The sequence below is a fragment of the Pantoea sp. GCM10028869 genome, from assembly GCF_042666835.1.
GTDB classification, from domain to species: domain Bacteria; phylum Pseudomonadota; class Gammaproteobacteria; order Enterobacterales; family Enterobacteriaceae; genus Pantoea; species Pantoea leporis.
In genome coordinates, this window is record NZ_JBHTGO010000002.1 from 461374 (window position 1) to 571234 (window position 109861).

The 109861-nt window shown below is 52.7% G+C and carries 128 protein-coding genes and 5 tRNA genes (2 of these 133 running past the window's edge); 88 read left to right on the forward strand and 45 right to left on the reverse strand.

What is annotated here, in order from left to right; all coding sequences use genetic code 11:
* On the reverse strand, positions 1 to 166 hold the 5' portion of the coding sequence (locus ACFQW4_RS06320; RefSeq protein WP_336767395.1) for a sulfonate ABC transporter substrate-binding protein. Its footprint begins 803 nt before the window's first position; 166 of the gene's 969 nt are visible here — the first part of the coding sequence; its start codon is at positions 164 to 166; the stop codon falls past the left edge of the window.
* A 10-nt stretch (positions 167 to 176) separates the two neighbouring features.
* Positions 177 to 728, reverse strand: a complete 552-nt coding sequence (ssuE, locus tag ACFQW4_RS06325) for an NADPH-dependent FMN reductase (protein ID WP_101760936.1) — start codon at positions 726 to 728, stop codon at positions 177 to 179.
* Between the two features lie 755 nt (positions 729 to 1483).
* On the opposite strand from ssuE, the gene ACFQW4_RS06330 reads away from it, so the two are divergent.
* The 5 genes from ACFQW4_RS06330 (at position 1484) to ACFQW4_RS06350 (ending at position 6751) form a co-directional block, all read left to right on the forward strand.
* Positions 1484 to 2311, forward strand: a complete 828-nt coding sequence (locus ACFQW4_RS06330) for a hypothetical protein (protein WP_101760935.1) — start codon at positions 1484 to 1486, stop codon at positions 2309 to 2311.
* 97 nt (positions 2312 to 2408) lie between these two features.
* Positions 2409 to 3926: a lipopolysaccharide biosynthesis protein gene (locus tag ACFQW4_RS06335; RefSeq protein ID WP_137385508.1), complete on the forward strand. Its 1518-nt coding sequence runs from the start codon at positions 2409 to 2411 to the stop codon at positions 3924 to 3926.
* 2 nt (positions 3927 to 3928) lie between these two features.
* Positions 3929 to 4930 carry a glycosyltransferase gene (locus ACFQW4_RS06340; RefSeq protein ID WP_280172652.1) on the forward strand — a complete coding sequence of 334 codons (1002 nt, stop codon included), beginning with the start codon at positions 3929 to 3931 and terminating at the stop codon, positions 4928 to 4930.
* Between the two features lie 119 nt (positions 4931 to 5049).
* A complete protein-coding gene (gene pyrD / locus ACFQW4_RS06345) occupies positions 5050 to 6060 on the forward strand; it encodes a quinone-dependent dihydroorotate dehydrogenase (protein WP_137385510.1) in 1011 nt (336 codons plus the stop codon).
* Positions 6061 to 6208: 148 nt separating this feature from the next.
* Positions 6209 to 6751 carry a cell division protein ZapC gene (locus tag ACFQW4_RS06350; RefSeq protein ID WP_101760931.1) on the forward strand — a complete coding sequence of 181 codons (543 nt, stop codon included), beginning with the start codon at positions 6209 to 6211 and terminating at the stop codon, positions 6749 to 6751.
* Between the two features lie 5 nt (positions 6752 to 6756).
* On the opposite strand, the gene ACFQW4_RS06355 is transcribed toward ACFQW4_RS06350, so the two are convergent.
* Positions 6757 to 7866, reverse strand: coding sequence for a YcbX family protein (locus ACFQW4_RS06355; protein WP_101760930.1), 1110 nt, complete (start codon positions 7864 to 7866; stop codon positions 6757 to 6759).
* Between the two features lie 108 nt (positions 7867 to 7974).
* On the opposite strand from ACFQW4_RS06355, the gene rlmKL reads away from it, so the two are divergent.
* From rlmKL to rmf, 6 genes are all read left to right on the forward strand, one after another.
* Positions 7975 to 10092, forward strand: coding sequence for a bifunctional 23S rRNA (guanine(2069)-N(7))-methyltransferase RlmK/23S rRNA (guanine(2445)-N(2))-methyltransferase RlmL (gene rlmKL, locus ACFQW4_RS06360; RefSeq protein WP_101760929.1), 2118 nt, complete (start codon positions 7975 to 7977; stop codon positions 10090 to 10092).
* 5 nt (positions 10093 to 10097) lie between these two features.
* On the forward strand, positions 10098 to 12008 hold the full coding sequence (locus tag ACFQW4_RS06365; RefSeq protein ID WP_101760928.1) for an ABC transporter ATP-binding protein: 1911 nt from the start codon (positions 10098 to 10100) through the stop codon (positions 12006 to 12008).
* Positions 12009 to 12023: 15 nt separating this feature from the next.
* On the forward strand, positions 12024 to 13307 hold the full coding sequence (gene pqiA, locus ACFQW4_RS06370; RefSeq protein ID WP_101760927.1) for a membrane integrity-associated transporter subunit PqiA: 1284 nt from the start codon (positions 12024 to 12026) through the stop codon (positions 13305 to 13307).
* The gene (gene pqiB, locus ACFQW4_RS06375) at positions 13279 to 14922 is read left to right on the forward strand and encodes an intermembrane transport protein PqiB (RefSeq protein ID WP_377724405.1); all 1644 of its coding nucleotides are present in this window, start codon (positions 13279 to 13281) and stop codon (positions 14920 to 14922) included. The genes pqiA and pqiB overlap by 29 nt, the downstream gene beginning before the upstream one ends.
* Entirely contained in the window at positions 14919 to 15485 is a 567-nt protein-coding gene (gene pqiC, locus ACFQW4_RS06380) for a membrane integrity-associated transporter subunit PqiC (protein ID WP_101760925.1), read from the forward strand. The genes pqiB and pqiC overlap by 4 nt, the downstream gene beginning before the upstream one ends.
* A 269-nt stretch (positions 15486 to 15754) precedes the next feature.
* Complete coding sequence (gene rmf, locus ACFQW4_RS06385) at positions 15755 to 15922, forward strand: ribosome modulation factor (protein ID WP_377724407.1); 168 nt, start codon at positions 15755 to 15757, stop codon at positions 15920 to 15922.
* Between the two features lie 66 nt (positions 15923 to 15988).
* On the opposite strand, the gene fabA is transcribed toward rmf, so the two are convergent.
* Both fabA and ACFQW4_RS06395 read right to left on the reverse strand, forming a co-directional pair.
* Entirely contained in the window at positions 15989 to 16507 is a 519-nt protein-coding gene (fabA, locus tag ACFQW4_RS06390; RefSeq protein WP_101760924.1) for a bifunctional 3-hydroxydecanoyl-ACP dehydratase/trans-2-decenoyl-ACP isomerase, read from the reverse strand.
* A 67-nt stretch (positions 16508 to 16574) separates the two neighbouring features.
* Positions 16575 to 18437, reverse strand: coding sequence for a Lon protease family protein (locus ACFQW4_RS06395; protein ID WP_271459963.1), 1863 nt, complete (start codon positions 18435 to 18437; stop codon positions 16575 to 16577).
* 53 nt (positions 18438 to 18490) lie between these two features.
* Here ACFQW4_RS06395 and matP point away from each other — a divergent pair, with 53 nt between their 5' ends.
* Positions 18491 to 18958 (forward strand): macrodomain Ter protein MatP, encoded by a 468-nt coding sequence (gene matP / locus ACFQW4_RS06400; protein ID WP_008101445.1) that lies wholly within the window; start codon positions 18491 to 18493, stop codon positions 18956 to 18958.
* Positions 18959 to 19031: 73 nt separating this feature from the next.
* Here the strand turns inward: matP and ompA are convergent, their stop codons facing one another.
* On the reverse strand, positions 19032 to 20099 hold the full coding sequence (ompA, locus tag ACFQW4_RS06405; protein WP_192413827.1) for a porin OmpA: 1068 nt from the start codon (positions 20097 to 20099) through the stop codon (positions 19032 to 19034).
* 349 nt (positions 20100 to 20448) lie between these two features.
* The gene (gene sulA / locus ACFQW4_RS06410; RefSeq protein ID WP_101760921.1) at positions 20449 to 20940 is read right to left on the reverse strand and encodes an SOS-induced cell division inhibitor SulA; all 492 of its coding nucleotides are present in this window, start codon (positions 20938 to 20940) and stop codon (positions 20449 to 20451) included.
* A 222-nt stretch (positions 20941 to 21162) separates the two neighbouring features.
* Here sulA and ACFQW4_RS06415 point away from each other — a divergent pair, with 222 nt between their 5' ends.
* A complete protein-coding gene (locus tag ACFQW4_RS06415) occupies positions 21163 to 21792 on the forward strand; it encodes a TfoX/Sxy family DNA transformation protein (protein WP_101760920.1) in 630 nt (209 codons plus the stop codon).
* Here ACFQW4_RS06415 and yccS read toward each other — a convergent pair.
* Together yccS and ACFQW4_RS06425 are read right to left on the reverse strand one after the other, a co-directional pair.
* Positions 21789 to 23927: a YccS family putative transporter gene (gene yccS / locus ACFQW4_RS06420; RefSeq protein ID WP_377724411.1), complete on the reverse strand. Its 2139-nt coding sequence runs from the start codon at positions 23925 to 23927 to the stop codon at positions 21789 to 21791. The genes ACFQW4_RS06415 and yccS overlap by 4 nt on opposite strands.
* 9 nt (positions 23928 to 23936) lie before the next feature.
* The gene (locus ACFQW4_RS06425) at positions 23937 to 24380 is read right to left on the reverse strand and encodes a YccF domain-containing protein (protein WP_137385518.1); all 444 of its coding nucleotides are present in this window, start codon (positions 24378 to 24380) and stop codon (positions 23937 to 23939) included.
* A gap of 123 nt (positions 24381 to 24503) precedes the next feature.
* On the opposite strand from ACFQW4_RS06425, the gene helD reads away from it, so the two are divergent.
* Complete coding sequence (helD, locus tag ACFQW4_RS06430; RefSeq protein WP_377724413.1) at positions 24504 to 26558, forward strand: DNA helicase IV; 2055 nt, start codon at positions 24504 to 24506, stop codon at positions 26556 to 26558.
* 3 nt (positions 26559 to 26561) lie between these two features.
* Here the strand turns inward: helD and ACFQW4_RS06435 are convergent, their stop codons facing one another.
* Both ACFQW4_RS06435 and ACFQW4_RS06440 read right to left on the reverse strand, forming a co-directional pair.
* Positions 26562 to 27023: a methylglyoxal synthase gene (locus ACFQW4_RS06435; RefSeq protein WP_101760917.1), complete on the reverse strand. Its 462-nt coding sequence runs from the start codon at positions 27021 to 27023 to the stop codon at positions 26562 to 26564.
* 68 nt (positions 27024 to 27091) lie between these two features.
* Positions 27092 to 27718, reverse strand: a complete 627-nt coding sequence (locus ACFQW4_RS06440; protein WP_192234368.1) for a DUF2057 family protein — start codon at positions 27716 to 27718, stop codon at positions 27092 to 27094.
* A 177-nt stretch (positions 27719 to 27895) separates the two neighbouring features.
* On the opposite strand from ACFQW4_RS06440, the gene ACFQW4_RS06445 reads away from it, so the two are divergent.
* Positions 27896 to 28309: a CoA-binding protein gene (locus tag ACFQW4_RS06445; protein WP_377724415.1), complete on the forward strand. Its 414-nt coding sequence runs from the start codon at positions 27896 to 27898 to the stop codon at positions 28307 to 28309.
* Between the two features lie 31 nt (positions 28310 to 28340).
* Here ACFQW4_RS06445 and hspQ read toward each other — a convergent pair whose 3' ends face one another.
* Together hspQ and rlmI are read right to left on the reverse strand one after the other, a co-directional pair.
* Entirely contained in the window at positions 28341 to 28658 is a 318-nt protein-coding gene (gene hspQ / locus ACFQW4_RS06450; protein ID WP_008101422.1) for a heat shock protein HspQ, read from the reverse strand.
* Between the two features lie 59 nt (positions 28659 to 28717).
* Positions 28718 to 29908, reverse strand: a complete 1191-nt coding sequence (rlmI, locus tag ACFQW4_RS06455) for a 23S rRNA (cytosine(1962)-C(5))-methyltransferase RlmI (protein ID WP_271459961.1) — start codon at positions 29906 to 29908, stop codon at positions 28718 to 28720.
* Positions 29909 to 29993: 85 nt separating this feature from the next.
* Here rlmI and yccX point away from each other — a divergent pair, with 85 nt between their 5' ends.
* On the forward strand, positions 29994 to 30272 hold the full coding sequence (gene yccX / locus ACFQW4_RS06460; RefSeq protein WP_101760913.1) for an acylphosphatase: 279 nt from the start codon (positions 29994 to 29996) through the stop codon (positions 30270 to 30272).
* On the opposite strand, the gene tusE is transcribed toward yccX, so the two are convergent.
* Positions 30273 to 30599, reverse strand: coding sequence for a sulfurtransferase TusE (gene tusE / locus ACFQW4_RS06465; RefSeq protein ID WP_101761038.1), 327 nt, complete (start codon positions 30597 to 30599; stop codon positions 30273 to 30275).
* A 98-nt stretch (positions 30600 to 30697) separates the two neighbouring features.
* On the reverse strand, positions 30698 to 31351 hold the full coding sequence (gene yccA / locus ACFQW4_RS06470; protein WP_007887332.1) for an FtsH protease modulator YccA: 654 nt from the start codon (positions 31349 to 31351) through the stop codon (positions 30698 to 30700).
* Between the two features lie 222 nt (positions 31352 to 31573).
* Here yccA and ACFQW4_RS06475 point away from each other — a divergent pair.
* From ACFQW4_RS06475 to agp, 3 genes are all read left to right on the forward strand, one after another.
* Positions 31574 to 31661 (forward strand) — tRNA-Ser (locus tag ACFQW4_RS06475).
* 36 nt (positions 31662 to 31697) lie between these two features.
* A tRNA-Ser gene (locus ACFQW4_RS06480) sits at positions 31698 to 31785 on the forward strand.
* A 257-nt stretch (positions 31786 to 32042) separates the two neighbouring features.
* Positions 32043 to 33647, forward strand: coding sequence for a bifunctional glucose-1-phosphatase/inositol phosphatase (gene agp, locus ACFQW4_RS06485; protein ID WP_377724418.1), 1605 nt, complete (start codon positions 32043 to 32045; stop codon positions 33645 to 33647).
* Between the two features lie 48 nt (positions 33648 to 33695).
* Here agp and ACFQW4_RS06490 read toward each other — a convergent pair whose 3' ends face one another.
* Genes ACFQW4_RS06490 through wrbA form a run of 3 tightly spaced genes read right to left on the reverse strand, consistent with a single transcriptional unit; the run spans position 33696 to position 35977 of the window.
* On the reverse strand, positions 33696 to 35069 hold the full coding sequence (locus tag ACFQW4_RS06490; protein WP_101760910.1) for an NAD-dependent succinate-semialdehyde dehydrogenase: 1374 nt from the start codon (positions 35067 to 35069) through the stop codon (positions 33696 to 33698).
* 56 nt (positions 35070 to 35125) lie between these two features.
* Positions 35126 to 35356 carry a YccJ family protein gene (locus ACFQW4_RS06495; protein WP_007887329.1) on the reverse strand — a complete coding sequence of 77 codons (231 nt, stop codon included), beginning with the start codon at positions 35354 to 35356 and terminating at the stop codon, positions 35126 to 35128.
* Positions 35357 to 35377: 21 nt separating this feature from the next.
* Positions 35378 to 35977 carry an NAD(P)H:quinone oxidoreductase gene (wrbA, locus tag ACFQW4_RS06500; protein ID WP_222181764.1) on the reverse strand — a complete coding sequence of 200 codons (600 nt, stop codon included), beginning with the start codon at positions 35975 to 35977 and terminating at the stop codon, positions 35378 to 35380.
* A 298-nt stretch (positions 35978 to 36275) separates the two neighbouring features.
* Here wrbA and ACFQW4_RS06505 point away from each other — a divergent pair, with 298 nt between their 5' ends.
* Both ACFQW4_RS06505 and ACFQW4_RS06510 read left to right on the forward strand, forming a co-directional pair.
* Positions 36276 to 36440 (forward strand): general stress protein, encoded by a 165-nt coding sequence (locus tag ACFQW4_RS06505; RefSeq protein WP_061717065.1) that lies wholly within the window; start codon positions 36276 to 36278, stop codon positions 36438 to 36440.
* A 109-nt stretch (positions 36441 to 36549) separates the two neighbouring features.
* A complete protein-coding gene (locus tag ACFQW4_RS06510; RefSeq protein ID WP_110865876.1) occupies positions 36550 to 37464 on the forward strand; it encodes a DMT family transporter in 915 nt (304 codons plus the stop codon).
* Here the strand turns inward: ACFQW4_RS06510 and rutG are convergent.
* Genes rutG through rutA form a run of 6 tightly spaced genes read right to left on the reverse strand, consistent with a single transcriptional unit; the run spans position 37461 to position 42411 of the window.
* Entirely contained in the window at positions 37461 to 38786 is a 1326-nt protein-coding gene (gene rutG / locus ACFQW4_RS06515; protein ID WP_137385526.1) for a pyrimidine utilization transport protein G, read from the reverse strand. The genes ACFQW4_RS06510 and rutG overlap by 4 nt on opposite strands.
* A gap of 45 nt (positions 38787 to 38831) precedes the next feature.
* Positions 38832 to 39353, reverse strand: coding sequence for an NADH-dependent FMN reductase RutF (rutF, locus tag ACFQW4_RS06520; protein WP_377724422.1), 522 nt, complete (start codon positions 39351 to 39353; stop codon positions 38832 to 38834).
* Positions 39354 to 39368: 15 nt separating this feature from the next.
* Entirely contained in the window at positions 39369 to 40172 is an 804-nt protein-coding gene (gene rutD / locus ACFQW4_RS06525) for a pyrimidine utilization protein D (protein WP_210080551.1), read from the reverse strand.
* Positions 40172 to 40567: a pyrimidine utilization protein C gene (gene rutC / locus ACFQW4_RS06530; protein WP_137385529.1), complete on the reverse strand. Its 396-nt coding sequence runs from the start codon at positions 40565 to 40567 to the stop codon at positions 40172 to 40174. The genes rutD and rutC overlap by 1 nt, the downstream gene beginning before the upstream one ends.
* A 42-nt stretch (positions 40568 to 40609) precedes the next feature.
* Positions 40610 to 41320, reverse strand: a complete 711-nt coding sequence (gene rutB, locus ACFQW4_RS06535; protein ID WP_110865881.1) for a pyrimidine utilization protein B — start codon at positions 41318 to 41320, stop codon at positions 40610 to 40612.
* Positions 41320 to 42411, reverse strand: coding sequence for a pyrimidine utilization protein A (gene rutA, locus ACFQW4_RS06540; protein WP_049851054.1), 1092 nt, complete (start codon positions 42409 to 42411; stop codon positions 41320 to 41322). Before rutA ends, rutB begins: the two co-directional genes overlap by 1 nt.
* A 307-nt stretch (positions 42412 to 42718) precedes the next feature.
* Between rutA and rutR the strand changes: the two genes are divergently transcribed.
* Both rutR and ACFQW4_RS06550 read left to right on the forward strand, forming a co-directional pair.
* Entirely contained in the window at positions 42719 to 43354 is a 636-nt protein-coding gene (rutR, locus tag ACFQW4_RS06545; RefSeq protein WP_110865882.1) for an HTH-type transcriptional regulator RutR, read from the forward strand.
* Positions 43355 to 43377: 23 nt separating this feature from the next.
* Positions 43378 to 44352, forward strand: coding sequence for a metal-dependent hydrolase (locus tag ACFQW4_RS06550; RefSeq protein ID WP_377724425.1), 975 nt, complete (start codon positions 43378 to 43380; stop codon positions 44350 to 44352).
* A gap of 102 nt (positions 44353 to 44454) precedes the next feature.
* Here the strand turns inward: ACFQW4_RS06550 and cycA are convergent, their stop codons facing one another.
* Positions 44455 to 45846 carry a D-serine/D-alanine/glycine transporter gene (cycA, locus tag ACFQW4_RS06555; protein ID WP_101760901.1) on the reverse strand — a complete coding sequence of 464 codons (1392 nt, stop codon included), beginning with the start codon at positions 45844 to 45846 and terminating at the stop codon, positions 44455 to 44457.
* A 408-nt stretch (positions 45847 to 46254) separates the two neighbouring features.
* Here cycA and ACFQW4_RS06560 point away from each other — a divergent pair, with 408 nt between their 5' ends.
* Complete coding sequence (locus ACFQW4_RS06560; RefSeq protein ID WP_101760900.1) at positions 46255 to 46953, forward strand: extensin family protein; 699 nt, start codon at positions 46255 to 46257, stop codon at positions 46951 to 46953.
* Here the strand turns inward: ACFQW4_RS06560 and ACFQW4_RS06565 are convergent, their stop codons facing one another.
* Positions 46954 to 47628 carry a DUF4396 domain-containing protein gene (locus ACFQW4_RS06565; protein WP_377724427.1) on the reverse strand — a complete coding sequence of 225 codons (675 nt, stop codon included), beginning with the start codon at positions 47626 to 47628 and terminating at the stop codon, positions 46954 to 46956.
* A 553-nt stretch (positions 47629 to 48181) separates the two neighbouring features.
* On the opposite strand from ACFQW4_RS06565, the gene sdiA reads away from it, so the two are divergent.
* Together sdiA and ACFQW4_RS06575 are read left to right on the forward strand one after the other, a co-directional pair.
* Positions 48182 to 48904 (forward strand): transcriptional regulator SdiA, encoded by a 723-nt coding sequence (sdiA, locus tag ACFQW4_RS06570; RefSeq protein WP_101760898.1) that lies wholly within the window; start codon positions 48182 to 48184, stop codon positions 48902 to 48904.
* A gap of 121 nt (positions 48905 to 49025) precedes the next feature.
* Entirely contained in the window at positions 49026 to 49637 is a 612-nt protein-coding gene (locus ACFQW4_RS06575) for an acyl-homoserine-lactone synthase (protein ID WP_101760897.1), read from the forward strand.
* Between the two features lie 32 nt (positions 49638 to 49669).
* Here ACFQW4_RS06575 and ACFQW4_RS06580 read toward each other — a convergent pair whose 3' ends face one another.
* A complete protein-coding gene (locus ACFQW4_RS06580) occupies positions 49670 to 49897 on the reverse strand; it encodes a DUF2594 family protein (protein WP_007887303.1) in 228 nt (75 codons plus the stop codon).
* Between the two features lie 430 nt (positions 49898 to 50327).
* Between ACFQW4_RS06580 and uvrY the strand changes: the two genes are divergently transcribed.
* From uvrY to ACFQW4_RS06610, 6 genes are all read left to right on the forward strand, one after another.
* Positions 50328 to 50987: a UvrY/SirA/GacA family response regulator transcription factor gene (gene uvrY, locus ACFQW4_RS06585; protein WP_008102320.1), complete on the forward strand. Its 660-nt coding sequence runs from the start codon at positions 50328 to 50330 to the stop codon at positions 50985 to 50987.
* Complete coding sequence (gene uvrC, locus ACFQW4_RS06590) at positions 50980 to 52812, forward strand: excinuclease ABC subunit UvrC (protein ID WP_192234346.1); 1833 nt, start codon at positions 50980 to 50982, stop codon at positions 52810 to 52812. Before uvrY ends, uvrC begins: the two co-directional genes overlap by 8 nt.
* A 68-nt stretch (positions 52813 to 52880) precedes the next feature.
* Positions 52881 to 53429, forward strand: coding sequence for a CDP-diacylglycerol--glycerol-3-phosphate 3-phosphatidyltransferase (pgsA, locus tag ACFQW4_RS06595; protein ID WP_008102316.1), 549 nt, complete (start codon positions 52881 to 52883; stop codon positions 53427 to 53429).
* 271 nt (positions 53430 to 53700) lie between these two features.
* A tRNA-Gly gene (locus ACFQW4_RS06600) sits at positions 53701 to 53776 on the forward strand.
* Positions 53777 to 53818: 42 nt separating this feature from the next.
* Positions 53819 to 53892, forward strand: a tRNA-Cys gene (locus ACFQW4_RS06605).
* An 11-nt stretch (positions 53893 to 53903) separates the two neighbouring features.
* Positions 53904 to 53989, forward strand: a tRNA-Leu gene (locus ACFQW4_RS06610).
* Positions 53990 to 54103: 114 nt separating this feature from the next.
* Here the strand turns inward: ACFQW4_RS06610 and ACFQW4_RS06615 are convergent.
* The 12 genes from ACFQW4_RS06615 to ACFQW4_RS06670 form a co-directional block, all read right to left on the reverse strand.
* On the reverse strand, positions 54104 to 55126 hold the full coding sequence (locus tag ACFQW4_RS06615) for a tyrosine-type recombinase/integrase (protein WP_377724431.1): 1023 nt from the start codon (positions 55124 to 55126) through the stop codon (positions 54104 to 54106).
* Positions 55126 to 55398, reverse strand: a complete 273-nt coding sequence (locus ACFQW4_RS06620) for a DUF4224 domain-containing protein (protein WP_377724433.1) — start codon at positions 55396 to 55398, stop codon at positions 55126 to 55128. Before ACFQW4_RS06620 ends, ACFQW4_RS06615 begins: the two co-directional genes overlap by 1 nt.
* A 1-nt stretch (position 55399) precedes the next feature.
* Positions 55400 to 55738, reverse strand: a complete 339-nt coding sequence (locus ACFQW4_RS06625; RefSeq protein ID WP_377724436.1) for a hypothetical protein — start codon at positions 55736 to 55738, stop codon at positions 55400 to 55402.
* Positions 55738 to 56310: a hypothetical protein gene (locus ACFQW4_RS06630; protein WP_377724438.1), complete on the reverse strand. Its 573-nt coding sequence runs from the start codon at positions 56308 to 56310 to the stop codon at positions 55738 to 55740. The genes ACFQW4_RS06625 and ACFQW4_RS06630 overlap by 1 nt, the downstream gene beginning before the upstream one ends.
* The gene (locus tag ACFQW4_RS06635) at positions 56307 to 56564 is read right to left on the reverse strand and encodes a hypothetical protein (protein WP_377724440.1); all 258 of its coding nucleotides are present in this window, start codon (positions 56562 to 56564) and stop codon (positions 56307 to 56309) included. The genes ACFQW4_RS06630 and ACFQW4_RS06635 overlap by 4 nt, the downstream gene beginning before the upstream one ends.
* 128 nt (positions 56565 to 56692) lie before the next feature.
* Positions 56693 to 57394, reverse strand: a complete 702-nt coding sequence (locus ACFQW4_RS06640) for a hypothetical protein (RefSeq protein ID WP_377724442.1) — start codon at positions 57392 to 57394, stop codon at positions 56693 to 56695.
* Positions 57387 to 57734, reverse strand: coding sequence for a hypothetical protein (locus ACFQW4_RS06645; RefSeq protein WP_377724444.1), 348 nt, complete (start codon positions 57732 to 57734; stop codon positions 57387 to 57389). Before ACFQW4_RS06645 ends, ACFQW4_RS06640 begins: the two co-directional genes overlap by 8 nt.
* Positions 57734 to 58174, reverse strand: a complete 441-nt coding sequence (locus ACFQW4_RS06650; RefSeq protein ID WP_377724446.1) for a hypothetical protein — start codon at positions 58172 to 58174, stop codon at positions 57734 to 57736. The genes ACFQW4_RS06645 and ACFQW4_RS06650 overlap by 1 nt, the downstream gene beginning before the upstream one ends.
* Positions 58167 to 58340: a DUF1317 family protein gene (locus ACFQW4_RS06655; RefSeq protein ID WP_377724448.1), complete on the reverse strand. Its 174-nt coding sequence runs from the start codon at positions 58338 to 58340 to the stop codon at positions 58167 to 58169. Before ACFQW4_RS06655 ends, ACFQW4_RS06650 begins: the two co-directional genes overlap by 8 nt.
* Positions 58327 to 58845, reverse strand: a complete 519-nt coding sequence (locus tag ACFQW4_RS06660; RefSeq protein WP_377724450.1) for a hypothetical protein — start codon at positions 58843 to 58845, stop codon at positions 58327 to 58329. Before ACFQW4_RS06660 ends, ACFQW4_RS06655 begins: the two co-directional genes overlap by 14 nt.
* A 683-nt stretch (positions 58846 to 59528) precedes the next feature.
* Positions 59529 to 59684: a hypothetical protein gene (locus ACFQW4_RS06665; RefSeq protein WP_192413796.1), complete on the reverse strand. Its 156-nt coding sequence runs from the start codon at positions 59682 to 59684 to the stop codon at positions 59529 to 59531.
* A gap of 189 nt (positions 59685 to 59873) precedes the next feature.
* Entirely contained in the window at positions 59874 to 60560 is a 687-nt protein-coding gene (locus ACFQW4_RS06670) for a S24 family peptidase (RefSeq protein ID WP_192413794.1), read from the reverse strand.
* A 100-nt stretch (positions 60561 to 60660) separates the two neighbouring features.
* On the opposite strand from ACFQW4_RS06670, the gene ACFQW4_RS06675 reads away from it, so the two are divergent.
* The 38 genes from ACFQW4_RS06675 (at position 60661) to ACFQW4_RS06860 (ending at position 87546) form a co-directional block, all read left to right on the forward strand.
* Complete coding sequence (locus tag ACFQW4_RS06675; protein WP_192413792.1) at positions 60661 to 60903, forward strand: Cro/Cl family transcriptional regulator; 243 nt, start codon at positions 60661 to 60663, stop codon at positions 60901 to 60903.
* A gap of 25 nt (positions 60904 to 60928) precedes the next feature.
* A complete protein-coding gene (locus ACFQW4_RS06680) occupies positions 60929 to 61459 on the forward strand; it encodes a YmfL family putative regulatory protein (protein ID WP_192413790.1) in 531 nt (176 codons plus the stop codon).
* A gap of 267 nt (positions 61460 to 61726) precedes the next feature.
* Positions 61727 to 61909 carry a DUF4222 domain-containing protein gene (locus ACFQW4_RS06685; RefSeq protein ID WP_377724453.1) on the forward strand — a complete coding sequence of 61 codons (183 nt, stop codon included), beginning with the start codon at positions 61727 to 61729 and terminating at the stop codon, positions 61907 to 61909.
* Positions 61899 to 62768: a conserved phage C-terminal domain-containing protein gene (locus ACFQW4_RS06690; protein ID WP_377724455.1), complete on the forward strand. Its 870-nt coding sequence runs from the start codon at positions 61899 to 61901 to the stop codon at positions 62766 to 62768. The genes ACFQW4_RS06685 and ACFQW4_RS06690 overlap by 11 nt, the downstream gene beginning before the upstream one ends.
* A gap of 2 nt (positions 62769 to 62770) precedes the next feature.
* Positions 62771 to 63184 (forward strand): helix-turn-helix domain-containing protein, encoded by a 414-nt coding sequence (locus ACFQW4_RS06695; protein WP_192413784.1) that lies wholly within the window; start codon positions 62771 to 62773, stop codon positions 63182 to 63184.
* Positions 63181 to 63303: a hypothetical protein gene (locus ACFQW4_RS06700; RefSeq protein WP_255527800.1), complete on the forward strand. Its 123-nt coding sequence runs from the start codon at positions 63181 to 63183 to the stop codon at positions 63301 to 63303. The genes ACFQW4_RS06695 and ACFQW4_RS06700 overlap by 4 nt, the downstream gene beginning before the upstream one ends.
* Complete coding sequence (locus ACFQW4_RS06705) at positions 63300 to 64127, forward strand: ParB/RepB/Spo0J family partition protein (RefSeq protein WP_377724458.1); 828 nt, start codon at positions 63300 to 63302, stop codon at positions 64125 to 64127. The genes ACFQW4_RS06700 and ACFQW4_RS06705 overlap by 4 nt, the downstream gene beginning before the upstream one ends.
* Positions 64124 to 64489: a RusA family crossover junction endodeoxyribonuclease gene (locus ACFQW4_RS06710; RefSeq protein WP_377724460.1), complete on the forward strand. Its 366-nt coding sequence runs from the start codon at positions 64124 to 64126 to the stop codon at positions 64487 to 64489. Before ACFQW4_RS06705 ends, ACFQW4_RS06710 begins: the two co-directional genes overlap by 4 nt.
* Positions 64486 to 65490 carry a DUF968 domain-containing protein gene (locus ACFQW4_RS06715; RefSeq protein ID WP_377724462.1) on the forward strand — a complete coding sequence of 335 codons (1005 nt, stop codon included), beginning with the start codon at positions 64486 to 64488 and terminating at the stop codon, positions 65488 to 65490. The genes ACFQW4_RS06710 and ACFQW4_RS06715 overlap by 4 nt, the downstream gene beginning before the upstream one ends.
* Positions 65491 to 65514: 24 nt before the next feature.
* On the forward strand, positions 65515 to 65943 hold the full coding sequence (locus tag ACFQW4_RS06720) for an antiterminator Q family protein (RefSeq protein ID WP_377724464.1): 429 nt from the start codon (positions 65515 to 65517) through the stop codon (positions 65941 to 65943).
* Positions 65944 to 66380: 437 nt separating this feature from the next.
* Positions 66381 to 66734 carry a phage holin, lambda family gene (locus ACFQW4_RS06725; RefSeq protein WP_277977401.1) on the forward strand — a complete coding sequence of 118 codons (354 nt, stop codon included), beginning with the start codon at positions 66381 to 66383 and terminating at the stop codon, positions 66732 to 66734.
* Positions 66718 to 67350 carry a glycoside hydrolase family 19 protein gene (locus ACFQW4_RS06730; protein WP_377724467.1) on the forward strand — a complete coding sequence of 211 codons (633 nt, stop codon included), beginning with the start codon at positions 66718 to 66720 and terminating at the stop codon, positions 67348 to 67350. Before ACFQW4_RS06725 ends, ACFQW4_RS06730 begins: the two co-directional genes overlap by 17 nt.
* Positions 67338 to 67793, forward strand: a complete 456-nt coding sequence (locus ACFQW4_RS06735; protein ID WP_377724469.1) for an Rz lytic protein — start codon at positions 67338 to 67340, stop codon at positions 67791 to 67793. Before ACFQW4_RS06730 ends, ACFQW4_RS06735 begins: the two co-directional genes overlap by 13 nt.
* A 214-nt stretch (positions 67794 to 68007) precedes the next feature.
* Entirely contained in the window at positions 68008 to 68748 is a 741-nt protein-coding gene (locus tag ACFQW4_RS06740; RefSeq protein ID WP_377724471.1) for a hypothetical protein, read from the forward strand.
* Between the two features lie 12 nt (positions 68749 to 68760).
* A complete protein-coding gene (locus ACFQW4_RS06745) occupies positions 68761 to 69108 on the forward strand; it encodes an HNH endonuclease signature motif containing protein (RefSeq protein WP_377724473.1) in 348 nt (115 codons plus the stop codon).
* 117 nt (positions 69109 to 69225) lie between these two features.
* On the forward strand, positions 69226 to 69693 hold the full coding sequence (locus ACFQW4_RS06750) for a phage terminase small subunit P27 family (protein WP_039332465.1): 468 nt from the start codon (positions 69226 to 69228) through the stop codon (positions 69691 to 69693).
* A complete protein-coding gene (locus tag ACFQW4_RS06755) occupies positions 69647 to 71392 on the forward strand; it encodes a terminase large subunit (RefSeq protein WP_377724475.1) in 1746 nt (581 codons plus the stop codon). Before ACFQW4_RS06750 ends, ACFQW4_RS06755 begins: the two co-directional genes overlap by 47 nt.
* Entirely contained in the window at positions 71392 to 72696 is a 1305-nt protein-coding gene (locus ACFQW4_RS06760) for a phage portal protein (protein ID WP_377724477.1), read from the forward strand. Before ACFQW4_RS06755 ends, ACFQW4_RS06760 begins: the two co-directional genes overlap by 1 nt.
* Positions 72697 to 72707: 11 nt before the next feature.
* Entirely contained in the window at positions 72708 to 73556 is an 849-nt protein-coding gene (locus tag ACFQW4_RS06765; RefSeq protein ID WP_377724479.1) for a head maturation protease, ClpP-related, read from the forward strand.
* 9 nt (positions 73557 to 73565) lie between these two features.
* Complete coding sequence (locus ACFQW4_RS06770) at positions 73566 to 74780, forward strand: phage major capsid protein (protein ID WP_377724481.1); 1215 nt, start codon at positions 73566 to 73568, stop codon at positions 74778 to 74780.
* Positions 74781 to 74821: 41 nt separating this feature from the next.
* On the forward strand, positions 74822 to 75121 hold the full coding sequence (locus ACFQW4_RS06775) for a hypothetical protein (RefSeq protein WP_377724483.1): 300 nt from the start codon (positions 74822 to 74824) through the stop codon (positions 75119 to 75121).
* A 5-nt stretch (positions 75122 to 75126) separates the two neighbouring features.
* Complete coding sequence (locus ACFQW4_RS06780; RefSeq protein ID WP_377724485.1) at positions 75127 to 75456, forward strand: head-tail connector protein; 330 nt, start codon at positions 75127 to 75129, stop codon at positions 75454 to 75456.
* 1 nt (position 75457) lies between these two features.
* Entirely contained in the window at positions 75458 to 75847 is a 390-nt protein-coding gene (locus tag ACFQW4_RS06785) for a phage head closure protein (RefSeq protein WP_377724487.1), read from the forward strand.
* Positions 75840 to 76346: a hypothetical protein gene (locus tag ACFQW4_RS06790; protein ID WP_377724489.1), complete on the forward strand. Its 507-nt coding sequence runs from the start codon at positions 75840 to 75842 to the stop codon at positions 76344 to 76346. The genes ACFQW4_RS06785 and ACFQW4_RS06790 overlap by 8 nt, the downstream gene beginning before the upstream one ends.
* A complete protein-coding gene (locus ACFQW4_RS06795; RefSeq protein ID WP_377724491.1) occupies positions 76343 to 76903 on the forward strand; it encodes a hypothetical protein in 561 nt (186 codons plus the stop codon). Before ACFQW4_RS06790 ends, ACFQW4_RS06795 begins: the two co-directional genes overlap by 4 nt.
* A 3-nt stretch (positions 76904 to 76906) precedes the next feature.
* A complete protein-coding gene (locus ACFQW4_RS06800) occupies positions 76907 to 77095 on the forward strand; it encodes a DUF2635 domain-containing protein (protein ID WP_192413743.1) in 189 nt (62 codons plus the stop codon).
* Positions 77095 to 78591 (forward strand): phage tail sheath subtilisin-like domain-containing protein, encoded by a 1497-nt coding sequence (locus ACFQW4_RS06805; RefSeq protein WP_377724493.1) that lies wholly within the window; start codon positions 77095 to 77097, stop codon positions 78589 to 78591. Before ACFQW4_RS06800 ends, ACFQW4_RS06805 begins: the two co-directional genes overlap by 1 nt.
* Positions 78591 to 78947 (forward strand): phage tail tube protein, encoded by a 357-nt coding sequence (locus tag ACFQW4_RS06810; protein WP_309835054.1) that lies wholly within the window; start codon positions 78591 to 78593, stop codon positions 78945 to 78947. Before ACFQW4_RS06805 ends, ACFQW4_RS06810 begins: the two co-directional genes overlap by 1 nt.
* Complete coding sequence (locus ACFQW4_RS06815) at positions 78944 to 79267, forward strand: phage tail assembly protein (RefSeq protein ID WP_309835052.1); 324 nt, start codon at positions 78944 to 78946, stop codon at positions 79265 to 79267. The genes ACFQW4_RS06810 and ACFQW4_RS06815 overlap by 4 nt, the downstream gene beginning before the upstream one ends.
* Positions 79268 to 79351: 84 nt before the next feature.
* Entirely contained in the window at positions 79352 to 81187 is a 1836-nt protein-coding gene (locus ACFQW4_RS06820) for a phage tail tape measure protein (protein ID WP_377724496.1), read from the forward strand.
* Positions 81188 to 81223: 36 nt separating this feature from the next.
* A complete protein-coding gene (locus ACFQW4_RS06825) occupies positions 81224 to 82552 on the forward strand; it encodes a DNA circularization protein (protein WP_377724498.1) in 1329 nt (442 codons plus the stop codon).
* On the forward strand, positions 82549 to 83622 hold the full coding sequence (locus ACFQW4_RS06830) for a phage baseplate assembly protein (protein WP_377724500.1): 1074 nt from the start codon (positions 82549 to 82551) through the stop codon (positions 83620 to 83622). The genes ACFQW4_RS06825 and ACFQW4_RS06830 overlap by 4 nt, the downstream gene beginning before the upstream one ends.
* Entirely contained in the window at positions 83622 to 84179 is a 558-nt protein-coding gene (locus tag ACFQW4_RS06835; RefSeq protein WP_377724502.1) for a phage baseplate assembly protein, read from the forward strand. Before ACFQW4_RS06830 ends, ACFQW4_RS06835 begins: the two co-directional genes overlap by 1 nt.
* Positions 84176 to 84589, forward strand: coding sequence for a phage GP46 family protein (locus ACFQW4_RS06840; protein ID WP_377724504.1), 414 nt, complete (start codon positions 84176 to 84178; stop codon positions 84587 to 84589). The genes ACFQW4_RS06835 and ACFQW4_RS06840 overlap by 4 nt, the downstream gene beginning before the upstream one ends.
* Entirely contained in the window at positions 84582 to 85649 is a 1068-nt protein-coding gene (locus tag ACFQW4_RS06845) for a baseplate J/gp47 family protein (protein ID WP_377724506.1), read from the forward strand. Before ACFQW4_RS06840 ends, ACFQW4_RS06845 begins: the two co-directional genes overlap by 8 nt.
* Positions 85640 to 86221, forward strand: a complete 582-nt coding sequence (locus ACFQW4_RS06850; RefSeq protein ID WP_377724508.1) for a YmfQ family protein — start codon at positions 85640 to 85642, stop codon at positions 86219 to 86221. The genes ACFQW4_RS06845 and ACFQW4_RS06850 overlap by 10 nt, the downstream gene beginning before the upstream one ends.
* 3 nt (positions 86222 to 86224) lie before the next feature.
* Entirely contained in the window at positions 86225 to 87121 is an 897-nt protein-coding gene (locus tag ACFQW4_RS06855; RefSeq protein ID WP_377724510.1) for a glycine-rich domain-containing protein, read from the forward strand.
* Positions 87121 to 87546 (forward strand): tail fiber assembly protein, encoded by a 426-nt coding sequence (locus ACFQW4_RS06860; RefSeq protein WP_377724512.1) that lies wholly within the window; start codon positions 87121 to 87123, stop codon positions 87544 to 87546. Before ACFQW4_RS06855 ends, ACFQW4_RS06860 begins: the two co-directional genes overlap by 1 nt.
* Here ACFQW4_RS06860 and ACFQW4_RS06865 read toward each other — a convergent pair whose 3' ends face one another.
* From ACFQW4_RS06865 to ACFQW4_RS06875, 3 genes are read right to left on the reverse strand one after another with little or no spacing between them, the layout of a single operon-like run.
* Positions 87547 to 87768, reverse strand: coding sequence for a hypothetical protein (locus tag ACFQW4_RS06865; RefSeq protein WP_377724514.1), 222 nt, complete (start codon positions 87766 to 87768; stop codon positions 87547 to 87549).
* A 48-nt stretch (positions 87769 to 87816) separates the two neighbouring features.
* Positions 87817 to 89649, reverse strand: coding sequence for a hypothetical protein (locus ACFQW4_RS06870; RefSeq protein ID WP_377724516.1), 1833 nt, complete (start codon positions 89647 to 89649; stop codon positions 87817 to 87819).
* The gene (locus ACFQW4_RS06875) at positions 89649 to 90698 is read right to left on the reverse strand and encodes a hypothetical protein (protein WP_377724518.1); all 1050 of its coding nucleotides are present in this window, start codon (positions 90696 to 90698) and stop codon (positions 89649 to 89651) included. The genes ACFQW4_RS06870 and ACFQW4_RS06875 overlap by 1 nt, the downstream gene beginning before the upstream one ends.
* 729 nt (positions 90699 to 91427) lie before the next feature.
* Here ACFQW4_RS06875 and ACFQW4_RS06880 point away from each other — a divergent pair.
* The 5 genes from ACFQW4_RS06880 to ACFQW4_RS06900 all read left to right on the forward strand — a co-directional run bounded on the left by ACFQW4_RS06880 (position 91428) and on the right by ACFQW4_RS06900 (position 96474).
* Positions 91428 to 92669 (forward strand): hypothetical protein, encoded by a 1242-nt coding sequence (locus ACFQW4_RS06880; RefSeq protein ID WP_377724520.1) that lies wholly within the window; start codon positions 91428 to 91430, stop codon positions 92667 to 92669.
* Positions 92670 to 92833: 164 nt separating this feature from the next.
* Positions 92834 to 93073 (forward strand): DNA polymerase V, encoded by a 240-nt coding sequence (locus ACFQW4_RS06885; RefSeq protein ID WP_377724701.1) that lies wholly within the window; start codon positions 92834 to 92836, stop codon positions 93071 to 93073.
* Positions 93073 to 94335, forward strand: a complete 1263-nt coding sequence (umuC, locus tag ACFQW4_RS06890; protein ID WP_377724521.1) for a translesion error-prone DNA polymerase V subunit UmuC — start codon at positions 93073 to 93075, stop codon at positions 94333 to 94335. Before ACFQW4_RS06885 ends, umuC begins: the two co-directional genes overlap by 1 nt.
* The gene (locus ACFQW4_RS06895; RefSeq protein WP_377724523.1) at positions 94332 to 94631 is read left to right on the forward strand and encodes a hypothetical protein; all 300 of its coding nucleotides are present in this window, start codon (positions 94332 to 94334) and stop codon (positions 94629 to 94631) included. Before umuC ends, ACFQW4_RS06895 begins: the two co-directional genes overlap by 4 nt.
* A gap of 670 nt (positions 94632 to 95301) precedes the next feature.
* Complete coding sequence (locus ACFQW4_RS06900) at positions 95302 to 96474, forward strand: type I restriction endonuclease (protein ID WP_336767414.1); 1173 nt, start codon at positions 95302 to 95304, stop codon at positions 96472 to 96474.
* A gap of 153 nt (positions 96475 to 96627) precedes the next feature.
* Here ACFQW4_RS06900 and ACFQW4_RS06905 read toward each other — a convergent pair whose 3' ends face one another.
* The 3 genes from ACFQW4_RS06905 to ACFQW4_RS06915 all read right to left on the reverse strand — a co-directional run bounded on the left by ACFQW4_RS06905 (position 96628) and on the right by ACFQW4_RS06915 (position 98873).
* Positions 96628 to 96798, reverse strand: a complete 171-nt coding sequence (locus ACFQW4_RS06905) for a hypothetical protein (RefSeq protein ID WP_167391169.1) — start codon at positions 96796 to 96798, stop codon at positions 96628 to 96630.
* A 165-nt stretch (positions 96799 to 96963) separates the two neighbouring features.
* Complete coding sequence (locus tag ACFQW4_RS06910) at positions 96964 to 98463, reverse strand: SulP family inorganic anion transporter (protein WP_377724524.1); 1500 nt, start codon at positions 98461 to 98463, stop codon at positions 96964 to 96966.
* A 152-nt stretch (positions 98464 to 98615) separates the two neighbouring features.
* A complete protein-coding gene (locus ACFQW4_RS06915) occupies positions 98616 to 98873 on the reverse strand; it encodes a biofilm/acid-resistance regulator YmgB/AriR (protein WP_008102310.1) in 258 nt (85 codons plus the stop codon).
* A 484-nt stretch (positions 98874 to 99357) separates the two neighbouring features.
* Between ACFQW4_RS06915 and ACFQW4_RS06920 the strand changes: the two genes are divergently transcribed.
* The 13 genes from ACFQW4_RS06920 to ACFQW4_RS06980 form a co-directional block, all read left to right on the forward strand.
* Positions 99358 to 99789, forward strand: a complete 432-nt coding sequence (locus ACFQW4_RS06920) for a MarR family winged helix-turn-helix transcriptional regulator (RefSeq protein WP_101760893.1) — start codon at positions 99358 to 99360, stop codon at positions 99787 to 99789.
* Between the two features lie 2 nt (positions 99790 to 99791).
* Positions 99792 to 101459, forward strand: a complete 1668-nt coding sequence (locus ACFQW4_RS06925; RefSeq protein ID WP_101760892.1) for an MFS transporter — start codon at positions 99792 to 99794, stop codon at positions 101457 to 101459.
* The gene (locus ACFQW4_RS06930; RefSeq protein ID WP_110865890.1) at positions 101456 to 102547 is read left to right on the forward strand and encodes an HlyD family secretion protein; all 1092 of its coding nucleotides are present in this window, start codon (positions 101456 to 101458) and stop codon (positions 102545 to 102547) included. The genes ACFQW4_RS06925 and ACFQW4_RS06930 overlap by 4 nt, the downstream gene beginning before the upstream one ends.
* A complete protein-coding gene (locus tag ACFQW4_RS06935; RefSeq protein ID WP_377724528.1) occupies positions 102544 to 103914 on the forward strand; it encodes an efflux transporter outer membrane subunit in 1371 nt (456 codons plus the stop codon). The genes ACFQW4_RS06930 and ACFQW4_RS06935 overlap by 4 nt, the downstream gene beginning before the upstream one ends.
* 235 nt (positions 103915 to 104149) lie before the next feature.
* Entirely contained in the window at positions 104150 to 104539 is a 390-nt protein-coding gene (locus ACFQW4_RS06940) for a hypothetical protein (RefSeq protein ID WP_167391170.1), read from the forward strand.
* A gap of 189 nt (positions 104540 to 104728) precedes the next feature.
* Positions 104729 to 105466 (forward strand): beta-ketoacyl synthase chain length factor, encoded by a 738-nt coding sequence (locus ACFQW4_RS06945; protein WP_377724530.1) that lies wholly within the window; start codon positions 104729 to 104731, stop codon positions 105464 to 105466.
* Positions 105456 to 106253 carry a lysophospholipid acyltransferase family protein gene (locus ACFQW4_RS06950; protein ID WP_354465913.1) on the forward strand — a complete coding sequence of 266 codons (798 nt, stop codon included), beginning with the start codon at positions 105456 to 105458 and terminating at the stop codon, positions 106251 to 106253. Before ACFQW4_RS06945 ends, ACFQW4_RS06950 begins: the two co-directional genes overlap by 11 nt.
* A 3-nt stretch (positions 106254 to 106256) precedes the next feature.
* A complete protein-coding gene (locus tag ACFQW4_RS06955; protein ID WP_007887282.1) occupies positions 106257 to 106514 on the forward strand; it encodes a phosphopantetheine-binding protein in 258 nt (85 codons plus the stop codon).
* 11 nt (positions 106515 to 106525) lie between these two features.
* Complete coding sequence (locus tag ACFQW4_RS06960) at positions 106526 to 106780, forward strand: acyl carrier protein (protein WP_101760886.1); 255 nt, start codon at positions 106526 to 106528, stop codon at positions 106778 to 106780.
* Positions 106781 to 106784: 4 nt separating this feature from the next.
* Complete coding sequence (locus ACFQW4_RS06965) at positions 106785 to 107339, forward strand: hypothetical protein (protein ID WP_192413701.1); 555 nt, start codon at positions 106785 to 106787, stop codon at positions 107337 to 107339.
* On the forward strand, positions 107336 to 108664 hold the full coding sequence (locus tag ACFQW4_RS06970; protein ID WP_377724533.1) for an AMP-binding protein: 1329 nt from the start codon (positions 107336 to 107338) through the stop codon (positions 108662 to 108664). Before ACFQW4_RS06965 ends, ACFQW4_RS06970 begins: the two co-directional genes overlap by 4 nt.
* Positions 108651 to 108998 carry a hydroxymyristoyl-ACP dehydratase gene (locus ACFQW4_RS06975; RefSeq protein ID WP_217547008.1) on the forward strand — a complete coding sequence of 116 codons (348 nt, stop codon included), beginning with the start codon at positions 108651 to 108653 and terminating at the stop codon, positions 108996 to 108998. Before ACFQW4_RS06970 ends, ACFQW4_RS06975 begins: the two co-directional genes overlap by 14 nt.
* On the forward strand, positions 108992 to 109861 hold the 5' portion of the coding sequence (locus tag ACFQW4_RS06980) for a glycosyltransferase (protein WP_280172671.1). Its footprint extends 825 nt past the window's final position; 870 of the gene's 1695 nt are visible here — the first part of the coding sequence; the start codon lies at positions 108992 to 108994; the stop codon falls past the right edge of the window. The genes ACFQW4_RS06975 and ACFQW4_RS06980 overlap by 7 nt, the downstream gene beginning before the upstream one ends.

Here is a 109861-nt window from a genome sequence, read left to right on the forward strand (position 1 = left end):
AGCGCTGCTCCAGCAGCTTGTGGGTTTTCGCCAATACCATGCTCACCGAACCTTTCTGGTAACCGATACGCAACTGTTCAGGTGCGTCGGCGGCCTGCGCGCTCACGCTCAAGGTGAGCAGCGCCGCGACGGCTGGCATGAGTAAACCCGTCAATATCCTTTTCATCTCTCTTCCTTTATACCGCTTGTGCGTAAGGTGGGTGGCGACGATGCAGCGCGTGCCAGAAGGTATCCAGCGCTTCATCAATGCGTTGCGACAGCAGCGGATCGAGCAGCGGCTGGCGGTCGTAATCGGTAACCTGGCCGTCAGTGGCGAACACGCCGTGCAACACTTCCTGTGCCTTTAGCGCGTTGAGTACCGGCTTCAGCGCGTAGTCCACCGCCAGCAGATGTGAAGCACTGCCGCCGCTGGCCAGTGGCAACACCACTTTGTGTTCCAGCGCGCGCTCGGGCAGCAGATCGAGCAGGGTTTTCAGTGCGCCGGAAAACGAAGCCTTATAAATAGGCGTGGCGACAATTACGCCATCCGCCAGCGCCAAATCGGCTTTCAACGCGGCCAATGCGGGAGAATCGAAGCGTGCATAGAGCAAATCTTCAGGCTGGAAGTTGTGAATATTCCATGGAATCACTTCGACACCGCGTGCTTCCAGCGCGTGCTGGCACAGGCTCAGCAGCGCAGTAGAGCGTGAAGGGAAGCGAGGGCTGCCCGCCAGCGTAATAACCCGCATGGTCACTCCTTATAACTGAAAGTTATTGATTATCTGATATTCAGAACTGATGTGTTCAATACTGTCAGAGCAGGCAGCGAGGCTTAAATGATTTATCTGGTAATCCTAAGTCGCAAAATGGGATAGCCAGTGACATATAAATAGGGGATGAAAACGCAGGTTTCAGGCGCTTAGGTATAATCTGAAAAGCGAGGCTGCAAGGGTGCGGTTATATAAATCCTGCGGCCTCAGTGAATGACGTTAATGATTAAAGGGCGTAATGCATGGGTAAAACAGAGTAGTAACCAGAGAAATATATTTATACAGACCGCGCAGTTACCGATTGCATGCAGTGCTTGATATTGAAAGTTATGGAAAAAGATAAACAATTCTCCACTATTCACTCCCTCATGAATCGGATAAAACTGAGCATCAGTTGTTTATTTCCTAATTTACCGTGGTTTTTATTTCACGAAATTTATGTCTAAACGCGAATAAAGGTTAATAAAATACGCACTATTCAATCCGCTTGTTACAAGTCATGCAAATTTTCGCCGATCAACATCACACTTCATGTAGCCGCGCTGAACAATTAATTTCGTAAGTTACATGTTAATGCTAATCGTGGTTGGAATTACAATTCCAGGCCTGTTTATAATTGGTTGAGCTAATTTCCGCTAGAACACGATAACGATATTTCACTTATTTATTTACGCCCGCGTTTTGTGGCGTGAACTGCCGTTGCGGCAAACCAATTTATTTTTAGGGAGATATATATGGGTAGTTCTTCATTTGCTCAGGATTTAACTGAGCAGCGGGTCGCGCCTGCCACCTTCAATTGCATCTCACCTTCGCCTAACGCTGCAGAAGAGCTGGTATGTTACTGGCTGCAACCCGATGCTGCGGGATCGCATCTCACCTCGTCATTGCTGCCGACCTTTCCGCACAGCACGCCGGCTGAAGATGATTTCCTGCTGTTCAGCGCGGAACGCAGCGCCTTGCCGGCCAACCTGCTGCAGGACGTGGCAAAGCTCAGTGACCAGCGTCCCGAGCTGAACTGTTTTGTGGTCTCACTGGCGAAGCGCGAGCTGGCGAACGGTTTACACTCTTCTCTGCAGCTGTTTCAGCAACTGCATGCGCAGCGCTGGTGGCAGCAGGGCGGCTTTGTGGTGATCTTGCGTGCTGGGCTGGCCCGCGCGGGTGGGCCGCTGACGCGTATTCAGGATGTGATGCTGGCCGGATTACTGCATACGCAAACGGCGTGGGTGCTCGATTACGCCAGTGAAGCGTCGCTGACGACTCAGGTAGAAGCCTCGCCGCGCTTAACCTATCAGCAATTTATTACCGATTATGAAAAACTCACGCGATTGTCACACTATATTCCGGAGCGAAACCGCTATCGGGAAAGTTATTTACGCAGCGGCTTATTACAATTAGTCCAGCACGAGTTAAGTGGTGCCGATAAATTCTCAGATAATACCCGCCATGCATTAACCTACTTTGCGGAAAACTTCCCGGCCAAAGGTGCAATGGAAAAACTCATGTTGAAACAACCTGACATCTATTTCTCCATGATGAAAATGAGAAAAAAGCTGGGCGCTTAGCACCAACGTTAATTTTAAGAATAACTCCGGTGTGCGCGTGAATACTTTTATGTCACGCTTAAGGCCACTGAGATAATCCCCAGATGCCAAAACACCTATGTCTATAAAACGTAACGCGATTGCCAACTATGTTGGTCAAATCTATCTGACGCTGTCAGGTATTTTGGTTGTACCACTTTATATTCAACACTTAGGTATGGAAGCCTACGGTTTAGTGGGCTTCTTTTCGATCTTATTAACCTGGCTGCAATTACTCGATGCCGGTGTTTCGACCACCTTGATGCGGGAAGCGGCGCGCTATCGTGCTAATCAGGCGGAATTTGTCTGGTTCCCGGCGCTGTTTGCCACGCTGACCAAATTCTTCTTGTTCTCCACGATTGTGCTGGTGGTGTTGGGTTGGTTGGCGACGCCATGGATTGCCACGCACTGGCTGGATGCGCGTCATCTTCCGGCGGGCGATGTGGTGATTGCCGTGGCGATTATGGTGATCACTGCGGCGATACGCTGGCGCACCAGTCCGTATCGCAGCGTGATTGTGGGCTTCGAACATCAGGTGTGGCTGAACGGCGTCAACCTGATTATCACCACCTTGCGCACCTTTGGCGCGGTGCTGGTGATTCAATTCTTCTCTAATGCGGTATTGGCGTTCTTTGTCTGGCAGTTGCTGGTGTCGATTGCCGAAGCGGCCTGCTGTATCTACAAATCCTGTCAGCTGATCCCCAAAGCGGCGCGCAAAGAGAAGCGCGGCGATCTGAAAGAGGTGCTGAAACCTTTTATTCGTTTTGCGCTCAGCGCGGCATTTTCCAGTGCGGTGTGGACCTTTATTTCGCAAATCGACCGACTGGTGCTCTCCAAGACGCTGCCGCTAAGTGAATACGGTTCGTTTACCGTGGTGGCGACCGCCGCGACCGGCATTCTGCTGCTGAGTAGCCCGATCATGCAGGCCATCGTGCCACGCATGACCGGCATGAAAACCCGCAAAGAGGGCGATGCGGAGTCCTTGAAACTTTACCGCTACACCACGCAGGCGGTGGCGATCTTTATGGCGCCGCTCAGTATCACCATCGCCTGTTACGCCGGCCCGCTGCTGTGGGCGTGGACGCAGAAAAGTCAGATTGTTGATGAGATGTCATTTGTCCTTAGCCTGTACGCATTAGGCAGTGGCATTCAGGCCATCTGCGGTTTGCTCTATCACCTGCAATACATCAACGGCAACCTCAAGCTGCACATGAAAGGCTTCACCTGCTTTGCCGTGCTGCTGGTGCCGCTCAACATCTGGTGTGCCATTCACTACGGCGCACTCGGCACCGGTTGGCTGTGGCTGGGCCAGAACATCTTCTATCTGGTGGGCTGGGCGTGGCTGGTGCATCGCCGCTTTGCGCCGGGCATTCATTTCACCTGGTTAACCCGCGACGTGATGCTGATTTGGGCGGTTTCTGCGGCTGTCGCCTGGCTGAGCACCTTGCTGCCGATCGAGTGGAACCAAAATCGCTGGCTCAACCTGCTGTGGCTTGGCTTGATTGGCGCGTTCAATCTCGGCGTCTGCTGTCTGCTGCACAGCGTGGTGTTGAAGCGTCTTAGAATTCCGTTGTTTAACGTTGAGGAAAGAGGATGAGCATGATGTCATCTCACCGTATCCCTTCGGTTTCGGTCATCATACCGAACTGGAATTGCGCGCCCTGGCTGCCAGAAGCGATGGGTTCATTGCTGCGTCAGTCATCGCCGCCGGAACAGATCATTGTTATCGACGATGGTTCCAGTGACAGCAGCGTAGCCTGGCTCACGGCGTTTGCGGCCCAGCATCCGCAGGTGATCCTGCTGAGCGGTGAGCGCGGCGGCGTCAGCGCCGCGCGTATGAAAGGGCTCTCTGTCGCAACCGGTGATTTTGTTTACTTCATGGATGCGGATGATTTTGTCTCCACCGATTTGTTCGCCGACTTCCGTCGCGTGCAGGCGCGCCATGAAGATATCGATCTGTTCTGCTTTGGCGCGAAAATGTTTTTTGATGTGCCTGCCGCGCAGCGCCACTATCAAACCATTCACCAGCGTCATGTCAGTGGATTACTGCCCGGCGGCAGCACCAGTTTACGTACGCTGATGCAGCATCAGTCGGCGCATCGCGTCGTGTGGAGCAGCATCATTTCGCGTCGCTTGATTGATCAACTGGCGCTGCAGTTTCTGCCGATTCAAAACCATGAAGATGCGCCTTACATGTTTGCGCTCTATCTGCAGGCGCGTAACATTTATTGCACCAGCCAAAGCTACTACTACAAACGCTTTATGCTGACGTCGCTGTCGCAAAGCACGCGCGATTTTTCCTATGTGAAAAATTACTTTATTGCGCGTGAAAGCAGCGAACAGTTCCTGCGCGATCGGCAACTGCCGGTGGATGCAGCGTTGCTGGATAGCTATTACCAAACGGTGATGCACAGCTGCCTGGCGCAGATGCGCAAAAATCACATGGTGATCCCAACGGATTGGCAACCGCAGGTGAATCAGCTGGTGCGCAATGTATTGCAACATAGCGCGCGTCTGAAGCTGATGTGGTATTGTCCGACGATTTACAGTGGCTTGCAGGCGTGTCGCGAACAGCTTGGCCGCTATTCTGCACGACGCTGATAACGATCAAATTGTGATGCAGTAGAACAATTTACTTTTGCGCCAGCGCACCTTACCATTCTGGCGCACATTTTCCCGTGCACCCCGACTTCCCTGGTTTCCGTCATTGAGGAGAGTGCATGTTATATCCTATCGTCCGGCCAGCGCTGTTTAAGCTTGATCCTGAGCGTGCGCACGAACTCACCTTTCAACAACTGCGTTTTATTAGCGGCACCCCGCTGGAAGGGCTGATTCGCCAGTCGCTGCCATCACGTCCGGTAACCTGCATGGGATTAACCTTCCCGAACGCGCTCGGCTTAGCGGCCGGTCTCGATAAGAATGCCGAGTGCATTGATGCCTTCGGCGCGATGGGCTTTGGTTTTGTCGAAGTGGGAACGGTAACGCCGCTGGCGCAACCGGGAAATGATAAACCGCGTATGTTCCGCTTGGTGCCTGCCGAAGGGATTATTAACCGCATGGGGTTTAATAATCTCGGCGTTGATCATCTGATTGCCAACGTTAAAAAGTCGCGCTTTAAGGGCATTCTCGGCATCAATATTGGCAAAAATAAAGATACGCCGGTCGAGAAAGGCAAAGACGATTATCTGATCTGCATGGAAAAGGTATATGCCCACGCCGGTTATATCGCCATCAATATTTCGTCACCCAACACGCCAGGATTACGCACGCTGCAATATGGCGAAGCGCTGGACGATCTTCTTTCTGCCATCAAATTAAAACAGCAAGAACTCCAGGCAAGGCACCTTAAATATGTGCCGGTGGCGGTAAAGATCGCGCCGGATCTGACTGAAGAAGAATTGATCCAGGTTGCCGACAGTTTGGTGCGTCACAATATTGATGGTGTGATTGCCACCAATACCACGCTTGATCGTTCGCTGGTGACCGGCCTTAAATATGCCGAAGAAATGGGCGGATTAAGTGGTCGTCCGGTGCAGTCACGCAGCACCGAAGTGATTCGCCGCCTGGCGCAAGAGCTGCAGGGCCGCTTACCCATTATCGGCGTCGGTGGTATTGATTCGCTGGTTTCTGCGCGTGAGAAAATTACCGCGGGCGCAACATTAGTGCAGATATACTCTGGATTTATTTATAAAGGCCCAAGCTTAATTAAAGATATCGTAACCCACCTCTAAGACATTTCCCACTTTACTGCGCCGAGGGGTTTATTTATCCCTTCGGCTCGTTTATATTTTGTCCTGCTGATGCATTTTTCAGCTTTTTCTCAGATTTATTTTTTTAATTAAGCGCCGTTTAGCGCAGCGATAAACCACAGGGCAGATCATGAAAATCAAACCTGATGACAACTGGCGTTGGTATTTCGACGCTGATCATGACCGCATGATGCTGGATTTAGCCGACGGCATGTTATTTCGCTCGCGCTTCTCGCGCAAAATGCTGACGCCTGATGCATTTAATGTCAGCGGTTTTTGCGTTGATGACGCCGCGCTCTATTTTAGCTTTGAAGAACGTTGCCGTCAGAGTGGATTAAAAGGCGATCAGCGTGCGGAGTTAGTGTTAAACGCGCTGGTGGCCAGTCGTTTTCTCAAACCCCTGATGCCAAAAAGCTGGCACTTCACCAATCACGCGCACAGCTGGCAGCCCGCTGCGGGCGATATGGTGGCGGTGACGCTGGCTGATAGCGGCGAACAGGCGCAACTGTTTGTGGTTGAAAGCGGTGAAAATGCCGCGCTGTGCTTATTAGCGCAAAACGCGCTAACCGTGGCGGGTAAAGGTATGCAGTTGGGTGATGCGATTAAGATCATGAACGATCGTCTGCGTCCGCAGCAGCAGGAACAAACCGCCCACTTTGCGCGGGCGGTGTAATCGGCTTACGCCAGTTCGATATCGCCTGCCGGAATACAGCTGCAGCTTAAGATGGTACCATCGGCGCGCACCGCGCTTTTCTTCAGTGCTTTCACTTCACCCGCCACCAACGTCACTTTGCAGCTGCCACAAATCCCGGCGCGGCACGAGTAGGGAATGCGGAAACCCTGCATTTCCAGCTGTTCCAGCAGCACTTGCTGATTGTCGCCGCTAAAGCTCGAACCCTGATAATCGATGGTCACCGCGCTGCGGCTGCTGGCGGCTGGCGCCAGCGTTTCGACCACGACGCCCGCACCGTAAGCGCGTGGGGTTTGCTTCTCGATAATGGTCACCGCGTCGCCGACGCGAATAATGCCGCTATTAAGGGCGATCAAATTCAGGCCGAAATCGATATCGCCGCTGCCATCCTGCGCGCTGCGAAAACTCTGCAAGGTCGAGAGCGGTTCGCCATCAGGATGTTTACGGCCGCTTTCGGTACCGACGGTGGTAAACACGCAGCGGCTGCACGGTTTCGGCATCTCAAAGGTGATCTCGCCAATTTGCAGGCGTTTCCAGCTATCTTCTTCCCAGGCAGCCGCGCCGCTCACCACCAGATTGGGACGGAACTGCTCAACGCGCACGCTGGCCGGACAGCGCTGTTGCAGATCCTGCAACGAGGCCATATTCACTAACAGGTAAGGAAAACCGTCGGCGAAACTCAGTGGCACATGATCAAAACGCTTCACGCGGCGCGTCGGTTGCACGCCGGTCCAGCGCAGCTGCACCGGACGCGGGAAGAAGGTGCTTAACCAGTTGTTGATCGCGTCAGGTGCAACGCACGCGGTGAAATGGTTGCCCCAGACTTCGGTGGGTGACTGCTCAGCGGTGAAATCAGCGAAGCGGATCAGCGCCTGCGAACCATCCGGTGCCTGCAGAAACAGCCCGTCCGGCAGCAGCGCCGGGGTAAAGCGCACCATTTCCGGAAACTGGCGGGCGGTCACGAACGTGCCGTCCCGTTCGGTCACCATAAAGATGCGATCAAAGCCCAGACCGCTTTCCAGCACCTGCGCATGTGACAGTTGCAGACCGCGCATAGATTTAACGGGATGGATGTAAAGGCGTGAAAGCGTAATCATCACCACTCCCAAAAAGGGGTCATAAGTTTTAAAGAAGCTAACTTTATGACATAGCACGCTGATTCGCTATAATGCGCAGCAATTTAAGCAAGAGTAAAAAGTGACGATATGAATTCTCTGTTTGCCAGTACGGCGCGTGGGCTCGAAGAGCTGTTGAAAAGTGAGCTAGACGCGCTGGGTGCGCAGGATTTGCAGGTGGTGCAGGGCGGCGTCCACTTCCAGGCCGACGACCATGTAATGTACCAAAGCCTGCTGTGGAGCCGTCTGGCTTCGCGCATTTTGCTGCCGCTGGGAGAATTTGGCGTCTGGAGCGATCTCGATCTTTACGTGGGGGCGCAAAGTATCCCGTGGACCGAGATGTTCGACAGCAACACCAGTTTTGCCATCCATTTTAGCGGCACCAACGAGGTGATCCGCAATAGCCAGTTCGGTGCGCTGCGCATTAAAGATGCCATCGTCGATAGTTTTACCCGCCAGAATCTGGAGCGCCCGAACGTTGATCGTGAACAACCGGGCATCCGCATCAATGCGTGGCTCAACAAAGATCGCGTCAGCATCGCGCTGGATCTAAGCGGTGATTCACTGCATCAGCGCGGCTATCGCCAGCAAACCGGCGCAGCGCCGCTAAAAGAAACCTTAGCGGCAGCCATCGTGATGCGTTCCGGTTGGCAGAGCAGCACGCCGCTGGTCGATCCGATGTGTGGTTCCGGTACGCTGCTGCTGGAAGCGGCGTTGATTGCCTGCGATCGCGCGCCTGGCCTGCTGCGTACCCATTGGGGCTTCAATCGCTGGAAGAAACACAATCAGGCTGCGTGGCAGGAAGTTCATGCTGCCGCGAAAGAGCGCGCACGCGTGGGTACCGCCGCTGCGACCGCCCGTTTCTTTGGCTACGATAATGACAGTCGCGTGCTGGAATCAGCGCGCGCCAACGCCCGTCGTGCAGGCGTGTTCGAGCTGTTCACCTTTGCGCAGCAGGATGTGATTAAGCTGAAGAATCCGCTGGCGGGCAAAGAGATTACCGGCACGGTATTGAGCAATCCGCCGTACGGTGAGCGTCTGGAAAGCGAACCGGCGCTGATTGCGCTGCACAGCCAGTTGGGCCGCATCATGAAGCAGAACTTCGGCGGCTGGAATCTGTCGCTGTTCAGCGCCTCGCCAGAGCTGCTGAGCTGCTTGCAACTGCGTGCCGATCGTCAGTTTAAAGCCAAAAACGGCCCGCTGGAGTGCGTGCAGAAAAACTATCAGCTGGCTGCAACCAGTGCAGAAGGCGGCGCGCAGATCGCGGAAGATTTTGCTAACCGTCTGCGCAAGAACCTGAAGAAGCTGGATAAATGGGCGCGTCAGTCGAATATCGATTGTTATCGTCTGTATGACGCCGATCTGCCTGAGTACAACGTAGCGGTCGATCGTTACGCTGATTGGGTGGTGATTCAGGAGTATGCGCCGCCGAAAACCGTGGACGCCAACAAAGCGCGTCAGCGTCTGTTCGATGTGATCAGCGCTACGCTGAGCGTGCTGGAGATCCCGGCGAATCGTCTGGTAATGAAGACCCGCGAACGCCAGAAAGGCAAAAGCCAGTATCAAAAGCTGGGTGAGAAGGGCGATTTCTTCGAAGTGCAGGAATTTGATGCGCGCCTGCTGGTGAATCTCACCGATTATCTGGATACTGGTTTGTTCCTCGATCACCGTATCGCGCGCCAGATGCTGGGCAAAATGAGCGCAGGCAAAGATTTCCTCAATCTGTTTGCGTACACCGGTACCGCCAGCGTACACGCCGGTTTAGGTGGCGCGAAAACCACCACCACCGTGGATATGTCGCGTACTTATCTGGAGTGGGCCGAGCGCAACCTGCGCCTTAACGGTTTAACCGGCCGTAATCATCGCCTGATGCACGCCGATTGCCTGAGCTGGTTGCGTGAGAGTGACGAACAGTTCGATTTGATCTTTATCGATCCGCCGACGTTCTCTAACTCTAAGCGCATGGAAGACGATTTCGACGTGCAGCGCGATCACATGATGCTGATGCAGAACCTGAAACGTTTGCTGCGTCGCGGTGGCACCATTATGTTCTCCAACAACAAGCGCGGCTTCAAAATGGATCTCGACGGCTTAGAACGTCTGGGTCTGCAGGCGCAGGAAATTACCCAAAAAACGCTGTCGCAGGATTTCGCGCGCAACCGTCAAATTCACAACTGCTGGCTGGTTAGCCACGCCGGTAAGGAATAAGTTTTATGTCACTGATCAGTATCCATGGCGCTTACCTCTCGTTCAGCGATGCGCCGCTGTTGGATAACACCGAACTGCATATCGAAGAAGGCGAACGCGTCTGTCTGGTTGGCCGTAACGGCGCCGGTAAATCGACGCTGATGAAAATCATCAACGGCGAACAGCCGCTGGATGACGGCCGCATCATTTATGAGCAGGATTTGGTGGTGGCGCGTCTGCAACAGGATCCGCCACGCAACATTACCGGTTCTGTTTATGACTTCGTTGCCGAAGGCGTGGCCGAGCAGGCGGAGCATCTCAAGGCTTATCACGCGATTTCCCATCTGGTGATGGAAGATCCGAGCGAGAAGAACCTGAACGAGATGGGCCGTTTGCAAACCATCCTTGACCATCAGAATCTGTGGCAGCTGGATAGCCGCATCAACGACGTGCTGCAACAGATTGGTCTGGATGCGGATACCGAGTTGTCTTCGCTATCTGGCGGCTGGCTGCGTAAAGCGGCGTTGGGCCGCGCGCTGGTGAGCAACCCGCGCGTACTGATGCTCGACGAACCGACCAACCACCTTGATATCGAGACCATTGATTGGCTGGAAACGTTCCTCAAGACATTCACCGGCAGCATCATCTTCATTTCGCATGACCGTTCGTTTATTCGCAACATGGCGACGCGCATTGTCGATCTTGATCGCGGCAAGCTGGTTTCCTGGCCGGGCAACTACGATGTGTTCCTGACCGGCAAAGAAGAAGCGCTGCGTGTCGAAGAGATGCAGAACGCCGAGTTTGACCGCAAGCTGGCGCAGGAAGAAGTGTGGATCCGTCAGGGCATCAAAGCGCGCCGCACGCGTAACGAAGGCCGTGTACGTGCCCTGAAAGCGCTGCGTAACGAGCGCTCTGCACGTCGTGAAGTGATGGGCAAAGCCAATATGCAAGTCGGCGAAGCGGCACGTTCAGGCAAAATCGTGTTTGAGATGGAAGATGTCAATTACAGCGTGGGTGGCAAAACCCTGGTGAAAGACTTCTCTACTCAGGTGCAGCGCGGCGACAAAATCGCCCTGATTGGCCCTAACGGTTGCGGTAAAACCACCTTGCTGCGTTTGATGCTGGATCAGCTGAAAGCCGACAGCGGCCGCGTGCATTGCGGTACCAAGCTGGAAATCGCTTACTTCGATCAGCACCGCGCTGAGCTGGATCCGGATCGTACCGTGATGGATAACCTCGCTGAAGGTAAACAGGAAGTGATGGTTAACGGCAAACCGCGCCACGTGCTCGGTTATCTGCAGGACTTCCTGTTCCATCCGAAACGCGCCATGACGCCGGTGCGCGCCTTGTCCGGCGGTGAGCGTAACCGCCTGCTGCTGGCGCGTCTGTTCCTCAAGCCAAGCAACCTGCTGATTCTCGATGAACCGACCAACGACCTCGACGTCGAAACGCTGGAATTGCTGGAAGAGCTGGTGGATGGTTATCAGGGCACCGTGATGCTGGTGAGCCACGACCGTCAATTCGTCGACAACACCGTGACCGAGTGCTGGATCTTTGAAGGCAACGGCGAAATCGGCACCTTTGTCGGTGGCTATCACGATGCTCAGCAGCAGCGCGCAGCCTATAAGCAGGGCAAAGCCTCGCAGGCTAAACCGGCTACACCGGTGAAAACCGCTGAGAAAAGTGACTCCGCCAAACGTCCGGCCAACAAGCTAAGCTATAACCTGGCACGTGAGCTGGAACAGCTGCCACAAAAACTGGAGCAGCTGGAAACCCGCATCGGTGAGTTGCAGGCTAAAATGAGTCATCCAGATTTCTTCAGCCAGCCACACGATAAAACCCAGCCGGTTCTGGATGCGTTAGCGCAAACCGAGCAGGAGCTGGAAGTGGCGTTCGAACGCTGGGAAGAGCTGGAAGCACTGAAAAACGGCGCGTAATCGGAAGGAGTCAGCATGTGTGCAGCGGATCAAGCGCATCAGTGGAGTCTTTGTCCACAGTGTGATTTAACAGTAAAGCTGCCCGCTGTACCGGTTGGCAGCCGTGCGCGTTGCCCGCGTTGTCACACCACGCTGCAAGCCAACTGGCAGGAGCCGCGTCGACGTCCGACCGGCTACGCCTTTTCGGCGCTGTTTATGCTGGTGCTGGCCAATCTGTTTCCTTTCATCAATATGCACGTCGCGGGATTGAGCAGCCAGATATCGCTGCTGGAAATCCCCCAGGTGATGGATCGCGAAGATTACCGCAGCCTGGCAACGCTGTTTCTGCTGTTTGTGCAGGGCATTCCTGCCTTCTGCATGATCACCATTATTCTGCTGGTCAATAACGTCCGCATGCCGCACAACCTGCGGCTTGGGTTGGCGCGCGTGCTGTTTCAGCTGCGTAGCTGGGGCATGGCGGAAATTTTTATGGCTGGCGTGCTGGTCAGTTTCGTTAAGCTGATGGCGTATGGTGAGATTGGCCTCGGCAGCAGTTTTTGGCCGTGGTGTCTGTTCTGCGTGTTGCAATTGCGCGCTTTTCAATGTGTTGATCGCCGTTGGGTGTGGCGCCGCATCAATCCTTTACCGCCGCTGCCGAAAACGCCGCTGGCCGGTGTTAGCGGCCTGAAGCAAGGTTTGCGTAGCTGCCCGTGTTGTACCGCGATTCTGCCCGCTGACCAACTGGCGTGCCCGCGTTGTGGTGTGAAGGCGCATGCGCGCCGCAAGCACAGTCTGCAATGGACGCTGGCGCTGCTGATCACCTCGGTGATGCTCTACATTCCCTCAAATATCATGCCGATCATGGTGACCGAAACGCTCGGTTCGCAATATCCTTCGAACATTATGGCCGGAGTAATTTTGCTATGGAGCGACGGTTCGTGGCCGGTGGCGCTGGTGATCTTCATCGCCAGTATCATGGTGCCTTCGCTGAAAATGCTGGCGATTGCCTGGCTGTGCTGGCACGGCAGCGGACGCGGTGGGCGCGATGATGAAAAGATGCACGTGGTTTATGAGGTGGTTGAATTCGTTGGCCGTTGGTCAATGATTGATGTGTTTGTAATCGCCGTTCTCTCTGCGCTGGTGCGGATGGGTCGGCTGATGAGTGTGTATCCTGCGCCGGGCGCGCTGCTGTTTGCCATGGTGGTCATCCTCACCATGTTTGCCGCAATGACCTTTGATCCGCGCCTGCTGTGGGATCGACAACGAGAAACTGAACGTAAGGAGCCGCGTCTTGACGGACAACCATCACGGGACTGCTAAGGTCGACCAGATTAAACGCTGGTCGCCGGTCTGGATTGTACCTATCGTCACGCTGTTAATCGGCGGATGGATTCTTTTTTATCACTTCAGCCATCAGGGCCCGGAAGTGACGCTGATTACCGAAAATGCGGAAGGCATCGAAGCCGGTAAAACCACCATTAAGAGCCGCAGCGTCAACGTCGGTGTGGTGGAAAGCGCGGTTCTGACCGACGATTTGCACCATGTAGAAATTAAAGCGCGTCTTAATGCCGGCATGGAAAAGTTGCTACAGGGCGACAGCGCATTTTGGGTGGTGAAACCGCAAATTGGTCGCGAAGGCATTACCGGATTGGGCACACTGCTTTCCGGTGCCTATATCGAGCTGCAGCCGGGCGCGAAGGGCGATAAGCCGGAACGTTATCAACTGCTGGATGCACCGCCGCTGGCGCCGCCGGATGCCAAAGGCATTCGCATAACGCTCGACAGCAAAAAAGCCGGTCAGCTTAATGCGGGCGATCCGGTACTGTTCCGCGGTTATCGCGTAGGTTCAGTGGAAACCAGCAACTTTGATACCGATAAACGCATGATGACTTATCAGCTGTTTATCTCGGCGCCTTACGATCGCCTGATCACCACCAACGTGCGTTTCTGGAAAGACAGCGGTATTGCCGTCGATATGTCTGCATCAGGCATGCGCGTAGAGATGGGATCGCTCACTACGCTCTTCAGCGGCGGCGTCAGCTTTGATGTGCCGGACGGCGCTGAGCTGGGCCGGGCGGCGGAGAACAAGGCGGAATACCATCTGTACGACGATCAGCGCAGCATCCAGGATTCGCTCTACAGTGCTCATACCGATTTCCTGCTGTTCTTCACCGATTCAATTCGCGGTTTGCAGGTTGGCGCACCGGTTGAGTTCCGCGGCATTCGTTTGGGTACGGTGTCACAAGTGCCTTATATGATTCCGGGCGTGAATCAGGCGCTGAATACGGATTATCGTGTGCCGGTGCTGATTCGCATTGAGCCGGATCGGTTTGTTAATCGCCTGGGCGGAGATTTCAATCTTGAGCAGCATCTGCAGGATGGCAAAAAACGCGGTCTGCGTGCGACGCTGAAAACCGGCAACCTGCTGTCTGGCGCGCTATTTATCGACCTCGATTTCTACGATAACGCACCGGCGTATCAAGGCCCGAATCAGGTGGCTGGCCTGGAAGTGATTCCAACCGTCAGCGGTGGCCTGGCGCAGATTCAGCAGAAACTGATGGCGGCGCTGGATAAGATCAACGGCTTGCCACTTAATCCAGTGCTGAATGAAGCCACAGGTACCTTGAAAGAGAGCCAGCGCACCCTGCAGCGGCTGCAGAAAACGCTGGATAACCTTAATCAGGTCACGGCGAATCCGGCGATGAAAACCCTGCCTTCAGACATGCAGCAAACCCTGCGCGAACTGAACCGCAGCATGAAAGGGCTGCAGCCAGGTTCACCGGCTTACAGCAAGCTGGTGGGCGATATGCAGCGGCTTGATCAGGTATTGCGAGAACTGCAGCCGGTGCTGAAAACGCTGAATAGCAAAAGTAACGCGCTGGTGTTTGAGGCCAAGCCGGACCAGGATCCACAGCCAAAGAGGGCGAAACAGTGAAAAAAGGGCTAATTATCGGGGCGCTTTTGCTGCTGGCAGGCTGCAGCAGCACCATTGAAAATACCTATTATCAGCTGCCTGCGGGCAGCAATGTGGCGCGCGTTGAAAGTGCCGCGGGCACTGGCCAACCGATGATTTGGGTTGAGCAAGTGACGGTACCGGATTACATGGCGGGCAACGGCCTGGTCTATCAGACCAGCGATGTGAAGTACGTGATTGCAGCCAATAACCTGTGGGCCAGTCCGCTCGATCAACAGCTGCAGCAAACGTTGATCAGTAATCTCAGTAAAGCGCTACCTGGCCGCCTGGTTGCCGGTGCGCCGCTGGGCGATACGCACGATACGCTGTCGGTAAACGTTACCGGTTTCCAGGGACGCTACGATGGACAAGTGGTGGTGAGTGGCGAATGGTTACTGCAGCATCAAGGACGCCTAATCAAACATGGCTTTAATCTGACGCTGCCGCAAACCGAAGATGGCTATGATGCGCTGGTACGTACTCTGGCTCTCGGCTGGCAGCAAACCGCACAACAAATCGCAAATAGTGTCGTTTCGCTAAATTAAGATTTGTTCGATGCTTATGCTAAGTCCTTGATTTACTGTAGTGTGATCGCAGTCAAATCAGGGGCTTTTTTTATTGCCTAATCAGCCAGATAGACGATCAACTGACAATTCTACATGGCACTTTAACGTCAAAAACATGACATTGGCGTGAATTTTGCGCATTGACCTTTCTTCGGCATCGGGTTAGAACATTACTGTGGTTGAACATTATATCGCCACTCTTTCTTTCCACCCAGATTCCACCAGACCTGAAATGAGGGAAACGAGGCATGAAGAGACAGAAGAGAGACCGCCTGGAACGAGCACATTCACGAGGCTACCAAGCCGGTATTACGGGCCGCTCGAAAGAGATATGCCCTTATCAATTGATCGATGCACGGTCTGACTGGTTGGGAGGTTGGCGTCAAGCCATGGAGGACAGGTCAGCGGTGGCCTAGCACTGCTGGATGTCTAACATTATGGAAGAAACCTCCGCTGCGTGCGGAGGTTTTCATTTGGAAGGATTAGAAAGCTGAGGTGTCTTTGAACAGACCCACTTTCAAATCGGTCGCAGAGTAAATCAGGTTCCCGTCAACGAAGACTTCGCCATCTGCCACGCCCATCACCAGTTTACGGTTAATCACACGTTTGAAGTGAATTTTATAGGTCACTTTTTTGGCGGTAGGCAGGACTTGTCCAGTGAACTTCACTTCACCCACGCCCAACGCGCGGCCTTTACCTTCTGCGCCCAGCCAGCCGAGGTAGAAACCCACCAGCTGCCACATCGCATCGAGGCCGAGGCAACCCGGCATTACCGGATCGCCAATGAAGTGGCAGTCAAAGAACCACAGGTCAGGGCGGATATCCAGTTCGGCTTCGACGAAACCTTTATCGAATTTACCGCCGTCTTCGGTCATTTTGACCACGCGGTCCATCATCAACATGTTGTTGGATGGAAGCGGCGGTCCATTTTCGCCAAACAGTTCGCCGCGACCCGAGGCAATCAGGTCTTCTTTACTATAGGATTCGCGTTTATCTACCATGTTCTCAATATGCCTTCTTTTAGTGAAGCCCGAATATTAGCGAACAGTTGTACGCTGAGCAATGTTATCAGCTGTGGTTGAACCAGTTGAGCCAACGTAGTGGCCACGGACGCAGGCGAGCTTCCTGCTGGTTCAGCTGGGTAATACGTTCCTGAATGGTACTAAGCAGAGATTCGCCGCTTTCACTCTGCCAGGCAATGCCGGTCAGCAGCGGCAACGCTTCATCTACGCTCTCAATGGCCCAAAGATGGAATTGTCCGGCCTTAACCGCTTCCACAACATCCTGATTCAGACTGAGATGGCGCGCGTTACTGGCAGGGAAAATGACACCTTGCTTGCCGGTCAATTCACGTGAATGACAGATTTGGAAGAACCCTTCAATTTTTTCGTTCAGGCCGCCGACGGGCTGCACGTTACCAAACTGATCAACTGAGCCGGTCACCGCAATCTGCTGGTTAACCGGCTGATTAGCCAGCGCACTGATTAACGCACAGAGTTCGGCCAGCGAGGCGCTGTCGCCATCCACTTCGGAATAGGATTGTTCAAACACCAGTGAAGCGGAGAAGGGCAGCTGTTGCTCTAGTTCCAGCTCGGCAATCAGGTAGGCTTGCATAATCATCATGCCTTTCGCATGGATGTTGCCACCTAATTCGGCTTTGCGCTCCACATCGGTGAACTCGCCATCGCCCGGATGTACCACACAGGTAATGCGCGAAGGTTCTCCCCATGGACGCGGATGGCCTGGGAACTCAACCACCGAAAGGCCGTTAATTTGCCCAACCACTTCGCCTTCGGTTTCAATCATGATCTGATTAAGCAGGATTTCATCACGCATGCGATCGGCGAGGAAGCCTTCACGCCATTGGCGCGCTTCCAGCGCTTCTTTCAATGCTTCGCCATTGATGCTGTCGCCATGCAGCGCCGCTTCTTGCAGCTGGCGACGCAGCCAGCGCGGGCAAAGCGGCAACGTGTCTTGATCACCGGTCATGCGTGCTGCTTCGGTGATCAACAATGGCCAGAAATCGGCTTCAGGCTGCGCTAATCCGGCTTGTTCGGCTTGCGTTAGCGTCCACTGGCACCATGACGTCATGTCATCTTCGTCGAGAATTTGTAAGCTCTCTTCGAATTCGCTATACAGCGCCATCTCATGAACTTCGACGTCCATTTCCTGGAAGGCCGCCAGTGCATCACGGTCGCCACACAGTACCAGACGCAGTTGCAACGGTAGCGGGGGAATGGCGACGGGCAATGGTTGACGCTCATCCTGTGAATACCAATCGAAGCGACCTTGCTCAATACACTTACGCAAACGCAGCCACAGCAGCGGCTGTGCCAGTAAAGTGTTGACCGCAAGAATCAACGTACCGCCATTGGCGCGATGCAGTAAGCCCGGTTCAGGCTGCACACGGTCTTTATATTGACGTACGCAACCGAACAACTGTTCAGCTTCAATCCAGTCGGCGAAATGCACGCCGCCCTGGCTGGTGAAGGGGCGATTGATATCGGTTGGCGGTAGAAGACTGACGGTATCGCCCATCACATGATAGTCGCCACCGTAAAGAGAAATCTCATCCGGCTGGAAACGTTGCGCCGCCTCGGCGATGCAGGCCAGGTAATCGCTGTTTTCCTGACTGCGTAACAGTAGCAGCGGAAAACCCAGGGTTTGATGATGCAAATGCGCCAGCGCATTCAGCAGACGCGGCTGAACCGCGGCAAGACTATCGCAATCTTCCAGTGAGACGTTCGAGAAAATGGATTGGTAGCGGTCGCTATCCGGCTGCAGGGCTTGCCACGTAATTTGAGTGCTGGTCAAAATATTCGCATTAGTCTGATTTAGGAAAAGCGCGATTATACAGGAATCAACCTGGTTAATCACGGCGGAGTTCCGGCCCGGATTGTGACGGCTGCAACATGTTTTTCCTTGCTGCATCCAGGAAAAAAGCTGTTATTCTTAGTTTGTTACGTGATCACGATGAGATTCCGATGAAATACCAGCAACTCGAAAATCTTGAAAGTGGATGGAAGTGGAAATACCTGGTGAAAAAGCATCGGGAGGGTGAACTGATCACCCGTCATCTTGAGCTTAGTGCGGCGCAAGCTGCGGTCGATACGTTGTTGTCGATGGAAAACAGCCCGGTTGAGGTTAACGAGTGGATCGCCCAGCACATTCATCCAGATTTGGAGAATCGTCTCAAGCAGACAATACGTGCACGTCGTAAACGTCACTTTAATGCTGAGCATCAGCACACGCGTAAGAAATCGATCGATCTGGAATATCTGGTGTGGCAGCGTCTGGCAGGATTAGCGCAGCGTCGCAGTAATACGCTGTCAGAAACCATAGTTCAGTTAATTGAAGATGCTGAACGCAAAGAGAAGTACGCCAGCCAGATGTCTACGCTGAAGCAAGATCTGCAGGCGATCCTCGGAAATGGTGGCTCGGAAAAAGAGTAGAATCCTTTTCGTTCTCATTACATTCAGCCATAAAAAAACCCCGCCTCAGCGGGGTTTTTTACTGCGTGATAACTTAAGCCTGTGGCTGAGTTACAACGTCTTTGATACCTTTAACGTCGATTTCAACGCGACGGTCTGGCGCCAGGCAGTCGATCAGGGCATTGCGGCCTTTCACGCTGTCACAGGTGTTGCCAGTAACTGGGTTGGATTCGCCCATACCGCGTGCAGAGATCTTGTTAGAAGGGATACCTTTAGATACCAGGTAATCAACTACAGATTGCGCGCGCTTCTCAGACAGTTTCTGGTTGTACTGCTCTGAACCGATGCGATCGGTGAAGCCCAGTACTACAACAGAGCCGTCTTTCGGATCCATTGAGCTCAGCTGGCTGTACAGCTGATCAAGAGCCTGCTGACCTTCTGGCTTCAGAGTAGATTTGTTGAAGGTGAACAGAACGTCAGACTTCAGGGTGAAACGCTTGGTTTCAACAACTGGCGCTGGAGCTGGAGCCGGAGCTACAACTGGCGCTGCATCTTCATCCTGACCGAAACGGTAAGAAACGCCTACGCTCAGCATGCTGTTGTCTGGACGTGCACCAACGGTACCTGCGTCACCGATGTTGTTAACCCACTGGTAGTCCAGGCGAGTTGCCCAGTTTTTGGTCAGTGCGTATTCAACACCAACGGCAGCCAGCGGAGAAACGCCGGTGTCGTGGTCGCTGATGCGAACGCCGTTGTTGTTCTGAGTTGAATCAGCACGCCATACCATACCACCCAGACGGGTGTAGACATCGAAGTCTTCGGTAATTGGGTAGCTCAGTTTAGCAGCCAGCTGAACGCCTTGTGCTTTGAACGCGCCGTTGATGGTGTCGCCTTTGTTAGGCATACGGCCCAACCAGTCGTAGCCCAGCTCGAAGCCCAGGTACGGGTTAGCCTGATAACCCAGGAAAGCACCAGCACCCAGCTGAGATTCGTGAGTTGGACCGTCGTTGTTCGCGTAACCGTTACCGTAGTAACCAGTATCGTGATACTGAGACCAGCCCAGTTTAGCACCGGTGTACCAGGTGTTATCTTTAGGTGCGGCCTGCGCTACGGTAGCGAAGCCAGCCAGTGCCACTGCAATTGCGATAGCTGTCTTTTTCATTTTTGCGCCTCGTTATCATCCAAATAGGCAATGAGCAAAAAGGTTGCTCTTTGTGTTAATCCTTCGCCGGGTCTAAACGCTCGCTTTTGACTCTACCGAAAAAACGGAGGTTATTGAGCACCCTGGCGAGCTAAAGTCTACAACGAGATTGGAAACTTACAAGTATGATGTGACGCCGGGCAGCAAAAAAACAGCGATTTATACACACATTTTAACAAATCATATGGCTAAATCTTCGGTATTAGAAAACAAAAAAGCGTCTAAGCCATTGTCATAGCTGGCGGGAAAAGAATCAGTAGCTTAGATGCAACTTTTGCAAAAAAAATGCTGAGAAAATTCCTGGATTTACTTAATGAAACAAATCTGAGGGAATTTTTGACGCATTAGGTTGTCTGGAATGAGCATATTGACGTCCCTGTGGACGCAAAATCAGACCGAGTGCTTCACCTTCCGCCGCTGCTTGTTCCAATTCTAAACGCTCTTCATCACTCAATTCGTACGGAATCCAGGCAAGCACGACGCTGTAGTTACCTGTACGTAATGCCTTCACCATACTTTCAACGGTGTTAAAACGCTCAGATTCGGTGATATGCATACTCTTTTCTAACGGCAATCCCGACTGCTGCATCCAGCTACGATTTAGCTTATGAGCCGGAGTGAGCCACAGCTGCCAGCGCGATTGCTCGCTCAACTGTTTTAGTACCGGAAGCAGCATAAGTTGCATCATTTCAGGTTGTTCGCTGGAGCGCAGTTCAGTGATTCCACCCAGCGAAGGTTGCGCTAAGCCAGGTGAAGCGAAACGATGTGAACGATCAGCAGGGCCAGAGAAATGAGTACGCATAATTTAATCACTCAGTAATGAACTGTATGGATGTACAGTAATGGCTTCCTGAATAAAGATCAACCTCAATTTCTGAAAACGCCTCGCAATTTCTGCACAAGATCCCGCACTCCTGCTTTTATTCATTGAACAGCTAAATCGTTTTTTTTATCTTCTAACCAGATGAATCTGCGAGCTTTTATAGGAAATTTCCCGCGCATGGAATCCATTGGAGGGGGCGTTATGAAGAGATATAACCCGGTAGTTGAGCAATCGAAAGCGCAGTTGGCGGCATTAGGTAAAATTGAATCACGTACGCAATTTGGGGGGTATGCGCTAACTATTGAGAAGGTGATTTTTGCTTATATCAATGAAGATGCGCTTTATCTCCGAGCCAGCGAGGCGCTTCACGTCTATAACGCACAGCGTTCACTCGAACCGCTGATTTACCGCAAGCGTGGCGTGCCGGTGACCTTAAGCTACTTCAAAGTAGATACACAGTTATGGCAAAACCCCGAACAATTATTGCAGTTATCGGCTAGCTCATTGCGCGCCGCACAGGAGGAAGCGGCTACCAGACTTGTCTCGCTGCGATTGAAAGATCTGCCGAATTTAAGCCTGCGACTGGAGCTGATGCTGCATAAGGTGGGGATCAGTTCGGTGCGGTTGCTGTGTGAAACAGGATCGCGACAAAGCTGGCTGAAACTACGCGCGGTGAATAAGCACATTGGGTTAAAAACGCTGCTGGCGCTGGAAGGTGCAATATCAGGACATCATGAGGCGGCGTTACCCAGCGCCATCCGGCAAGAGCTCTATGCCTGGTATTTAAAAATGCTCCGCCAGCATGCGGCGGCGGAGCATCAGCAGCCTTAATCGTTGACGAGGGTGCGGCGTAGACGGGCAATTTCGGGCAGCAGCGCGACCAACAATCCCAATTGCTGAATCACTAATGGTGCGCGTGTATCCGGGCTGTTTTTCATCTCGCTCATGCGCTGCATTAGCGCCTGCTGCATCTCTGTGGCTTGCGTATCCGTAACCTGATCGATCTGCAGCACATCTTCTATGAAGCAGACCGCGTCATCCAGTAAGGTCAGCAAGGTACTATCTGCCAGCTGTTCGCGATGCGCTCCCAGCGCCGAGATATAGCTGAGGAAGGAGTGGTTCAGACACAGCAGTCGAAACGCATTCTCACGTAACGGTTGTTGTAGCTTAAGTTCACCACTGATGTTTGACACCACTGACGCTAGCTCAGCATCGGCGTTATGCGCATCGCGACGTGCCACGCGATAAGCCAGGCGATTGTCCTTGCCTTGATGGTATTGCTCCATAATCGCATCCAGATAGCGGCAGTTGGCATCCAATGTTCGATCGGCAACGGCGGTGATTTTGCGAAAACGCCAGTCAGGCCAGACAAAAGCCACCGCTAGCCATGCCAGGCCACAGCCAAGCAAGGTATCCACCACGCGCGGTAGCGCCACTTCAAAGCCTTCGCCGAGCAAATTGAAGCACAGCAGAACCAGCAAGGTGATAAACAACGTGGCTTGTGCATATTGAATCTGGCGGAATGCGAAGAACAGCACGCCGCTCAGCACAATCAGCACCATTTGACCTTCAATCGAGGGCACCAGCCACAAGACCGGCAAACCGATGGCGATGCCGGCTAAGGTACCGCCGATACGCAAGGCGAGGCGGCGTCGGGTGGCGTTGTAATTGGGCTGGCAGACGAACAGGCTGGTCAGCAAGATCCAGTAACCGCGATCGACGCCGGTGATTTGAATAAAGGCGTAGCCAACACACAATACCAGCGACATACGCACTGCATGGCGGAACAGGGCAGATTGTGGGCTGAGATGGCGACTCAGGCGTAAGCGGATATCCGCCCAGCCGCTGAGCCCTTCGCGTGACAGATGGTGATCGCTCTGCGGGGACGGTTCGGCCAGCATCTGCTCTGACTCAATCGATGCCAGTTGCGCATCAATGGCACGCAGATTACGCAGCAGCCAGAACAGTGCGTGAATGTGTGGATCCTGCGGCTCGTTCTGCTGAAGGCGTTGCAGCGCGGTTTCCAGCCGTTCAAAGGTGCGTTCAAAATGGCTGTCGTGATGCCACGGCTGACGCAGCAAAATGGTCTCCGCCAGTTGCCGACACGCGCGCGCTTGCATGTTCATCAGGCGCTGGAAACGGAACAGCACTTCGTTGTAACGCCAGTTATCACGCAGCAAATGATATTGCAGATGCGAGGAGCTGGCGCGTTCATGGATATCCTGCGCGACAAAATAGTAGTGCAGGCTGCGACGCGTGCTGCGTGAACCGCGGTCGCCACGCAAACGACTTTGAATAGTGCTTTTAGTGAGATTGAGCTGGGCCACCAACTGGCTGTTGACCATCGCCGTGGCAACCAGCGTAGCGTCATCCTGATCGCCGCCATCGGGATCAAACAGGTTTGCTTTGGCTTCAAGATAGCGCGCCAGCTGGGAAAAACTGCCTGCCAGCTGTTCCTGCACCGGGCGCACCGGAAACATCAAATGACCAACAAAGGTCAGCAAGTTGTACCAAAGGGCACCGATCAACAGCAGCGCTGGCTGCATCCACCACTGCGGGAACAAGCCGATGCCCAGCATGGTATAAACCGCAATCAGCAGCGCACCAAAGGCGATGGTGGCATAACGCTGTCCCAGCGCACCGAGCAAAATAAAGCCCCAGCTGGAAAGCGCCAGACCCAGAGCAAACGCCCACGGATGGGGGAACAGCAGTTCCACCGACACCGAAGCAATACAGAAACACACCAGGGTGATCAAAAGATTGCGTACACGCCCAATCCAGCGATCGTCGAGATCCGCCAGCGCCGCGGCGACCACGCCCAGCGTCAGCGGAATGGTCCACTCGATTTGGTGCAGCCACCACGGTACCGCCGCGCATCCGGTTAAGGCAAAGAAGATGCGCAGCAAATAGCGCAGGCTGCTGTTAAACAGATAACGTCGCCAGCCTGGCAAGGCGTCATGAATCATTGAACGGCCTCAGTAGCGGCGACGCGCATTGGCTTCACGCGCAGCCTGCGCTTCTTCAACGGAGACCACGCGACGGCCAACCGGCCACAGCGCAATCGCGGCAATTTTGAAGTTGGCGATGCCAACAGGAATGCCGATGATGGTCAGACACTGCACGATACCGGCCGAGATATGCGCCAGACACAACCACCAGCCAAACAGTATCAGCCAGAAAATGTTAAGGAAGGTGCCGCCGGTATTCATCACATGGCTTTTACTGTCGGGACGCAGCACATCGACATGCACCGCTTCGTTGCCAAAGGGCAGCAGAGACAGTTTGGTGATTTCCCAGCAGGAACGCGTCAACGGCAGCGTAAAAATCAGCACGATGCTCATCAGGGTGGCAAACAGCCAGCTGAGGGTGGTGAAAAAGCCGCCGAGAATGAAATTAAGAATGTTAAGTACGGTACGCATAAACGTGTTTTTCCTTTTGCAATCCGCAATATGTGGCGCCAAGTTTAGCCTGTTTTAAGGCTGGAGCGTCAAGAGTCTGACAGGTAAACTGCGCGATATCGAATTCCACATGACGGTGCGGACATGGAACTGAAAGCAACATCAATGGGTAAACGTCTGGCACAGCATCCCTATAATCGGGTGCGCTTGCTGGCCGCCGGCGTGGAAGTCAGTGGCGATCGCCATGAATATCTGATCCCGTTTAACCAGTTGCTCAACATTGCCTGTAAACGCGGCATGGTATGGGGCGAACTGGAGTTTCTGCTGCCAGATGAGAAAGTGGTGCGCCTGCATGGTACCGAATGGCAGGAAACGCAGCGCTTTTTCCACTACTTGCAGCACGCCTGGCAGCAGTGGAGCCAGGAGATGAGCGAGGTGAGCGCGGAGGTGCTGGTCGCGCTGGAGCAGGAAATTCTCGCCTTCACCCAACAGGATCGCTGGTTGAAACGCAGTGAGCTGAGCGCGGTAAAAGAGAGCATTACACGCCAGTTTTCTGCCTTGCCGTTGCCTCTCGCGCGTATTGCCGAGTTTGATAACTGTCGTGAGCGCTGGGAATTCTGCCAGCAATGGCTGGAGCAGGGTGAAGCGGCGATCCGCCAACGCAATCGCCAATGGACCAGTAAGATCCTCAGCGACTATCACGAATTCTTTTCCACGGTTGAAACCACGCCGCTCAATCCATCGCAATGCGAAGCTGTAGTGAATGGCGAAGACGCGCTGCTGGTGCTGGCGGGGGCGGGCAGTGGCAAAACCTCGGTGCTGGTGGCGCGCGCCGGTTGGCTACTGAAACGCAAGCTGGCGCAAGCGGATCAAATTCTGTTGCTGGCGTTTGGTCGTCAGGCGGCAGAAGAGATGAATGACCGTATTCTAACGCGCCTTGGTGAGAGCGCGATTCAGGCGCGTACCTTCCATGCATTGGCGCTGCATATCATCCGCGAAGGCAGTAACAAACAACCGGTGATCAGCAAGCTGGAAAGCGACAGCAAGGCGCGGCGACAGTTGCTGATTGAGACCTGGCGCGAGCAGTGCAACAGCAAGAAAGCGCAGGCCAGCGGCTGGCGTCAGTGGTTGCAGGATGAGCTGGAGTGGGAGATTCCCGAAGGTCCCTTTTGGCAAGATGACAAACTGGCGCAGCGCATCGCATCGCGCATGGAGCGCTGGCTGGGCTTGATGCGCATGCACGGCGGCGCGCAGGCGGCAATGATCGCGGATGTGGCAGAAGCGCAGCGCGATAATTTCAGCAAGCGTGTCAAACTGATGGCGCCACTGTTAAAGGCATGGAAAAGCGCGCTGAAAGAGGAGGGCGCGGTCGATTTCTCCGGGCTGATTCATCAGGCGATTGCCATTCTGGAGAAAGGGCGTTTTATCAGCCCGTGGAAGCATATTCTGGTCGATGAGTTTCAGGACATCTCACCGCAGCGAGCCGCACTGCTAACGGCGCTGCGTCAGCAAAACAAGCGAACCAGCCTGTACGCGGTGGGCGATGACTGGCAGGCAATCTATCGCTTTAGCGGTGCCGAAATGAGTTTGACCACCGCGTTCCATCACTATTTCGGCGATGGCGATCGCTGCGTGCTGGATACCACCTATCGCTTTAACGATCGTATTGGTGAGATAGCCAATCGCTTTGTACAACAGAACCCGCATCAGCTGCGCAAGCCGCTGAACAGCTTGAGCAAAGGCAATAAAAAATCGGTGACTTTGCTGCCGCAGGATCAACTGGAAGCGCTGTTCGATAAACTGAGCGGTTATGCCAAACCCGAAGAGCGCGTACTGCTGCTGGCGCGTTACCACCATTTGCGGCCGGCAATCCTCGATAAAGCTAAAACGCGCTGGCCAAAGTTAAAGCTGGATTTCATGACGATTCATGCCAGCAAAGGACAACAGGCGGATTTTGTTGTTGTATTGGGGCTGCATCAGGGACGCGACGGTTTCCCGGCACAAGCGCGGGAATCCATCATGGAAGAGGGTTTGCTGCCGCAGCCGGAAGATTTCCCGGATGCAGAGGAGCGACGGCTGGCGTATGTGGCGATGACGCGTGCGCGCCAGCAGGTGTGGCTGATGTTCGATAAAGATCGGCCTTCGGTATTTGTCGAGCACCTGCGCGAATTAGGTGTGCCACAAAGCCGTAAGGCCTGATGATTAAGGTTTCAGGCGTTCGGCGAGATAACGCTGATAGTCTGGAATCTGAATCTCAATCTGTTGGGCAAACTTCGGTGACTGGATAATAAAATCTGCGGTGGTGCGGTTATTGGCCACCGGGATATTCCACACCGTGGCGAGGCGCAGCAGCGCTTTGACATCTGGATCGTGCGGCACCGCATTCAGCGGATCCCAGAAGAAAATCAGCACATCAATTTTACCTTCCGAAATCAACGCACCCACTTGCTGATCGCCGCCCATCGGGCCGCTTAGCATGGCGTTAACATCCAATCCGGTATGACGATTAATCAGATTGCCGGTGGTGCCGGTAGCGTACAACACATGCTGTTGCAGCGTGCTTTGGTTGGTTTGCACCCACTCCAGCAGCGAGGCTTTACAGTGATCGTGTGCAACGAGGGCGATATGTTTCTGAACCTGAAGGGTACGAACGGTCTGCTCCATAGGGCTTCCTGTTTCTTCTCATGCATTATGTGTTAATGCAGGAGTTTACCCCTGGCGTTTCATCACTATCAACTTGCGCGTAAGGTTTTCATCCAGCTAATAAAACGCAGACGTGTGGCGGCATCAAAACGCTTGAACCAGCCATGCAAAGAGGGAAGATCGCTAACGTCTTGCCAGGCGTAATCCAGATTCAACTGCGCCTCGCTGGCGCTCAGCGAATGTAAGGCAAAACGCGGAACCGAAGCGGCGTGGGCATCACGATTATAATTCACCATCGCCTTTTCGAAATCGTTATCACCTGGCTTCGGCAAATGGTCGCGCAGGCTGGTGATTTCTATGCCGCGTTCATCAATCAGTTGAAAGTTGAGGGTTTTGTCGAAGGTGGTACGTTCACGACGATTAGTGAGCGCAGGCAAGCGAATTGCCACCGAATGGGCATTGGCGCTGAAAGTGACAATCATCGGCACGGATTGAAAGTGCGCGGCGTCAGTGCCCGGTTTTTCCACACGAAACAGAAACTGATGCTGCCCACGATCCAGCTCAAGGCTGCCTGCGCCTTTCAACAGCGAACCAGAAATTTTACGCCCGTCCAGCACCAGCAGTTCGATCTCGGGATCGAGCTTGAGAGTGATGGCCTGGCATGAGGCTGATACGAGCAACAGCAGTAAACCCGTAGCAGTTAAAGACAGCTTCATTTCAACTCCCGGCAGAAGGGGGTAAATCGATTATGTGTAGCAAAGTATTACATTATGGCAGTAAATTTACATTTTTACATATTTATTTGTGCTGCTGCGCAAAGTTCTGGTGACCAACAGTTGCAGCCTAATGCGCAATGCCATCTACACTTAAGCGAATGAACCAGGAGAAAAAAGATGAATGATCAAACGATTCGCGATGTGCTGACTAAAACCAAACGTATCGCGTTAGTGGGCGCCAGCGACCGCCCCGATCGCCCGAGCTATGGCGTGATGAAATATTTACTTGATCAGGGATACGAGGTGATTCCGGTGAGTCCTAAATTGGCGGGACAGCAACTTCTTGGTCAAACCGCCTATGCCACGCTGGCGGATGTACCCGGAAAAGTGGATATGGTAGATGTGTTTCGCAATGCCGAAGCGGCATGGGGCGTAGCGCAGGAAGCGATCGCCATTGGTGCGGATACGTTGTGGTTACAGCTGGGCGTGATTAATGAGCAGGCGGCGGTGCTGGCGCAAGACGCGGGTATGGCCGTGATAATGGATCGCTGTCCAAAAATTGAAATTCCTCGGCTGGGGATTAGGCACTAAAACAGAAACGGCGACCTGAGTCGCCGTTTGATTAATGTCTCAGGCTGGGTGCCTGCAGCTGTTGCCGAATTGACGCGGCCAGCTCATCCATTGAAGGTTGTTCGGGATGTTCGAAGGAGGTTTCCCCCGCCAGCTGAACTTCAGCGACATAGGTATGCACCTGATCGCCTTCTTCATCTTCCATCACCACATGATACCAGGGCGCGGCGCGCAGCGTTTCGCTGGCAGCGACATCATCAACTTCTGGCTCATCAAGCGAAAACTCCGGATCGACATCCACGATAACGCCGAGCACCCCGGAGAGACGATGTCGGACCTGCTGTCCAATTCCAAATTTAGTCGTAATCATTGTGACCTCCCAAAAGACTGCCCTGTAACCAATATGGAGGCAGGGACAGCGTTTTCAAGTCACAGCACGCGGCAGGCAAAACCTTTCAGATAAAGCCCTTCAGGATAGCTGGCGATCACTGGATGGTCGGCTGCCTGACGGAACTGCTCTATAAATTGTACATCACGACCGGCATCAACGGCGGCATCAGCGATGATTTTCTGGAACAAATCGGTTGGCATCAGGCCAGAACAGGAGAAGGTCAGCAATACGCCACCAGGATTCAACAGCTGAATGGCCAGCATATTGATATCTTTATAGCCGCGACACGCGCCCATCAACTGGTTCTTGTTCTCTACGAATTTCGGCGGATCCATGACGATCAGGTCGAACTTTTCGCCGCTGTCGCGATAACGACGCAGCAGTTTGAACACATCGTCACGCACAAACTGGGCACGCGACACATCCAGACCATTGAGTTCAACGTTCTGTTTCGCCACGTCGAGTGCGTCTTGCGAAGTATCAACGCTAATCACTTCACGACAGCCGCCCATCAAGGCAGAAACCGCAAAACCACCGGTGTAAGAGAAGCAGTTCAGCACGCGTGCATTATCTGAGTAGCCACGCGTGGCAAAACGGCTGTCACGCTGATCAAGGTAATAGCCGGTTTTATGACCGCCCTGAATATCCACCAGCAGCTTCATACCGTGTTCAGTAATCGGCAGCAGCGGTGGCGGCAGTTCACCCGAAACCGGCCCTTGCGCCAGCTCCAGTCCCTCTTTTTTACGCACTGCCACATCTGAGCGATCGTAAATAGCGCAATCCGGGAAACACTGCTGTAAGGCGGAGACGATGGCCGGACGCTGATACTCGGCACCTGCAGACAACAGCTGCATCACCAGGAAGTTGCCGAAGCGATCGATGGTTACGCCCGGCATGCCATCAGACTCACCGGCAATCAGACGATAGCTGTCCAGCCCATCACGTTTCGCCAGCCAGTCACGCCACAGCTGGGCTTGCTCAAAGCGGCGCACGAAGAAGGTGATGTCGATTGACTCATCCTGTTGCCAACTCCAGACGCGTGCGCGAATTTGTGATTGCGGAGAATACGCGGCGCTAGCCAGCCATTTGCCATTGCAGTCACAGATATCAATGGTTTCACCAGACTGGGCTTTACCTTCCATACGTGCAACGGCACCAGAGAACACCCACGGATGGCGGCGGAGCAGGGATTTTTCACGTCCCTTTGTGAGAATCAATCGAACGGTCATAGTTTGCTATGCTTACCTGAAAAAATGAGGCGCCATTTTCCGGCGGATGGCGGCAAATTGCAACGCAAGACGATGGGAGAACGCAATGGCTACCACATGCTGCAAAATTTGGGTGCACGGCATCGTGCAGGGCGTGGGGTTTCGCTACCACACCCAAGCGCAGGCCAGAGAGTTGAATCTTAACGGTTATGCGCACAATCTGGCGGACGGCAGCGTTGAAGTGCTGGCGTCCGGTGAGGCGCAGCAGGTCGATGCATTGATCAGTTGGCTCAAAGCGGGTGGGCCGCGTAGCGCGCGGGTAGATAAAGTGCTGGTGGAGCCGCATCAGCCCAGGGAGATGCCGACCCGATTCACCACCGGCTGATTACAAGCATTTCGCCGGTTTTGGCAATCCGGCAATTTTGGTCGCCTGCTTGGCCGGGCCTTCCGGGAAAAGACGGAACAGATAGCGGCTGTTGCCTTTCTCCTCGCCATACTTTTGCGCCATGGCTTTCACCAGCATGCGCACCGCCGGCGAGGTATTAAATTCCTGGTAAAAGTTGCGCACAAAGTGCACTACTTCCCAATGCGCGTCACTCATCACGATCGCTTCTTGCTCCGCGATGGCAGCAGCCAGCGGTTCGCTCCAGTCCGCGCTATTTTTCAGATAGCCTTCCGCATCGGTGGCAATCTCTTTACCAGCAAAATTCACAGTCATTCCTCATGGCGTTAATCGACACATTGTAAATTCGCCCGGCCATAAAAAGCAAAAACCCCGCCGAAGCGGGGTTTGATAACTCTTGCGGCAGCTTAATCGCGGTTAGCGAAGCCCAGCAGGCTCAACAGGCTAACAAAAATGTTATACAGCGAAACATACAGGCTTACGGTGGCGCGAATATAGTTGGTTTCACCACCGTGAATGATGTTGCTGGTTTCCCACAGGATGGCACCGGCAGAGAACAGGATGAACAGGGCGCTAATCGCCAGATGCAGCGCAGGCAGTTGCAGGAAGATATTAGCAACCACCGCCACCAGCAGCACGACAAAGCCGGCCATCATCATGCCACTCAGGAATGACATATCGCGGCGTGTGGTCAATACGTAGGCCGAGCAACCGAAGAACACCAGCGCGGTGCCGCCCAGCGCCATAGCGATCACATCACCCATGCCTGCAGTGAGGAACGAGCTCAGGATTGGACCAAGGCAGTAACCGAGGAAGCCGGTGAAAGCGAAGGCCGCCAGAATACCTGCCGGGCTGTTAGCCAGTTTATGCGTCAGGAACATCAAGCCATAAAAGCCGACCAGCATCAGAATCAGGCCCGGTGAAGGCAAGGCAAACACGGTGCTGAGTGTGGCGGTGACGGCCGAGAAGGCCAGCGTAAAGCCAAGTAACAGATAAGTATTGCGCAGCACCTTGTGGGTGCTGACTAACGATTGCTGCGACGAGCTAAAAATTCTTTCCATCATGCGCTCCTTAAAGAGAGAAACACCAAATATGGCACGAGGATACGCAGCGCCTGAAAGACAGAAAAGGCGTTTTACCCATCTTTACGCGATAAATTGCTGTTTCGCTGAGCAGAATGGCGAAATTGACGCCGAAAAAATAGAATTTGGCTGTTTTTCAGCCGAACGATTCATTGCAGGCTTTACATCGTTATGGGGGATGTTTATAGTGCGCCTCATTGCGGAGGGGTGGCCGAGTGGCTTAAGGCAACGGTCTTGAAAACCGTCGATGGGAAACCATCCGAGAGTTCGAATCTCTCCTCCTCCGCCATTCACTCTTGCAGAGTGACGCAACAAAAAAATCCCCGGAGGGATGGCCGAGTGGCTTAAGGCAACGGTCTTGAAAACCGTCGATGGGAAACCATCCCAGAGTTCGAATCTCTGTTCCTCCGCCATATTAAAGAAGCCCGCAGAAATGCGGGCTTTTTGCTTTTCTGCGTTCATAAATTCCGAAAAACATCGCGTTGCTTTTCCATCTGCTGCCGTTCCCCGACGCCACGCGCGTTAACTGCTATATTCCATGCACGGTTTTTTGCAAACATCTGGCGATTTTCCGATGCAAGCTGAGTTACACTGTGCGGTAATTCGCTCTTTGGCGGGCTAATCGTTTGAAAGCCAGAGTGTTTCACTGATGAATTATGGAATAGGCACAATGATCAAGAAACTGAGTCTTTGCGCGTTGTCAGTCATCGCTGCGCTCCCGATGGGCATGTCCGCCTATGCTGCGGATGGAGATATGCAACTCCAGCAGGTGCTGATGTTAAGCCGTCATAACCTGCGTGCGCCGCTCGCCAACAACGGCAGCGTACTGGAACAATCCACCAAAAAGAGCTGGCCGCAGTGGGATGTCGCGGGCGGTGAGCTCACCACCAAAGGTGGCGTGCTGGAAGTCTACATGGGGAATTATACCCGTCAGTGGCTGGCACAGCAGGGCTTAGTCCAGAACGGGACTTGCCCGGACAGCAGCAACATCTTTGTTTACGCCAACAGCCTGCAGCGCACCGTGGCGACCGCGCAGTACTTCATCACTGGCGCCTTCCCTGGCTGTGATATCGCGGTCACGCATCAGGATGCGATGGGCACCATGGATCCGATCTTCAATCCGGTCGTCACCGACGGCAGCGATGAATTCAACAAGAAAGCCCTGGCTGCCATGACCGCGGCTAATGAAAAGCTGGCACTGAAGCCTGCCTTCCAGCAGCTGGAAAAAATCGTCGATTACAAATCTGCCCCGGCCTGTAACGGCAAAAAGCAGTGTGATTTGAGCAGCGGCGATAACACTTTCAGCGCGGATAACGGTAAAGAGCCGAACGTAAGCGGTCCGCTGAAAATCGGCAACTCGCTGGTGGATGCGTTTACGCTGCAATATTACGAAGGTTTCCCGGCCGATCAGGTTGCCTGGGGCCAGATCAAAACGCCTGAACAGTGGAAAGAGCTGGCGTCGATCAAAAACGGTTATCAGGATGCGCTGTTCGCCTCTCCTGAAGTGGCGCGCGAAGTGGCCGCACCGCTGGTGGATTACATCCGCAGCCAGTTAGTCGATCAGGATAAAGCCAACGCGCCAAAAGTGACGCTGATGGTTGGTCATGATTCCAACATCGCCTCCTTACTCAGCGCACTGCAGGTTAAGCCTTATGAACTGCCGGGCAACGACGAGAAAACACCGATTGGCGGCCAGGTAGTATTCGAACGCTGGCACGATGTGAAGAACAACAAAGATCTGCTGAAAATTGAGTACGTCTATCAAACGGCCGATCAACTGCGCGATGCCGATGTGCTGAGCCTGAAAAATCCACCGAAGCGCGTCACGCTGCAACTGGCGGGCTGCGAAACGGATGCCAACGGCTACTGCAGCTGGGATCAATTCATCGGCGCATTGAATGGCGCTCTGCAAGGTACGCCACTGCAGCCTGCTGCGGCAGAACAGCCAGCACCTGCGGCCGCAGCACCAGCCGCAGATGACGCTAAGCAGAAAGTCGATCAGACTGCTGCGGATAAAGCAGCCGCAGACAAAGCAGCAGCGGATAAAGCCGCAGCACAGAAGGCTGCAGACGCGAAAGCGGCTGAAGAGAAAGTGAAGGCGGATAAAGCGGCCGCGCAGAAAGCGGCAGACGAGAAAGCCAAAGCGGAGAAAGCCACTGCCCAGAAAGCAGCGGATGACAAAGCCAAGGCTGATGCGGCAGCGGCACAGAAAGCGCAAGCCGATGCTACGCCAGCCAAATCAGAAGAACCGGCCAAAGCAGCGACCAGTAACTGAGTTTGCTGCTCAAAGAAAACCCCGCCGCGGCGGGGTTTTTTGTGCCTGTTAACCGGCGACGACCACCAGTTTTTGGTTGGCGAACTCTTTAATCCCCAGATCCGACAACTCACGTCCGTATCCGGAACGTTTCACGCCACCAAACGGCAGCTCTGCGGAGGTATCGCTCTGCGAATTGATAAACACCATGCCGGTTTCAATCTGCGATGCCATCTTACGGCCGCGCGCAATGTCTTTGGTCCAGACTGAACCGCCCAGGCCGTAATTTGAATCATTCGCCAGTGCCACAGCGGCACGATCGTCCGCCACCACATACACCTGTGCTACCGGGCCAAAGAACTCCTGATAGTAAGCAGGATTGTCTGGCGTCAGACCGGTGAGCACCGTTGGCTGGTAATAGCAGCCGACGCCATCAATGGCGCGTCCACCAAACTCCACGCGCGCGCCATTTTGCACCGCTTCCTCAACCTGCTTCACTAAACGATCGCGCGCATCTTTTGAAGAGAGCGGGCCAAGCGTGGTTTTCTCATCAAGCGGATCGCCCGGCGTGGCAGATTGCAGAGCCGCGCTGAATTTGGCCATAAACGTATCGGCAATTTTCTCATGCAAAATAAAGCGCTTGGCGGCGGTACAGACCTGGCCGCAGTTACTGAGACGAGCTTGCGCACCCTGACGTACCGCTTCATCGATATCGGCATCGTCCAGCACCACAAACACATCGTTACCGCCCAGCTCCAGCGTCGATTTCTTCAAGTGTTTACCGGCCTGTTCCGCCACGGCGCTACCGGCGCGTTCGGAACCCGTCAGCGCCACGCCTTGCACGCGCGGATCGGCAATCAAATCCGCGACTTGATCGGTGGAGATAAACAGGTTGGTCCATGCGCCTTTTGGCGCACCGGCTTCTTCTACCAGCTTTTCAAACACATCGGCGCAGTGCGGCACGATATTGGCGTGTTTCGCCAGCACCGGATTGCCGAGCGCCAGGTTTGGCGCCAGCACGCGCATCAGCTGATAGTAAGGGAAGTTCCACGGCTCGACCGCGACGATCACGCCAATCGGATGGTACTCAAGCCAGGCATCGCCCACATCGCTGGCGTAGGGTTGCGGCTGTAAAAATGTCGCAGCATGTTCAGCGTAGTAGCGGGCGATCTGCGAACAGATTTTCACTTCACCACGGCTCTGGCCAATCAGTTTGCCCATCTCTTTACTGGCGATGGTCGCCAGCTCTTCGGCCCGTTGGTCAATCAAATCGGCTAAACGGTGTAGCACCTGCAGACGCGGTTGAATATCGCCTTTACTCCACGCGGAATGATAAAGCGCATCTGCGGTTTCCAGCGCCTGTTGTGCATAGGCATCATCGTGCTCGTTCCACGCTTTTAGCAGTTGGTTATTGGCTGGATTGATACTTTGATAGGCTGACATACAAGGCTCCTTGGTGATGTAAAGGTAACAAAGGCGGGACAATGCCCGCCTGCAATTCAAACGTTTTTGCGCTCGACCGTTTTATCGTCCCAGGTCAGAACATCCTGGTCGGTCTTTTTGAAGGCGCGAATCAGCACTTCATCGCTGCCTTGCTGGCTCCAGATCTGCTCGGCTAAACGTTCGTCGTAGTTGGCTACCTCAAAAATGGCTTCAGCGATTTCGCGTGAAGTGTGGCGCAGTGATGCCCATTCGCCTACGTGATGCTCTTTCGACTGTTCTGTTGTCATGAAGGTCTCCTGTTGTGGATTTTATCCCTGTAGCTTTACCGCCAGTCCGGCGACGTGTTGGCCCTGAAAACGGGCAATATCCAGTTCTTCCGCCGAAGGTTGACGTGATCCATCTCCGCCCGCCAGCGTGGTGGCGCCGTAGGGCGTTCCGCCGCGTACGTGGGAGATGTCGAAGAGTTCTTTAGTGCCATAACCGATGGGAACAATCACCATGCCGTGATGGGCGAGGGTGGTCCAGACGGAAGTGATGGTTTGCTCCTGGCCGCCGCCGGTACCGGTGGAAGCAAAGACGCTGGCGATTTTGCCGTACAGCGCGCCCGAAGCCCACAGGCCGCCAGTGCGATCCCAGAAGTTACGCATCTGCCCCGCCATGTTGCCGAAGCGCGTGGGCGTGCCAACGATGATGGCATCGTACTGCGGCAAATCTTCCGGTTTCGCTTCAGGCGCGGCTTGGTTCACTTTGCCGCCAACCTGGGCGAAACGCTCGGCATCCATGCTTTCCGGCACACGCAATATCGTAACTTCCGCGCCGCTCACGCTCTTTGCACCGTCGGCCACGGCTTGCGCCATGGTTTCAATATGTCCGTACATCGAATAATAGAGCACCAAAATCTTTGCCATGGTTTTCATCCTGCGAGGGTGGTGAGTAACCAAAAGTATAGAAGAGCCTGCGCAGACTGCTGTACAGAGGTTAAGCAGGTGCCAATAAGTGTCGGCTAACTGCTTGTAACGCGGCGGTAAATTTGCTTTTTCGCAGTGAAATGAGTGAATTATCTGTTTCAAATTGTGAATATCAGGCCGATCTCACCGCTGCGTTGTCTATTATTTAATCAGGTGTGCGGAATATCCGCCGCCAGGCTTTTCACGGCAGCATCGTGATAAGCCCCCTAATCTGGATGCTCAATCCGTGGAGGAAATGATGGCCGAACATCGTGGAGGATCAGGCAATTTCGCAGAGGACCGTGAAAGGGCCGCAGAAGCGGGTCGCAAAGGCGGCAAAAACAGCGGGGGTAATTTTAGAAACGACCCACAGCGCGCGTCTGTAGCCGGTGAAAAAGGGGGACGCAGCCGCGGCAAGAAATAGCGCGACTGACCGTTAATCCCCGGCCGCCGGGTTCGCCCGGCGGTGACAGGCATTGCAATTTCCCCGCTCTCTGAGCAAACTGACCGCCAACTGATTATTCTGGTGCGTTATGTCCGCTTCTTCTTCTCGTCTCAGCCTGCGTATTTCGCGTCAGGAGTTGGTGCTCATATTTATTACCATGGTTTGGGGTGGCACTTTTTTGGTGGTACACCGGGCGATGGCCCATTCCGGTCCGTTCTTTTTTGTGGGATTACGTTTTGCTACGGCATCGCTGCTGCTGGCCTTTTTCTTCCGTCGTTATCTCAAGCAAGTTACCTGGCTGGAAATCAAAGCCGGCGCGCTGATTGGCCTGTCGATTGCCGGCGGCTACGGTCTGCAAACCTGGGGCATGCAAACCATTTCCAGCAGTCAGTCGGCGTTTATCACCGCGCTCTACGTGCCGGTGGTGCCGCTGCTGCAATGGTTATTCCTGCGCCGTCCGCCGGGATTGATGGCGTGGCTGGGCATTTTGCTGGCGTTTACCGGTTTAGTGCTGGTGGCGGGTCCGCAGGATGGCAGTTTGACGCTGAATGCCGGTGAAATCGCAACCTTACTGAGCACGCTGGCAATCGCCGCGGAGATCATCCTGATCAGCCGTTATGCCGGACAGGTCGATGTGCGCCGCGTCACGCTGATTCAGCTAATGGTGGCATCGGCCTGCGCCTTTGTTCTGATGATCCCGAATGGCGAATCGGCTCCTGCCATGTCAACGCCGTTGCTGCTGAGCGCGTTGGGGCTGGGTGCGGCCAGCGCCTTAATTCAGGTGACGATGAACTGGGCGCAACGCAGCGTTTCACCGACGCGTGCCACGGTGATTTACGCCGGTGAACCGGTGTGGGCGGGCGTGGTAGGGCGTTTGGCGGGCGAGCGTCTACCTGCTGCTGCGCTGCTGGGCGCGGCACTGATTGTTTGTGGGGTGATCGTCAGCGAACTGCGTATACGCCGCAAGAAAGCGGTGCCCGATCAGGCACCGCTCGAGCCTTAAGGATGTTGCCGTGCCGCCTGGTTCGCCAGTGCGGCGCCGCGACGTTGTAAAATCGCGTTCAGGATGATGGCACCAAAGGTGGCGGTGCCGATGCCGCCAAGGGTGAAGCTGCCAATCTTCAGGGCAAAATCACCGGCGCCCAGCACCAGCGTGGTCGCCACCATGATCAAATTGCCATTCTGATTGAAATCCACATGGTTCTGCACCCAAATGCGTGCGCCCGCCACCGCGATCAAACCAAACACCACAATCGAGGCGCCACCAATCACCGGACCGGGAATGGTGTGGATTAGCGCGCCAAATTTCGGTGAGAAGCCAAGCACCAAAGCGATCGCCGCGGCGGCCACAAAGGCCAGCGTTGAATAGACTTTGGTCACCGCCATCACACCGATATTTTCCGCGTAGGTGGTGACACCGCTGCCGCCGATTGAGCCCGACAGCATGGTTGCCAGACCGTCACCGACAAAGGCGCGGCCCATCCAGGGATCGAGATTGCGCCCGGTCATGCCCGCCACGGCTTTAATGTGCCCGAGGTTTTCCGCCACCAGAATGATCGCCACAGGCGCGATCATCACGATGGCCTGCATATCAAAGATCGGTGCGGTGGTGTGCGGCAGGCCAAACCACGGTGCGTTGGCAAGGCCGCTGAAATCCACCGGTTTGCCGAAGCCCATCACGTTGGTTAGCAGTGCATAGATGGCCCACGCGACAATCAGGCCGACCAGAATCAGCAGGCGCTGGATCATCCCGCGCGTGAATACCGCCACCAGACCAATGCACAGCACCGTCATCACTGCCATCCAGCTGTCAAACATCGAGCCGGACACACCATGCACCGCAATTGGCGCCAGGTTCAGACCAATCGCCATCACCACCGCGCCCGTGACCACCGGCGGCATCAGACGCTCGATCCAGCCGGTGCCGACCTTCATCACGATCAGGCCAATCAGCGTATAGAGCGCGCCGCAGGCAATCACGCCGCCCAGCGCCAGCGCCAGGTTGGGGTTGAGTCCCTGACCGTTAAAGCCGGTTACCGCGATGATTACGCCGACAAACGCCGCGCTGGATCCGAGATAACTGGGTACGCGCCCGCCGGTGACCAGGAAGAACAGCAGCGTACCGATGCCCGAAACCAGAATCGCCAGATTGGGGTCCAGTCCCATCAGCAACGGCATCAGCACCGTTGCGCCAAACATTGCCACAGCATGCTGCAGGCCTAGCACGACCGTCTGCGCAAACGGCAGCGTTTCGTCCGGCGCAATCAGCCCATCATCGGTCATGGCTGACTTTTTCTGCCAGCGGGGGAACCAGGAACTCGCCATCGTCATCTCCAGGGTGTCAGTGAAAGCGGGCCGCACAAGGCGGCGTTAGCGGGCGTCCTGCCGTAAAAGGTGATGATAGCCACGGTCAAACCATGCCAGACCGTGCGTTTCATCATTGCGTACCAGCGCCTGCACTTCGCAAAACAGAATGTCGTGCGTGCCCACGCTGACCACTTGCGCCACTTTGCAGTCAAACGACACCAGCGCGCCGTCTAACAGCGGTGAACCACTGGCCAGCGTGTGCCAGTCAGCGGCGGCAAAGCGTTCTGCCATCGGCGTTTTGCCGCCAAATAGCGTCGAGAGATCTTCATGCCCGGCGGCCAGGGTGTTAACGCACAGATAACCGTTGTCGCTAAAAATCGGCCACACCGACGCTGAGCGATTAAGACAAACCAGCAGCGTGGGCGGCGTATCAGTAACGCTGCACACCGCCGAGGCGGTAAATCCGGCGCGTCCAGCGGGACCGTCGGTGGTGATGATATTCACCGCCGCGCCTAAGCACGCCATCGCGTTACGAAACGCATCGCGTTCTACACCGGGTAAAATTGGCAGTTCATGCACGCTCATTGGCGGCTCCTGTGATTAGCTGGCCGCTCGCTGGGCAGGCGCAGCCGTATCGGCCAGCCAGCGCAGCAGCAGCGCATTAAAGTTGTCGGCATCGGTGACGCTCATCGCGTGTCCGCCCCAGGCCATCTCAATCAGGCTGCCGTTGGGCAGCGCCTGCGCCAGCTGCGGTGAGCAGCTCCACGGCACCAGCAGATCGTCCTGGCTGCAGATCGCCAACACCGGCTGGGAGATGCGCGCCACATGTGCGCGGAAATCCGCGCTTTTCAATGCATGCAAGCGACGCAGCAGGTTTTCCATGCCCTGAAAATGGGCGACATGGTGCGCATCTTCAGCGTTAATGCGCTCCTGATTGCGCGCCAGCCATTCCGCGGGATAGAGGAACAGCGGCTGCGCACGCACAAAGGCTTCGACGCCGACGTTCATCAGCAGATCCTGACGCACCTGGAAGCAGCGCTGCGTGTGCGCATCCAGCGAAAGCCAGCCGTTGATCACCACCACGCGGCCCACGCGCTGCGGGAAGTCCAGCGCCAGCTGCAGGCCGATTAAGCCGCCCAGCGCATGGCCGATAATGTCGTAATGTTGAATGCCGTGCTGTTCCAGCGTTTCTGCCAGTTCCGCCGCCATCATCGTCATGCTGTAGCCGTCCGGCAGCGTATCGGCACTGCGGCCGGTACCGCGCTGATCGTACGTCACCACGCGATAATGCGGCGTCAGCGCCGCCAGCTGCGGTTGCCAGAAACCGGCTACGCCGCCTAAACCGGAAGCGAGCACCAGCGTCGGCGCATCTTCAGCGGTTAAACCCTGGATCTCCAGATGCATCAGGCCTCCTGTTTGCCGATATGCGCAACGGTGGCGATTTCGATCAGCGCATCCGGTTTCACTAAGCCGCACTGAATGCAGAAGCGCGCCGGTTTATCACCGGGGAAGTATTCGGCGTAGATCTGGTTAATCGCTGCGTAGTTGCTCCAGTCGGTGAGAAAAATCGAGTTGAAGGTCACGTCTTCCATGGTGCCGCCGGCGGTTTCGATCACCTTTTTAATGGTCTCCAGCACGTGACGCGTTTGCGCGGCGGCATCACCGACGTGCACCACGTTGTTGTTGGCATCGAACGGCAAGGTGCCGGAGACGTAGACGACGCCGTCAGCTAAGGTGCCGGGCACGAATGGCGCAATGGGCGTACCGGTGCCGGGCGGAATAATCACACTTTTAGGCATGGCGAAATCCTCTTCTTATCGGTTTGCAGGTGAATCGAGGCGTTAGCTTTTCAGCGTTTCGCAGAACGTGTCGGTATCGCTGACCCAGCCAAAAAACGTTTCGATATTGAAAATGGCCGCCTGCTGGGCAAACGCCGGGCCCGCCTGATAGGTCGCGTCTTCCAGCACCACGCCGAAATATTCCAGGAAGAAGCCGTCACGCAGCGTCGATTCCACGCAGACGTTGGTGGCGATGCCGGTAAACACCAGATGGCGGATGCCACGGCTGCGCAGCATGCTGTCGAGCGAGGTATTGAAGAAGCCGCTGTAGCGCGGTTTCGGCAGTACGATATCGCCGGCCTGCGGCACCAGTTCATCGACCAGCGCATAATCCCAACCGCCTTTCGACAGCAGCGTGCCCTGTAACTCCGGGCGCTTGCGCATGGTTTTCAGCGCATTAGATTTGTGGAAGTTAGGCGATCCCGCATCACCGGCTTCAACGTATTGGTCGTCCCAACCGTTCTGAAACCAGATGATCTGCATCCCGGCGGCCCGCGCTGCGGTGACCGCCTGATGGATTTTGGCAATCACCGGCTTGGTAGCGGAGACATCAAAGCCCGCCAGATCGAGATAGCCGCCTTGCGTGGCGTAGGCGTTCTGCATATCCACCACAATCAGCGCACTTTGCGCGGGCGGCAGCGCGATGGCTTCCGGGCGCGCCGGCAAGGTGACGTTCGGTAAACTTGAGGTATGGGCGCAAACAACGGTACTCATCAGGCAACCTCCTGCTGGGATGCGATTAAATCGTGGCGACACTGCATTAAGGGTTGGATACGTTCACCGAAATCTTCGATGCCTTGCAGGAAATCATCGAAGGTGAGCAACACGCCTTGCGTGCCATCGACTAAAGCAACCTCATCCAACATTCGTGCCACATTGGCGTAAGAACCCACCAGCGTGCCCATGTTGATGTTAACGGCGGAGGTCGGATCGGCCATCTGGCGCACGTTGGTGTCGCTGCCGGATTTGGTGTCCTGCTGACTTTGCGTGGTGAGCCAGGCGAGCGCCTCTTCATCGGCACCGGCTTTGTAGTGTTCCCATTTGGCGCGTGCGGCTTCGTCGCTCTCGGCGGCGATGATCATAAACAGCACATAGCTACCGACGTCGCGCCCCGCTTTATCGGCAGCTTGCTTCATACGCGCGGCAGTTGGCGCGAAGGCAGTTGGCGTGTTGACGCCTTTGCCAAAGCAGAAGTTGTAATCGGCGTGCTGCGCCGAGAACGCCATGCCCGCATCGCTCTGACCGGCGCAAATCACTTTCATCGGTTTCTGCGGCTGCGGGCTGACGCGGCAATCGTTCATGGTAAAGAACTCGCCCTTGAAGTCGCTCTGGCCGGTGCCCCACAAATCGCGCAGCACGGTGACGTATTCGGTCAGATATTGGTAGCGGCTGGAGAAGTAAGCATCGCCCGGCCACAAGCCCATCTGCTCGTACTCGGGTTTCTGCCAGCCGGTAACGAGGTTGACGCCGAAGCGGCCATTCGAGATGGAATCAATGGTGGAGGCCATACGCGCCACAATCGCGGGCGGCAAGGTCAGCGTGGCGGCGGTGGCGTAGATTTCGATGCGTGAGGTCACCGCCGCGAGTCCCGCCATCAGCGTGAAGGATTCGAGGTTGTGATCCCAAAACTCGGTTTTGCCGCCAAAGCCGCGCAGTTTGATCATCGAAAGGGCAAAGTCGAAATGATAATGCTCTGCTTTCAGCACGATCTCTTTGTTCAGTTCAAAAGTCGGTTTGTACTGCGGTGCATGGGTGGAGATCAGCCAGCCGTTATTACCAATCGGGATAAAGACGCCAATTTTCATGTGAAACCTCTCTGCATTAGACGGGGACTGCTTCACGCGCTGCGCTGCTTCCTGCACGCATCCTGCGGGCGGCGCTCCATCACAAAATTGCAAAGGCTGTGCCACATTTTTAAAAGAGATAAATAACAATGCGTTAAAAGTATCGCCTGTTCTAAACTGGAGTAATTGGTCCATTTCAGACCGTTTGGTCAAAACGTTTTGCACGTTTTTCATGCGCCGCATGGTCAAAAAAGGTGCAGGCGGGCGATTAGGCAGGAAAGAAGGCCTTTGTTATGATGCGTTGACGCAGGACGGAAGAGGTAACAGTGTGAAAAGCGATGAAAAAAAACCGGGACGCCGTTCGCGAGCGGTCGCCGCAAAGCGGGCAGCCATTCTGGAAGCGGCGTTAACCTTCTTCTCGCAATACGGTATTCATGGCACCAGCCTGGATAAAGTGGCGGAGCGCGCCGACGTCTCCAAAACCAATTTGCTGTATTACTATCCGTCGAAAGAAGTGCTGTATGTGGCGGTTTTAAAAGAGATTCTTGATGTGTGGCTGGCGCCGCTGCGCGCGCTGCAGCACGATCACGATCCGCTGACCGCGATACGTCAATACATTCGCCTTAAGCTGGAAGTCTCGCGTGATCATCCGCAAGCGTCACGGTTGTTCTGCCTTGAGATGTTGCAGGGCGCGCCGCTGCTGAAAGGTGAACTGGCCGGTGATTTAAAAGCGCTGGTGGATGAGAAAGCGGCGATTATCGAACAGTGGATCGCAGAAGGGCGGCTGGCGGGCGTGCAGCCGCAGCACCTGTTTTTCCTGCTATGGGCGACTACGCAGCACTATGCGGATTTCGCCTCACAGGTGGAAGCGATTACCGGCCAGACGTTGAACGATGCGGCGTTTTTTGAACAGACGCTGGAAAACGTGCAGCGCATGATAATTGAAGGGATCCGCGTGCGCTGATCCCGCGTTTTCAAGGAGAGTGCATGGATTCGTTATCACAACTGACGTTAGGCGCGGCGGTCACCGTTGCGGTGATGGGCAAGCGCGTCCCGCTGTGGCAAGCGGCGCTGGTGGGTGCGGTGGCGGGCACCTTGCCGGATCTCGACGTGTTTATCGATCACGGCGATGCCATCCGCAATATGACGCTGCATCGCACCGAAAGTCATGCGCTGATAATCCTCACCTTAATTGCACCGCTGCTCGGCTGGCTGGTGGCCGGTGCGACACGCAGTCGCGCGCACTGGCGCGGCTGGACGCTGGCGATGTGGCTGGCGCTGGTGACGCATCCGCTGCTGGATCTCACCACCGTTTACGGTACGCAGCTGGGCCTGCCGCTCACCGATTTCCCTTATGCCATTGGCAGCATGTATATCATCGATCCGCTGTATACCTTGCCATTGCTAATTGCGCTGCTCGTCGCCCTGTGGCGACGCGATGCTGTGGGCTTGCGCTGGAATCAGGCGGGATTATTGGTGAGTACGCTTTATCTCGGCTGGAGCATGGTGGCACAGAGCATGGCGACGCAACACATTGAGCAAGCGCTGGCGCAGCAATCAGTGCAGCCGGAGCAACTACTGGTGACGCCGACCGCGTTTAATACGCTGGTATGGCGCACGGTGATCATGACGCCAGAGCGTTACGGCGAAGCCTATTGGTCGCTGTTGTCACCGGGGCGTTCGCTGCAGATAAGCTGGCACGATCGTCAACCCGCGCTGTTTGCGCCGTTCAAAGGGCAATGGCACGCCGAGCGTGTAGCGTGGTTTAGTCATGGGTTTTACGCAATGAAGCAGGAGGGCGATCGCACGTTGATCAGCGATTTGCGGATGGGGGAAGAGCCGGATTACACCTTTACCTTCAATCTGGGATCGCCGCAGTCGCCGGAGCTAGCACCGCAGCGTGAACCTTTGGTGCGTCCTGCATTGGGTGAGGCGTGGCGTAAGCTGCGGGAGAGATTGTGACTTCGTGGTGAAGCGCGTTTGCTGATGAGGTGCGCTTTCTGTCAAAAAAGAAAAAGGCTGCACTTTTTTTTCAAAAGGCAGCCTTAACGTAGCCGTGATAAATCAGGCTTTACGACGACGTAACAACCAGCCCATGGTCAGCATCACAAACCACAGCGGCGTGACCATCAGCGCCTGACGGGTATCTTCCTGCAGCGTCAGCAGCACCAGCACAAAGGCGAAGAACGCCATGCATACCCAGCACATAAACTTGCCCAGCGGCATTTTGAACTTCGATTCAGCATGACGCTGTGGATGCTGCTTACGATACGCCAGATAGCTGCACAGGATGATGGTCCAGACGAACATAAACAGAATCGCCGACACCGTGGTGACCATGGTGAATACCGTCATCACATCCGGAATCAGGTAGATCAGCGCCACACCCGCCAGCAGACACAGGCAGGAGAAGAACAGGCCGGTGGTTGGCACCGCACGCGCCGAGAGGCGACCAAAGGCTTTATGCGCTACGCCTTGTTCCGCCAGGCCGAACAACATGCGGCTGGTGGAGAAGATACCGCTATTGGCGGACGAGGCGGCGGAGGTCAGCACCACGAAGTTGACGATGCTGGCGGCGGCAGGCAAGCCGATCAGCACAAACATCTCAACGAACGGACTACGATTCGCCAGCACCTGATTCCACGGCGTCACCGCCATGATCACCATCAGCGCCAGCACGTAAAACATAATAATGCGCAGCGGAATGGCGTTAATTGCACGCGGCAGAACTTTGTGCGGATCTTTGGTTTCTGCTGCCGCGGTGCCGACCAGCTCAATGCCGACAAAGGCGAAAACCGCAATCTGGAAGCCGGCAAAGAAGCCGCTCAAGCCTTTCGGGAACATGCCGCCGTGATCCCAGATGTTGCTCAGGGACGCGGTGCCACCGTTCGGCGACGGATAATGCATGCTCACCAGCACAATGCCGGTGATGATCAGCGCCACAATGGCGACGATTTTGATAATCGCGAACCAAAACTCCATCTCACCAAACAGCTTCACCGTAGCGATGTTCAAAGCCAGGAAGACAAAGACGCACAGCAGGGCGCTCATCCAGATGGAGAAGTCCGGGAACCACAGCTGGAAATAGGCGCTGATGGCCACCACGTCGGCAATGCCGGTCACCACCCAACAGAACCAGTACGTCCAGCCGGTAAAATAGCCCGCCCACGGACCGAGTAAATCGGCAGCGAAATCGCTAAAGGATTTGTATTCGAGGTTGGACAACAGCAGTTCGCCCATGGCGCGCATGACGAAGAACAGCATAAAGCCAATGATCATGTAGACGAAAATGATCGACGGGCCCGCGAGGCTGATGGTTTTACCCGAGCCCATAAACAACCCCGTGCCGATGGCGCCACCGATAGCAATTAACTGAATGTGACGATTATGCAGGTTACGCTGGAGTTTATCCGGCTGTTCGGCCGTAGCGAGCGCCTCTTTTGATTGATCAACCATAAATTTTTCTTTCCTGTCGAGATGTTGTGTCAGCTCTATTGGCTGTTTTGCCCGTCATACTTTAAGCCGCAGATGCGTTGGCTACGCGTGTTCACTCCAGGAACTGACTAAATTAAGCTCCCAATGATTCACACACTTGCCGCCTTCCTGCGGCTCACATTATTTAGGGCATTCGTTATGAGCCTTTGTCCAGGCAAGTGGCATAAGATAGTGGAAAGCCAACCCGTTTCGGTAATGGTTTTTCCCCCTTTGTGACCTTTTACGTGCTTTGCTCTGTCAGTAATTATTTACAGAGTTTAAAGCGCAGTCATTTTGCGTAAATCTTCAACAATTAAGCGATTTACGTCACTTTCCGCGCACATGACTTCTACACTTGTTAGTTCATTTCATCAGGAAAAGTGAGGCATTGTGCGCGCTCTGTTCGCCGTCGCGTTGCTGGCTGTATGCGGCTGGTTTAGTTTGCCGTGGTTGAAAACGCATCTGCCGCCTCAGTGGAACCCCTTTACACCGCTCAACGTTACCGATCCGCCCGGTTGGATGACGCGTTACAAGCTAAAAAAGCTGAGTGGCGATCCGGCTGCCTGTCTGGCGGTGATGCGGCAAGCCAGTGAACAGCGGCTGGTGCAGTTTCGTGCCGTGCCGCCTATGCAAGGGAATTGCCCGATTGAGCAGCCGCTACGCATCAGCGGCTACGGTGACGTCACGCTGAGCAGCAGTTTTCTCGCCAGCTGTCCGATGGCGGTGGCCAGCACCATGTTTGTGATTAACAGCGACAGCGCATTACGTCAGGCCGGTTTTAACAGTCCGCTGAAACGCATTGCCCATGTTGGCAGCTACGCCTGTCGCAATATTTATCATCGTCAGGAAGGGCGTTTGAGTGAGCACGCCAGCGCCGATGCCTGGGATATTACCGGATTTCAGCTGGCAAATGGGCGTTGGTTGCAGGTAGGAAAAAACTGGCAACAGCCAGAGGATGCGGCGGCTGGACTGCATGCGCTGTGGCGTAACGGCTGTGCGACGTTCGGTAATGCGCTGGGGCCCGATTATAACGCCGCGCATGCCAGCCATTTTCATCTTGGCATGCGCGGTTCGGGTTACTGCCGTTAGCTATACCGCAGGATTAAGCCCACGTTTTATCAGGAAATGATTAGCCGGCCAGGAGAAAATAAAGCCAATCATTATGGCCAGTTGCAGCATAAACCAGAATGCCGCCAGCAGCGGATTGACCTGCTCGTTCAGCACAAACTTTAGGGCCAACGCCATAAAGATAAAAATACCTAATTGAAAAATCAGCAGGGGGAAAATTTCGGTTTTCAGCGCCAAATATAATGCGCTGCCAAATGAATGTTTTTCACGTTGGCGAATCGCCAGAAATTGAAAAAGTAATCCCATAAACAATGAAGCGATAACGCAAATAAGCGCCTGCATGCCTATCGTCGGATTAATGGCAGATTGTTTTAGTAAAGTGACTATCGGGATTGTCATTATATCGCCAAATATACAAGCCGCTGCGGATAATGACGTGGAAATAAATATAGTTTGCCAACTGGCGTTACTGCGTATTTTTTGTGGAACCAACAGCGCAAGTTTTTGCTGTTGTGATGGTTTACGGCCTAAGTACCACCAGACGATCCAGCCAATAAAAGGCATATACAAACCGGTAAATGGCCAAATGATATTCATCACCGCCACCGGATGTGGATGGCGAAAAAGATCTTTTAAAATCATCAGGGCAGTGCAGACGCCCAGAACAAGGAAAGGTAATGCAAACTGGTTCAACATAGTCAGTTCCGCTAAGTTTCCCACCTACATGCGACAATGCGCCTGAGCCTTACTGCAGCACTGTCTTCCAATGCATCTTTTCACTCCGCTAGCATTAAGCGTAGCCGTTAATCAGCGTGAGAGAAATCACATCATTACTTAATGTATTATCTTAACCGCAGAAATAGGTGGGATTAACATTAAGTCAAAACTCATTCACCGTACAAACCCCTTTCACAGCAAAACAATCTGCTTTTTGCATTAATAATTTTAGTTAATGACGATGCTGAAAATTTATCAATCTAACGATCATTTTCAATCAACTGGATGATTGAAACTACTTCAGAAAAATCCTATTCTAATCTGCTGAGGAATTAAAGTTGTGAACCTGTTAACAATTAACGTGAACTTACACATTTCCATTACGTTAACGCATTGACAGTAGAGGAGTTATGCTAGCTGCTGGCAAATTTGCTCCTTTTTCAATCAATATTTTTTGTCTGGCTAATTTATTTTTTGCGTTAACACGAACTAATTTCAGAATGTAAAAGCGTGAAACAGCGCTAAGGCAATAATGACGACCGATAATTATTTCGTCTGGCGAGGCGAAATGGAAAATGAATTTCTGGCGCTAACGCAAGTGACGCAATTGAAATCCCTGTTGCAACAGCAGATTGAAAAGCTGGGTTTCGATTACTTCGCTTTTTTGGTTCAGCATCCGGTGCCCTTTACCCGGCCGCGCTTGTTTTTGTTCAGTACATACCCGGAAGGCTGGGTAAAACGCTACGAAAGCGAGAACTATTATAAGGTCGATCCGGTGCTATTACTCTGTCAGCGGCCGGGACGGGGTGTTGAATGGACGCGCGATTTATTTACCGGCGCGGGTAATTTGTGGGCAGAAGCCAACGCCGCGGGATTAATGAGCGGCTTTTCCTGCTCAGCAATGGCACCAAATCGTACCATTGGTATATTATCTATTGCATCGACACTGCACAGTAAGACCCAACACTTGCGCATAGAGCTTGAGGTGAAACTGCATCTTCTGGCGGAACTGAGTTTGCGCGTGTTGGAGCGTTTGAATGACGATTCTATGGTCGTTTTATCTAACGATTTTAGTCAGCGTGAATTAGAAATCTTAAAATGGACGGCGGAAGGAAAAACGTCGGCGGAAATTTCACTTATTTTAGCCATATCTGAACATACGGTGAATTTTCACCAAAAGAATATGCAAAAGCGTTTTAATGTTTCCAATAAAACGCAGATTGCCTGTTATGCCGCTGCGGTTGGCCTGATATAGCGAAAAAGCAACTACTAATTTTAGTAGTTCCTTCTCCCGTGTCAGTTGTCTACCCTGCGCGCAACGTTGCCAGGCTGGCTCAAAGAAATCATTGCATACATGGGGATGTCAGAGGCGCATGATGAAAGTAATTCAAACACAGCTTAAGGATATGCCGTCCTCACTGTTGGCAGAACTGGGAACGTATCGCTATAGCGTGTTTGCGCGCGGCGAAGGGTGGTCGATTCCACCGCGATTGAGTACGCCAGGGCAAGAGTACGATCGTTTTGATCGTTCGGATGTCACCTGGTTGATTGCCTGGAACGCTCGTCAGGGTATTTGCGGCTGCGCACGTCTGTTGCCGTGGCATGAACCTGAGGTGCCGGAAGGTTTTATTCTGCCTTTCGATCAGGAAAAGGTATGGGAAATGTCGCGCTTCTCGGCGCGCCTTGAGGTGGACGCGGAGCTGCCGCTGAGTATTTTGTGGCACTCGGTGCAATTAGCAGAACTGAGCGGCATGGAGTATTTGATCAGTTCGGCGACGCCAATGCTTGAGAAGATGTTCGAACAGCATCAGGTAGTCTACGAGCCGCTCTCACCGGGCTTGATCCAATCTGAAGACAATCTGTTTGCCATTCGCATTCCGGTTGATCAACCGGCGCTGGCGGAGAAATATCGGGGTACACGACGCTTTAGCCCGGAAGAGGTGCTGCCGTCGCTGGGTGTTTCAGTAAACTGGCAATCACACAGCTAAATACCCCGCGCATTTCGCGCGGGGCACATCGCTTATTGACGGTAAGCGGTTTTGATCTGACGAATTGTATTATTAAACACTTCCGCCTGCGGCTTATCGCCTAACGAAGCTTGCACATAACGCTCCATGTTGATGATCACCTTACCGGCATCGGCTTGACCCATTCCTTTCAGAATCAGCGTCACCATCATTTTCAGACAGGCGACTTCGTCGGCCAGCGCCTGCGTGTCTCGTGAAGTTGCGAAATCTTCATCACTCATAATTGACTCCTTGGGGGTATTACTCAATGTTGACACATTCTTCCTGTGCGTAAGAAAGAGAGTATATCATAGGGTTTTCAGATGAATTTTAATGAAGCGAAGCGGTAAAAGTCAGACCGCTTTTTAATTGCGCATTGCGCTATTTGTCAGCAACCAGAATTGGCGTTTAGCTGTTATTTACCAGGCGATCGGAATGCGACAATAAAATCGAGCTATAAATTATAACTTAATGATATTAATAACAATTTAACTTATCTCATTTTGCATCTCATTGCCCTTTGCAGTAAAAGCTGGATCAAAGAAATGTTATTGATTTGCATCAGTTCATTTGAGATTTATCTGTGACTGTAGATGTTTTTTCCACCTGAAAACCGGTAAGATGACCGTTCTGAAATATATTTCCCTTTCTTAACCTGCGGAGTACGTCCCGTTGATCAGCCTGCTTCTTGTTGATGACCATGAACTGGTACGCGCCGGTATTCGCCGCATTCTGGAAGATATGAAAGGCCTCGTTATTGCGGGTGAAGCGGCGTGCGGTGAAGACGCCGTGAAATGGTGCCGCAGCAATCCGGTTGACGTAGTGCTGATGGACATGAACATGCCCGGTATTGGCGGCCTGGAAGCGACACGCAAAATTGTGCGCTTTAACCCGGATATCCGCATCATCATGCTCACCATTCATACTGAAAATCCACTGCCGGCGAAGGTGATGCAGGCGGGCGCAGCGGGTTATCTCAGTAAAGGCGCCGCGCCGCAGGAAGTGGTGAGTGCGATTCGCTCGGTGCATTCAGGGCAACGCTATATCGCTTCGGATATTGCCCAGCAAATGGCACTCAGCCAGATCGAACCGCAAAAAGCCGAATCCCCCTTCAGCTGTTTGTCGGAAAGGGAATTGCAGATTATGCTGATGATCACACGCGGGCAGAAAGTGACGGAAATTTCCGAACAACTCAGTCTCAGCCCTAAAACCGTTAACAGTTACCGCTATCGCATGTTCAGCAAGTTGAATATCAGTGGCGACGTCGAGTTAACGCATTTGGCCATTCGACATGGCTTGTTCAATGCGGAGCCATTAATCAGTAGTGAGTGACGTTTTCGATTCCAAAGCCTTTCTCAGCACCGTGACCAGCCAACCCGGCGTCTACCGTATGTACGATGCGACCGGCACGGTGATCTATGTTGGTAAAGCCAAAGACCTCAAAAAGCGCCTGACCAGCTACTTCCGTACGCAGGTGGGCAGTCGCAAAACTGAAGTTCTGGTCAGCAACATTCAGAACATCGACGTCACCGTGACGCACACCGAAACGGAAGCGCTGCTGCTGGAGCATAACTACATCAAGCTCTACCAGCCGCGCTATAACGTGCTGCTGCGCGATGACAAATCCTATCCTTACATTTTCCTCAGTGGCGATAGCCATCCGCGTCTGGCGATGCACCGTGGCGCGAAGCACGCCAAAGGCGAATACTTTGGCCCGTTTCCGAACGGCTATGCGGTACGTGAAACCCTCGCGCTGCTGCAAAAGGTATTCCCGATTCGCCAGTGTGAAAACAGCGTGTATCGCAACCGCTCGCGCCCGTGTTTGCAGTATCAAATTGGCCGCTGCCTTGGACCCTGCGTTTCCGGCTTGGTTAGCGAAGAGGAGTATGCGCAGCAAACTGATTACGTGCGTTTGTTCCTCGCGGGGAAAGATGATCAGGTGATTAATCAGCTGGTCAAGCGCATGGAAAATGCCAGTGAGGAACTGCGTTTTGAAGAGGCCGGGATTTTACGCGACCAGATTCAAGCGGTAAGACGCGTAACCGAGCGGCAATTTGTCTCCAATCAGGGTGAAGACCTGGATGTGATGGGCGTGGCCTTTGATGCTGGCATGGCTTGCTTGCACGTGCTGTTTATCCGTCAGGGCAAAGTGCTCGGCAGCCGCAGCTACTTCCCGAAAGTACCTGCCGATACCGAACTGACCGAAGTGGTACAAACCTTTGTCGGGCAGTTCTATCTGCAAGGCAGTGAAGCGCGCACTTTGCCGGCGGAAATTCTGCTGGACTTTACTCTACCGGAACGTGAGCTTCTGGCGGAATCGCTGAGCGCGCTGGCGGGACGTAAAGTGAATATTCAAAGTAAGCCGCGTGGTGACCGTGCACGCTACCTGAAACTGGCGCGCACCAATGCGGCAACGGCACTGACTACCAAGCTGTCGCAGCATTCGACCATTCAGCAGCGTCTGGCGGCGCTGGCGACGTTCCTTGAGCTCGACACCATTCATCGCATGGAGTGCTTCGACATCAGCCACACCATGGGCGAGCAGACCATTGCGTCGTGCGTGGTGTTCAACCGTGATGGTCCGCTGCGTTCGGATTACCGTCGCTACAACATTGAGGGCATCACGCCGGGCGATGATTACGCGGCGATGAATCAGGTGCTGCGCCGTCGTTACGGCAAAGCGCTGGAAGAGGACAAAATCCCCGACGTGATCATCATCGACGGCGGTAAAGGTCAGTTAGCGCAGGCGAAACAGGTTTTCGCCGAGTTGAATGTACCCTGGGATAAAGATCGTCCGATTTTACTCGGCGTGGCGAAGGGTAGCGATCGTAAAGCCGGGCTGGAAACGCTGTTCTTTGAAGCGGAAGGTGAGGGCGTTTCCTTACCGCCGGACTCGCCTGCGCTGCATGTGATTCAGCATATTCGTGATGACTCTCACAATCATGCGATTTCAGGTCACCGGAAAAAACGCGCCAAAGTGAAGAACACCAGCGCGTTGGAAAGTATTGAAGGCGTGGGGCCCAAACGGCGCCAGCAGCTGCTCAAGTATATGGGTGGCCTGCAACCGCTGATGAATGCCAGCGTCGACGAGATTGCTAAAGTGCCGGGAATTTCCACCGCGCTGGCGGAAAAAATCTACTACTCACTGAAACACTAACGTTGAAAGAGGGGGGGCAATGTAGCAACATACATGAAACCCTACTCACACCAGACAGTTACTGGCATATGCAATTTAACATTCCGACGTGTCTTACCCTGTTTCGAGTCGTACTTATTCCCTTTTTTGTCCTGGCGTTTTATCTGCCATTTCAATGGGCTCCCTTTGCTACTGCACTGATCTTTGTGATTGCTGCGGTTACTGACTGGTTTGATGGTTTTTTAGCGCGTCGCTGGAAGCAGACCACGCGTTTTGGCGCGTTCCTCGATCCGGTTGCGGATAAAGTGCTGGTGGCGATTGCGCTGGTGCTGGTGGCGGAGCATTTCCACGCGTGGTGGATTACGCTGCCTGCGGCAACGATGATCGCGCGTGAAATCATTATCTCTGCGCTGCGTGAGTGGATGGCGGAGATCGGCAAACGCAGCAGCGTGGCGGTGTCGTGGATCGGCAAGGTGAAAACCACCGCGCAGATGTTCTCGCTGTTTGCCCTGCTGTGGCGTCCAGAAGCCACGGTGGTTGGCGTGGGTGTGGTCGCACTGTACATCGCAGCCGTGCTGACGTTCTGGTCAATGTTCCAGTATTTAAGCGCAGCGCGCGGCGATTTGCTCGATAGCTGATCGATGCGATTTAAAAAGCAGCAAACGGACGCAGTGTGTGGATAATTCTGTTGACTCACTGCGTCAGATAAGTAGAATGCATCGCATCGAACGGCAGCGAGTCTGCAAGAAGCTGAATAAAATCAGCAAGTTCGATGAAGAAATACCAGAACCGAGTAGTTGAGTTGGCAACAAGGCGGCAACTGAACGAATCCCTGGGAGCTTACATTGGTAAGTGACCTGGGTGAGTGAAGGCAGCCAACGCAGTGGCAAACTCAAATACGATGGTTATGCGGGAATAGCTCAGTTGGTAGAGCACGACCTTGCCAAGGTCGGGGTCGCGAGTTCGAGTCTCGTTTCCCGCTCCAAATTTAGTGGTTCGTATTCAACGAATTACATACCAGATTAAAGGCGCGTTGGCAGAGTGGCCATGCAACGGATTGCAAATCCGTCTACCTCGGTTCGACTCCGGGACGCGCCTCCAATTTACACCCTGCCCGGGTGGTGAAATCGGTAGACACAAGGGATTTAAAATCCCTCGGCTTATGGCTGTGCGGGTTCAAGTCCCGCCCCGGGCACCATATTTCAAGCTGTGAAAAACCAAATAAAATCAAAGCAATATGCAGTAATGTCGTAACCGCCCAAGGGCGGTTTTTTTGTGCCTGCGATTTGGTTCCTAATATCGATTCCTAATATCAGATGCTTTTCTTCTGCCCGCCAACCACTGGCACTACGACAATTTTGCGGTCATAAGCTGCGGTTTGTTCTACATTTTTATGGCCTGTAATTGCCCGCTTCTCGTATAGATCCCCATCAAGATCGGATACACCTTTGGCTTTCAAATCATGAAAGGTGAAATCGAAAAGCAGCTCCGGGAATTTAATCCGGGCTTCTTCGCGCGCTGCACTCCAGCGACTATTAAAACCGTCGCGCGTATAACCAGAACCGTTTGGCTGGTGGATGATAAATATACTGCTCATGCCAGGCTTGAGGATTAAACCTGACGCCATATTGATCACAGATGTAAGGCGAGGGGACCACCCTTTAATTTGGGCTACGCTGGTTTTACTCTGCTTAATCAAAATACCTTCTTCAACGATTTGGCTTTTTTTCATCGACAAGACATCAGCCTGTCTGGCGCAACACAAGTAAGCCAGTTCCATCGCTATTTTAACAATGTCCGGCGCACAGGAATAAAGCGCTTGGTATTCCGCATCCGTTACGTAACGATCTCGCGATTCCTCCTTGAACTTCTTAACTCCTTTCGTGGGGTTGCCTTTAACCATTCCCCGTTCATATCCCCAACGGTACATGCGTGACATAAAAGCTTTTTCGCGGTTGGCCTGCACGCGGCTTTTAAGTCCGCGCTTGTCCATATATTTTCGGACGTGCTCAGGTTTGATTGCATCAGATGGCATTGCGCCAAAAACTGAAAGCACGTTTTTCGAATACTTCAGGTAATCCTTCTGTGTTTCACGCGCCAATTCAAAAAAATCGGCTGACTTGAAGAAACGATCTGCCAAAGACGCCAAAAGTTTGTCATCGGGTATTTCGTTAATGAGCGACTCATATGCCGCCCACACCTTTGACTGAGGTGAATCAAGATTGCATAGGCGTATGGCACCACCGTTTTTTGGGTGGAACTCATACGCTGATCTGCCGCGATAAACACGCGGCGGCATCCATGCATCTTCTGTATTTTTTCTTGTTCTAGCCATTAATCTAACGCGCCGAAGTTTGGTTCATGGTTTTCCTGTTCAGCAACTTTGCGATGTGTAATTGGGTCGTTAAAGTGCTGCCAGGTCGTTCTTGGCCTGCCGTCACGCCGAACCACAAAAAATATGCCTGCTTGCTTCAGGCAATGGCACTGCTTTGACGGAATTTTGTAGCCTGTAATTTTTTCGATATCAGCATCAGAAATTATGTCGTTCTGCATCAGCACATATCCTCCACGCATTACCTGCTGCAACAGGTTTGATTGCTGTGACATGTCACAGCACTAATTTGGTTTCATGCCAGCCGCGATTAGCCCAACATGCTGCTTCGCCTTTGCATGGGCAAACGCTAACCGGCAATCGATCACCACACTTACCGCACTTACGCTTGCTGATTACCCGAAATCTCGAACGCACACGCGCATCATCCTGGCGAATCAGCAACGCTATGTACTCGGCCATCTCATAGGGTTCGCGACCGGGGCGACGTGCTGCGCAGTTGTGCGCCAGCATCGCTAATTCCTGACTATCCAGAACCAGCTCCAGTTTCTGCTCACCGGCAGCTGCCTGACGTGCGCGCTGTTCTGCTTTGCGTTCTGCGGGTGACTTAGGCATTAGTCCTCCGGAGCTGCTGGGTGGTACATCCAGTGGGTGTACTCATCTCTGCCAAATTCACTCTTCCACGCGCCGTTCTCCCAGTAAACGACATCACCAGCGAAATCGCCTTCTTCAATGGCTATACACCACGAGCCATTTCTCGGTGGCTCATCCTCAATGCTCACCCACTCTGCACCACCTGTGGCACATATAGGCTCTATTGGTGCTGTGTGTGGAACAGCGGGGGCTGCTGAAAGCATTGCTTGCCAGCAAAGTAGAGCGCGATGCGCGGCTTGCTGACATCCGCTCATGGCGTCGTACTCTTCCCAAACCTTGGAATCGCTGAAGATTTCATCAGGTTCGGATTCAAAGCCATCAACAATCATTTCTTCAGTTGGTTCAACCGGCACCGCCACCCAGCCATCAGGCAAATTCAAAGCCTGGCTTGCAGGTTGGGTGAGTGCGGCAAGTTGCACCGCCAAGCCCCGAATATCGTTTATAAATTTCTGCGCACTCTCATCGGTGGCTGCATGACGAACATCGACGCACGTCAGGCAAATACGGTCGATCAACTGCTCTTCGGTCATCATGATTTCACCTCGTAGTACCAACACAGACCTGTAGCCACCACTACAACCGCCGCCGCGATGGAGCCGAACACAATACGCAAGTGACGCACACAATCCTGATACATCGGATCGTCATCCAGTCGATAGTGAAGGAAGCTATAGCGCGCACCGTAATTCTCAAACGCAGCTGCCGGTGTTAGGCCACTAACGATAATGTCTCCACTGTTTGTTGCATACCAAACGCCACGCTGCAGGAATATCCGAGGCTTAATCATGTTTCACCTCCACTGCCCGCGAATCACGCCATGCAGAGTAAGAGCGACCAGCTACATTGATCCGCTGCAGCTTAAGCTGGTGGCGTGGCGACTTCATATTGAGATAATCAAAGCCGGTGCGTCCCAGCTTATGAAGTTTGAACATGCACACCCTCCACACGCTTAAACTCAATGACCCACACCCACGGGTCAGCCTGCCAACTTTCCTTTCCGTAAATAGCCTCCCAAAGCCCACTAAATGAACTTGCTGCAGACATGTTGCATCGAAGATCGTTTTTGATGCCGATGGGGAAATATTCGTGATAAAACTGCGGCATATCCGGTTCAAGTGGTAACGGCTCGATCCCCTCGGCGACTGCATCCGATTCGCTAATATCCTGTAAACGCTCCACACGAACGCCGGTAATCTCCAGCGTTATGCGGGAAGCCCAGCGCGGCATGTGGATGGATGGAGTCCAATTTTCAGGCGATACAGGCTTACTGCAATTTACGACTGGCACGCGGTGCGTTTGCTGCGTCCAACTTTGTCTTTCGCTGGCGCGATACACCAGAGTTGCAACGTCCGTAGCTCTGCTATGAACACGAAACGTCTCACGCACCCACAGGCGATCACCTACAGCACCGAACGGGCAGTGATTTGCAAGATAGAGTTCAGCTTTGGCTCCATGGGGCGCTAACTGTAAGCCTCGACCCCAACCGGCATGATCCATCTTCCAAAAGTCACCATCGATAAAAGGCTGGTGTTTGATAGCTCTGCGCGTCTGCGTCTTTCTGCCTTCCAGAACTGCACGAACCATTTCGGCGTTGAAGATAATTCCGCGCTCACGCATGGTCGCCTCCTCGTGCATCTTCGAAGCGGAACTTACGGAAAGCTTTATTCAGGTCACCTTTGGTGCGACGAAGCCCGCGCTTGCGGTTGTGCTTTGGGTTGCGTGCTCGCGGCGTCGCGTGGAACATGACACTGCGTAATGCCTCTTCGCGGTTCATGAAGGCAGCGGCAACACCCTTGACGCCATGCTGCACCATAACCCACGGTCGAATGTGCTCCGGGTGCTTCCAGAGATTAGGTGTGGTGAGAGCGGCCATTTTTATCGACACCATAAAACTATCTGACTTATCGCCCTTTTTCATCGGGCGCAGATAGGCGATGCCTTTGCGATATTTGCTCATCACACACCTCCTTTGGTACTGCCTGCGCGGAGTTCCTCAGCAAATGCTAATGCCGCCATAGCGCAATGATCGGCACTAATCGCCATCTCTCTGTCCTTTTTCGCTACGTAATGCTTGCGCAACTCCTCACGCTCAGCAGCAAACATCTCTACGCCCTCCGCCCGCACCTCGTTGAGCATTGATTCAGTGGCTGGGGTTTCAGGTTTGTTGATCCCGGCGCAGGTGTAGACGCCAGTTCGCTTGCTCTCGATATAGCATTCGCCATCGATGTAATTTTTCAGCGACAGATTCTCGACTGCCAGCACATCAGAAAGAACAGTAATCACATCGAGACGGGTAGCAAGGTCTGATACCAGCTTTGCGATTTCAGTAAGTGGCGCATCTGCGCCCTGAGCTTTAGCAAATGCGTGACCAGCTGCCACGAGTTCTTTGTTAGTCATGCTGGTGGCCCTTAATGTTGAGGTCGCGAAGGTGAATACGTTCTGCAATGCGCTGCGCTTTTAATGGGTTTTTGATTATCTGATCGCCGTGTTCCCAACCTTGCTGCTGCTGGTTGAAGGTGAGGGTGATAGCGCCCACGATGATGTGATCTTTAGGCTTTTGCATCGAGATACTCCCGCTTCGCTGCATCGAACACGCTACCAACAATCTCCACGCCTTCAGCTTCTTGCTTAGGCTGCGCCTTTGTCTCAACGTAAATGGCATCGCCGTGCCGAAAATACGTAATGCCGCTGATGAAAAGCATTCCCCAATCCAAACCAATAATTGAGTAAAATTCGTCATTGCTGACCTTTGTTTGTGGGTAATTGACTTTCCACTCAGCGCTGAGCGATTTGAATTCTTCACTCAAACCTTTTGGCGCTCTTGCTTTCGGCCAACTAGCGAAACCATTATTGCTGGATGGTTTAGTCCATAGTTCTTTGGCTACATGGAACACTTCATTGAAGTTCACTCCATGGAACACTGAGCGGCTAATGTCATTGCTGAACACAGGTCTAGCGCCGAAACGTGCGGCAAATTCTTTGCCTTCAGCACGCATTTTGGTTTCATCCGCGCGCAATTTATCCCACGCCGCCAATTGCTCCGGTTTAATAAATTTCCAATACGCCATTCATCCTCCACGCCTATTTTGGGCTGCAAGAATCCCTTGCCATTGCTGGCAATAAATCACTGAGGGATTCATTTAATTGGCTGACAGGTTCTGCAAAACCTGTAGCCTCGTTACTCCACGTTGAAAGGTATTGCGGTGCCGGGTGCCTCCCGGTGCTCTGGCTGAACTGGCAATAACCAGAGCGGGTTTAGACTTTGAGCCTCAACCGATCGCGTAATCGTTTGGGCCAGTTCACCACACTCGCACTTGGTGCCATCACCACAATGGTTGAGAGCATTAATCGGTTCAGGAAGGTCTTCTGGAGTTTCCTTCGCCACAGAGAAATGCTCTCACCGTTGTGTGCTGACCTCCCAGCCAGCGTGGTTCGGGTAACTGCGCCACCACGCAGCTTACGAACTGGCAGACTTTTACGGTGCTGCCCCCGGTGTTGTGTTCACAGGCCTATGCGATTCCCCGCCGTTCCATGAGGTCTTATTGGCCATATTGGCGCATAGCGCCGAACTGTTCCGCATTACCTGATCCTCCACAACGTTGAGAGCACTTAACGCCTCTGTGACGCGGCTCGGTGCGCCCGTCAAATGCTCTCATCGTTGTGAAAAAGTGGCGGTTAAACCGGTCGAACACTATCTTCCCTCTCCTGATAGGGTTGAAAGCCCCGGAGAAACCGCCCAAACACTCAACGTTTAAAACACAGCCTTGTATTCCACATCCACTTCACAGCATTCGAACGTCATGACACCGGTATCTGCATCACAGATGAGTTCGGCATCAGGGAAGAGGTACAGGAAGGTGATCAAGTCCCGTAAGCTGGTGTCGGCCATTTGCTTGATCATCTTCACTGCGGCTACCTCATGTATACATCCGATGGGTTAAATATACTTGCGAGTATATTAAGTGTAAATACTCAAAGGTAAATAAATTGTACGCACGGGTATATGGATATGAATTAAAAGAGAATTTATTTATCGGCGAGATATTGAGGGCGCAAAAAACCCGGTCAAGACCGGGTTAGAGGGGACTGATGATGGTTAAGGTAGGTTGGTGACTTTTGCATCCACTACAACCCCTATTATCCGACAATTACCATTAATTTCAGTCATAGGGTACTGGGGATTCAACGGCTTAAGAAATTTTCGACCTGCATCAATGACCAATTTCTTAAAGGTGGCTTCGTTCTCACTATCAAGCTTTGCGACTACAAGCTTGCCATTTCTGGCTTCAACCTCTGGATCAATCAGAATTGCCATGCCTTCGGGGATACTTAGCCCAGCCGGCGCTGTCATGGAATCACCTTTAACGTCAAGCCAGAATGAGCTCTCAGAGCAATCAACAGTTGTTTCATACCAGCGGTCGATACTTTTACGGTGATAGGGTTCTACAGCTTCCATCCATTGTCCTGCACTAACCCAGCTGATCACTGGAAAGTTTCCCTTGGGCTCGTTCGGGCCTGCATAGGCCACATTTGAATCTTTAGTGTTTGCTAAACCATCCAACCAACCGCGACTCAGGCCTAAAGAGTCTTCTATTTGACGTGCAGATTGCTCGCCAATATTGCGCTTGTTCGCCTTACCTGAAGGGTAAAGCATTCGAGAAACTACGGTCGCATCAAGGCCTGCTGCCTCTGCGAACTTCCGCTGAGTTTCATATCCATCAACCAGCTCTTGAAGCTTAAGTCGGCGGATTTCGTAGATGTCATGGCTTGGTTCGGTTTTCATACCAAGATCATACGAAAAATTACTCGCAGGTAAATGACCCTCAGGTATTGAATAAAATATACTTGCGGGTATACTCATTTCGTCAACCACTGGAGGCTTCATGGAAACGTTACGAACGTATCTGAATGGCCTTGCGCTGGGTAAGCAACGGGACTTCGCTGCAACTTGCGAAACTTCAATTGAATACCTCCGTAAGGCAATTAGTAAGGGTCAAAAATTAGGTCCGGCGTTATCAGTTTTGATCGAGATTAACTCAGCCGGCGCTGTAAGTAGAAAAGACCTTCATCCCGACGACTGGATGAAAATCTGGCCCGAACTGAATTCTAAAGCGACCGCCGCTTAGCGGTAACTACAACAGGAATAATGAAATGGTAGACACCATCAACACAGCGATTCGCCTGATGTGCAAAGCACATCCACACGGTCGTTTGGGTATGGCTGATGACATGGGCATGACCATCGATCAGTTCCACAACCACCTGTACCGCAAGTGCGGTAGTCGCTTCTTCTCTCTGGACGAGCTGCAGCGTATGGAAGACCTGTCGCGCAGCACTTACCTGGCTGAGTACTTCGCTCATCGTAAGGGCCTGACGCTGGTGGACGTTTCAACCGTTGAGAAAGTGGACAAGGTTGATCTGTATGACATCGAGCTGCGCAACAAAGCAACTGCCGGAAAGCTGGCTATCGCTAAACAGGAAGCGGTAGCAGACGGTGTTATTGACCAAAAGGAGCTTAAAACGCTGTCTGGATTGTTTCAGCAAAAGATGCGCGGCCAGATTCATGGCTTTCTTGGCTTCCTCGCGCTGTACGGCGTTGGCGTAACAGAGCATTCGGTAGACATGTTTATGTCCAACCGCAAAGCAGAAGTGGGCATGCAGATTCAGGCACAGGAATTATGAGATGGGTAGAGCAGAAAGGTTGAGCGCCCCAGTTTGCAGACCGGAGCGCTCGGCATCGTCAAATCAACTTGCGTGGAGAAGTAACGACATGAACAGCTTAATTCAAACAAGACCTTTAGTGCAATTCCGCTGCCGCGTGGAGGCTGGTCAGTTGCGGTATGAGCAAATATTACGCGTTGCAGGTCAGGCCGACAACTACCAGTCTGCGGAACCGTTGGTAGTTCAGAACGCGTGGAATGACTTTTACCGTAAACCGGAGGCTGACAAGTGCGAGAGATTAACCGCTGGTTCAGAGATCGTCGCGGTATTCCCGTTCGAGTTATCCGCTGGGAGCCTGAATCAGACCGCGTTATCTACCTCCGCGAAAATTATGAACATGGTGAGTGCTTCTGCCCTCTGCACCAGTTCCAGCGCGACTTTTGGGAAATAGAGGCACCACATGAGCGTTAAATTATCCGCATACGTCTGGGACGGTTGCGCCGCAGCGGGAATGAAGATTACCAGCGTGGCCATCATGGCGCGACTAGCTGATTTCTCCAGCGATGAAGGGATTTGCTGGCCTTCGATTGCCACTATATCTCGTCAGATTGGAGCTGGTCCAAGCACCGTTCGCGCAGCCATTCGCAAGCTCGAAACCGATGGATGGCTGACATCTACAGCTCGCCGTAAGGGCAACCGCAACACCTCAAACATGTACCAGTTGAACGTGAAGATGCTGAGAGATATGGCTAACTCTCATGCGCCAGAATCTGACACATCAAATTTTGACGCGTCAAATACTGATGCATCAAAAACCGGCGCAACAGTTTCTGACGCATCAAAATCTGGTGCACCAGATTACCAGCACAGTGGCAGTTTTCACCCGCCAGAATCTGGCGACGATCCGTCAGTAAATTCAACTAATGATCCAACAGATAAAACACCTTGTCAGGTTGCTTCACAACCAGACGACATCGAACCGGCAAAAATCGTTCTGGATCACTTTAATCAGAAAACTAATTCGAGCTATCGCGATGGGAAAACCACGATGGGATTTATTCGTGGTCGCCTTGCCGAACCTGATTACGTATCAGAAGACCTGATTTTGGTTGTTGATTACCTCACCGCTAAGTGGTTAGACGATCCGAAAATGTGCGACTACCTGCGACCGAAGACCATTTTCGGGCCTGAAAATTTCTCCGAGTATTTCCAGAAAGCAAAGGTTTGGCACCGAAAAGGCAGGCCAGCTTGCATAGGCGGCAAGTGGCAGCATGACGTAATGCATGTGCCGAGCGCTGACTACGAAATTCCTGATGGCTTCCGGGGGTAACGATGAACACTGAAACGCTGATTCTTACGCACCTGATGGCCTTTCCCGGCCAGACCCCGGCACAGATCGCCAGAGCTATCGGACGCACCCGCAGCACCGTAGTTTCTGCACTGCCGGTGATGACCGCTGTTGGTGATGTCTGGAGCGACGCCGAAGCCCACTACTTCACCGCAGAGCCAGCTGGCGATGGCGACGAAAAATACATTGCCCTCAGCAATAAGGCTTACAGCCTTCAGGACCGCAATTTGTGGAACCGCGCGGCCAATGTCTGGCAGCAGGCGCAGCAGTCAACCCGCAAAGCTGGTCTCCGTGAGAAAGCGCGAATCCGGGCAAACATGTGCGTGGCGAAGGCAAAAGAGCGCGACCCGAAGCCAGCACCCGATCCGTTTGGTAACCGTGGGAGCTTCCGCCGATGAAAGCAGCCATCAAAGCGCACTACTGGCGCAACGAAGATTACTACCGTGGCATTCGCGCAGCGGTTCTGATGATTACCGGTTTAGTTATTGCCCTGATATGGGAGTTGAAAACAGCATGAGCAATTTGCTTCAGGTTTACAAAAACAAAGATGACAACGAAACCGACATCACGGTACGTAAAACTTACCTGCTGGGCGTTAGTGAGTTGTATATCGAACCTGGTTACAACGTTCGCGACATCGATCAGGCTCATGTCGAAGAATTCCGCGATGCGTACATTGCCGGTGAGAATGTTCCACCTCTGACCGTTCAGGTGACAAAGCAGGGCGTGAAGGTGATCGACGGTCACCACCGCTGGCACGGCGCGAAGCTGGCGCAGGAAGCAGGACATGAAATCCGCCTGGAGTGCAAAGACTTCGTAGGCAACGAGGCAGAGCGCATCGCCTTCATGGTGACGAGCAGTCAGGGTCGCCCACTTGAGCCGCTTGAGCGCGCTGCAGCATACCAGAGGCTGAAAAATCAGGGCTGGGAACCGGCAGAAATCGCGAAAAAGGTTAAACGCTCTCCGTCAGACATCGATCAACATCTGGCGCTGTTGACCGTAGGTGATGACTTAATCGAAATGGTGAAGGCCGGCGAAGTTGCGGCCACAACTGCAGTAGCTATGGTTCGCGAGCATGGCGCGAAGGCTGAAACCGTTGCCAAAACGCAGCTGGCAAAAGCGAAGGCAGACGGCAAGAAGAAACTGACCCGCGCCGCCGCAATGCCGCAGTTCAGTGCGACTCGCGCGCGGCGTCTGGTTGAGCTGTTGAAGGATGCCGTCCTACTTCAGGACAACCCTGATTTAGAATATTTTAAACTGCCACCCGGAGTTGCAGTTGAGATCACCAGCATCCTCCAGGAATACGAGCAGCATTCTGCACAAACCCGGGAGGATGAATGAAATTAACCCTGCCATTTCCTCCGACAGTAAACACCTACTGGCGTCACACGCCAAAGGGAGTATTAATCAGCGCCTCCGGGCGCTCTTTCCGTTCAAACGCGATCGCCGCGGTATACATGCAGTTAGGCCGCAAGCCTAAGCCGCTGGATTGTGCCGTAGAAGTCACCGTGATTATTGCACCACCTGATAGCCGATCTCGCGACCTTGATAATTACCTGAAAGCGCTATTCGACAGCCTGACACATTCCGGCATCTGGAAAGACGACAGCCAAATTAAGCGAATGGCGGTTGAGTGGGGGCCAGTTACTAAGAGCGGCTACGTTGAGATTACCATTGGTGCATATCAGGCGGTGGCGGCATGAGGGCGATACTGACACCTGAAATCGCGCATCAAACTGGCATTGTGCTGCTGAAGCCGGGACGCGAGTTGCTACCGATGTTTCGTGGACGCGTTCTGGTGTGCACCCCATCGGGCGATGTATCGAACCTGCCCTCAGGTTTAATCAACGACAGCGCCCAGCCATTGCTTGATGAGCCGCTGCTGAAAACCTTCCTCGCTGATGAACGAGTGATCGATGCTGCTGGTGGATGGGAGGCACACGTCACATGGGTGCAAAAAATTCGCTCTTGTCAGCAACACGAAAAAGATTCTTATCATCACCACGATTACACTACGTTGCGGACCGAACGCGGAGCGGTTTGCCTGTGCTACACCCATGATAATTTTTGCCGCGCGAATGGCGCACCGGCACAACTGGAAGAAGTCGCAGCAGACAATCTTTCCAGGTGGATTATCGAATCAGCATGCATCCAGATGGGATTAGGCGCAGATCACCTGATGACGTTGCCAGAGCTTTGCTGGTGGGCATGCATCAGGGAAGTTATCGACCTGATACCGGAAGCACCAGCGCGGCGCGTTCTACGTATGCCGGTGGAGAAGCCAGCAACTGGGCCAATGCCGGAGGCAGATATCAACCCGGCACGCGCTGCGCGGGAAGTGATTCAGGAAGCGGTAGAGTCGGTTAAGCAGGTGATGACCATCAAAGCCGACCCGGATTCGCCGCAGTCGTTTATGGCGAGACCAAAACGGCTGCGCTGGAGCAATGAGAAGTACACGCGTTGGGTCAAGGTGCAGCCATGCGGCTGCTGCAATAAACCAGCAGACGACCCACACCACATAATCGGACACGGACAGGGAGGAATGGGAACGAAGGCGCATGATTTGTTTGTGATACCGCTTTGCAGGGCGCATCACGATGAACTGCACCGGGACATGAGGGCATTCGAAGAAAAATACGGCAGTCAGTTAGAGCTGCTGTTCAGGTTCCTTGATCACTCGATTGCAGTCGGCGTGATCGGGTAAATTAAAAAGCGTGGAGGAATATTTATGCGTGACATGTCACAGGTATTAGAACGTTGGGCAGGATGGGCGCGCTCTGATCGTAGCGGTGTAGATTACTCACCAATTGCGGCTGGGTTCAAAGGGCTGCTACCACAGGATTCAAAAATGACCCTGTCATGCACTGATGATGATGGTTTGGTCATTGAGTCATGCTTAGCCAAACTTCGCGCCCGCCGTCCTGATGAACACGAGTTAATTGTGCTGCATTACTTTTACAACATATCTAAACGCAAGCTCGCGCAGCGCGCGAAATGCGACGAGAAGATGATCCGCATTCAGGTCCAATTGGCTGAAGGTTTTATTGAAGGTTGTCTGGCATGGCTGGATGTTCGGCTTGAAATGGACCCGGAATTAGAGCCCAGAAAAATTATTCAAAAAACATTAACGCGGTCCGCAAAATCATTGGTAATGTGATAAGAGTCGTTACTACGCAGTACTACTTATCATCAAGAATCAGTTGCAAATAACGTGAGTGATTTAAATCGCCCGAAGCCTCACCAGCTATCGGGCGTTTTTATTCTTGACAGAAAAAATCAGATTTTGTAAATAGTAAATCGCCTGATGTGTATCGTTCTTTAGTCCAATCATTCATCTCGCATATCAGGCCGAAAGCCCCGTCTTAACCGATGGGGCTTTTTGTTTTTAATAATTAACCCTGTGGCTGACGGGCCAGGTAACTATCGCGGAACGCGTCAGGGTTCATATTTTAGAGGGTCGCCATAGAGCGGCCTTCTTTCGTTTTTGCGCCCGCCAATCACTGTTATCCGAAACTTTCACGCCGTGGCGGTGCGCAATTTTTTATTTCGAGACTACCGACGGCACCGACCTATTGGGAGGTGAGGATGAAACGCATGCCAGAACGTGATCCGGGCTTCTGGGCAAGCCTGCTTGCCTGGCTATACGCCCACAAAAATGAATCGGGTTATGCCGGATTAGCCGGTGTGATGGCGATTCTTCGCGCGACGTATTTTGGCCGTGACACATGGCCGCGCCGCTTGCTTGATGCCGCTATGTGCAGCGTGTTTGCGTTTTTTCTTCAACCGACGCTTCAGGTAATGGGCTCCGTTTTCAACTGGAACTTCAGCGACGACTTAACGCGAGTGGTTGCCGTCTTCCTCGGCTTCCTTGGCGTTGACTGGTTTTCAACAAAACTTCGTCGTTTCATCGATAAGCGATTAGGGGATGGCAATGCTGACACCCAGTAATTTCCAGCGCGCCACCGGCGTATCTGATGCGCTGCGCGACAAGTGGTTTCCCCGCACAGCTGCCAGCATGAGCTCATTCGGTATCAATACCCCATTACGTCAGGCGCACTTTCTGGCGCAGGTGGGGCATGAGTCAGCCGGATTCACGAAAGTGGAAGAGGGTCTGAATTACAGCGAGAACGCGCTAACTGCCATGTTCGGTAAACGCATCACTGTGGCACAGGCTAAAGCCTACGGGCGCAACGCTGAACACGCCGCCAATCAGAAGATGATCGCCAACATCATTTACGCAAACCGTAATGGCAATGGTGATGTTGCTTCCGGTGATGGTTATCGCTATCGCGGGCGTGGACTGATTCAGATTACCGGCAAAGCGAATTACGCAGCCCTTTCCGGGCAGCTAAGCGCTGATGTAGTGGCAAACCCTGACCTGCTGACTGAAAACCTTCAAGCGGCGATGTCAGCAGCTGCATGGTGGAAGAATCACGGCTTAAACGAACTGGCAGACCTTGATGATGTTACCCGCATCACCAAAGTCATTAACGGTGGCACTAACGGTCTGGATGACAGGAAATCCCGCTTACTAAAAGCTAAGGGGATTCTATGTTCAACGTAATCGGCTTTATCCGAAACTATTCGCACGTAATCATCATTGGTCTTATCTGCATTTGTCTCTGGGGACTGAATGCCCGTAACTCACAGCTGACTGCCACCAACGAGCGGCTGGAGCAACTGGCAAACAGCAAAGACGGTCAGATAAACGATCTGCGCTCCAAGAACGACGACTTAGCCGCCAGCGTCAATGACCTGGTGAAGGCGGTTAACAAGCAAAACGCGGTGATGAGTCAGGTGGCAGAACAGCGCGCAGTGACGGCACAGCAGAACAGGAAATTACAGAATGAGATTAAGCGCTATCTGGAAGCGGATAAATGCGCTGCTGCTCCTGTCGACAGTCGCGCTGTTGAGCGGTTGCGGGACGCAGCAAAGTCAGCCAGTGGAGTACCGGACAATCAGCCAGCCGCGATTAACTCTGCCGGCGGACCTGACAAACCGAATTGAAGCGCCAGCGGTACCGGACGTATTGACGTTTGGCGAGTCGGTACAACTGAACGGCGTACTTTATGGCGTCATTGAGAAATGTAACGTTGACCGTGCAGCCATACGTGAACTTGAAAAGCTCTAAAAGTCTAATTCCCAGATGATCATCGCTTCATGTTTATTGATGATGCAGTAAAACCATATTAGATTATGGTTTTAAGCGGAAATCCTAGCGATGGCGAAAAAAATTGGAGTGTTGTTGAAAGTTTTTTCTTGCGAGGAGTTTAGGGACAGCTTTCTTAGCGGTATTCTTTATATGAATACAATTGAATTTTTCAGAAACTTTGAGGAGTCGATTGAAGGTAATATTGCAGATAAGCATGAGGCTTTAACAGCATGGATGCAGCCGCATGATTTTATTTTAGAGTTTGAAGTTGATGGGGTTAAGCATGTTTTTAATCCTGAAGATATGGCTGGCCCAATGACTACCAGTATGAACTTACATAACAATGCTAATGTATTTTGTATGACTCAACTTCATTCTCATGACTTAGATATGACTAATCTTAAAGGTGAAGAAGAGATAAAATTAGCGCGCTCATACTTCACTTTACCTAAAGAAGTCGAAGCTCTTGGAGATTACACTGTCGTGATTACGAACCCAAGTGAGTTTTTAAATAGATTTAGGAATGCTGCACAAAAACTCTATGAAGAACAAAAAGCAAATTGGTACTGTTCTAAGCAAGTTCAATATTATGATGAGTTGAATTCAAGCCTCGTTCTTGAAGATATGATGAACGCACCTTTTCACAAACAAAGTAAATACTCACATCAAAGTGAATATAGGCTTTGTGTTATTAGTGATAACGCAAGTGGTGAAGTTTTAAAATTGGATATCGGAGATATAAAAGATATTGCATTTAAAACAATGACTAAAGATTTCAACTCACTTGTAGAGCTTAAAATCATTAACTGAAAGGCATGAATTATGAGTTTTCCCAAAGCTCTTATTTATAACAGCCGTTGGGACAAGGCAAGATTGTCATTTCTGAAATTGCACCCGCTCTGCTTAATGTGTCATCGGCAGGGGCGGGCGGTCGCCGCAACCGTAGTCGATCACATCACGCCTCACCGTCTGAAAGAAGCAATTAGCGGCGGTAAGCAGGATGATATCGCTAAAGCCCAGAAGCTTTTCTGGGATAAAGCCAACTGGCAACCTCTCTGTAAGCAGCACCACGACTCCACCAAGCAGCGCGAAGAGAAGCGCGGACACATCATCGGATGCGATGAGAAAGGTCTGCCACTGGACCCACAGTCGCACTGGCGCAGGGGATAATTCAAAAACAAACGGGGAGGGGCGGTTTGAGAGTTCAGGGGTCATCGTATTCCTGACCGCCCGCCCCCCTTTTTATGCACAACCGCGAAATGAAAAGTTTTTTTCTGGGAGGTTTTTATGGCCGGAAGACGACCAAAACCTACCCATCTGAAAGTTGTTACAGGGAATCCCGGCAAGCGCGCTCTCAATAAAAAAGAGCCAAAGCCAGCCCGTGAAATTCCCAGCCCTCCATCACATCTGACCGACTGGGGTAAAACAGCCTGGGGAAAGTTGACCGTTCTTCTTGACGGAATGGGTGTCCTCACGGTTGCGGATACCCTTGCGCTCGAACGGCTCTGCGATCTTTATGCGGAAATTCTGCAATTGCGCCAGATAGTCGATATCGAAGGGCGCACTTATACGACTAAAACCCAGATGGGTGATTTTCTGATTAAAGCAAACCCGGCTGTCGCCATGCTGGCCGATGTTGATCGCCGGTTCAAAAGCTATCTGGTGGAGTTCGGCCTTACACCGGCTGCCCGGTCAAAGGTAAATGCTGATGGTGGAGAAAAAGAAGAAGACCCGCTCAACCAGTTCTTCGGTTGATCCGGCTACACAATATGCCACGGACGTTACCAGCGGCTCAGTCATAGCGGGCCCGGATATTCGCGCTGCCTGCGCCCGGCACCTTCGAGATTTAGAAGAAGGGCCAGAGCGCGGACTATTTTGGGATGTTGAAGCTGTAACTCGGGTCGTTAATTTCTTTGCTCAGGTTCTGAAGCTTAACGGCGGGGAGCATGAGGGAAAACCTTTTATCCTGCTGCCATGGCAGTGTTTCATCGTGGGTTCTTTGTTTGGCTGGAAAGCGGAGGACGGTACGCGCCGCTTTCGCATGAGCTACATCGAATCCGGTAAGGGTTCTGGCAAGTCGCCTTTGGCTGGCGGTGTTGGCCTTTACCTGCTGATGGCAGACAAGGAGCCACGCGCAGAAGTATATGCGGCGGCCACAAAAAAAGACCAGGCGATGATCCTGTTTCGCGATGCGGTAACGATGGTCGATCAGTCGCCCGCGCTGGCGAAGCGCATCACCAAATCCGGCACCGGGCTGAACGTGTGGAATCTAGCGTTCCTGCAGACAGGCTCTTTCTTCAAGCCGATCAGCTCCGATGATGGTCAGTCAGGTCCGCGCCCGCACGGCGCATTGATTGATGAAGTGCATGAGCACAAAACAAACGCCGTTGTAGAAATGATGCGTGCCGGGACTAAGGGACGCCGTCAGGCGCTGATGTTTCTCATCACCAACAGCGGTCACGATAAGACCAGCGTCTGTTATGAGTACCATGAGTACGGGCGCAAGGTTGCTGCCGGTGACCTGGTTGATGACAGTTTTTTCAGCTTCATCTGTTCACTGGATGAGGGCGACGACCCGTTTAAGGACGAAACGTGCTGGGGTAAAGCTAACCCATCACTGGGTCAGACCTTCACGGATAAGTACCTGCGGGAGCAGGTGACGCAGGCGCGGGGCATGCCTTCAAAAGAGAGCATCGTCCGCCGTCTGAATTTCTGCCAATGGGTGGAAGCATCCGATCCGTGGATTGACAGCGACACCTGGATGAACTGCGAACAGGAATTCGACCCCGAGGATTTAGCGGGTGAAGAGTGTTATGGCGGTCTGGACCTGTCAGGCTCACGTGACCTGACGGCGCTTGCGCTTTACTTTCCGAAATCAAAAAAGCTTTTAGTCGAGTTCTGGACGCCGAAAGATTCTCTGCTGGAGCGTGCCAAAACTGACCACGTTCCTTATGACGCCTGGCTGCGTAATGGTTTTATTCACGCGCCGCCGGGTAAGGCGGTCAACTACGGTTTTGTGGCGGTTCGTATCGGTGAGCTGGCGGCCAGATACGATATTAAGTGCATCGCGTTTGACCAGTATCGCATCAAGTATCTGGTGCCTGAGCTTGAGAGCGAGTCTGTGAGCGTTGACCTGGTTCCTCACGGTCAGGGCTTTTATAAGGCGCAGGAGTCCGGTTTGTGGATGCCACGATCAATTGAGCTTTTCGAAGAGCACCTTAATAACCGGGTACTGGTTATCCGGCCTAATCCCTGCCTGCGCTGGAATGCCGCCTCTGCGGTGCTTGAGGCTGACCAGAAGGACAACCGCATATTTGCCAAAAAGAAAAGTACCGGCCGTATCGACGGCGTGGTGGCTTCCGCTATGGCAATAGGTGCAGCAGAGGATGCAGTGCTGGTGGACAGCGGCGATCCTGATGACTTTTTTGATGACCCGATCATGGTAGGTATCTGATGAAGGAAAAAAAACAGCCGGGTCGCATCAAGAGCGCGATTGTGAACTGGCTTGGCGAGTCGATTGGGCTTAATGACGCTGCGTTCTGGCAGGAGTGGTACGGCACAAGCAGCAGCGGCAAGGTCGTGACAGCAGAGAAAGCGCTGGCGCTGGCCTCTGTCTGGGCCTGCGTGCGACTGCTCAGCGAGTCGGTTTCAACCCTGCCCATGAAGGTTTACGAACGTGCTGCCGACGGTTCCCGCAAGCTTGCTCTGAATCATCCGGCCTATCAGTTGCTTTGCCGTCGCCCGAACAGTGAAATGACACCGTCACGATTCATGCTGATGGTGGTTGCCAGTATCTGTTTGCGGGGAAACGCCTACGTTGAGAAAAAGATGATCGGCACCAAGCTTGTTTCGCTTGTGCCACTTCTTCCGCAGAGTATGAAGGTAGAACGCCTCGACAGCGGTGAGCTGCAATATACCTACACCGAAAAGGGCATACCACGCATCATTCCTGTGAAGAACATGATGCATATTCGTGGTTTCGGCCTTGATGGTGTCTGCGGGATGATGCCGATGCGAACCGGGCGTGACGTATTCGGGGCGGCAATGGCTGTCGAAGAATCTGCCGCCAAGATTTTCGAAAACGGTATTCAGACTTCAGGCTTTTTCCTGTCGAAGAATCTGCTGACAAAAGAGCAGCGCCAGAAAAACCGTGAAAACCTTAACCGGTTCGTTGGGTCAAAAAATGCCGGTAAGGTAATGGTCCTTGAAGGCGATATGTCCTATCAGGGCATTACGCTGAACCCAGAAGATGCTCAGATGCTGGAGTCACGTTCGTTCAGCATTGAGGAAATCTGCCGCTGGTTCCGCGTACCGCCGTTTATGGTGGGTCACGTAGACAAGCAAAGCAGCTGGGCGTCGAGCGTAGAGGGCATGAATCTGCTGTTCCTGACGAATACGCTGCGTCCGATGCTGGTAAACATTGAACAGGAGATTTCACGCTGCCTGCTGAACGGTGATGAAGACCTGTTTGCTGAGTTCTCGGTTGAAGGCCTGCTTCGTGCTGACAGTGCCGGACGCTCCGCTTATTACACCACGGCACTGCAAAACGGCTGGATGTCACGTAATGATGTGCGCCGTCTGGAGAATCTGCCGCCAATTGAAGGCGGTGATATCTACACCGTACAGCTGAACCTTACCCCGCTTGAGGACTTGCGCAAAAACAGCATCGAAGCAAGGGCTACTATGTTGCGAGAGGTTCACAATGCCGTTTTCCCGGACATTCCTTTAGAACAGTCACCGCTTAGACAAGCGGCTTAGGAGCAACCCCCATGACATTGAAAAGTCTTCCGGCAGCGCCGGAGGGGCGGCCTTTTGCGCGCGAAAATCGCGATCTGCCGTCATCCGCAATGGAGCGCTGGAACGGCGGTATTAAAGCCGCAAAGCAGGCAGAAAACAGTATTTCCGTCTTCGACGTCATTGGCGCTGACTGGTACGGAGATGGCGTCACCGCCAGTCGCATCGCTGCCGCCCTCCGGTCAATCGGCGGTGCTGATGTTACCGTAAATATCAATTCGCCCGGCGGCGATATGTTTGAAGGTTTGGCAATTTATAACCTGCTGCGCGAGTACGAGGGGAAAGTCACCGTCAAGGTGCTGGGCCTCGCTGCCTCTGCAGCTTCAATCATCGCGATGGCCGGCGATGAGGTCCAGATTGGTCGCGGTGCCTTCCTGATGATCCACAACTGCTGGGTGTATGCGATGGGCAACCGTCACGACCTGCAGCAGATTGCGGCTGACATGGAGCCTTTTGATAAAGCCATGAACGATATCTACGGCGCTCGCACGGGGCTGGATACCGCCACTATCGACGCAATGATGAACGCTGAAACCTACATCGGCGGCAGTGATGCCGTTGATAAGGGATTTGCGGATCGGCTGCTTTCTGCAGATGAAATTGCGGACGACGACGATAGCCCTGCAGCTGCATTACGCAAACTGGACGCGATGCTGGCTAAAACCGATGCACCACGTTCAGAACGTCGAAAACTTCTTAAAGCATTAACCGGCAGCAAGCCAGGCGCTGCTGCCACCCCTGAAGGTATGCCGGGCGCTACCGACGAAATCAACCCTGAAAGTATTGAGCAACTTCAAAACGCGCTGGCCGCGTTCGGCAAATAAGGAATCATCATGTCAGATGTAAATGAGTTACTGAAGAAAGTATCTGCAAAGCTGGAAGAGGTCTCCGGCACCTTCAGCGCTAAGGCTGAAGACGCGCTTAAGGAGGCAAAAAACTCTGGTCAGCTGTCAGCCCAGACTAAAGAAGCGGTAGATAAAATCGCCACTGAGTTCAACGCCCTCAATGATGCGAATAAAACGCTGAAGGCGTCACTCGGTGAGCTGGAACAGCACGTCGCTCAGATGCCTATGAACCACGCGGCCAAAGTTGTTGAAACCGTGGGTCGTCAGGTTATCTCATCTGAAGCGCTTAAGACCTTCACCGCTGGCGTTGAAGGGAATAAACGCATCAGCATTCCGGTGAGTGCAGCACTGGTGTCAGTCGATGTTCCTGGTCAAATTGTTGCGCCTGATCGCCTGCCCGGTATCGACACCCAGCCAAAACAACGACTGTTTATTCGTGATTTGATCGCGCCGGGCCGTACTGCCTCAAACACCATTTATTGGGTGCAGCAGACCGGCTTCACCAATAGAGCTGCTGCAGTGGCTGAAAACACGACCAAACCGTACAGCGACATTGCTTTCGCGGAGAAAATCACGCCAGTCCGCACGATCGCTCACATGTTTAAGGCGGCTAAGCAGATTCTGGATGATATGCCGCAACTGCAGTCCACTATTGATGCAGAGCTTCGCTATGGGCTGAAATATGTTGAAGAGCAGGAGATTCTTTTCGGCGATGGCACTGGTGCACATCTCGACGGTATTGTTCCGCAGGCTTCAGCTTTTGCCGCTGCCTTTGAAGTTGAAAGTCAGAACGGCATCGACGATTTGCGCTTAGCCATGCTTCAGGCTCAGCTTGCGCGATTCCCGGCTTCGGGTCACGTCCTGCACTTCATCGACTGGGCAAAGATCGAATTGACCAAAGACACGCTGGGTCGCTATATACTGGCGAACCCTGCGGCGCTGACGGGGCCAACCCTGTGGGGTCTTCCGGTCGTGGCTACCGAAGCGGCCGCATTTCAGGGCAAATTCCTGACAGGCGCATTCAATGCCGGTGCACAAATCTTTGATCGTGAAGATGCCAACGTTGTGATCTCCACTGAAAACGCCGACGACTTTGAGAAAAACATGATCTCAATCCGTTGTGAAGAGCGTCTGGCGCTGGCCGTTAAGCGTCCTGAAGCGTTCGTTTACGGTTCATTCACCGCACCTGTTTCAGCTGCGTAAAAGCAACGGCGGCCTCCGGGCCGCCTTTCCGGGAGTTACACATGAAACTTCTTCTAGTTAAACCGAATTATTTCGGCGGAACTGTCATTTCTGAAGGCAATACCATTGAGACCGACGAGCAGCATGGTCGCGAGTTGATTAAAAAAGGCTTTGCAAAACTGGTTGAAGACGATACTGCTGCTCTGCCAGAGCCAGAGCCAGAGCCAGAGCCAGAGCCAGAGCCAGAGCCAGAGCCAGAGCCAGAGCCAGAGCCAGAGCCAGAGCCAGAGCCAGAGCCAGAGCCAGAGCCAGAGCCAGAGCCAGAGCCAGAGCCAGCAAAAGGTAAAAACAAGAAAGGCTAAAGACAATGCTTCTGACGCTCGAAGAAATCAAATCACAGTGCCGTCTGGAAAGCGATTTCACTGCAGAGGATCAGCTTCTTGAGCTTCTTGCTCTGGCTGCTGAAGCGAAGGCTGTGACCTACCTCAACCGCAACCTCTATAAAACGGTTGCTGACATTGCCCCGCTTGATACTGACGGCATGGTGATCACCGAAGATATCCGCCTTGCTCTGCTGATGCTGGTCAGTCACTGGTACGAACATCGTAGTTCTGTGTCTGAAGTAGAGATGACAGAGACGCCTCAGGCGTTTGAATTTCTTCTTTATTCACGCCGTCTGCCTGTGTCGGGGTATTGATATGCAGTTAAGGTCATCAAATACCAGCGCTGTATTTACGCTGCCCGATCCCGGTGAACTGAATAAGCGCATTCATTTACGCCAGCGTATAGACCAGGCGGCAGCGAATTATGGCGTTGAGCCGGTTTATCAGAATGAAAAGGATGTGTGGGCAAAGGTCCGGCAGGTCGGAGCCACAACCTATCACGAATCCATTCAGGCTGATGACATCATTACCCATTACATCACGATCCGTTTTCGTCAGGGCATCACTTCTGATTTTGAAGTGGTTTTTGGAGGCAACATCTACAGGGTTAAGCGCCTTCGCGATCTTAACTCCGCTGGCCGTTACCTGCTGATGGAGTGCGAGGAGCTGGGCGCGGTAGATCGCGATGGAGAGATGTATGGCTAAACCACTGCTGCATGTCGATTTCGACCAGCCGAAAGAATTCGTTTTTAACCGAGCCAGGATGCGTAAGGCCTTCGTGAAATTAGGGCAGGTGCATATGCGTGATGCCCGCCGGATGGTGATGCGTAGAGGTCGTTCCTCTCCGGGGGAAAATCCGGGATTTCGCACTGGCAGGCTGGCCCGCTCAATCGGTTACTACGTACCACGGGCATCTAAAAACCGTCCGGGTCTGATGGTGCGCATTGCTCCCAATCAGAAACGTGGCGAAGGCAACCGTCTTATTGAAGGCGATTTCTATCCGGCCTTTCTCTTTTATGGGGTCAGGCGCGGGGCTAAACGCGGTAAAAGCCATCATAAAGGCAAGTCTGGTGGAAACGGCTGGCGTATAGCGCCACGCAAAAACTATATGGCGGAAGTGCTTGAATCCCGCAAGAGCTGGACACGTTATGTCCTCAGCAGGGCGCTTCGTACTTCCCTCAGGCCTGAAAGGAAAAAGAAATGAAGCTGTCTCTGGTAATAGCTGCGCTTCGTGCGCGATGTCCGCGCTTTGCGGGTAACGTAGCAGGTGCGGCGGAATTCAAAGCCATTCCTGAAACCGGGAAAATGAAGCTACCAGCTGCTTACGTGGTGCCGACTGAGGACATCACCGCCGAACAAAAGTCCTTAACCGACTACTGGCAGAACGTCACCGAGGGATTTGCAGTTGTCGTGGTGCTGGACAACACCCGTGACGAGCGCGGTCAGGCATCAGGCTATGACGCGGTGCATGATGTGCGGGGTGAAATCTGGAAGGCTCTGCTGGGCTGGGAGCCGGATGAAGACGCGGGTCCAGTAGCATACTCGGGTGGCCAACTTCTTGATATGGACAGGGGCCGCCTTTATTACCAGTTTGAGTTCATGCTGACACGTGAAATTACTGGTGAGATGACGCGCCAGCAGGACGATCTCAACGCCCTGGATGAATTCAGTGAAATTGATGTCGATGTGGATTTCATCGCCAAAGACCAGAAACCAGACGGCATCATCGAACACAAACTTCGGGTCAACATCAGCGAGTAACCAATGAAACTAAAACCTGTAGCCGGGCGATCAGTTCCTGATCCTGCCCGTGGCGACCTGTTGCCCAAAGAAGGGCGAAACGTCGAAATGAGTACTTACTGGCTCCGCCGTATGAAGGCTGGAGATGTTACGGAAGTCAAAGCAGAGAGCAAGGCTTCTGCAAAAGACGCAACTAAACAAGGTGGCGAGTGATGACTGTCAGCTTTAATCAGGTGCCTTCTGATATCCGCGTGCCGCTGTTCTGGGCAGAAATGGATGCCAGTCAGGCGAACAGCGCGAGTTCAAGCAGCCCGGCACTGTTAATCGGTACTGTGGCGACCACGGCAACGGTTGTGAAAAACTCACTCACTATCATGCCATCAGCTGACCTAGCCGGGAAAATCTGCGGCTTCGGCAGCCAGTTGCACCGCATGGTCAAGCGCTATCGCGCCATCGACCCCTTTGGTGAACTCTGGATTCTGGCAGTAGGTGAATCAACGGGTGCGCAGGCGGCAGGCTCGGTAGTCATTGCAGGCACCGCGCAGGCATCAGGAACGCTCAGTCTTTATATCGGCGTCGAGCGTGTGCAGGCCTCCGTGGTTATTGGCGATGAGGCTGCTGACGTTGCCACTACGCTTGCGGCCGCTATCAATGCGAATGCCAGCCTGCCTGTCACCGCGACCGCCACTGACGGCACCGTTGCAGTCAAGGCTCGGCATAAGGGGCTGACCGGGAACGACATCCCGTTGATGCTTAACTATTACGGCACGGTGGGCGGTGAAACTACCCCGGACGGCATTACCGTGACCATTACAGCGCTTTCTGGCGGCACCGGTTCACCTGACCTTACCGACACCATTGCTGCGATGGGTGATGAGCCGTTTGATTTTATCGGGCTTCCGTTCAGTGATTCAGCTTCCCTAGCGACTATGGCGCTGGAAATGAATGACGGTTCAGGTCGATGGAGCTACGCACGCCAGCTTTATGGCCACGTCTACACGGCTAAAACAGGCCCCCTGTCAGACCTGATTGCCTTTGGCGACACCATGAATAACCAGCATATCACCGTTGCGGGTTATGAAGTGTCCACGCAAACCTGCTGCGATGAGCTGGTGGCGATGCGTACCGCCCGCAATGCGGTATTTATCCGTAATGATCCGGCGCGACCAACGCAAACCGGAGAACTGACCGGGGCATTGCCTGCGCCGAAAGGCACCCGTTTCATTCTTTCAGAGCAACAGTCTCTGCTGACGCACGGCATTGCAACGGCCTATGCAGAGAGCGGCGTGCTACGCATTCAGCGTGATATTACGACCTATCAGCAGAACAGTTACGGCGTGTCTGATGACAGCTATCTGGATAGTGAAACGCTGCATACCAGTGCTTACGTACTGCGCGAACTGAAGAGCGTGATCACCTCCAAGTACCCACGCCATAAACTAGCAAATGACGGCACCCGATTTGGTGATGGTCAGGCTGTGGTGACGCCAGCGGTCATCAAAGGTGAGATGTGCTCGGTCTACAAACAGATGGAGCGATCAGCCATCGTTGAGAACTTTGACCTGTTCAAAACCTATCTGGTGGTGGAGCGCAACGCGGATAATCCAAACCGCGTGGATGTGCTGTTCCCGCCTGACTACGTTAATCAGCTGCGCGTGTTTGCTCTGGTTAATCAGTTCCGTCTGCAATATAGCGAGGAGAGCGAATAATGTCCCGTATTGCTGGTACCACGTATTTCAAACTCGACGGGCTTCAGCTGTCGCTGACGGGCGGCATTGAAGTGCCAATGAACACAAAGATTAATGATGATGTTATCGGCCTTGATGGTTCCGTTGACCGTAAGGAGACGCACCGCGCTCCCTACATCAAAGGCACTTTTAAGGTGCCGAAGGGCTTCCCATTGAGCAAAATTACGGAGTCCGACAGCATGACCGGCACTGCTGAGCTGGCGAATGGTCAGGTGTATGTCCTGACAGAAGCCTGGCTGTTTGGTGAGGCTAACCACAACGCCGAAGAGGGCACGGTTGACCTTGAGTTCCACGGTTCAGAAGGATTTTACCAGTGAAAGAGTTGGTACTGACTAAACCCATTGTGGCGGCAAATGAGACGCTGCATGTTCTTGAAATCCGCGAGCCAACTTATGACGAAGTTGAGCAGTTCGGTATCCCTTTCAGTTACAACGAGTCCGGTGAAATGAAGCTGGACTCCCGCGTAACGCTGAAATATATCCCGGTGCTTGCCGCTATCCCGCGCTCATCGGCGGCAAAAATGACGCTTAAAGATGTCTTTATGGCGTCGATGACGATAGTTGGTTTTTTTACGGGGTCGGAAGCGGCGGAGAGTTCAGAAAACGACTCTACAATACAGCCCACTTCTGGCGCATAAATCCGCTTGAGCTAAAAAATGTCAGCCTCAGCAAGTTTCTCGAAATGGAATCTGAGGCTGTCCGCATCTCTGAGGAAATGAACCGTGGCAGATAGTTTTCAGCTGAAGGCGATCATCACGGCAGTGGATCAGTTATCAGGTCCACTGAAGGGGATGAGCAAAAACCTTAAAGGCTTTCAGAAGGAAGCCAAAGATATCATGGTCAGTGCGGCGGCTGTTGGCGTTGCGCTGACATCGGCGTTTTCCGTTCCGATTAGTCAGGCGATGGATTTCGAATCGCAGATGGCGGACGTTCGGAAAGTCGTTAATTTCGACACGCCACAGCAGTTTAAAGAGATGGGCGAAGACGTTCTCAAACTCTCGACTCAGCTGCCTATGGCAGCAAATGGAATCGCGCAGATCGTCGCAGCGGGCGGTCAGTCGGGCATCGCGCGTAAGGACCTGATGCAGTTCGCCAGTGATGCGGTGAAGATGGGGGTTGCATTCGACCAGACCGCAGAAGAGTCAGGACAGATGATGGCGCAATGGCGCACAGCGTTTAAATTAACGCAGAGTGACGTTGTTGTGCTAGCCGATAAAATCAACTATCTGGGGAATACCGGTCCGGCAAACGCGCAGAAAATCTCAGACATTGTCACACGCATAGGTCCACTTGGTGGCGTTGCTGGCGTGGCTTCGGGTGAAATCGCCGCAATGGGCGCAACTATTGCCGGTATGGGGGTAGAGTCAGAGATAGCCGCCACAGGCATCAAAAACTTTATGCTTTCATTAACTTCCGGAAAGTCAGCCACTTCCTCACAAAAGAAAGCGCTGAAATTTATCAAAATCGATCCTGCCCAGTTAGCAGCCGATATGCAGAAAGATTCACGCGCTGCGATGCTGAAGGTGCTGGATTCGCTGGCTAAGGTTCCCAAAGACAAACAGGCAGCAGTTATGAATGCGCTGTTTGGTAAGGAATCACTTGCCGCAATTGCGCCTTTACTGACTAACCTGGATTTACTGCGCACAAACTTTACGCGTGTTGCGGACGCTCAGCAGTATGCCGGTTCGATGCAAAAGGAGTATGAGTCGCGCGCGGCAACGACGTCGAACTCCGTTCAGCTGCTGAAGAATCAGTTCAGTGCCGCCAGTATTACCATTGGAGAAATGTTCCTTCCGGATATCGTTAAGCTGACGCAAAAGATACAGCCAATGATTGAGAAATTCCGGCAGTTTACTAAGGCAAACCCGGAGATGGTCAGGGGAACTTTCAAATTCGGGATTGCGCTGCTTGGCACCGCGTCTGCAATGGGTGTTGCTTCCAGAGCGATAAAGATTTTTGACTCAGTCATGAAGATGTCCACGATGGGTAAAGTTATTTCGCTCCTCGTTCTTGGCGGGAGTTTAATCGTCAGTAACTGGGATCAAATTGGGCCGGTAGTGAAATCCGTCTGGAAATATGTCAATGAAGTTGTTGAAGCAATGGGGGGCTGGGAAACAATACTTGCAGCCGTGAGCACACTTATGGTTGGCGCGTTTGCTGATAATACCGTTGGCACCCTTGAATCTGCATTGTCTACAGCATCTTCGCTTTCAGAAGTTCTGGGGCAGATTGCTTCACTCGGTGCGCTAACAGTCTCCATCGGCGTTGCTATTTATGTTTTTAAAAAACTGAATGACATTGCTGATTCCGTAACTAAAAAGGACGGTACAACATCATTCTGGGAATCGCTCAAAAATCGCTGGAATGCGGGTGGGTGGTATAACAACCAGCATGAGGGACCGGGTTATCAGTCTGCAGTGCCGTTATCGCGTCCAGAGCAGGGCGAACTCAAGGTCACTTTTGATAATGCGCCGCCAGGTATGCGTGTTGCTCCGGCGGGTAACTCACTACCCTGGCTAAACTATGATGTCGGCTATAACCGCTTTTCAAATCAGTAACCCGCTTCGGTGGGTTTTTTATTGCCCGGAGATCGCATGAGCTGGATTGATAACCTGCAGGATGCTTCGTTGCGTGGCGTGCCATTCAAGGTTGATGAGGATGAGGCTACTTTCGGTAGACGCGTCCAGGTGCATGAATATCCCAACCGCGATAAACCATGGGCTGAAGATATGGGGCGTGCAACGCGTCGCTTCAGCGTTCAGGCGTATCTGGTCGGTGATGACTATTTTGAACAGCGCAACAGGCTGATCGAGGCGGTTGAAAAGCCCGGTAGTTGCACGCTCGTTCATCCATTTTACGGTGAGATGACAGTCACCGTTACAGATGAAGTTCGCGTCAGCCATACCAAAGACGAAGGCCGCATGTGCCGCGTCAGCTTCAGCTTCATCGAATCAGGTGAACTGTCATTTCCAAAAGCCGGCATTGCAACCGGAGCGAAACTTACGGGCGCGGCAGCTCTGATGGACGATTTCCTGTCTTCTGCATTTGAGGCGTTTGGGCTCGATGGCTTGCCAGACTTCACGCAAAACGGGCTGCTGGATGATGCCACGGAGATGTTCGATACCGTTACCGATGCCATGCAGTACGTGGATTCGGGAATCAGTGCAGCATCCCGCCTGATGCAGGGTGATTTGTCTGTGCTACTGATGCCGCCATCCAGCGGTATGAGTTTTGTTAATCAGCTTCAGACCATGTGGCGCGCGGGAACCAAACTGACCGGCAATGTCACAGACATGATCTCAATGGTCAAAGGTCTCAGCGGTATCACACTCGATACCGGACTTGCTCCGCGCGGGGTCTGGAAAACAGACAGCGCCAGCACACAGGCCAGAACGGAGCAACGCAATTACGTTGCGCAGGCGATCCGTACTTCAGCGCTCAGTGAGGCGGTGAATACGGTGACGAATTTACCAAAGTCCACAGCATCAACCACGGTCACAACTGAGCAATCCTCCGCAGCTGTAATTGTGTCGCACCCAGCAGTAAATGATTTACTGGAAGATGATACAGCGGTGGGCGTTATCACCTCTACAGGAACGGATGCGGTTCCGTCCTGGGATGATCTTACCGAAGTACGAGACACGCTTAACACCGCCATCGATCAGGAGATGGTCCGTGTCACCGATGACGGGCTGTTTCTCGCGCTGCGGCAGGTACGCACCGCGCTGAATGAAGATATCACTTCGCGACTTGAGCAAACCTCCAGAACGGTTGAGCGCATACCGTCCGAAGTTTTACCCGCAGTCGTACTTGCTGCGGACTGGTACGACGATGCCGGGCGTGAATATGACATTACCGCGCGCAACGCCATCCGGCACCCCGGCTTTGTCCCGGTTAAAACCCTGAGAGTGCCCGTCCAGTGAATACAACCGTACTTCTTCGCGTTAATGGCCGTGAGTGGGGCGGGTGGACATCCGTTCGCATTGCGGCAGGTATAGAACGCATCGCAAGGGATTTCAACGTCCAGATTACCCGGTCTTGGCCGGGTGATGAATCACAGGTGAGTCGCCGCAGCCGCATTAAAAAGGGCGATAAGGTTGAAGTGCTTATAGGTGACGAACTGGTTATCACCGGATGGGTGGAAGCAACGCCTGTAAGGTATGACGCCAACAGCATCTCAATGGGTATCGTTGGCCGCAGTAAAACAGCAGACCTCGTCGATTGCTCAGCAACACCCTCGCAGTACAACGGACGTTCAATCGTTCAGGTTTCCGCAGACCTTGCCAGGCCGTTCAGTATCAACGTTGTGGATGCGGGCGGCGTGTCAGGCGTATTGCAGGGCGTTCAGGCCGACCAGGGTGAATCTGTTATGGATGTGCTGAATAAGATGCTGGGCCTGCAGCAGGCGCTGGCCTATGACAACGCGGCGGGTGATTTAGTCATAGGCGGTATTGGTACTGTCAGGGCTACTACCGCTTTAGTGCTGGGAGAAAACATCCTGACATGCGACAGCGAACAGAGCATCAAAGACCGCTTCAGCTCCTATCAGGTTTCAGGCATGCGCGCCGGAAACAACGACGATTTTGGTGAGGCAACGACTACGGCGATTCGTGGCACAGCGACCGATACCGGAATAGCCAGGTACAGGCCGTTGCTGGTCAGACAGACCGGTAATTCCACGTCAGGTACATGTGCAGAGCGCAGCGAATTCGAGATGCGCCAGCGCGCCGCAAGGACTGATGAAGTGACTTATACCGTTCAGGGCTGGCATCAGGGAGACGGTAAGCTTTGGCAGCCCAACATGCTGGTGGATGTATTCGATCCTGTTCTGGGCTTTGATAACCGTGAAATGGTGATCGCGGAGGTGACCTACCAGCAGGATGAATACGGCACCATCAGTGAGCTGCGTGTAGGCCCTGCAGATGCTTATCTTCCCGAGCCTGCCAGGCCCGGCAAACGTAAGAAAAAAACTGTAGTGGAGGATGACTTCTGATGGCTGGTCCACTCAATGCGCTTAATCGCGCACTATCAAACGTTCTCGCACGGGCGGTATTGCGCGGAATCGACACGGCCAGCAAGTGCCAGATGCTGGAGATCAGCATGCCAGGCGGTGAGGGCAAAAGTGATATTGAACATCTTGAGCCTTACGGCTTTACCTCAGCTGCACTGAGCGGCGCGGAGGCCGTTGCGGCTTACTTCGATGGTGATCGATCTCATGGGGTCGTGCTGGTTGTCGCAGATCGTCGCTACCGCCTGAAGGGTTTAGAGGGCGGAGAGGTTGCCATTTATGACGACGAGGCTAAGTCAGTGACACTCACCCGAACAGGGATCGTTGTGGATGGCGGCGGGAAACTCATTACTTTCAAAAATGCCCCCAAAGCACGTTTCGAAATGGACATCGAGGCAACCGGAAATATCACCGATAACTGTGATTCTAACGGTGTTTCCATGGCCCAGATGCGTGTGACCTATAACGGGCATAAGCATAAAGAAAACGGGGACGGCGGAGGCACTACGGATGCAACCTTGCAACAGATGGGTGGATCATGATCCTCACAATAAATGGCAGGCAGCAGTCGGTTTACCAGTTAACCGACCCGTTAACCCGCGCTGTGGTTATCTCACTTTTCACCTGGCGAAAAGCGGGTAAAGACGATACGCCCGAAGAGGTCAATGGCTGGTGGGGTGACACGTTCCCTACCGTTCAGAATGACCGAATCGGTTCCCGCCTTTATCTGCTTAAGCGCTCAAAATTGAGCAACCAAACGCCGCTGAAAGCCCGTGAATACATCGCAGAAGCGCTGCAGTGGCTCACGGCTGATGGTGTGGCTGCGCGGGTGGATGTCACAGCACAAAGGCTCGGCATCAATGCATTGTCAGCTTCCACGGTTATTCAGAAACAGGACGGCACAACCCTGACGCTTTCTTTCGATGATTTATGGAGTGAACTCAATGGCTGATAGCGGATTTTCCCGCCCAACACTCCCGCAGCTGATCACCGCAGTACGGAGCGATATTCTTACCCGCCTTGCGGCTGATTCAACACTGGCCGAATTACGCCGTACTGACGCCGAGGTATACAGCCGCGTTCTGGCAGCATCGGTTCATACTGTGTATGGCTACATAGATTATCTCGCACGCAATCTCCTTCCCGACCTTGCGGATGAAGACTGGCTTATTCGACACGGGAATATGAAGCGCGCCCCGCGCAAGGCAGCAACTTATGCGAGCGGCTATGTTCGCTGGGATGGCGTAACGGGCAGTACCGGCATTGATGCTGGTGTGACTATTCAGCGTGACGATCTGGTTTCATTCACCACGATTGCCAGCGCTACCCCTTCTGGAGGCGTACTTCGTGTGCCTGTCACTTGTGATAGGGCCGGCGTCACCGGCAACACTGATGACGGTATTACAATGAGGCTCACCAGCCCGATAAAGGGTTTGCCTTCGGCAGGAGTGGCCGACACCATTCAGGGTGGCACTGACATCGAAGACCTTGAGGTATGGCGCGCCAGAATCATTGAGCGATGGTATTACACGCCGCAGGGTGGAGCAGATGCCGATTATGAGGTGTGGGCAAAAGAGGTGGCTGGCGTAACCCGCGCATGGACCTACCGTCACTGGTCAGGTCGAGGCACGGTGGGCGTAATGCTGGCCAACAGCGATCTACATAATCCGATCCCGGATGCCGCTGTGGTGGCTGCAGTACAGGCTCATATCGAGCCGCTCGCCCCGATAGCAGGTTCAGACGTATACGCCTTCGCCGCAACACCACATGTTGTCAATTATCGCATCCGTCTGACACCTGATACTGAAGAAATCAGGCTGGCTGTAGAGGCGGAGATCAGAGCGATGAATCTCCGCGATGGTGTGCCTGAGGGGGCGCTTGAGCCTTCCCGAATCAGTGAAGCGATCAGCCTGGCTACCGGGGAATACAGCCACGTTTTGGTCAGCCCGACTAACGAGGTGCCAATCGCAAAAGGTGAAGTGGGCGTAGTGGGAGAATTCACATGGACCTGACAGCGCAGTACGAGCAGATGCTGGGTGCGCTGCTGCCACGTGGGCCAGCGTGGGATGGTGAAGAGCCGCTGCTACTGGGATTCGCTCCCGTAATGTCACGCGCACATCAACGCGCTGATGCACTGATGCTGGAAACGGACCCGCGTTCAGTGACAGAACTCATAGATCGCTACGAGGGCATCACTGGCTTGCCTGACAGCTGCACACCCTCGGGAACGCAGACGCTGCAGCAGCGCCGCCAGCGGCTGGATGCAAAGATAAATCTGGCTGGTGGAATAAACGAAGCATTTTACCGGGCACAACTTGACGCGCTGGGTTACACCGAAGCGACAATAACGCGCTACCCCAAGAGTAATTTCACCTGTGTATCTGACTGCACTGAGTCCCTGTACAGCGATGAGTGGCGTTATCACTGGCGAGTGAATATCCCAGCGGCTGCACAAATCAGCCCTATGACCTGCATAAGCAACTGTACGGACTCCATCCGTACATGGGGTGAAACCGTGGTCGAGTGTGTGTTTAACAAACTTGCCCCCTCTCATACCTACGTAATCTTCTTATACACGGAGTAATTCATGCATCGTATTGATACGTCTACCGCGCAGGTTGACAAATTTGGCTCGGGTAAAAATGGATTCACAGGCGGAAATCCTCAAACAGGAGTGCTTCCGACAGCACTGGATGCGGATTATTTCGATACTCTGCAGGAAGAGCTGGCGGGAGTAATTGAGGCAGCTGGGATTACATTAAATAAAGGTAGCAACATCCAGTTAACCGCAGCAATAAAAGCTCTTGTAGGTAGTGGTAGACTACTCAATGTTCAGACATTTACCAGTAGTGGCACTTATACACCTACCGCGGGTACAAAAAAACTATTTGTCGAAGTTCTTGGTGCTGGGGGAGGCGGCGGCGGGGTTTCAGCTACAGCGAGCGGTTATGTAGCGATCGCCGCAGGTGGCGGCGCGGGAGCATTTTGTTTTGGATGGAAACTAAATCCGGTTGCCACAGCAGTGACCGTTGGTGTTGGCGGAACCGGAGGTATCGGGAGCACGAATGCTAATGGTGGGGGCCTTGCTGGATCAGATGGCGGGGCTTCTTCATTTGGAACCATGATCTCGAATGGTGGAAAAGGTGGTCAAGGTAATGGCACCACTACTATCGCCGCCGGTACAACAACCCTTAAGGTTGGCGCGGAGGGTGGCACAGCATCAGGCGGTGATGTAAACATGAAGGGGAATGCTTCTCCTCTATCCATAGCAACTACAGCTGGAAATAGCGTATCAGGTTATGGCGCCCCAAGTGTTTTTGGCGGCGGTAATCCAGGTGGCTTTGGTGGCACCAGCTCAAGCGGTATTGATGCATCTACTCAAGGGGCTGGGGGTTCGGCGGCTTACTCATCACAGTCACCTTCTAACCTATTCAATGGCGGCAAAGGCGGTAATGGTATGGTAAGAATTTGGGAGTTCGCATAATGGGTTCATACGCACTTATAAAGTCTGGAAAAGTCCAAAATACAATAGTTTGGGATGGCCCCAAATCTTCCCCAATGGAATTTGGTGAGGGAATAGATTACATAAAAATCCCAGATGATGCGGGAACATTTCCGTCAACTGGTTGGCTCTTTGATGGCTCTATATTTACACCTCCACCAATTACTGACGAGGAAAGGGAAGCCAACCAACAGGCGGCGATTGCAGCTAACATTGCACTAAAGCAGTCATTAATGGAAGAAGCTAGCGGGATCATCAGCGTCCTGCAAGATGCTGTGGATCTTGATATGGCAACTGAAGAAGAAGCGTCCGAGTTGCCATCTTGGAAAAAATATCGCGTATTACTTAATCGAATTGATTCAGACACTCCTGCTGTGATTACCTGGCCGGATAAACCAAAAGCCTGATTACCAGTCTGAGAATTCAGTAATATTCCCGTCTTTTACTTTGACAATGTGTAAATAAAAAACATCGACGGCTTCTTCTGCAGAAAGGCGTCTCGGGATACTTTTGCTGGCGGTAATGGCATCCAGCGAAAGCTTCCTGAGCGTCCATACCTCAGCAGACTGCATCGAACCTGATGCCATAATCGTCTGAACACCCCACAAAAATAATTCCTGCTTTTTCATCTAAAATCCTTAATTATCAAAATTGGATAGCCAAAAGGCAGATTTAGGCTAAAGATTAACAGTAATGCACCTGCATTTGTGATCTGATCCATAAATATATATATTCAATGATTTTTGATTAAAATCTTTTGAAATTATATTCTCTCTTATTTCAAAGCCAGGATTAAAATCAACGTGAGGGAAATGACTTTTAACGTCATCCCTGCGAGTCATACTGCTTATCAGTAGATTTCCAGAATAATCAATGAAGACACTTAAAGGCTTCGCTTCTTGAGAGATTATCCATCCCCGTAAGTGAATTTCCCTGTTAGCTATTTTTAAATCATCAATAGAGTATTGATAGAAATTATCATTTGGCAACGCTGAAGCCATCTCTGCATAATAATCTATTCCCGGTTTCTCTCCAATCTTGTTGCTAACTTCAATGACCTTCTCTTCAAACAACATTTCAAAAATATCAATATGTGTGCTTATCCACTCTAAATACTCTTTTTTTGTTTCCACAGAGCAATCAGCAACGATTTTTGCCATTGTTTTTGATAAGACAAAAATGTTGTTAGGTATAAAGTAGTTGTTTAAGGAGTGAGTCACTCTAAGCTTAATATCATTTATTAATTTTTCGTCGTCTAATAAACTACCACCATTAAGAAAGTCATTGCTCAGGCGGGTTAGAACTTTGTCAAAGTTAAAAATTGCATCCCCGAAAATCAATCCCGGAATCCCCATAATCCAAGACTCAAAGCAAACTGAGCTATTTATTGATATTATGGCTTTTGCTCGCTTACTAAATAAAATGTAATCTTTTTGCTGCATTTCTGATGGAAGTATAAAAACGTTATCAGATAGGTTTTTAGCATATTCAACGGCTTCCAATTCTTTCACTAGATTGAATATTCTGTGAATGGCACCAGGATGCCTCTTTATGCACACATTAAAACCCAGAGCCAGTAACCGTGGTACGATTTCTTTTATGAAATGCGAGGGGTCTTTGTAAGATGAATGATTAATTGTATTCAAATCATCTGTAAGTTGAAGAGATACAATAACGTAATTATCAATAGGTTTTATTCTGTCTTCACTTACTTCATGATCAATAGGTTTTATTATGTCTTCACTTACTTCATGATCAAGATGTTTTATACAAGTAACATCTTTAGGAGCGCAAAAACTTTTTCCTTTGGAACTTTCAATAGTTGTATATGAGCCGAGTGTTGGATAAATTTCCTTAATGCTTAATGAGTTGCTTGACGAAAAGTCAGAACCCCATAAATAACTGTTTACACCATTTTGCGAGCACATGCCCAAATCAGTTAAAGAGGCATTTGCATTTGTACCGAATGGGTCGATCATCAAGGTTTCTTGATATGGTGCTCTAGTTGGACCAAGTTCCATATGAAGAACTTTTATACCATTTTTTGCGCAGAAATTTCTTACCGCTCCATTCTCTGACCACAATACTACATGTGTAAATTGGAATTTCTTAAAAGCTTTCCTAAGCATTGACTCATAAAAAATGGATAATACGCTAGTGCCTAAAACGATTCCATTTCTTACATTAATTTCTTGCTCATCCCATTTGTTGAGCAAATTTTTTATTTTTTGATCATCTTCACAATCTGGATAAATGAGGGATTCAGTAATTTTCTTCTCTATCTCGCTCTGAGAAATCCCTCTAAAAATATCTATGTGAAGGTTATTCTCAATCTGGGAGAAATGCTCAGACAATTCATTCAATACATATGGGTTGGAAAAAATTCTCCATTCAATATCAGAGAAATTAACATGTGAAGCCAATTCAAAGAACTTCATTGCGGGTGGGAGAAACTCGCTAAAGGTATTACGCAATGGATGTGGTTCAACATAAAATAATACTTTTTTCATTATAAAAAGCTCTCTTCCCAGATTTTAGCAACGTTATTAGCGCCAACTTTTTGCAAGGTTTTATCCAACTCATGTTGATAGGTGTCTTTACTAAACTGTTTCTTTAGTGAAATTTTCTCCCAGTCACTTTTAACATGGCACTTATCCAAATATAAAGAATCAAACCTATCAATGTCGGGTATGGCTGTAGCAATGACTCTGCATCCAAGAGGCATCGCCTCAAAAAATTTCAGACCACTTTTACAATTATTGAATTCATTTATCCCTAAAGGCGCAATTATAGTTTCAACATTTGCTTTGATGTAGGGGAGATGATTAAATGGAACAGTTTCCTGAACGTGGTCAATTCTATGAAAATACTGAGATAGGGAATAAGGTAATTTTAAGGGGCCAAGAATGAACAATCTTTCTTTTTTATTTTCTTTCAGAAAGTCAGCAATATAATTTGATATTTCATTAAAGTCAGCGTTGTGGCTCGCTGTTCCAGGGAAATATCCAAGCTTGTATTTTCTAGGCTTATTAAGATTGAAAAGTTTCGTAGATAAGTCTACGTATTCATCTTCAAGGGCATTAGAAATGACTTTAACATTTTTACCTTTAAATATTGAGCTTACTTTGTTGCTCAGTGGTGTTGTTGATAAACTGAAATTGTTGAATAATTCGCATGCGGCAGCATTTCTTGAAATGTAATTGGCCGTTCCCTTAACGTAAGGATCGCGTGTTTTTATTTCCGGAAGGCTTAAAATGTTAGTTACATCAAAAATTAGATCATCATAATCAGCAATAATCCGCTCGCTGCCATTATTTTTCAAAAGAAAATCAATGAATTTTTCGTTTTTTAAAAACGGTCGATGAAATACAATTTTGTCATATTGTCTGGCAATATCCATATTTTCTATGAATTCATCAAGTGTAATTACATCTGCTATATGACCTCTTTTGTTCAGAGCGTATGCTATGTTAAAGCAGCGATATCTTGTTGACGGATCAAGAAACGGCCTTTCGACTGACAAAGTTTGTCCAACAAAGAGTATTTTATTCGATTTCATCTTATATTTTTCTCTCCCGAAGTAGATTATTTAAATTTAAATAGCAAATTCCATGCGCTGTCTAATATTTGAACTGGATTTTATGGAAGTAGTCACGGCATGTAATCAATGGCAAAGATTCGTGCAAAAATCATGACGATCTTGGCAGGCTGCAGGTTAAGTTGCTCAAGAGTAGCTAATTAGGGCGGTAGCATCAAATAATTCTCCATCCCAACGGCCCCTTTACAAAAAATGTACGACTTCACCCTGATAGTCCATTAGTGAAAGGGGCTGTGTTTACGTACAGTGGTATAAGTACTCTATGTTTATCGATGGAATAAACATCTAAATAGAAAGAGCATATAGCTTAGGCTAGACCTTAAGCATCACCGATGCTGCGATTTGCCTCCCGACAATCCAATGAGCTTGCTGAGTACGTTTATCATTAGAACCTGGAGAGGGCGAAAATGTTTCGATCAGCTGTGTACATTTCAGACCTCCAAAGTGGCTAACGACCACAAAATCAACTCCTACGACTACGGCATTGATAGATGCTCAAACTCCGCTGTCATCTGATGGTTTAGGTTATGCAATAGTCCTCTTAGACTTGCCGCAAGAATAGATACTTGCTATCTAGTGCCTTCCAAATGTTTCGCCCATCAACCCAGCGCAACTCATGTGTAATGAAAGATGCCATACAAAGAGTATTAAGATAAGATACAAGCAAAGTCATTCGGAGTGAATAATCGTATGCGTGATATTATCGTCGGACCATCGCACGTTGTTAGATTGGAGCATCTTTACAAAAATGAAGTAATTAAAAACACCTCAAGAGGTGTTGTTTTCATTGGAAGAGGTGGCGCACCTACTTGGAGCAAGCAGTTATTTGAATTGTTTGTGAAAACGAGGGGAAGGAATGACAAATTACATCTTATTATCGGCGATTTTAGGTTTGGTAACAGCATTATCGAAGATGCGTTGGATATTGATAATAGTAAAATAAATCACATTAATGTGACTGGTCGCTTGATAAGCTTTGAGAATGACCTGTTGATGGCTAATCATTTCATTCGTGGGCTTTCAAAATGGATGGAAATGAGTGATGACATTAACTTCATCCCTTGGACTATAATTATGAGGCGATCTGATAATATCATTAAACACAGTCACGTGGATGAAAAGGGAAATTATAAGCACCCTCAAATTGATGAAGTTGATATTTTAGAGAAATTTTGTGATCCCAGATTTATCAAATGCTTAGAAATACCCGTAGATAAAATGTGTCAGTTTTATATAGATGGTGACCTGCACCCATCAACTTTAGGCTATATGTTTATATTGGATATGATAAAAAAACATGACCCCTATGAATCTATTAATTCTTCAATTATGAAGCTTAGCTCAATGTTAAGTGATTTTTTGAATAAGATAAAAATCAAAAAAACAATATTGATAACTGGAGACAGTGTTGCTTTATCAACTCTATCAAAGGTCATTCCTTTTAATAAACCTGGGTTTGATAAATTCAAGAGTTGCTCATATTCTGATTATGAATCTAACTTTAAAGATTTAAAGCATGATATGATTGTTATTGAATTGCTATCACTTGAATCAAGTAAAATAAAAAGCGCTGATAGGGTGCCTGCTTCAATAAAGTTTCCATGGGATTATCTGGGATTTGAAACCATCTCTAAAAGACATGTTGATTTGCATAGGCTAAAGCCAACTGACATGTCTTTAGAAGGATACAAAGATATTGATTATTTTGTGGAGTTAGATCAAGAATCAATATTTGATATAGGTGAACGCCTTACTCCTACCATTAAGGGAATGTTATTCATAATTTCACTTGCGTCAAACTTAGATTATAAAAAGAAAAATAAGATTTTAGAAGAAACTTTGACTGATATATTTTTTTCGGAATCAAAAGCAGAGCCACGTAATAATCTTTTGAAAGGTTTATTTGATAAGCTTTTTAAGAATATGCGTTGAGCTTAACGTTTCTTTCAGTATTTAAGGTGGGCTGAGAAGTGCGCCCATCTAAAAATCCTTACGTACCAATCCCTTCGCAAAAATCACCATCAATCGACTTGATCGATCCTTCGGATTAATATTACTGTATTTATATACAGTATCTATCAGGGAGGGAGATGACCATGCCCCGCGACTACGAAATCAAAGACGCCTTCAGGTTCGCAATCAAGCGCGATGCCGCTGGCCGCTACACCGTCAGCACGCTGGACTTTTGCAGTGAACTGAAGCGCCTGAACTGGCATTACACGCCACGGCAAGCCAACAACTGGATCGAGGCTCACAAATCAGTATTCCGAGATATTTCAACTTCGGAAGGTGAAGAGCGCGTGTTTCAGGTATTCAATCCAAATGGCGGCATGTGATGTTTGCGCTCGTTGACGTGAACTCATTTTACGCCAGTTGTGAGACGGTGTTCAGGCCTGATTTGCGCGGCAAGCCGGTTCTGGTGTTGAGCAACAACGACGGCTGCGTCATCGCCCGAAGCGCCGAAGTGAAAGAGCTGAAAATCCCGATGGGTGCGCCTTACTTCAAGCTGAAGGATGAAATCCGCAGACACAAGATTCACGTGTTCAGCAGCAACTATGCGCTGTACGCCGACATGAGCAACCGGGTGATGACCATTCTCGAAGATATGGCCCCGTCGGTTGAGGTCTATTCAATTGATGAGGCATTCATGGACGTCACCGGACTGGACAGATTGCAGTCATTCGATGAACTCGGCCGAAAGGTGAGAGCGCGAATAAAGCAGGAGGCGCACCTAACTGTTGGCGTTGGCATCGCACAGACAAAGACATTGGCGAAGCTGGCTAACCATGCTGCAAAAAAGTGGACGAAGACCGGCGGCGTGCTTGACCTGTCGGACGTTGAGCGCCAGCGTAAGCTTATGGCGCTGATTGACGTAGAGGATGTATGGGGGGTAGGAAGGCAAATCGCCAAACGGCTAAAAATCATGGGTGTTAACACAGCCCTAGATTTAGCGAACAGCCCCATCAAGCTGATGCGCGATAACTTCACTGTCGTAATGGAAAGAACCATCCGTGAGCTGCGCGGCGAGCCATGCCTCGAGCTGGAAGAGTTCGCGCCGACTAAGCAGCAGATTGTCTGCTCACGTTCATTTGGTTCGCGCATTACTGAATATGAGGACATGAGGCAGGCGGTTTGCTCTTATGCTGAGCGCGCTGCTGAGAAGCTGAGAAGGGAGCGCCAGTATTGCAGTCAGGTAGCGGTGTTCGTTCGAACAAGTCCCCATGCAGAAGGCGAAGTGTTCTATGGCAACCAGGCCATGGGCAGACTCCTAACTCCAACAAATGACACGCGAGAAATAATACGCGTTGCCATGCAGGGGCTCGACCACATATGGCGAGACGGCTGCCGGTATATGAAAGCAGGCGTGATGCTGGGCGACTTCTATAGTCATGGCGTGTCTCAGCTCAATCTCTTTGACGAATTCAAACCACAGGCCAACAGCGAATCGCTGATGCGTGTCGTCGATGGTCTCAACCAGAGCGGGAAGGGGAAATTATGGTTTGCAGGACAGGGTATCCAGAAATCCTGGGAGATGAAGCGCGAAATGTTGTCGCCGGCATACACCACCAGACTGTCAGACCTGCCAGTGGCGAAGTGACGTTTTTGCTTCAGCCGCTGCAGCACATCCTGTCTACGCGTGAGACTTCCAGCATGGTGGAGCTGAACGGCCGCCGGTGCATAATCGATAAGCAGCGCTACCCGGTAAACGGTGACACGGTGCTGATTGATATGTCAGGCATGTATGAGTGGGCGATGATCATGATTTATCCGCGGCGCCTGATAACCGACGATGGCGCATTCCTGATGGATGACCTGCTGGAAGATATTGCAGTGGTCGGAGTGGTGACGCATGAAATCACGACCATGTATGGCGAGGATGATTTGCCGATTTAAGAAAAAAGCCCGGAAGTGGTGGCTAACCGGGCTTGCACTATCCTGTGCCAAAAATTTCCAATGGAGTTGAGTCGTCAATACAGGGAAGTAGAAGCGACAATTTGATAATAGGATGGTACTTAGGAATAGCTAGCGAAGCGGTAAGCAAATCGGAAAATGCTTCATAATATCAAGATGCAGAATCACATAAGTGTTTGATAAATGGAGTGCGATTATTGAACTTATTTTATGAAAATAAAGGTTAATACATTGTTTTACATGTTGAAAACGCCTGATTTAAAATCCCTCGGCTTATGGCTGTGCGGGTTCAAGTCCCGCCCCGGGCACCATATTTGCAGTCGATAAAACGAATAAAATAAAGCAATAAGCAGTAATGTCGTAACCGCCTAAGGGCGGTTTTTTTGTTTTTGTTCACCTTTCTATGCGCAAGTTCTATTGCATACTGTAACGCTGCTCAATCCATTACCTCTCAAAATTAAACATTGCTGTTCTCAAAACACCTCCTTTGCTGTAACGCCCTAAATGGGCTACAAATGCCTGGCGAATCATAATTTTTCTTAACTTTTGCGAATTCATATCAGCAAGATTGAAAACCTTCTTTCTTGGGTGTAATGTTTCTATTTGTAACGTTTTGTTTAATCTTATTCGACATAACTACCAAGGAGTTAGGGTGGAAAACTTCACTGCAAAATTAGCTTCGCACGCAAACCATGTAGCAACGATGGGCCAGTTCTGCACCACTGAAGAGACAACAAAGCAAGCTTTGATAATGCCTCTTTTAGATATTCTTGGATTCACACCTTATGATCCTACAAAAGTTAAAGCGGAATATTACGCAGACTTCGTCGGTGTTAAGGCTAATGAGAGAGTAGATTATGCTCTCTTCTGCCAGGGTGTTCCGGTGATGTTTATTGAAGCGAAGGGATTCAACGAACAGATTGAAAATCATTGCCCTCAACTTTCAAGGTATTTCAATTCAACACCTGAAGTGACAGTCTCGGCTATAACTAATGGCAAAGAGTGGCGGTTTTTTACTGATCTAAAGCAGAAAAACATCATGGATCATAAACCCTTTCTTACTATTAAAATTGATTCATTATCTGACTCAGATATTCAGCAGCTTTTTAGATTCCGTTATGACAAATTTAAACCAGAAGCATTGAGAACGCTTGCCGAAGAGAGTGTGTATCTTAGTGCTTTCACTAAAACTATCAGAGCGAGTCTAAGAGATGTCGATAGTGAATTTGTCAGGTATGTTGCTTCAAGATCAAATATTGAGCGGCAGTTAAATCAAAGATTTCTGGATTCGATAACGCCTTTAGTTAAGCTGGCTGTTGAGAAGTCTGTAAGTGACATGGTTGTGTCTGGTCTTTCTACATCGAAGAAAGAGCTGGCTTCCGAGGAGGTTGAGGAAGAGGTTCAAACCGAGCTAGCTAAGCAGCCTGAAAACATAATCGACCCAGACAATCCAAATATCATAACCACAGCTATCGAACTCGATATGTTTGAGAAAGTAAAAAGCATCGTGGGAAGTGAAGCTGACATCAGATATAAAGATACAGAGTCTTATTTCGGCATTCTTTTTGAGGGTAAGACAACAAGATGGATAATTCGGTTCTACGATAAAAAAAGCTCATATGTTAACTTCCCTATTGAGCTTAATGACCTGCAAAAAAATGAGATCAAAAGGGCTCGATTAGAGTTTGATGGAAAGCGACTAACTATTAATGAACCTAGCGATATATTACGCATATCCGGAGTAATTATGGATTGCTATGAATTTGTTAAAGATGACGATAATTTCAAACGGGCCAAATTAGAAAGCGAAGCCAATCAGGAATAACCTGCGTGATATATTGTATAAGATAGAATTATATTCTCGTGCAATTTATTAAAGGGCAACAATCTAGCCAATACGTTAGGTATGCGGAGAATACGTTATAACATTCTCCGCAGTTTTAATAGGAATATTCTGGCTGCAAAGCCGGGCAAGTCATTACGATTGCGGTTGTCCCACCGGACCTGCACCTTCGCTGGCACCCGGCACCGGTTGGTTACTTGGCGCATGTGGGCGCCCATCGTTGCCGACCGCATCACTCTTGTGCATACAACCCGCCAGCGATACCAAGGTTAACGTCACCAATGCTGCTTTTGCTAAAACGTTCATCTGCTGCTCCTTATAATTAAGCGATTGAGTAACCAATCCCAAAGAGATCAAAGGATTGACCATGAGCTAAGCAAAGTCAGTGACAGCAAATTTCGCAAGCGAAGCGCGGCAGTAACCATAAAAAACGCCGGATTTCCGGCGTTTTTCGTCTCAATCCTAATATTTCTATCCCAGATTGCCACTCAGCCGCTCGCGGAAATCGCTGCTGCGGTTATCCAGCCCGATAAAGGTGACGTTCGCTCCATGGCGCTGATAGCGATATTCGATAGCATCAAGGGCCGCCACGCTGGAAGCGTCCCAAATCTGCGCATGCGTCAAATCGATGGTGACAGTTTTTGGATCGTGGCCGTAATTGAAGTGTTCAAACAAATCATTGCTGCTACCAAAGAACAGCGGGCCGCGCACGGTGTAATTGACCTGTTGGCCATCCTCGCTCAGCTGGCGTTCAGCGTGAATGACGTGAGCGATGCGGCGTGCGAACAGCATCATCGCCAGAATCACACCAACCAGCACGCCAATCGCCAGGTTGCCGGTCCACACGGTGACAGCCACCGTCAGCACCATCACAAAGGTTTCCGACCACGGCATGCGTTTCAGCGTAGCCGGATGCAGGCTGTGCCAGTTCACGGTTTTCACCGCTACCACCATCATAATGCCCGCCAGTACTACCATCGGGATCTGTGCCATAATCTGGCTCAGTCCGGTCACTAATAACAGCAGCACGATACCCGCCGCGACCGTAGAAACACGCGTACGTGCTTTGCCCAGCTCGACGTTAACGATGGTTTGGCCAATCATCGCGCAACCGGCGATACCGCCATAGAAGCCCGCAAGAATATTGCCGACGCCCAGCGCCCAGGATTCGCGGCGTTTAGCGGAAGGCGTATCGGTGATGTCATCCACCAGTTTGGCGGTCAGCAACGATTCCATCAAACCCACAAAGGCGATGCTCAAAGCGGTGGGCCAGATGATTTGCAGCGTGTGCAGATTGATTGGCACCAGCAGCGTAGTGAAGCCTGGCAGACCGGCGGTCATTGGCCCTTCATCGCCCACGTTCGGTACGCGATAGCCAAGCACCAACGCGACCGCCGTCACTACCACAATCGCCACCAGCGGTGAAGGGACGCTTTTCAGCACTTTCGGTAGCAGCAGCACGATGGCCAGCGTAACGGCGAATAGCACCCACACCAACGCGGATTGTCCCCAAACGTGCGGGACCTGCGCAAAGAAGATCAGGATGCCGAGGGCGTTAACGAAGCCGATCATCACCGAACGCGGGATATAGCGCATCATGCGCGACAACCCAGCGAGCCCAAAGATAATCTGGATAATGCCGCCCATAATCACCGCCGGCAGGATGTATTCAACGCCGTGCGCATGCACCATTGGGCCGATCACCAGCGCCACCGAACCGGCCGCTGCGGTGACCATCGCCGGACGACCGCCCAGAATCGACAGCGTCAGGCACAGCACCACCGAGGCAACAAGGCTGACTTTAGGATCGACACCGGCAATCACGGAGAAGGAGATAACTTCCGGGATCAGCGCCAGCGCGGTAATAATGCCGGCCAGACACTCGCGGGTTAGCAGGGCAGGCGAACGTAAAACGCGCCCCACAGTGATATCGCTCTCCACCGCAGTGGTGCGCTCAGTTGGTTGACTCATAAATTGTGCAGGCTCTTTTATTATTGTGCGCATACCGTCGCGGTACGGCAGTAACCAGTTAGGATTTTCCGAGAAGGGATGTTACCGGGCAATAAGGTGAGACGCTAGCGCGTTGGGTCAGGTGAGGGTGATTCCATCCCTGGAATCCGGCTTTAGACCGCGAGATCGTCAGGTGTTTTATTCACAACCAATTCAAGCAGATGGCGATAAATATCCAGCTGAATCACATCGCTTTCCATCTCAAGACGGTTAATCAGCGAAGCAATAATCGCTTTATTAGAAACCGGCATACCGGCTTGCAGGATTTCGGCGATGATCTGCCCGAAAACTTCCATTTCACTGCTGTCGCTGTTACCGGCCAGTTTGAAATAGTCAGCGATGGCAGCGCTACTGTTTGCGGCGTTTTGCATATGTGAAGCCCTTAAGATCGGCCTGATGGCAATGTGCCTTCAGCTCCATGATGAAAAAATTTGCACGCGGACAGGCGCGCAACACCCAACTCATCAACCAACGCAAAAAGACACCTCTGAAGGTGGAAATCCACAACACCTTCAGAGGCGACGCAAAGTGCATCATTCGTTACGGAGCCATCTCCTGGCTCACGGGACGTAAACTTATACAATCCGGCGCAACTTGTACAACCTGGATTTTAAGCGATTTGTGCTAATCCTTATTTAACAGTTATTTATGATTTGTAATGTTTTCTAAAAGCTATACAAGAATAGGCCCAAGCCGCCAAATTTTCGGTGAGTTGTACAACTGATAAGGAAAGCTGGAGATTTTTTGTCCTGCCAACTACGTTTGCAGGTGTAAGCAAAATTTTCATTGGCGAGCGGCTTACCTTATAATAACGCTCCCGTTTAGTTAGATACCTAACCATTAGGCCACTACGTTTTGAGCGACTATCCCCAACCCTTTTCTCGTTTGCTGCATCTCACCGCGCACGCGTGGCGTTTGGCTGTCGATCGTCGCCTCAAAGAGAGCGGATTGAGCATGAGCAGCTGGATGGCGATTGCCAGCGTTGCCACCGCCGCCGAGCCGCCAACGCAAAAAGCGCTGGCGCAGTTGCTTGGTCTGGAAGAGGCCAGCGTCGTGCCGCTGGTGGATCGTCTGGTGAAGCAGCAGCTATTGGCGCGCGTGCAGCCGCCGGAAGATCGCCGCAAACGCCTGCTGATTCTGACTGAACAGGGCAGCGTGGCTTTTGCCGAAGTGAAAACGCAGGCCGATGCGCTACGTGCACAGTTGCTGGCGGATATCGATCCTGCATCGCTGGCGATAACGGAACAGGTGCTGCAACAGCTGCTCGCGCGTCTGGGAAGCGTTTAACGGTGGCAAAACGTAATCCTTATGCTCCGCGCGAATGGCTGCCGCATGAGAAGCCGATGCTGCCGGGCTCGCCCTCAACGCCGCTGCATTCGCCTTCTAAGCGCATCGCATTTGGCATCATTGGCTTATTGATCTCGATTACCGGCGCGCTGAGTAACGCGCTGGTCTCTGCCAACCTCACCAATCTGCAAGGCACCTTCGGCGCTTACAGCAATGAGATCGCCTGGTTGCCCGCGGTATATGTGATGGGCAACATCTCCATCAACCTGCTGCTGGTGAAGTTCCGCCAGCAGTTTGGTCTGCGGCTGTTCACCGAAGCGTTTCTGGTGCTATATGTGATCGTGGCATTTTTCCACCTGCTGGCTAACGATCTCAGCTCGGCGATCATTGTCCGCACCGCGCACGGCATGGTCGGCGCGGCGCTCAGTTCGCTCGGCATCTATTACCAGATTCAGGCCTGGCCGGCAAAGCATCGGCTTAAAGCCCTGGTGATTGGCATCACCGCATCGCAGCTGGCGATTCCGCTGGCACGATTGTTCTCCACCGAACTGCTGCAGCTGCAAGAGTGGCGCGGTTTATACCTGTTTGAACTCGGTCTGGCGATGATCTCGCTGGGCTGCGTGCTGGTGGTGAAACTGCCGCCCGGCGACCGCATCAAAGCCTTTGAAAAGATGGATTTCCTCACCTTTATGCTGATGGCACCGGGCATGGCGCTGCTGTGCGCTGTGCTGTCGCTGGGCCGCATCGAATGGTGGTTCAGCACGCCGTGGCTCGGTGTGGCATTAGCGCTGGCGCTGGTGTTGATCGTGGCGGCGATTGTCGTCGAGCACAACCGTAAGAATCCGTTGCTGAATACCCGCTGGCTCAGCAACGGCACGATTGTGCGGCTGGGCATTGTGATGATCATGATGCGTATTCTGCTGGCCGAGCAAAACACCGGCGCGGTGGGTTTCCTGCAGCAGCTTGGCTTACTCAACGATCAGATGCGCGGTCTGGCGTTAGCGATCATTGCCGGGGTGATTTGCGGCATGATCGCCAGCGCACTAACCATTAAACCCACGCATCTGAGCTGGCCAATTGTCGTGTCGTTAGTGGTGATGATCGTCGCCTCGCTGATGGATGCGCAATCCAACCCGCTGACGCGCGCCCACAATCTCTACTTTAGCCAGTTTCTGCTCGGTTTCGGCAGCGCCTTCTTCCTCGGGCCCGCTATGCTGCTGGGGATTGGCGGCGTGGTGACGCAGCCGAAAAACCTGGTCAGCTTCTCGGTGCTGTTCGGTATGAGCCAGAACTTAGGCGGCCTGATCGGCGCGGCCATTCTCGGCACGTTCCAGACGTGGCGCGAAAAATACCACTCCAGCCTGCTGGGCGATCAGCTGTCGCAGCTGGATCCCAACGTGACCGAACGTCTTAGCCAGTACAGCTCGCTGTTTAGCAGCCAGTTGCCGGATAGCGTGCTGCTCAGCGCGCAAAGCAGCAGCCAGCTGCAAACGGTGGCGACGCTGCAAGCTAACGTGCTGGCCTATAACGATACTTATCTTCTTACCGCCGCGCTGGCTTTCATCACCTTAATCTGGGTGCTGTATCGCCTGACGCGCTTACGCTATATCAACTGGCGTCAGACTAAAATGAATGCGGCACAACCAGTAACCCCGACGGAGAATTCATGAGCCAACAGGACGACATTCAGGCGGCGGAGCGCGAGCGCACCAACCGTCGACGCATTCTTTCTATCGCCGCTGGCAGCGGCATTGTCATCGTCGGCGTGCTGGTGATCCTCTATGCCTGGCAGCTGTGGCCGTTCACCAGCACCGTTCAGTCCACGGAAAACGCCTACGTGCGTGGCCAGGTAACCTTTATCAGCCCGCAGGTGAATGGCTATCTGACCGAAGTGAACGTGGTGGATTTGCAGCCAGTGACCAAAGGCCAACTGCTGATGACCATCGACGATCGTATCTATCGTCAGCGCGTGCATCAGGCGCAGGCGCAGCTGGATATGAAAATCGCCGCGCAGAACAACAACCAGCAGCAACGTAAAAGTGCCGAAGCCAATATTCTCAGCAATAAAGCGGCGCTGGAAAATGCCAAAGCGCAGGCGCTGAAAAGCAGCCTCGATCTCAAGCGCGTTGAGAATCTGGCGGCTGATGGCTCGCTGTCGGTACGTGAGCGCGACGCCGCGCGCGCGGCAAATGCCCAGGCGCAGGCGCAGTTGCGTCAGGCGGATGCGCAGGTGGCCGTTTCACAACAGAATCTGCAAACCGTGGTGGTGAATCGCGCGTCACTGCAGGGCGATGTTGCCAGTGCGCAGGCGGCGCTGGAGTTGGCAAATATCGACCTGGCAAATACGCGCATCATCGCGCCAGACAGCGGCCAGCTCGGTCAGCTGTCGGTGCGCAAAGGCAGCTATGTGACCGCCGGCACGCGTTTGACCTCGGTGGTGCCAGAAAACAAATGGATTATCGCGAATTTCAAGGAAACTCAATTGGCGCGCGTGCGTCCCGGCTTGCCGGTGAATATCCGCGTCGATGCGCTCGACGGTAAGCACTACGATGGCCGCGTCGAATTTATTTCGCCTGCCGCCGGTTCCGAATTCAGTGCTATCTCGCCGGATAACGCCACCGGCAACTTTGTGAAAATTGCCCAGCGCATTCCGGTGCGCATCAAAATTTTGAATGACGATCTGCAAGCACTGCGTCCGGGCATGTCAGTGGAAGTGAGCATTGATACCGCCGCAGAGCCGCACAAGGATGCGCCATGAGGCGCTTATTGTTAGCCACCTGTGTGGCATTGATGGTGAGCGGCTGTGCAACGCAAGTGGAAAAAGCGCCCTCATCGTTGCCGATTCCTGAGAGCTGGCGTCAGCAGGTGGGCCCGCATGCGCTGCCGGAGGCGCAATGGTGGCAGAACTTCGGCGATGCCAATCTCAATCGCCTTGTCACGCAGGCGTTGCAGCACAACAGCGATGTCCTCACCGCGCGTTCGCGCGTGGATCAATACCGTGCCGAGTTGCGTGCCGCGCAGGGCGATAATTTTCCAACGCTGTCGGCGGGCGTGGCGGCTACGCATCAGCGTGCGCTGTCGGCGGCCACCGGTCAGCCGTATGAAAACGCGGTGTTTCAGGGATTGCTGCAGGCCAACTACGAGGTGGATTTATGGGGCAGCCGCAGCAACAGCATTCGCGCCGCAGAAGCTTCGCTGGATGCGCAGCGTGCTGCCGCTTCTGCCGCTGAGCTCACCGTCGCCAGTTCGGTGGCATCGGGCTACCTCAGCTTGTGTGCGCTGGATGAACAGCTGCGCGTAACCCAGGCAACGCTGGCGACGCGCAAAAACTCGCTCAACCTGGCGCAGCGCCAGTTTGAAACCGGCTACACCTCGCGCCTTGAATGGATGCAGGCCGCCTCGGAATATCAAACCGCCAAAGCGCAGATCCCGCAGTTGCAGCATCAGATCGAGCAGCAGGAGAACGCGCTTAGCGTGCTGGTGGGCATGAACCCGCGCCAAATTGCGCGCAGCAACCAGTTCGACCACATCAAGCCGCAAACCCTGCCATCGCTGCTGCCGTCGCAGCTGCTGAATCGTCGTCCCGATATTGTTCAGGCGCAGCGCCAGCTGCTGGCCGCCGACGCGTCACTGGCGTCAACCCAGGCCAAACTGTTGCCGTCGCTCAATCTCACCGCCAGCGGCACCTTGCAAAGCAGCGAACTGCATCAGCTGCTGGATAATCCGTTCCGTCTGTGGAGCATTGGCGGCAGCATTCTGGCTCCGCTGTTAAATCGCGAAGCGCTAACTGCTCAGGTGGATGTGGCGATGGCGACGCGTAATCAGGCGCTGTACGGTTATGAAAAAGTGGTGCGTAACGCCTTCTCCGACGTGGATAACGCGCTGGATGCCATTCGCCGTAGCGAGGAGCAGCTGGCGGAGTTGCAGAAACAGGAGAGTTATGTGGCGGAAGCGTATCGCATTGCCCACAACCGTTACCAAAATGGTTACGCCTCTTATCTGGATGAGCTGGACGCCCAGCGCACGCTGTTCAGCACTCAGCTGAATATCGTGTCAGTAAAAAATACGCTGTTGTTAGCGCAAATCGATCTATATCGTTCGCTCGGCGGCGGCTGGCAGGGTTAAACATCATGTCGCAAGACCATTTTTCGGTAGAAATTCCGCCGTAAAACGGCCTGCGTCTGGTTTTAAATCGGCAGTAAACGATTCTAAAGTCATTCATGCTTCTTTTTACTTGTCTTTACAAATAATGTTATTATCCGCCCGCTTTACACAGTCTGAACGGAACAGTGTTGGTAAGTTTACCAGCGCGGTCGCTCACTTAAGCGGCATGCAAAGACAGGGGAAGAAAAGGAAAATGATGAATAAAAAAATCGGTTTTGCGTTGTTAGTTACTGCGGTCCTGTTAACCGGCTGTGCGCCGCGTACCGCGCCGATCCAGAATGTTAGCCAGACCGTGGGTCAGAGCTACTCGGATGAGCAAATGAAGCAAGCTATCGTCCAGGCGGGCGCCGCTAACCATTGGGTGATGACGCCAGCGGGTCCAGGCGTGATGAATGGTCACCTGGCCGAGCGCGGACATACCGCGGATATTCGCGTGAACTACACCGCGAACAGTTATCAAATCCAGTATGTCAGCAGCCAGAATCTGAAAGCAGGCAGCGGTCAGATTCACCGCAACTATAACCGCTGGATTCAGAACCTGAGCCAGGGCATCCAGACGCGACTGGCGGTCGAAGCCGCTAAATAAGCGCGAAGCGTGATTGCTGACATAATGTTGTAAAGTTAGCCGTAACGCTGCCGAAATAGAAACAGGCGGGCCACGTGCCCGCCTTGTTAATCGGCGACATCCGCATGGGATGACGGGTATAGAGAGCAAGGAAGGGATGCCGCGCAGCGAAAACCGGACCATCCCTGAGGCTGAAGAAAGAATACAGGTATGAAACTCGCTTACTCCCTTGTTGACTGGCACGCCATCGCGCCGGGCAACAGCACCGCAGAAGAGTGGCAACGTTGGGCGCAACAGGCACCGGCGTTAGATGCCACGCAACCTATCGCGAAACCCCAATTTTTGCCGATGATGACCGCGCGTCGTCTCAGCGCCGGCAGCCGTGCTGCGGTTGAATGCGGGCTGGCGTTATTGGCGCGGCACAGCGTGGACGCCATCGTCTTCACCAGTCGCCACGGCGAACTGGAGCGTAATCTGCGCATTCTCACCGCGCTGGCGGAACAGCAAGCGCTGTCGCCCACCGATTTCGCCATGTCGGTTCACAACTCAGCGGTGGGCAGTTTGACCATCGCCGCGCGTCAGCCGTTGGTTTCATCCTCGGTTTCGGCCGGTATTGATAGCTTCCAGCAAGGATTGATAGAAGTGGCGGCGCTGCATCAGGCGGGTTACGCGCAGGTGCTGCTGGTGGATTTTGACGGCGTGGTGCCGGATTACTACCGTCCGTGGCTACCGGAAATCGATCGCTTTAATGCGCCGTACGCGGTTGCGCTGCTGCTACGGGCGGGCGAGGCATGGCGTTGCGAAGCGCAGGCCGGCAAACCCGCTGAGCCGCACAACCCTCTGCCGCAAAGTCTGCAATTTCTGGCGGCGATGCTGCACAACACGCCACGTTTTAGCATGGCCGGCGAGCGCCATCAGTGGCACTGGGAGCGTCTGCATGGTGGATAATTCGCTGACCGAGGCGCGTCCCGGTTTTAACTATTACTGGCGGCTGGTGATGACCGCCGTCAGCTTCACGCTGTTCAGCGTGGGCGGCCTGCTACTGTCGCTGATTTGGTTCAATCTGCTGTTACTGGTGCAGCGCGATGGCCTGCGCCGTCGCCATATCGCCCGCAGCAGCATCGCCTGGAGCTTCCGCTGCTTCCTGCGTTTCTGCCGCGTTGTCGGGGTTTACGATTACCAGATCATCGGCGCAGAACAGCTGCGTCAGGATCGCGGCTGCCTGATCGTCGCCAACCATCCGTCACTGATCGATTACGTGATGATCGCGTCGGTGCTGCCGGAGATGGATTGCCTGGTGAAAGCCGAGCTGCAGCACAACATTTTCTTCCGTGGCGTGATTCGCGCCGCCGATTACCTGATTAACAGCGAAGCCGATACGCTGCTGCCAGACAGCCAGCAGCGGCTGGCGCGCGGCGATACCATTCTGATTTTCCCGGAAGGCACGCGCACACGTTATGGCGAGCCGCTGAAGCTGCAGCGCGGTGCCGCCAACATTGCGGTGCGCGCGGGCTGCGATTTGCGTGTGGTGCACATCAGCTGCACCGAGCGCATGCTCGATAAGCAAAGCCGCTGGTATCAGATTCCGCTGGTTAAACCGATTTTTACTGTACGCGTACAATCGCGTATTGCCAGCCACGCCTTTAGTGAGGCCGAAGAGGATTCGCAGCCGCTGGCCGCACGTCGTCTGACGCGTCATCTGCAACAGGCGCTGGTGCCTGAAGAGACCAACTAAGTTATGCAAGTACTGATTAACGACATCAAACAGATGATTATCGACACGCTGAATCTGGAAGATATCAGCCCTGACGACATCGAAACCGACGCACCGCTGTTTGGCGAGGGGCTGGGCCTCGATTCAATCGATGCGCTGGAGCTGGGACTGGCGGTGAAAAATCGCTTCGGCGTACAGCTCTCCGCCGAGAGTGAAACGCTGCGCGCGCACTTTTTTTCCGTGGCTACACTGGCCGCGTTTGTTGAACAACAGCAAGCCTGAGAGCAGTCAACATGATGAACAAAAACGAAATTTACCAGGAAGTGGCTTCGCTGCTCACCTCGCTGTTTGAAATTGAGCCGGATGATATTCGTCCGGACGCCCGCCTGTATGAAGACCTCGAGCTGGATAGCATCGATGCGGTCGATATGGTGGTGCATCTGCAAAAGCGTACTGGCCGTAAGATTAAACCGGAAACCTTCCGCGCGGTGCGTACCGTGCAGGATGTGGTGGATGCCGTCGATCAACTGATGCGCGACGAAGCCTGATCGCATGCTGCTGCGGCTGCTAAACGGAGCGGCGCTGCTGGCGTGGCCGTTTCTGGTGTGGTTAACCCTCACCCAGCCACAGTGGCGCGGCGTAACGGGCCTGCTGGCGCTGCTGTTTGTGCTGCGCGTCTGGACGCTGCGCCGTGCCGCCGGGCCGATGGCGCGCGTGATGCTGATGCTGGCGCTGGTGGGCAGCGCGTTATGCCTCGCCAGCCTGCTGCTGCGATCGCAACATCTGCTGCTGTGGTATCCGCTGGTGGTCAATGCATCGATGCTGCTGCTGTTTGGCGCGTCGCTGTGGAGCCCCATGCCGCTGGTGGAACGGCTGGCACGGCTGCGCGAACCGGATCTGCCACCGCGCGCGGTGCGTTATACCCGCCGCGTGACGCAAGTGTGGTGCGGCTTTTTCATCTTCAACGGCAGCGTGGCGTTGCTCACCTGCCTGCTCAATGATGTCACGCTCTGGACACTCTGGAATGGGTGCATCAGCTATCTGCTGATGGGCACGCTGATGGGCGGCGAATGGCTGCTGCGTCAGCGCATAAGGAAACAGGCATGAACTTACATAGCCTCCGCGACTGGCTCAGCGCGCCGGATCGCATGGTGGCCTGGCACGGCCAACAGCAACATACGCTGCACACCTTGCGTCAGCAGGTGCGGGCGCTGGCCGATCGGCTGCAAAACCAGCCCGGCCAATATTGGGCGCTGTGCTTTGATAACAGCTATGCGTTTACCGCCGCGCTGCTGGCGCTGTGGCACGCCGGTAAAACGCCGGTGATCCCCGGACACTGTCGCGCGGCCCAGCTGGAAGAGATGGCCGACAGCCTGGATGGCGTGATCAGCGATATGCCGCTGGCAGTCGCGCTGCCGCAGCTGCGCTGGGACGGCGCGCTGGCGAGCGGTGCGTTACCGCCGATCGCCGCCGACGCCACGCTGGTGTTGTTCACCTCTGGTTCGACCGGCACGCCGCGTCGCGTAGTGAAATCGCTGCGCGCGCTGGATCTTGAAGCCCGCTGGCTCTCCAGCTTGTGGGGCGCACGCTTACGTGATTGCCATGTGATTGCCTCTGTCAGCCATCAACATCTGTATGGCCTGAGTTTTCGCATCGTGCTGCCGATGGCGTTGGGTTTACCCTTTGCCGCGCAGCAAATTTTCTACAGTGAACAGCTGGCCGATCATTCACCCGATCGTCGCTACGCGTTTATCAGCAGCCCAGCGTTTCTGCGGCGTCTCGATCCTGCATTGGCCGGGCCGCGCTGCGAACTGATCGTGTCCGCCGGTGGCGCGTTGCCGTGGACGGCGGCGCAGCATGCGCAACAGGCGCTGAGCTGTACGGTTGATGAAATCTATGGCAGCACCGAAACCGGCGTGATTGGCTGGCGCTCTGCACGTGAGGAGAACGCGCTGTGGCACTGTTTCCCGCAGATTACCCTGCGTGAGCAGGACGCCGGACGCTGGCGGGTGTTTTCCGCCTTGCTGGAAACCGATGACGGTTGCGCGCTCGACGATCGTATCGTGCAGCAACCGTCCGGCCAGTTTCAGCTGGCGGGACGTCAGGATCGCGTGGTGAAGATCGAAGATAAACGCGTATCGCTGAGTGAAATTGAACGCCGCCTGCTGGCGTTGCCCGGCGTGGAAGATGCCGCCGCGCTGGCGATTCAGCGTCACGGTCGTCACGCGATTGGCGTGGTGCTGGCGCTGCCTGAGATGCTGGATGCGGCGACGCTGCATCAGCTAAAAATTGAGTGGAAACGCGCCCTGCAACCCTGGCTGGAGCCGGTGGCGATTCCGCGCTATTGGCGCGTGGTGACGTCGATTCCTGTCACCGCACAAAGTAAACGCGCCTGGCCACAAATTGAGGAGTTATTTGATGCTGCCGGTTGAACTGCATGCCGAACAGCAGGGCGATACACTGACATTGCGCCTGCACGTTGTTGCCGATCTCTTTTGGTTTCGCGGCCATTTCCCGACGCTGCCAATTCTGCCCGGCGTGGCGCAGCTCGACTGGGCGCTGCATTACGGCCTGACGCGTTTAGCCATCGGTAAATCTTTCGCTGCGATTGACAATATCAAGTTCCAGCAGCCGGTGCCGCCGGATGCCGAACTGGCGTTACAGCTGCAGTGGCAGGCAGAAAAATCGCTGCTCAGTTTCAGCTACAGCCTGATCAACGGCGATGTGGCGACGGTGGCCAGCAGCGGGAAGATCCGCCTGTGTTGAGTTCTCACTTCACGCCTTGTGTGCTGATTCCCTGCTATAACCACGGCGCGATGCTGGCGTCGGTGCTGGCGCGGCTGGCACCGTTCAACTTGCCGGTGATTCTGGTGGATGACGGCAGCGATGCCACCACCAAACAGCTGATTGCGGCGCTGGAGGCACCGCAGTTGCGGGTGCTGACGCTACCCCACAATCAGGGCAAAGGCGCGGCGGTGATTGCCGGGATGCGCGCGGCGGCGGCGGCGGGTTACAGCCACGCGCTGCAACTCGATGCCGATGGTCAGCATCAGGTGGAAGACACGCCGCGTATGCTGGCCGAAGCGCAGCGTTATCCGCACTGTCTGATCTCCGGTCAGCCGCTTTACGACGCCTCGATTCCCAAATCGCGCCTCTATGGCCGCTACATCACCCATTTCTGGGTGTGGGTGGAAACGCTGTCGTTCTCGCTGAAAGACAGCATGTGCGGCTTCCGCGTCTATCCGCTCGCGCCATCGCTGGCGTTGTGCGATCGCCATCCAATTGGTCAGCGCATGGATTTCGACACCGAAATCATGGTGCGCCTCTATTGGCAGGGCACGCCGAGCCGTTTTATCACCACGCGCGTGACCTATCCGGCCAGCGGCGTATCGCACTTTGATGCGCTGCGGGACAACCTGCGCATCTCATGGATGCACACGCGGCTGTTCTTCGGCATGTTGCCACGCATCCCGAAGTTACTGCGTCAGCGTAGTGATGCGCAACACTGGTCTGCAACGCCGGAACGACGCGGGCAGAGCGGTTTGCGCTTTATGCTGTGGCTCTATCGCCGCGCCGGACGCTTGCCTTTTATCTTGCTGCTGTGGCCGGTGGTGGCGGTTTACTGGCTA

What these genes read in the sequence shown, in the direction of transcription:
- ACFQW4_RS06635 (WP_377724440.1), bottom strand. Translation starts at nt 56,564, where the DNA reads ATGATTAAGCCTCGGATATTCCTGCAGCGTGGCGTTTGGTATGCAACA.
- yccA (WP_007887332.1), bottom strand. Translation starts at nt 31,351, where the DNA reads ATGGAAAGAATTTTTAGCTCGTCGCAGCAATCGTTAGTCAGCACCCAC.
- fabA (WP_101760924.1), bottom strand. Translation starts at nt 16,507, where the DNA reads ATGGTAGATAAACGCGAATCCTATAGTAAAGAAGACCTGATTGCCTCG.
- ACFQW4_RS06955 (WP_007887282.1), top strand. Translation starts at nt 106,257, where the DNA reads ATGCAAGTACTGATTAACGACATCAAACAGATGATTATCGACACGCTG.
- ACFQW4_RS06705 (WP_377724458.1), top strand. Translation starts at nt 63,300, where the DNA reads ATGAGCAATTTGCTTCAGGTTTACAAAAACAAAGATGACAACGAAACC.
- ACFQW4_RS06780 (WP_377724485.1), top strand. Translation starts at nt 75,127, where the DNA reads ATGCTTCTGACGCTCGAAGAAATCAAATCACAGTGCCGTCTGGAAAGC.
- ACFQW4_RS06715 (WP_377724462.1), top strand. Translation starts at nt 64,486, where the DNA reads ATGAGGGCGATACTGACACCTGAAATCGCGCATCAAACTGGCATTGTG.
- ACFQW4_RS06425 (WP_137385518.1), bottom strand. Translation starts at nt 24,380, where the DNA reads ATGCGTACCGTACTTAACATTCTTAATTTCATTCTCGGCGGCTTTTTC.
- ACFQW4_RS06855 (WP_377724510.1), top strand. Translation starts at nt 86,225, where the DNA reads ATGCATCGTATTGATACGTCTACCGCGCAGGTTGACAAATTTGGCTCG.
- ACFQW4_RS06750 (WP_039332465.1), top strand. Translation starts at nt 69,226, where the DNA reads ATGGCCGGAAGACGACCAAAACCTACCCATCTGAAAGTTGTTACAGGG.
- ACFQW4_RS06730 (WP_377724467.1), top strand. Translation starts at nt 66,718, where the DNA reads ATGCTGACACCCAGTAATTTCCAGCGCGCCACCGGCGTATCTGATGCG.
- ACFQW4_RS06805 (WP_377724493.1), top strand. Translation starts at nt 77,095, where the DNA reads ATGACTGTCAGCTTTAATCAGGTGCCTTCTGATATCCGCGTGCCGCTG.
- helD (WP_377724413.1), top strand. Translation starts at nt 24,504, where the DNA reads ATGGAACTGAAAGCAACATCAATGGGTAAACGTCTGGCACAGCATCCC.
- ACFQW4_RS06965 (WP_192413701.1), top strand. Translation starts at nt 106,785, where the DNA reads ATGCTGCTGCGGCTGCTAAACGGAGCGGCGCTGCTGGCGTGGCCGTTT.
- ACFQW4_RS06620 (WP_377724433.1), bottom strand. Translation starts at nt 55,398, where the DNA reads ATGTCACAGCAATCAAACCTGTTGCAGCAGGTAATGCGTGGAGGATAT.
- ACFQW4_RS06625 (WP_377724436.1), bottom strand. Translation starts at nt 55,738, where the DNA reads ATGCCTAAGTCACCCGCAGAACGCAAAGCAGAACAGCGCGCACGTCAG.
- rutA (WP_049851054.1), bottom strand. Translation starts at nt 42,411, where the DNA reads ATGAAAATTGGCGTCTTTATCCCGATTGGTAATAACGGCTGGCTGATC.
- rutF (WP_377724422.1), bottom strand. Translation starts at nt 39,353, where the DNA reads ATGAGCGTGCATGAACTGCCAATTTTACCCGGTGTAGAACGCGATGCG.
- ACFQW4_RS06740 (WP_377724471.1), top strand. Translation starts at nt 68,008, where the DNA reads ATGGCGAAAAAAATTGGAGTGTTGTTGAAAGTTTTTTCTTGCGAGGAG.
- ACFQW4_RS06445 (WP_377724415.1), top strand. Translation starts at nt 27,896, where the DNA reads ATGAATGATCAAACGATTCGCGATGTGCTGACTAAAACCAAACGTATC.
- rlmKL (WP_101760929.1), top strand. Translation starts at nt 7,975, where the DNA reads ATGAATTCTCTGTTTGCCAGTACGGCGCGTGGGCTCGAAGAGCTGTTG.
- ACFQW4_RS06915 (WP_008102310.1), bottom strand. Translation starts at nt 98,873, where the DNA reads ATGCAAAACGCCGCAAACAGTAGCGCTGCCATCGCTGACTATTTCAAA.
- ssuE (WP_101760936.1), bottom strand. Translation starts at nt 728, where the DNA reads ATGCGGGTTATTACGCTGGCGGGCAGCCCTCGCTTCCCTTCACGCTCT.
- ACFQW4_RS06575 (WP_101760897.1), top strand. Translation starts at nt 49,026, where the DNA reads ATGAAAGTAATTCAAACACAGCTTAAGGATATGCCGTCCTCACTGTTG.
- ACFQW4_RS06655 (WP_377724448.1), bottom strand. Translation starts at nt 58,340, where the DNA reads ATGCAAAAGCCTAAAGATCACATCATCGTGGGCGCTATCACCCTCACC.
- sdiA (WP_101760898.1), top strand. Translation starts at nt 48,182, where the DNA reads ATGACGACCGATAATTATTTCGTCTGGCGAGGCGAAATGGAAAATGAA.
- ACFQW4_RS06660 (WP_377724450.1), bottom strand. Translation starts at nt 58,845, where the DNA reads ATGGCGTATTGGAAATTTATTAAACCGGAGCAATTGGCGGCGTGGGAT.
- pyrD (WP_137385510.1), top strand. Translation starts at nt 5,050, where the DNA reads ATGTTATATCCTATCGTCCGGCCAGCGCTGTTTAAGCTTGATCCTGAG.
- ACFQW4_RS06765 (WP_377724479.1), top strand. Translation starts at nt 72,708, where the DNA reads ATGACATTGAAAAGTCTTCCGGCAGCGCCGGAGGGGCGGCCTTTTGCG.
- ACFQW4_RS06785 (WP_377724487.1), top strand. Translation starts at nt 75,458, where the DNA reads ATGCAGTTAAGGTCATCAAATACCAGCGCTGTATTTACGCTGCCCGAT.
- ACFQW4_RS06710 (WP_377724460.1), top strand. Translation starts at nt 64,124, where the DNA reads ATGAAATTAACCCTGCCATTTCCTCCGACAGTAAACACCTACTGGCGT.
- ACFQW4_RS06945 (WP_377724530.1), top strand. Translation starts at nt 104,729, where the DNA reads ATGAAACTCGCTTACTCCCTTGTTGACTGGCACGCCATCGCGCCGGGC.
- ACFQW4_RS06860 (WP_377724512.1), top strand. Translation starts at nt 87,121, where the DNA reads ATGGGTTCATACGCACTTATAAAGTCTGGAAAAGTCCAAAATACAATA.
- ACFQW4_RS06550 (WP_377724425.1), top strand. Translation starts at nt 43,378, where the DNA reads ATGGATTCGTTATCACAACTGACGTTAGGCGCGGCGGTCACCGTTGCG.
- ACFQW4_RS06720 (WP_377724464.1), top strand. Translation starts at nt 65,515, where the DNA reads ATGCGTGACATGTCACAGGTATTAGAACGTTGGGCAGGATGGGCGCGC.
- ACFQW4_RS06795 (WP_377724491.1), top strand. Translation starts at nt 76,343, where the DNA reads ATGAAGCTGTCTCTGGTAATAGCTGCGCTTCGTGCGCGATGTCCGCGC.
- cycA (WP_101760901.1), bottom strand. Translation starts at nt 45,846, where the DNA reads ATGGTTGATCAATCAAAAGAGGCGCTCGCTACGGCCGAACAGCCGGAT.
- ACFQW4_RS06970 (WP_377724533.1), top strand. Translation starts at nt 107,336, where the DNA reads ATGAACTTACATAGCCTCCGCGACTGGCTCAGCGCGCCGGATCGCATG.
- ACFQW4_RS06775 (WP_377724483.1), top strand. Translation starts at nt 74,822, where the DNA reads ATGAAACTTCTTCTAGTTAAACCGAATTATTTCGGCGGAACTGTCATT.
- hspQ (WP_008101422.1), bottom strand. Translation starts at nt 28,658, where the DNA reads ATGATTACGACTAAATTTGGAATTGGACAGCAGGTCCGACATCGTCTC.
- ACFQW4_RS06875 (WP_377724518.1), bottom strand. Translation starts at nt 90,698, where the DNA reads ATGAAATCGAATAAAATACTCTTTGTTGGACAAACTTTGTCAGTCGAA.
- ACFQW4_RS06800 (WP_192413743.1), top strand. Translation starts at nt 76,907, where the DNA reads ATGAAACTAAAACCTGTAGCCGGGCGATCAGTTCCTGATCCTGCCCGT.
- ACFQW4_RS06975 (WP_217547008.1), top strand. Translation starts at nt 108,651, where the DNA reads ATGCTGCCGGTTGAACTGCATGCCGAACAGCAGGGCGATACACTGACA.
- ACFQW4_RS06835 (WP_377724502.1), top strand. Translation starts at nt 83,622, where the DNA reads ATGGCTGGTCCACTCAATGCGCTTAATCGCGCACTATCAAACGTTCTC.
- ACFQW4_RS06690 (WP_377724455.1), top strand. Translation starts at nt 61,899, where the DNA reads ATGAGCGTTAAATTATCCGCATACGTCTGGGACGGTTGCGCCGCAGCG.
- ACFQW4_RS06735 (WP_377724469.1), top strand. Translation starts at nt 67,338, where the DNA reads ATGTTCAACGTAATCGGCTTTATCCGAAACTATTCGCACGTAATCATC.
- ACFQW4_RS06510 (WP_110865876.1), top strand. Translation starts at nt 36,550, where the DNA reads ATGTCCGCTTCTTCTTCTCGTCTCAGCCTGCGTATTTCGCGTCAGGAG.
- yccX (WP_101760913.1), top strand. Translation starts at nt 29,994, where the DNA reads ATGGCTACCACATGCTGCAAAATTTGGGTGCACGGCATCGTGCAGGGC.
- ACFQW4_RS06495 (WP_007887329.1), bottom strand. Translation starts at nt 35,356, where the DNA reads ATGACAACAGAACAGTCGAAAGAGCATCACGTAGGCGAATGGGCATCA.
- ACFQW4_RS06645 (WP_377724444.1), bottom strand. Translation starts at nt 57,734, where the DNA reads ATGAGCAAATATCGCAAAGGCATCGCCTATCTGCGCCCGATGAAAAAG.
- ACFQW4_RS06395 (WP_271459963.1), bottom strand. Translation starts at nt 18,437, where the DNA reads ATGCAGCAAGGAAAAACATGTTGCAGCCGTCACAATCCGGGCCGGAAC.
- yccS (WP_377724411.1), bottom strand. Translation starts at nt 23,927, where the DNA reads ATGATTCATGACGCCTTGCCAGGCTGGCGACGTTATCTGTTTAACAGC.
- wrbA (WP_222181764.1), bottom strand. Translation starts at nt 35,977, where the DNA reads ATGGCAAAGATTTTGGTGCTCTATTATTCGATGTACGGACATATTGAA.
- ACFQW4_RS06825 (WP_377724498.1), top strand. Translation starts at nt 81,224, where the DNA reads ATGAGCTGGATTGATAACCTGCAGGATGCTTCGTTGCGTGGCGTGCCA.
- matP (WP_008101445.1), top strand. Translation starts at nt 18,491, where the DNA reads ATGAAATACCAGCAACTCGAAAATCTTGAAAGTGGATGGAAGTGGAAA.
- ACFQW4_RS06930 (WP_110865890.1), top strand. Translation starts at nt 101,456, where the DNA reads ATGAGCCAACAGGACGACATTCAGGCGGCGGAGCGCGAGCGCACCAAC.
- ACFQW4_RS06330 (WP_101760935.1), top strand. Translation starts at nt 1,484, where the DNA reads ATGGGTAGTTCTTCATTTGCTCAGGATTTAACTGAGCAGCGGGTCGCG.
- ACFQW4_RS06580 (WP_007887303.1), bottom strand. Translation starts at nt 49,897, where the DNA reads ATGAGTGATGAAGATTTCGCAACTTCACGAGACACGCAGGCGCTGGCC.
- ACFQW4_RS06790 (WP_377724489.1), top strand. Translation starts at nt 75,840, where the DNA reads ATGGCTAAACCACTGCTGCATGTCGATTTCGACCAGCCGAAAGAATTC.
- ACFQW4_RS06760 (WP_377724477.1), top strand. Translation starts at nt 71,392, where the DNA reads ATGAAGGAAAAAAAACAGCCGGGTCGCATCAAGAGCGCGATTGTGAAC.
- ACFQW4_RS06415 (WP_101760920.1), top strand. Translation starts at nt 21,163, where the DNA reads ATGAAGAGATATAACCCGGTAGTTGAGCAATCGAAAGCGCAGTTGGCG.
- rmf (WP_377724407.1), top strand. Translation starts at nt 15,755, where the DNA reads ATGAAGAGACAGAAGAGAGACCGCCTGGAACGAGCACATTCACGAGGC.
- ACFQW4_RS06950 (WP_354465913.1), top strand. Translation starts at nt 105,456, where the DNA reads ATGGTGGATAATTCGCTGACCGAGGCGCGTCCCGGTTTTAACTATTAC.
- ACFQW4_RS06865 (WP_377724514.1), bottom strand. Translation starts at nt 87,768, where the DNA reads ATGAAAAAGCAGGAATTATTTTTGTGGGGTGTTCAGACGATTATGGCA.
- agp (WP_377724418.1), top strand. Translation starts at nt 32,043, where the DNA reads ATGATCAAGAAACTGAGTCTTTGCGCGTTGTCAGTCATCGCTGCGCTC.
- ACFQW4_RS06355 (WP_101760930.1), bottom strand. Translation starts at nt 7,866, where the DNA reads ATGATTACGCTTTCACGCCTTTACATCCATCCCGTTAAATCTATGCGC.
- pqiA (WP_101760927.1), top strand. Translation starts at nt 12,024, where the DNA reads ATGTGTGCAGCGGATCAAGCGCATCAGTGGAGTCTTTGTCCACAGTGT.
- pgsA (WP_008102316.1), top strand. Translation starts at nt 52,881, where the DNA reads ATGCAATTTAACATTCCGACGTGTCTTACCCTGTTTCGAGTCGTACTT.
- ACFQW4_RS06695 (WP_192413784.1), top strand. Translation starts at nt 62,771, where the DNA reads ATGAACACTGAAACGCTGATTCTTACGCACCTGATGGCCTTTCCCGGC.
- ACFQW4_RS06340 (WP_280172652.1), top strand. Translation starts at nt 3,929, where the DNA reads ATGATGTCATCTCACCGTATCCCTTCGGTTTCGGTCATCATACCGAAC.
- ACFQW4_RS06640 (WP_377724442.1), bottom strand. Translation starts at nt 57,394, where the DNA reads ATGCGTGAGCGCGGAATTATCTTCAACGCCGAAATGGTTCGTGCAGTT.
- ACFQW4_RS06935 (WP_377724528.1), top strand. Translation starts at nt 102,544, where the DNA reads ATGAGGCGCTTATTGTTAGCCACCTGTGTGGCATTGATGGTGAGCGGC.
- ACFQW4_RS06700 (WP_255527800.1), top strand. Translation starts at nt 63,181, where the DNA reads ATGAAAGCAGCCATCAAAGCGCACTACTGGCGCAACGAAGATTACTAC.
- ACFQW4_RS06840 (WP_377724504.1), top strand. Translation starts at nt 84,176, where the DNA reads ATGATCCTCACAATAAATGGCAGGCAGCAGTCGGTTTACCAGTTAACC.
- ACFQW4_RS06725 (WP_277977401.1), top strand. Translation starts at nt 66,381, where the DNA reads ATGCCAGAACGTGATCCGGGCTTCTGGGCAAGCCTGCTTGCCTGGCTA.
- ACFQW4_RS06755 (WP_377724475.1), top strand. Translation starts at nt 69,647, where the DNA reads ATGGTGGAGAAAAAGAAGAAGACCCGCTCAACCAGTTCTTCGGTTGAT.
- ACFQW4_RS06565 (WP_377724427.1), bottom strand. Translation starts at nt 47,628, where the DNA reads ATGTTGAACCAGTTTGCATTACCTTTCCTTGTTCTGGGCGTCTGCACT.
- ACFQW4_RS06365 (WP_101760928.1), top strand. Translation starts at nt 10,098, where the DNA reads ATGTCACTGATCAGTATCCATGGCGCTTACCTCTCGTTCAGCGATGCG.
- ACFQW4_RS06505 (WP_061717065.1), top strand. Translation starts at nt 36,276, where the DNA reads ATGGCCGAACATCGTGGAGGATCAGGCAATTTCGCAGAGGACCGTGAA.
- ACFQW4_RS06745 (WP_377724473.1), top strand. Translation starts at nt 68,761, where the DNA reads ATGAGTTTTCCCAAAGCTCTTATTTATAACAGCCGTTGGGACAAGGCA.
- sulA (WP_101760921.1), bottom strand. Translation starts at nt 20,940, where the DNA reads ATGCGTACTCATTTCTCTGGCCCTGCTGATCGTTCACATCGTTTCGCT.
- ACFQW4_RS06440 (WP_192234368.1), bottom strand. Translation starts at nt 27,718, where the DNA reads ATGAAGCTGTCTTTAACTGCTACGGGTTTACTGCTGTTGCTCGTATCA.
- ACFQW4_RS06670 (WP_192413794.1), bottom strand. Translation starts at nt 60,560, where the DNA reads ATGAAAACCGAACCAAGCCATGACATCTACGAAATCCGCCGACTTAAG.
- ACFQW4_RS06870 (WP_377724516.1), bottom strand. Translation starts at nt 89,649, where the DNA reads ATGAAAAAAGTATTATTTTATGTTGAACCACATCCATTGCGTAATACC.
- ACFQW4_RS06810 (WP_309835054.1), top strand. Translation starts at nt 78,591, where the DNA reads ATGTCCCGTATTGCTGGTACCACGTATTTCAAACTCGACGGGCTTCAG.
- ACFQW4_RS06615 (WP_377724431.1), bottom strand. Translation starts at nt 55,126, where the DNA reads ATGGCTAGAACAAGAAAAAATACAGAAGATGCATGGATGCCGCCGCGT.
- rutC (WP_137385529.1), bottom strand. Translation starts at nt 40,567, where the DNA reads ATGCCTAAAAGTGTGATTATTCCGCCCGGCACCGGTACGCCCATTGCG.
- ACFQW4_RS06675 (WP_192413792.1), top strand. Translation starts at nt 60,661, where the DNA reads ATGGAAACGTTACGAACGTATCTGAATGGCCTTGCGCTGGGTAAGCAA.
- ACFQW4_RS06940 (WP_167391170.1), top strand. Translation starts at nt 104,150, where the DNA reads ATGAATAAAAAAATCGGTTTTGCGTTGTTAGTTACTGCGGTCCTGTTA.
- ACFQW4_RS06905 (WP_167391169.1), bottom strand. Translation starts at nt 96,798, where the DNA reads ATGAACGTTTTAGCAAAAGCAGCATTGGTGACGTTAACCTTGGTATCG.
- ACFQW4_RS06850 (WP_377724508.1), top strand. Translation starts at nt 85,640, where the DNA reads ATGGACCTGACAGCGCAGTACGAGCAGATGCTGGGTGCGCTGCTGCCA.
- ACFQW4_RS06335 (WP_137385508.1), top strand. Translation starts at nt 2,409, where the DNA reads ATGTCTATAAAACGTAACGCGATTGCCAACTATGTTGGTCAAATCTAT.
- rlmI (WP_271459961.1), bottom strand. Translation starts at nt 29,908, where the DNA reads ATGACCGTTCGATTGATTCTCACAAAGGGACGTGAAAAATCCCTGCTC.
- ACFQW4_RS06350 (WP_101760931.1), top strand. Translation starts at nt 6,209, where the DNA reads ATGAAAATCAAACCTGATGACAACTGGCGTTGGTATTTCGACGCTGAT.
- ACFQW4_RS06630 (WP_377724438.1), bottom strand. Translation starts at nt 56,310, where the DNA reads ATGATGACCGAAGAGCAGTTGATCGACCGTATTTGCCTGACGTGCGTC.
- ACFQW4_RS06910 (WP_377724524.1), bottom strand. Translation starts at nt 98,463, where the DNA reads ATGAGTCAACCAACTGAGCGCACCACTGCGGTGGAGAGCGATATCACT.
- ompA (WP_192413827.1), bottom strand. Translation starts at nt 20,099, where the DNA reads ATGAAAAAGACAGCTATCGCAATTGCAGTGGCACTGGCTGGCTTCGCT.
- rutD (WP_210080551.1), bottom strand. Translation starts at nt 40,172, where the DNA reads ATGCATCTGGAGATCCAGGGTTTAACCGCTGAAGATGCGCCGACGCTG.
- rutG (WP_137385526.1), bottom strand. Translation starts at nt 38,786, where the DNA reads ATGGCGAGTTCCTGGTTCCCCCGCTGGCAGAAAAAGTCAGCCATGACC.
- ACFQW4_RS06650 (WP_377724446.1), bottom strand. Translation starts at nt 58,174, where the DNA reads ATGACTAACAAAGAACTCGTGGCAGCTGGTCACGCATTTGCTAAAGCT.
- ACFQW4_RS06845 (WP_377724506.1), top strand. Translation starts at nt 84,582, where the DNA reads ATGGCTGATAGCGGATTTTCCCGCCCAACACTCCCGCAGCTGATCACC.
- ACFQW4_RS06490 (WP_101760910.1), bottom strand. Translation starts at nt 35,069, where the DNA reads ATGTCAGCCTATCAAAGTATCAATCCAGCCAATAACCAACTGCTAAAA.
- rutB (WP_110865881.1), bottom strand. Translation starts at nt 41,320, where the DNA reads ATGAGTACCGTTGTTTGCGCCCATACCTCAAGTTTACCGAACGTCACC.
- ACFQW4_RS06680 (WP_192413790.1), top strand. Translation starts at nt 60,929, where the DNA reads ATGGTAGACACCATCAACACAGCGATTCGCCTGATGTGCAAAGCACAT.
- ACFQW4_RS06880 (WP_377724520.1), top strand. Translation starts at nt 91,428, where the DNA reads ATGCGTGATATTATCGTCGGACCATCGCACGTTGTTAGATTGGAGCAT.
- ACFQW4_RS06960 (WP_101760886.1), top strand. Translation starts at nt 106,526, where the DNA reads ATGATGAACAAAAACGAAATTTACCAGGAAGTGGCTTCGCTGCTCACC.
- umuC (WP_377724521.1), top strand. Translation starts at nt 93,073, where the DNA reads ATGTTTGCGCTCGTTGACGTGAACTCATTTTACGCCAGTTGTGAGACG.
- ACFQW4_RS06435 (WP_101760917.1), bottom strand. Translation starts at nt 27,023, where the DNA reads ATGGAGCAGACCGTTCGTACCCTTCAGGTTCAGAAACATATCGCCCTC.
- ACFQW4_RS06770 (WP_377724481.1), top strand. Translation starts at nt 73,566, where the DNA reads ATGTCAGATGTAAATGAGTTACTGAAGAAAGTATCTGCAAAGCTGGAA.
- ACFQW4_RS06885 (WP_377724701.1), top strand. Translation starts at nt 92,834, where the DNA reads ATGCCCCGCGACTACGAAATCAAAGACGCCTTCAGGTTCGCAATCAAG.